Below are 113,420 nucleotides of genomic sequence, written 5' to 3' on the forward strand. Positions count from 1 at the left end.
TGCCGCGCCTGTTGCCCGAACCGCTGGGGCGCGCGCTGGGGGAAGCCTTCGCCGAGGCCGGCATGCGCTTAGCGCTGGGGCGCGGCCTTGAACGCATCGCCCTTGGCACCGGCGAGCGCGTGGCGCTAACGCTGGACGACCATGACGTCATCGAAGCCGATCTGGTGCTGCTGGCCACCGGCCTTACCCCCCGCACCGCGCTTGCCGCCTCCGCCGGGCTTGAGGTCACGGCCAGCGGCATCGCCGTTGACCGCACCCTGCAAACCTCGCACCCGGCGATTTTTGCGCTGGGCGACGCGGCTTGCGTCGACGGGGTGAACGCCATGTACGTGCAGCCGCTGCAAGCCAGCGCCAAAGCCCTGGCCAAAACGCTGACCGGTAACCCCATGCCGGTACACTTTGGCGCCTGGCCGGTGATGGTCAAAACGCCCCTGCTGCCGGTGGTGGCCTATCCGCCACGGGTGACGCCCGCGCGCTGGCGCATTGAGTCAGACGGTGCGGATATGAGCGCGCTGGCCGAAGATAAAGACGGACGTTTGATCGGTTTTGCGTTGACAGGCGGCTGCGTGAGACGGAAAGTGGAGCTTTCCAGGGCCGCCCCTGCGCTGCTAGGCTGATTTTCGCCGCACCACGCGCTACGCTTGTGGCGCACGACGCACCCGACTCTTGAACATTGCTGCCTCAAGCAGTGTAAAAAAATAGCGTTTGATAACGCCTTAACACTCAAGCTAATAAAACCGGAGATACCCAATGCGCAAACCCGAACTCGCCGCCGCCATTGCTGAAAGCGCCGACCTGTCCAAAGATAAAGCCAGCCAAGTGTTGAACGTGATCCTCGATGAGATCACCAACAGCGTCGCCAAGGGTGACGACGTCTCGCTGATCGGCTTTGGCACCTTCACCGTGCGCGAACGCGCCGCCCGTACCGGAAAAAACCCGCAAACGGGCGAGCCGCTGCAAATTCCGGCGAGCAAAAACGTGGCGTTCAAGCCCGGTAAAGCGCTCAAGGACGCAGTTTCCTAATGAAGCTGGCGCTAACGCTGTGGCTACTGGGCTTTCTGCTTAAGCGCTCGCTGCGGCGCAAGCCGCGCTTTCGTGAGCAGCTTGAGCGCATGGGCGGTTTGGATTGGGGGATCGCCACCGAAGACCTGAAAATCGCCCGCTACTACCGGATGTCACCGAAAGGCATCACCACGGGTAAGGGCTTGCCGGTGGATCTCGATTTGGAGCTGCGCTTTCACGATGCCGATACGGCGCTTGCGGTGCTTAAAAAGCCCACTCAGAAGGCGTTTCTCGACGGCATGATGAATGATCAGGTTCGCGTGGTGGGCGACTCCGCCGATATGAACCAACTGCAAAAACTGCTCAAGCACCTCTAGCTTGCCCCGGCCTTGGCCACCGATCGCCACGCCGCACAGCCGTTTTGCGGCGTGGCGATCAACGCCCAAGCCTCGTATACTGAGCTCTCCGACTTAGGTCTAATGCCTTTATTCCCGTTCGAGACTCAGGAGACCGACCCGCCTGCCCATGCTGCTCGCTCACTCCCTTCGCCGCCTCTGGACGCTGGATAAATTCGCCTACAGCCTGCGGGTGTTTCTCGCCTTTAGCGGCGCGCTGACCTTCGCCACGCTGTGGGGCGAGATCGGCTTTGTTATCCCGCTTTTTCTCGGCATTATCGCCAGCGCCCTCTCCGAAACCGACGATAGCTGGCAGGGGCGGCTGCAGGCGCTCGCCGTCACGCTTACTTGCTTTGCGCTAGTCTCGCTGATCGTGCAGCAACTTTTCCCCTGGCCGTGGCTTTTGGCCCTTTGGCTTGCCGGCGCCACCTTTGGCCTGATCATGCTCGGCGCCATTGGCCAGCGCTACGCCACCATCGCCTCGGGCACGCTGATTCTCTCCATCTACGCCATGATCAATATTGAGCAGCACGGCGGCGTCGACGACGATGCGGCCTTTCGCCAGCTATTGCTGCTGATCGGCGCCGCCTGGTACGGGCTAATCTCGGTGGCGTGGTGCGCGCTATTCTCGCGCCAGCCGGTCAAGCAGAGCATGGCGAGGCTATACAAGGCGCTCGGCCAGTACCTGGTGCTAAAATCGGCGCTATTTGAACCGGTGCGCGGGGTGGATATTCAGGCCCGGCGCGTGGCGCTGGCGCGCCAAAACGGTCAGGTGGTGGAGGCGCTCAATCACGCCAAGGAGATACTGCTGCGCCGCATGGAGGGGCAGCGCGGCAACCGCAAGCTCAACCGCTATTTGCAGATCTACTTTATCGCCCAGGATATTCACGAACGCGCCAGCTCCACTCACTACCCGTACAGCGCGCTGACCGAGGCGTTTTTTCATCACGACGTGCTGTTTCGCTGCCAGCGGCTACTGGATCAACAGGGGCTGGCCTGCCGCCGATTGGCGAAATCGCTGCTGCTCGACCGCGCCTTCGACCACCGCCAAAGCGAAGAAGCGCTGGCGGATTTGCGCGCCTCTATCGCCAATTTGCGCGATCGCGACAAGCCCGAATGGCGCGGGCTGATGCAGCCGCTTGAGGCGCTGGCCGACAACCTCACGACCCTGGAAGCACAGATCGCCAGCGCCCATAACCCCGACGCCAGCGAGCCGCGTAACGACACCGCGCTGCTCGACCGCTCGCCGGGGAGTCTCATTGAGGCGTGGCGGCGCGTGCGGCTGAACCTGACGCTGGGCTCGCCCACCTTTCGCCACGCGGTGCGCCTGTCGCTGGCGCTGCTCGCGGGGTACTTGCTGCTGCAGTGGCTCGACCCGGAGCAGGGCTTTTGGATTTTGCTCACCACGCTGTTTGTTTGTCGCCCCAACTTCGCTACCACGCGCCGCTTTCTGGTCAAGCGCATCCTGGGCACGGTGCTGGGGCTTTTCGTGGGCTGGGCGTCGATCAGCCTTTTCCCGCAGGCCCAGGTGCAGAGTCTGATCGCGGTGGCCGCCGGGGTGGGCTTTTTTGCCACCCGCGAGAAGCACTACCTAATCGCCACCGCCTCGATCACGCTGCTGGTGCTGTGCAGCTTCAACCAGGTGGGGGATGGCTTTGATCTGATCTGGCCGCGGCTTTTCGATACCTTGATCGGCGCGCTGATTGCCGGGCTGGCGGTGTTTTTTATCCTTCCCGACTGGCAGGGGCGCAAGCTCTACCGCGAGGCGGCCAAGGTGCTCGATAGCCAGCGGCGCTACCTCGACGAGGTAATTCACCAGTACGAAACCGGCAAGCAGGATGATCTCGCCTATCGGCTGGCGCGGCGCAACGCCCACAACAGCGACGCCGCCTTCTCGACCCAAATGAACAATATTCTCCACGAGCCGGCGCACTACCGCCAACAGGATACCGAGCACGGCCTGCGCTTTCTGGTGCTTTCAAACACCCTGCTTAGCCACCTCTCCGCGCTGGGCGCCCACCGCCACCGGCTTGCCGAGGACGAGGACGACGCCGCCCTGGTGCCGGTGGCCAAGCACGTCAGCGCGCTGCTCGGGGAGCTTGCCGAGCGGCTACGCCAACGCCAGCCCACCGACGACCTTACCCAGCAAGTGGAGAGCGTGCTGCATAAGCTCGATACGCCCGCCGCGCATGAGACACAAGCGCTGACGCTCTATCGCCCGATTCAGAGCCAGCTACGCCTGATCGCGGGGCAGCTTGCGCCCCTGGCCGACGCCGCCAACCGGCTGATCGCCATCGAGCCCCCTTCGCGGTGACGGCCTACACCTGGCCGTAACGCCCGGCGGCGTCGCCAAGCCAGCGGCGCACCAGCACGGCGGTGGCGTGGCGATCGCCCTGTAGCGGTGGCGTGGCGATCGCCCTGTAGCGCTTGCGCCAGCGCCGTGACGCGCTCTAATAGGTCGGCGTCGCGTTCGAGATCGGCGATTTTCATCTGCGCCAGCCCCGTCTGGCGGGTACCCAGCACCTCGCCGGGGCCACGCAGCTCCAGGTCTTTTTCGGCGATGCGAAAGCCGTCGGTGGTTTCGCGCATCACGCCCAGGCGCTCGCGGGAGCTTTTGGAGAGCGGCGGGTGGTAGAGCAGCACGCAGAAACTCTCGGTGCTGCCGCGCCCCACCCGGCCGCGTAGCTGATGAAGCTGGGAAAGCCCCAAGCGCTCGGGGTTTTCGATGATCATCAAGCTGGCATTGGGCACGTCCACGCCGACCTCGATGACCGTGGTGGCAACGAGCAGATCCAGCTCGCCGCTCTTGAAGGCGTCCATCACCTCGGCTTTCTCGCCGGCCTTCATACGCCCGTGGACAAGGCCAATGGCGAGCTCGGGCAGCGCCTCGGTCAGCTCATCGCGGGTCACTTCCGCCGCCTGGCACTGCAGCGCCTCGGACTCCTCGATCAGCGTGCAGACCCAGTAGGCTTGACGGCCCTCCCCGCAGGCGCGGCGAATGCGCTCGACCACTTCCGGGCGGCGCTCATCGGAGACCACCACGGTTTTGACCGGGGTGCGCCCCGGCGGTAGCTCGTCGATCACCGAAACATCTAGGTCGGCGTAGGCGCTCATCGCCAGGGTGCGCGGGATGGGGGTCGCAGTCATGATCAGCTGGTGCGGCGTCAGCCCGCCAGCTTCGCCTTTTTCGCGCAGCGCCAGGCGCTGATGCACGCCAAAGCGGTGCTGCTCGTCGATAATCGCCAGCCCCAGGCACTGAAAGCGCACGTCCTCTTGAAACAGCGCGTGGGTGCCCACCACCATGCGCGCGCGGCCATCGGCAATCGCCGCTTTGGCGTCGAGCCGCGCCTTGCCCTTGAGCTTGCCCGACAGCCACGCCACCTCGACCCCCAGCGGCGCAAACCACGCCTTAAAGGCGCGGTAGTGCTGCTCGGCGAGGATTTCGGTGGGCGCCATGATCGCCGCCTGGCAGTGACCCGAAAGCGCCGAGAGCGCCGCCATCGCCGCGACCACGGTTTTGCCCGAGCCCACATCGCCCTGTACCAGCCGCAGCATGGGTGCGGCGCGGGCCAAATCGAGGCCGATCTCCTCCAGCACGCGGCGCTGGGCGCCGGTCAGCGCAAACGGCAGCTGGGCGAGAAAGCGCGCCTGCAGGCTACGCCCAGAGGGCAGCGCGGGGGCGCCGTCGGATTGGATGCGCAGGCGCACTTCGCGCAGGCTGAGCTGATGCGCCAGCAGCTCCTCAAGCGCGAGCCGGCGTGTGGCCGGGTGCTGCCCGGCGCTTAGCTGGGCGATATCCACCTCGGGAGGCGGCTGATGCAACAAATGCAGGCTGGCGTGCAGCCCGGGCAGGCGAAAACGCGCCAAGAGCGCCTCGGGGATCACATCCGGCAGCGCCTGGGGGTCGCTATCGAGCAGGCTGAGCGCCTGCTCGGCGAGCGCGCGCAGGCGGGTTTGATTCAAGCCCTCGGTAGTGGGGTAAACCGGGGTAAAGTACTCCGCTACCGGCGCGGCCCCCGGGGTGGTCAAGCGGTACTCGGGGTGATAAAGCTCCAGGCCGGTCGCGCCGGCCCGGGCCTCGCCAAAGGCGCGCACGGTGACGCCCGGGCGTAGCTGTTGCTGCTGCGCGGGCGAGAAGTGAAAAAAGCGCAGGCTGATAATGCCGCTGGCGTCGCGCAGGCGCACCAACAAACTGCGCCGGCGCCCTTTGACCACATCGGCGGCGGTGACCTCGCCCTCCACCACCGCCTCTTGGCCGGCGCGCAGCGTGCCTATCGGCGTGAGATGGGTGCGGTCCTGGTAGCGCAGCGGCAGGTGAAAGAGAATGTCGCTGACCCGCTCGATCCCCAGGCGCGAAAGCTTTAACGCCAGCGCTTCACCCACGCCTTTCAGCGCCGTGATCGGGGCGTTAAGCGTGCTCATGAGACGGCGTTTTGCTCTTCGGGGGGCTGGCCATGCACCGGCTGGCGGCACTGGGAGATGGCCCGAATCAACGCGTCGATGGCTTTGGGGCGCGGAAAGCTCGCCCGCCAGGCGATCGCCACGGTGCGCGACGGCGCCGGTGGCACAAAGGGGCGGCTAACCAGCATGGCATTTTCGTAGGCATCGGTGCCCAGCGCCGATTGCGGTAGCACGGTAATCCCCAGCTTGGAGGCCACCATGTGGCGAATGGTTTCGAGCGAGCCACCTTCGGCAATCAGCGTGTTGTGCGGGCTATTGAGCTTCTGGGTGATCGCCGGGCAGGCCTCCAAAATCTGATCGCGGAAGCAGTGCCCCTCTCCCAGCAGCAGCAAGCGCTCCTTGAGCAAATCCTCTTTATGGATCGCGTCGCGTTCGACCCAGGCGTGGTTGGCGGGCATCAGCACTTCAAAGTGCTCTGCGTAGATCGGCTTGGTCACCACGTCGGTCTCGGTGAACGGCAGCGCCACGATGATCACGTCCAGCTCGCCGCTGCGCAGCTTGGTGCGCAGGGTGCCGGTCATGCTCTCTTCGATATATAGCGGCATCTGCGGCGCCGCCTCGGCCAGCGCCGGGATCAAGTGCGGAAACAGGTACGGCCCGATGGTGTAGATCGCGCCGATACGCAGCGGATTCGCGAGCTGGTCCTTGCCTTCGCTCGCCATGGCGTAGATCTGGCTGCTCTGCTCAAGCACGCGCTGCGCCTGGGCGACGATCTTCTCCCCCAGCGGCGTCACCTGAACCGTGGACTTCGAGCGCTCGAACAGCGCGGCTTCCAGCTCCTCTTCGAGCTTTTTGACCGCCACCGAGAGCGTCGGTTGCGAGACATGGCAGCGCTCCGCCGCGCGACCAAAGTGACGTTCTTGGGCAAGGGTTACGATATAGCGCAGTTCTGTTAAAGTCATAGCGGCGCCGTGGCATCCTCTGTTGGTCACCGGTGTGTCGTTATCACCCGTGCGAGTGGGTCCGTCTTCGACGGGATTTGATTGCGACTGGCTGGCCCAACGCCCGCCGACGCCCCAGCCCTTTTATGCATTTTAAAGGAGGGAAGCGGCCGCTAATAGGGATTATTTATCGCGAGGAGAGCAACATGGCATTAACCGTACTGATTATTGGCTGTGGCGATATCGGCATTACCTTAGGTCGCAAGCTGTTAGCCCAAGGCCACCGCGTGATTGGCGTTCGCCGCCAGGCCGAGGCGCTTGAAGGCACCGGTATCGAACCGCTAGCGCTAGATCTCGACGCCCTGGATGACGCCGACGCCAGCGCCCTACCGCACGCGGACTACGTGATTTACACCGTGAGCGCCGACCACTTCGAAGAGAGCGCTTACCGCCGCGCCTACCCGGAGGGGCTGAAAAACGTGCTCAAGGTGTTAGAGCAGCACGACGCCCCGCCCCAACGCGTGCTATTTGTCTCATCGACCAGCGTTTACGGCCAGCAAGAGGGGGAGTTGGTCAACGAAGAGAGCCCCACGGAGTCCACCAGCTTCTCCGGGCGCTTGATGCGCGACGCCGAACAGGCGCTGATCGACCACGCGATCCCCGGCACGGTGGTGCGTTTTTCCGGCATTTACGGCCCCGGGCGCGACCGCTTGATCCACCAAGTCGCGGAGGGTCGCGTGGCCGCCATTACGCCGGTGGTCTACTCCAACCGCATTCATCGCGACGACTGCGTGGGGCTTTTGATGCACTTTATTCAGTGCCAAGAGCAAGGCCAGCCGCTCGAAAACCTCTACCTAGCCAGCGACTGCGAACCGGCCACTCTGCACAACGTCATGATGTGGCTCGCCTCCCAGCTCAAGGTCGACGCCACGGAGACCATGCAGTCGCCTCTGCGTCGCCGCACCAGCAAACGCTGCGACAATAGCCGCGTGCTCCAAAGCGGCTACCAGTTTCTCTACCCCACCTATCGCGAAGGGTATCAGCAGGTACTCAAAGCGGGCGGTTTTCTGGATGCGCAGAAGGCGTAAATGCCGGACGGCCTTACGCTTGGCCTGACAACGCCAAGGGGTAATAGCGCGGGCCTTCATCCGTGAGCACGGAGAGAATCAGGGTGACCTGGTGGTAGTGCCAGTGCAGCTCGAAGTCGGGCAGCGCCGAGGTATCCAGGGAGTCGGCCCGGCGCACCAGCGTGACATGCGGCGTGTAAGCCTTGGCGGGCGGCGCAAAACCCTGCAGCGCCAGCTCATCCCAAAGCCTGTGGTGAAGGCCGCCGAGCAGCGGGTCGGGATGCGACCCGCCGGCCCAGACGATGCCGGGCCCGCGAAAGCTGCCGAAAGTATCCAGCGTCCAGCTTCCCGGGCTTGGGCGCAGGCGACTCACCCAGCGGCTAAGGCGCTCCGCCCTTGCCTCGTCCACCTCGCCGAGAAAGGCCAGCGTTAGGTGCAGATTTTCATCGGGAACGCGCCGCCCCCCGCAGTGCCGGCGGGCCTGGGGGGCCAGCCGGCCGAGGGCGTCACGAAGTTCCGCTGCGGGCTCAAGGGCCCGAAAGAGGCGCACGCTCGTCGCTTTTTACCGTTAGTCGCCTAGAACCATCACGGCTTCGGCCTCTACCTGGGCGCCCTTGGGCAGCGCTTTGACCCCCACGGCGGCGCGGGCCGGGTAAGGCGAGGCGAAAAACTCCTCCATCACGCGGTTAACGATGGCGAAGTTCTCCAAGTCCACCAGGTAGAGGTTGAGCTTGACGATATCGCCAAGCGAACCGGCGGCCTCTTCGCACACGGCTTGCAGGTTGGTGAAGACCTGACGCGCTTGCGCTTCGAAGTCGTCCGAGACCAGCTCCATGGTGGTGGGGTCAAGGGGAATCTGACCCGACATATACACGGTGTTACCCGCTTTGATCGCCTGCGAATAAGGGCCGATCGCGGCCGGGGCTTTCTCGGTATTGATGACTGCCTTGTTACTCATTATGAGCACTCCTGAATAAAAGAAACGAGAGAGGTGTAGGGACTACTACTGGCCCAAGCGGGTGATTCTACCTACGTTGGGGAGGTTACGAAGTCGCTTGATGATGCGCGCGAGGTGGACGCGGCCTTTCACCGCTAGGGTCAAATTGACCGTCGCGAGGCGGGCATCGCGCTCCTCGATACCGATACGTTCGATGTTGGCATCGGCATCGGTGACAAGGCCCGCAAGCTCGGCGACCAGGCCGCGACGGCTTTCGATTTCGATCCGGAGCGCGACGGGAAAGTCGATGTCGATATCCTCCGCCCACTTCAGAGCGAAAAACTTCTCCGAGTCGGTTTTATCCGCGACGTTGTTACACTCGGCGCGGTGCACCACCAGCCCTTTGCCGGCCGAGAGGTGGCCGACCACGGCATCGCCCGGCAGCGGATGGCAGCAGCGGGCGAAGCTTGTCACCATGCTTTCGCTGCCGCTGATCACCACCGGCTGGCGGGTATCGCTTGGCGTCGGCGTGGTCGCGCCATCGGCCAGGTCCACCATGCGCCGCGCCACCGCGTGCGCGACCCGCGTCCCGAGGCCAATCGATTCGAGCAGCGCGTCTTGGCCGCTCACGTCGAGCTCTTTCACCGCACGCTTGACCACCGAGGCGTCCAACTCCTCCAGGCTGGTGTCAAACACCGCCAGCGCCTTGTTCAGCAACCGCCGGCCCAGTTGAATCGCTTCGGCCTGCTGCTGATGCTTGAGCGCGTGGCGGATCGCCGAGCGCGCCTTCGCCGTGGTGACAAAATTTAGCCACGCCACGTTGGGCCGCGCGGCGGGAGCGGTGATGATCTCCAGCGTCTGGCCGCTCTCGAGCCGCGTCGAGAGCGGCGCTAGCTGGCGGTCAATCCGACAGGCTATGCAGTTGTTGCCGATATCGGTGTGTACGCTGTAGGCAAAATCGATCACGGTCGCGCCCTGAGGCAGCTCCATGATGTCGCCCTTGGGGGTAAACACGTAGATATCGTCGGGGAACAGGTCGTTTTTGACGTGCTCGATAAATTCCAGCGAATCGCCCGCGTGGCGCTGCATCTCCAATAGCCCTTTGACCCAGGCGCGGGCGCGGGCGCGGCTACCTTCGGCGATGGGGTGCGCGGTTTGGCCGGCCTTGTAGAGCCAGTGGGCGGCGATGCCGTTATTGGCCATGGCCTCCATCTCGCGGGTGCGAATCTGCACTTCGATGGGCATCCCACGGGGGCCAAAGAGGGTGGTGTGCAGGCTTTGATAGCCGTTGGCCTTGGGGATCGCGATGTAGTCCTTAAAGCGCCCCGGCACGGGTTTATACAAGTTATGCACGACGCCCAAAATACGGTAACAACTGGCCACGTCTTCGGTGACGATGCGAAAGCCGAAAACGTCCATGATCTCCGCGAAGGGTTTGCGCTGGTCGCGCATTTTGCGGTAGATCGACAGCAGATGCTTTTGGCGCCCCATCACCGTGCCATTGAGCGCTTCATCGTCGAGACTCTGCTGCAGTGTCGATTGAATCTCACGCATGGCGCTGCGGCGGTTGCCCCGGGCGCTGGCCACGGCGCGTTTGATGCGCTCGGCGCGCATGGGGTAAATGGCCTGGAACGAGAGGTCCTCCAGCTCCACGCGAATAGTATTAATCCCCAAACGGCCGGCGATACGGGCGTAAATTTCCAAGGTTTCCCGGGCAATACGGCGCTTTTTATCCGGCCGCAATGCGCCCAGGGTGCGCATGTTATGCAGGCGGTCGGCGAGTTTGACGATAATCACGCGGATATCCCGCGACATCGCCAGCACCATTTTCTGGAAGTTTTCCGCCTGAGCGACGGCTTTGTCTTCGAAGGTGATCTGGGTGAGCTTAGAGACGCCATCGACCAGCTCGGCCACCGGCTTACCGAACTGCGTCTCGAGGGCGGGCTTGTCCACGCCAGTATCTTCGATGACGTCGTGCAGCATGGCGGCCATCAGGCTCTGATGGTCCATGTGCATGTTGGCCAAAATATTGGCCACGGCCAGCGGGTGGGTCACATAGGGCTCGCCGGAGCGGCGGCGCTGGCCATCGTGGGCCTGTTCGGCGTAGTAGAAGGCGCGTTTAACCTGCTGAATCTCATCCGGAGGAAGATAGCCGCCAAGTCGATCCGCTAGGTCATCAATGGTGAACATTACCGCGCCTCTATCGCTTAAGGTCCGCTTATCAGTCGTCTACCGGTAAGCTCGCGGCTGCCGGGCGTGCGCGTACCGGCGCTTCCACCGGCTCATCGAGTACGCTGTGATCGACCAGACCCGCGGCGATTTCGCGCAGGGCCATCACGGTGGGTTTGTCGTTTTCCCACGCGAGCTGTGCATCACGCGTGCCGCGCGCGAGCTGGCGCGCACGCTGGGTGGAAATCATCACGAGCTTAAAGCGGTTTTCAACGTGATCGAGGCAATCTTCGACGGTAACGCGAGCCATGGGGGTCTTCCTGTAGCGACGACGCCAAGCCGACGCCGTTAGATACGGTGTCGACCTAGCGAATAAGAGGATATCCAGAACCTGATAGATTACTCGACGCCAGGCGCCTGTGACAAGAGCGCATCCAGCAGGGGCGCGTGGTGCTCACGCATGGAGGCGAGCGTAATCCGGCGACTGATCACCAGCGATTTAAGCTCTTCCAGAGCGGTGGTGAAGTCGTCGTTAATCACCAGGTAGTCGTACTCATCGTAATGCGACATTTCGCTGATCGCATCGCGCATCCGCCGGGCGATCACCGCGTGCTCGTCGGTGCCACGGCTTGCCAGACGGCGCTCAAGTTCGCTACGCGATGGCGGTAGGATAAAAATCGAGACCGCCTCGGGCATCTGCTCGCGCACCTGGCGGGCGCCCTGCCAATCGATTTCAAGAATCACATCCTGCCCGGCGTTGAGACGTGCCTGCACGGCCTGGCGCGACGTGCCGTAGTAATTATCGAACACTTGCGCGTACTCAAAAAACTCACTCCGCGCGATGCGTGCCTCAAAGTCAGCCACGTCGGTAAAGTGATAATTGACGCCATCGACTTCCCCGTCGCGCTTAGCACGGGTAGTGTGCGATACCGATACCTGAATGCCATCCAAACTCTCGATCAGCTCGCGAACCAAGCTGGTTTTACCGGCACCCGATGGGGCAGACACAATAAAAAGCGTACCTTGGGACATGAAGCGCTTCCCTGTTGGCGAAGGAACATAGTGAACAAACGCCCTTATTTAGCAAAAAAAGCGTTAGCAAAAACAGCGGCGACGTGCAGTAGCGGCAGTATCGCACACCCGCCGGCGCGACTGTAGAGCGCACGCTTGGAGAACCCGGAGATTGACATCCCCCCCTTCCTCAGCTTGCGCTGCCGTCTGACGACGGAAAGGAAGGAGATTCCCAGGTTGTCACCTTCCTGGTTCCTGCTTCGTTGTCCGTTGCCTCAATGCCTTGGCATTGCCGGTCTTATACAAACTCCACAGGCGTTGATTCCCGAGTGCCCCTCGGTATTACCTCAACTTTCAGCCGCTGCTAACAGCGCAGTCCCGGCTTGCAGGATGTTACGCGCAGCGTTCACATCGCGGTCGATGCCTTGGGTGCCGCAGTCAGGGCAATCCCAGGTGCGCACATGGAGCGGCAGTGATTCCAGCACAAACCCACAGCCATGACAGCGTTTTGAGCTGGGATACCAGCGGTCGATTTGGACGCACTGACGCCCCGCCCATTCGGCCTTGTAGTTGAGCTGACGCGCCAGTTCACCCCAACCCGCATCACTGATGGCTTTGGCCAAACACCGATTCTTGACCATATTTTTCACCGAAAGGCTTTCAAGGCAGATCACTTGGTTCTCGTTGACGATCTGCCGGGTGAGTTTATGTAGGTGGTCAAGCCGTGTGTCGGCGATTTTGGCGTGGCACTTGGCCACTTTCTGCTTCGCTTTAGCGCGATTGTTCGAGCCTTTTTGCTTGCGGCTCAAGCGCCGTTGCGCCCGCGCCAGCTTGAGCTCGTAGCGTGCCGTGTGGCGTGGGTTATTGACGCGCGTGCCGTCACTGGTCACGAACAGGTCTTTCAGCCCGAGATCAATACCCACCATCTTAGGCGTGATCGGCAACGCCTCGGTGTTCACTTTGCACAGACAGCTGATGAAGTAGCGTCCGGCGCGGTCTTTGGAAACGGTCACGGTGCTGGGCGCCGATGGCAATTCACGGCTCCAACGAATGTTAAGGGGCTCGCTGCACTTGGCCAGTGTGATCGCGCCGTTGCGGTACAAAAACGCCGAACTGGCAAAGGTGGCGGATTGCCGATGCTTTTTGGACTTGAAGCGCGGGTATCGAGCGCGCTTGGCGAAGAAGTGTTTGAAGGCGCTTTGCTGATGACGAAGACATTGCTGCAACGCCACCGAACTGACGTCGGCCAGAAACGCCGTTTCCGGCTGCTTTTTGATCTGCGTTAAATATGCACTGGCGTCGGTATAGCCAATTTTCTCTTGGCGCCCATAGAACGCATCGGTGCGATAGCGCAACACGGCGTTCCAGACAAACCGCACGCACCCAAACGTCCGCGCCAGCAGGACTTCCTGCTCGGGCGTCGGATAGAAACGGTACTTGTAGGCGCGTTCAGCTTTCATGCATTACAATTTAGTTCTGTTTATGTAATAACGCAAGTGCAAGGTAGCCAAGGCGCCCTACCGGGCGCCGCGCTATCCATCGCTCACTAAAAGTAAGCGGTTTTCCGCGCTGATTGATAAGAGACGTGATGACCCCTGAAACGATCGAGCACGCCATGCAAGCCCTGTCCGAGGTCGACCCCGATATCGCACGCGCCTACCCGCGAATAGGCGCGCCCACGCCGCGCGAGCGCGATAAAGGTTTCGCCACCTTTTTTGCCACCATCGTCAGCCAGCAGATCTCCACCGACGCCGCCCGTGCGATTATGGCCCGCGTGAATACGCTACTCCCCGAGCTGCATGCTAACGCCGTCATGGAGGTGGAAGGCCAGGCGCTGCGCGACGCAGGGCTCTCCTGGCGCAAGGTCGAATACGCCAAGGGGCTCGCGGAGGCGGAACTCGCCGGCACGTTCAGCGCCGTGGCGCTCGAACAGTTAAGCGACGAAGAGGCCATCAACGCCATTACCCAGCTACGCGGTTTCGGCCGCTGGAGCGCGGAAATTTACCTGATGTTTTCGCTCAAACGCGCCGATATCTTCCCCGCCGACGACCTTGCCCTGCGCGTCGCGCTCGGGCGCTTAAAAGGCCTGGAAGACAAACCTACGCCCAAAAAAGCGCGCCAAATGGTGGAGCACTGGGCCCCCTGGCGCAGCGTGGGTTCGCTCTTTTTGTGGCACTACTATCGCGGCGAGCCGGCCTGAAGCCGCCCAATGACGTTGATGCCATCTTCTTCAGGGCGCACCACGATCATCTCGCCCGAGCCCACGCCGCTACCGGTCAGCGCGGTGATATTGACCTGATGCGTCACCATGAGCAGATTGCCCGGCCCCTGCCACGCGAGTATACGTTCGCGAGCGGCTTGGGTACGCGCCCTTTGCTCGCTACGCTCACGAAAGAACGAATCCAGCCACGGCGCGGGCGTTACGCTTCCTAGCGCCAACAGGTTCGCGGTATCCCGCGCTCGGCACCAGCGGGAGGTGTACACCGCCTCGATAGGCACCTCCCGCTCGCGCAGCGCACGACCAATGGCTTCTGCCTGAGCGCGGCCCTCGGCCGACAGATTACGCTGGGTATCGCACTCAGAAAGCTCAAAACCCGGAGGATCTCCAATACCGGGGGCCAGCGCATGGCGCATCAGTATCACCAGCCCACCCGCTTGCAGAGCCTGCCAGGTGGCCTCGCTCGCCTGAGCGCTCGCGGGTAAAACACCCCAAACACCCAGCAATAGCGTTAACGTGATGGTGCGCAAGGTTTGCATAAATCGATCACCATGGAAATCACTCAATATTTTGAATCTGCTCGCGCATCTGCTCGATCAACACCTTGAGTTCCACCGCGCAGCGGGTGGTGTCGGCGACAACCGATTTGGATGACAGCGTGTTGGCTTCGCGGTTGAGTTCCTGCATCAGAAAATCCAGACGGCGGCCTTTAGGGCCTTTTTGCGCCAGCTGGCGGCGCACTTCGTTGACATGCGCGGTGAGGCGGTCGAGCTCTTCATCGACATCGGCTTTTTGCGCCACCAACACCAGCTCAGCCTCTAAGCGCTGAGGTTCGAGTTCGGTTCTGGCCGCGTCCAGGCGCTCTAGCAGTTGGGTGCGCTGGCGCTGCAGAATTTGCGGCATTAACGCCCGCACGGTGGCGATCTGCTCGTCCACGGCGGCCAAACGCGCCGTGATCATCTCGGCGAGCTTATCCCCTTCCCTGGCGCGCGCATCGATCAGCTCATTCAGGGCCTGGTCAAACAGCGCTTTGGCCGCGCTTTTCACCGCCTCTTGATCCAGGTGCTGGGCTTGCAGCACGCCGGGCTGATTGAAAAGTTCAAGCGTGGTGGGGGCGACGGCCTGGGGAACTTGGTGGTGGACCACGCTAAGGGCTTCGGCGATTTCCGCGAGCCGCTGAGTGTTGACGGCGGGTGCTTGGCTCATTTCTGCGGCCTCAAAGCGCACGCTGCACTCCACTTTCCCCCGCGCCAAACGCTGGCGCAGCGCTTCCCGCAGGTAGGGCTCTAGATCCCGCAGGGTATCGGGCAGGCGAAAGTGGGGTTCAAGATAGCGCTGATTCACCGAGCGGATCTCCACCTGCAGGGTGCCGAAGGGATAAGCGTGCTCGGTGCGGGCGAAAGCGGTCATGCTATGTACGCCAAAAGCGTTGGCCATAAAGGCTCCTTAATGGATGGCTTTACGCCAGTTTACCCGATATGGCAAGGCATAGCGGCGTGCGAAAGAGAGCGATTTGGCTCCCAAACTTGCACTCCCGCCGGAATGGCTACTACGTTTTAAACACAGGCTTTCAATAGCCCTATTTCAACAGAAAATAAACGAAGCCGACAGAAGGTCGTCTTCTTGTATTTGCCAACATCAACCGATCGATAAGGAGAACGATATGATGGAAGTAAGAGAAGTCATGACCACTCGTCCTCAGTACCTTTCCGATGACGTGACCATTCGCGAAGTTGCTCAGGCGATGCAACGTCATCAAACCGGCTTTGAGCCGCTCGTGAAAGGCAATACGGTTGTCGGCACGCTTACTGACCGGGACATCACGGTTCGCGCCGTTGCCGAAGGTAAAGGGCCTGACGACAAAGCAAGCTCGATTGCCACCGAAAACGTCCTCTATACCTTCCAAGACACCGACGTGAAGGACGCCCTGCAGAACATGCAGGAACAAAACGTCCAACGCCTGATTGTGCTCAACAATCCAGAGGATAAGGATCTCGTCGGCGTTGTAACGGTGGGTGATGTGGCCGATAAGTACCATGGTGAGAAAGAGATCGCCGACATGCTAGTGACAGCCAGCCGTCACTACCACTAACGCAACCACTAACGCATCCGTTGAAGAGTTAGAGCGCTTTAACAGGGAGCGTTAAAAAGGCGCATAAAACGAAAAGCCCACGATACCCTTCGTGGGCTTTTTTGTTGTTCATTTGCACGTATCTCGCCACTATCGCCAAAGCCGACGGCGCAGACGTGTACAATACGCCATTGCCCTATGTAGCGATCAACACGTATCCATGATGAAGAGAGGTGCTATGCGTCCTGAGGTGATCCCCCCCGGTGGCCGTGCGGCCGCCGCGCCGCGCGAGGTGCGTTTACCCCGTGGCTATCCCCGCCATGCCGAGGGTTCGGTGCTGGTGGAATTTGGCGATACAAAGGTGCTGTGCAACGCCAGCGTGGAAGCCGGGGTACCGCGCTGGCTGCGGGGGAAGAATCAAGGCTGGGTCACCGCCGAGTACGGCATGCTGCCGCGGGCGACGCACACCCGCGGCGGGCGAGGCCACGCGCGGCAAGCAGGGCGGGCGCACGCTGGAAATCCAGCGCTTGATCGGCCGCAGCCTGCGCGCCGCGGTGAACCTGAAAAAGCTTGGCGAATTCACCATTACCGTGGATTGCGATGTGATTCAGGCCGATGGCGGTACGCGCACGGCTGCGATTACCGGCGGCTGCGTGGCCCTGGTTGATGCGATTCGCTATCTGCAGCGGCAGAAGAAAATCAAAGGCGACCCGCTAAAACAGCTGGTGAACTCGATCTCGGTGGGAATCTACAAAGGCGTACCGGTCGTCGATCTCGACTACCCGGAAGACAGCCAGGCCGATACCGATATGAACGTGGTGATGACCGAAAGCGGCGAGCTGATCGAAGTGCAAGGCACCGCCGAAGCGGGTACCTTCAACCGCGCCGAGCTTAATGCCATGCTGGATCTCGCCGAGCAGACGGGCAGAACGTTGACCGAGCATCAGCGCGAGGCGCTAGAAGTTCGCCGCTAAATCGTTAACGTCTTGCGGTAAGTTAAAACGCCGAAGGCCAGCTTAAAAGCTGGCCTTCGGTGGTGAGCGACGCGGAAAAATTGCGCAAAAACGGGGGCTATAGGTCGAGATCGTACTCGACGATTAGCGGCGCGTACTCGGAGAAGGTCGCGTCGTAATCGATCCAGGCATCCACCACGTGACGGCGGAAGTTGGGGCCCACGAGCTGGTAATCAATCCGCCAGCCCTCTTGGCGCTCGCGGGGCACGTCCTGATCCAGTTTTGGCCACCAGGTGTACTCGCCGGCATCGCGATTGATCTCGCGGAAGGTATCGATAAAGCCCGTCGGGCCGAGCACCTGATCCATCCAGGCGCGCTCTTCCGGGCGGAACCCGGAGGTGAGCTGATTATCGGACCAGTTGGCCAAGTCAATGGTCTTATGGGCAACGTGCCAGGTGCCGCAAATAATGTACTCGCGGCGCTTGCGCGCCATCTTGCTTAAATACTCCTGATACTGATCCATAAAGGCCTGCTTGGCCTTTTGGTCGCTGCCATCGGGCATCAGAAACGAGGCGATGCTGAAGCGGTCGTAATCGGCCTGCAGAAAGCGCCCTTCGTGGTCGCACTGCGGGAAACCCAGGCCGTACATGATCGCCTTGGGAATCTTGCGGCAATAGAGCGCCACGCCGGAAAACCCATCCTCTTCGGCATCCAGAAAGTAGCCTTCGTAGCCTTCCGGATAGAGAACATGGTCGTCCAGTTCAAAACTTTTTGCCTTGATGTTCTGCACGCAGACCACGTCGGCATCCTGCTGAGCCAGCCAGTCCAGGAAGCCACGATCGACGGCGTCACGAATACCATTGACATTGATGCTGGCAATTTTCATAGATCGTCCCTTTTGCGTCGCTGCTGTATGATACCCGACGTTTAGACGTTTGGGTAAATCCCCCACGAAAAATCGCGAGGATCACTGTGACAGCCCCTTTACAACCGTATCAACGCGAGTTTATCGCCTTCGCTATCGAGCAAGGTGTGCTCAAGTTCGGCGAATTCACCCTCAAATCCGGCCGCGTGAGCCCGTATTTTTTCAATGCCGGCTTGTTTCAAACCGGCCGCGCCCTGGCCAAACTCGGCCGCTTCTACGCCCAGGCGATCGTCGATAGCGGCATGCACGCCGATGTGCTGTTTGGCCCAGCGTACAAAGGCATTCCGCTGGCCGCGGTCACGGCGGCGGCGCTTTCGGATCACCACGACCGCGATATGCCGTATGCGTTTAATCGCAAGGAGGCTAAAACCCACGGCGAGGGCGGCAACATCGTTGGGGCGCCGCTTGCCGGTGATATCCTGATCATCGACGATGTGATCACCGCCGGCACCGCGATCCGTGAGGTGATGGCGCTGATCGAGCAAAGCGGCGCCCGCGCCGGCGGGGTGATCATCGCCCTCGACCGCCAAGAGCGCGGCCAGGGCGAGCAGAGCGCGATCCAAGAAGTGGAGGCCCGCTACGGCATTCCCGTGGTCAGCATCGTGACGTTGTCACAGGTACTCGCTTATTTGGAAGAGCATGCCGGGCCCGATATGCAGCCACACGCCGAGGCCATTCGCGCCTATCGCGCGCGTTACGGCGTCAAATAGCGCGCTTATACGCCCGTGGCGCCAGCAAAACCCTGCTGGCGCCAGGCTTCATAGCTCACCAATGCCACCGCGTTGGAGAGGTTGAGGCTACGGTTGTTGGGTTGCATGGGAATTAACAGCTTCTGCTCGGGCGCGATACGGTCATGCACGGTGGGCGAAAGCCCGCCGGTTTCCGAGCCGAACAGCAGCACATCACCCGGCGCGAAGGGCGCCTCGCTGTAAGGGCGCGTTCCACGGGTGGTCAGCGCCCAGATCGTGCGGTCCTGCATCGCCGTGCAAAACGCCGTAAAATTGGCGTGGCGGGTGACGTTAGCCAGATCGCGGTAATCCAGCCCCGCCCGGCGCAATTTTTTCTCTTCCAGGTCAAAACCCAGCGGTTCAATCAAATGCAGCCGACAGCCGTTATTGGCCACCAAACGCATGATGTTGCCGGTATTGGGCGCCATTTTGGGCTCGAACAGCGCTATTTCAAACATCGGCCTGCCTTCTACACGTAAAGGACGCATTCTGCCATGAACCCGAGCATCGCCCAACGCCTGAGAGGCTTGAATCCGCGCCAGCAGCAAGCGGTGCGCTACATCGACGGCCCCTGCTTGGTGCTCGCCGGCGCGGGGTCGGGGAAAACCAGCGTGATCACGACCAAAATCGCCTACCTGGTCAAAGAGTGCGGCATGAGCGCGCGCAAAATCGCCGCGGTGACCTTCACCAACAAGGCCGCTCGCGAAATGAAAGAGCGCGTCGGGCAAATGCTCACAGGCAAGGAGGGGCATGGGCTCACGGTCTCGACGTTTCACACCCTGGGGCTCAATATCATCCGCGGCGAGCTGAAAGCGTTAGGCTACAAACCGGGGTTTTCGCTCTTTGACCCCGAAGACGCCAAGGCGCTGCTGCGCGATTTGATGAACAAGGACGCCCAAGTCGACGCCGAGCAGATCAACGCCGTGCAGAGCCAAATCTCTCAGTGGAAGAACGACCTGGTGCTGCCGGGGGATGCACTCTCGTTTGCCGCCGATAACGACGAGCACTTCGCCGCACGGGTGTACGAAGCCTACGTGCGCCACTTGAAAGCCTACAACGCGGTGGATTTCGACGACCTGATTCTGCTGCCGGTGGTACTGCTGCAGCGCGACCCCGAGGCGCTCTCTCGGTGGCGCAAGCGTATCCACTACATGCTGGTGGATGAGTACCAGGACACCAACGTTTCCCAGTACCTGCTGGTCAAGCTGTTGATGGCCGAGCGGGCGACCTTTACCGTGGTCGGCGACGATGATCAGTCGATCTACGCCTGGCGCGGCGCGCGGCCGGAAAACCTGATCACGCTCGGCGATGACTTCCCACGCCTAGAGGTGATCAAGCTGGAGCAGAACTACCGCTCCACCGGAGTGATCCTGCGCGCCGCCAACACGCTGATCGCCCACAACCCTCACGTCTATGAAAAAACCTTGTGGTCGGAAATGGGCGACGGCGCGCCGATCCGCGTGATCGTCAATCGCCACGAAGAGGCCGAAGCCGAGCGCGTCGCCAGCGAAATCCTCACCCGGCGGATCAAAGAGTCCGCCTCCTGGCGCGATTTTGCCGTGCTCTATCGCGGCAACTTCCAGGCGCGGCTTTTGGAACTCAAGCTGCAGCACTACCAGATTCCCTACAAGCTCTCGGGCGGCACCTCGTTCTTCTCCCGCAACGAGATCAAAGACGCCATGGCGTACCTGCGCCTGTTGATCAACCCCGCCGACGACAACGCCTTCTTGCGCATCGTCAATGTGCCGCGCCGAGAGATCGGCCCCGGCACGCTGGAAAAGCTCGCCAACTACGCCAACGAGCGCTCCATTTCGCTATTTGCCGCCTGTCATGAACTGGGCCTGGAGCAGCAGCTCCCCACCCGCGCGGTCGAGCGTCTAGGGCGTTTTACCCACTTTATCGACGGCGTTCGCAAGCGGATGGACCAGGGCGATGCCATTGCCGCGATTCGCGACATGCTGCGGGATATGGATTACGAAGCCTGGCTGTACCAAAACGCCAGCGCCCCCACCGTCGCCGAACGTCGCATGGCCAACGTCTGGACGCTGATCGATCAGCTGGAGAAGTCGCTTAACCGCGACCCAGAGGATGATACCGCCTCCACTGAGACCGAAACTGACAGCGTCGAAGCGGCGATATCGCGCCTGGTGCTGCGCGATATTCTCGAACAGCAGGCCGAGGAGGACGACTCCGACCGCGTGCAGCTTCTCACCATGCACGCCTCCAAGGGGTTGGAGTTTCCCCACGTCTATCTAATGGGCTTGGAAGAGGACCTGCTGCCCCACCGCAACGCCATCGAAGTGGGCACGGTCGAGGAGGAGCGGCGCCTGGCCTACGTAGGCATTACCCGCGCGCGGCGCACGCTGACGCTGACGCTTGCCCGCCAGCGCAAGGCGTACGGCGAGCTAATGGACTGCACGCCCAGCCGCTTTCTCGACGAGCTGCCCGCCGACGATTTGGCGTGGGAAGGCCGCGCCGATAAAGAAGACCCTGAGAAAAAACAGGCCCGCGGCCAAGACGCCATCGCCGGGCTGCGCTCGCTTCTGGGGTGAAGGCAAAAAAATATCCACAGGGGGTTTAAAAACCCGCCTGTGGATAGCGTAATACCTATTACGGCTTTACTGATTTGCTCTGTGTCGAGCTTACTGCGCTTCGGCCACCATGTGATCCACCGCGGCCATAATCTCTTCATCGGAGCCGCCGCTACCGCCGCGCGGTGGCATCGCCCCTTTACCGTTGAAGACACTTTCATACAGCGCTTCGTTGCCCTGCTCAATACGCGGTGCCCACGCTTCGGCATCGCCATACACCGGGGCGCCGGCAACGCCGCTAGCGTGGCACGCCGCACAGCCTAGGCTGTTATAGAGCGACTCGCCGTCTAAGCTGCCGTCGCTGCTCGCAGTGTCGCTACTTTCTGCCGGCGCGGCCGACGCCGTGCCGCAATCCTGGCCTTCTAAGCACAACTGCCCGACAGGCGCCAAACGTTCGGCCATGGCATTACGCTCTGCATCATCCTGGGCGAAAGCACCGGATGTGCCTGCCATGACGCCAAGGGCCGCCAGCCCGCTCATGATCAGCTTAAATTTCACTCTCACCACCTCTTGAGTTTTTCATCGACGTTATCGTCACTTTCGCGGGCGGCGGCGCCAAATCGGCTATGCGCTACCGGGCCGCAAGACGTACTTATTACGGATGAAACTAGTATACCGGCATCCCCAAGCGCTGGAAAATGCCACGAATGGCTCTTACCCCTATTTTCCCTGCTACTCAACCGTCACGCTCTTGGCGAGGTTCCTCGGTTGGTCCACATCGGTACCCTTGAGCACCGCCACGTGGTAGCTCAAAAGCTGCAGCGGCAGGGTGTATAGTAGCGGCGCGAGCGCTTCGTGAATGTGCGGAAGGTGTAGCACCTGAATGCCGTCTTGCGCGTGGAGTCCGACGTTGTTATCGGCAAAGACGAAAAGCTTTCCGCCGCGGGCGCGCACTTCCTGCAGGTTGGATTTCAGCTTCTCAAGCAGGTCGTCGTTGGGCGCGACGGCAATCACCGGCATTTCGCTATCCACCAGCGCCAGCGGGCCGTGCTTGAGCTCGCCCGCCGGATAGGCTTCGGCGTGAATATAGGAGATCTCTTTGAGTTTGAGCGCGCCTTCCAGCGCGATGGGGTAGTGCGTGCCGCGCCCCAGAAAGAGCGCGTGGTACTTTTCGGCAAAGGCCTGCGAGAGCGTTTCGATCTCGCTATCCAGCGTCAGCACTTGCTGGCAAATCGGCGTCAACGCCTTAAGCGCCTGAACGATCTCCGCCTGCCCGTTGGCACTCAGCGGCGCGCTATCGCGGCTTTTGGCCAGCGCCAGGGTAAAGAGCATCAGAGCGATCAGCTGGGTGGTGAAGGCCTTGGTGGAGGCGACGCCGATCTCGGGGCCGGCGCGGGTCATCAGCGTCAGGTCCGACTCGCGCACCAGCGAGCTGCCCGGCACGTTGCAGATCCCTAGCGCCCCGATATAGCCCAGCGTTTTGGCGAAGCGCAGCGCGGCCAGGGTATCGGCGGTCTCCCCCGACTGCGAAAGGGTGACAAACAGGGTCCCGTCCGGTACCACGGGGTGGCGATAACGGTATTCGGAGGCGACTTCCACCTGCACCGGCACGCCGGCGTAGCGCTCCAGCCAGTAGCGCGCCACCAGCCCCGCGTGGTAGCTGGTACCGCAGGCGATGATATGAATTTGCCGAGTGCGGGCAAACAGGTCGGCGGCTTGGGGGCCGAAGCTCTCGACCAGCACGCCGGTTTCGCCAAGTCGCCCCTCTAGCACGGCGCTGATCACTTCTGGCTGCTCAAAGATCTCCTTGAGCATAAAGTGGCGGTATTCGCCTTTGCTCGCCGCGCCGTCGCCGTGCTCGAACTGATGGACCTCACGCTCGACCGATTGGCCATCGCGGTCAACGATGCGTATCTGGCCGCCGTCACTCAGCTCGACCACATCGCCCTCTTCCAGGTAGATAAAGCGGTCGGTGACGGGTAAAAGCGCTAGCGGGTCGGAAGCGAGAAAGGCTTCCCCGATGCCCACGCCCACCACCAAGGGGCTACCTTGTCGCGCGCCGATGACCACGCCGGGTTCGGTGGTGCTCATCACGCCCAGCGCATAGGCGCCGCCCAACTCATGCACCATGCGCTGCACCGCGGCGAACAGCGCACCGCGCGCTTGGGGTACCTCATCCAGCGCATCGTTAAGCAAGTGAGCGATCACTTCGGTATCGGTTTCCGACGTAAAAACGTGTCCGGCGGCTTGCAGGCGCTCGCGTGTGCGCTCGTAGTTCTCGATGATGCCGTTATGCACCACGGCCACCCGCTCACCGCTATGGTGGGGGTGGGCGTTGGCTTCTGAAGGCTTGCCGTGGGTGGCCCAGCGAGTGTGCGCGATACCGGTCGTGCCAGGTAGCGGCCGCTCAGCGAGGCAAGCATCAAGGGCGGCCACTTTGCCCACCGCGCGGTGACGGGTCAGGGCACCGTCGAGCATCACGCTCATACCCGCCGAATCGTAGCCGCGATACTCCAGGCGCTTTAAGCCTTCGAGTAGAATTCCCTGCACATTGCGCTGGGCAACAGCGCCGACAATGCCACACATAGCCTTTTCTCTCCTGTCTTCACCCTGGTGCGGGTCGTCTGATGCCGCTTTCGCTTACGGTGTCTGCTTCTTCGGCCGCGGCCAGTCGGCTTTTTCGATCTGCCGGCCCCGGGTCACGGAGAGGGCATGGTCGGCCACGTCCTTGGCAATCGTGGAGCCTGCCCCCACGGTGGCGCCACGGCCCACCGAGACCGGCGCGACGAGCGCCGTGTTGGAGCCAATAAAGGCGCTATCGCCGATCTCGGTGCGGTGTTTATTGGCGCCATCGTAGTTGCAGGTGATCGTGCCCGCTCCTATATTGACTTCGCGGCCCAAGCGGGCGTCGCCGACATAGCTTAAGTGGTTAATCTTACTGCCCTCGCCCACGTCGGCGTTTTTGGTCTCGACGAAATTGCCCACCTTGGCTTTGACCGCCAGACGCGTGCCGGGGCGCAGCCGGGCGAAGGGGCCGATTTGATTGCGCCCCGCCGCCACGCACTGCTCCAGCACGCTGTGGGCGTCGATCACGCTCTCGGCGCCAATGGTACTCTCCTTGATCACGCAGTAGGGGCCAATCCGCACGCCCTCGCCGAGTTCGACATCGCCCTCGAACACGCAGCCCACGTCGATAAAGACGTCGTGCCCGCAGGTGAGCGTGCCGCGCACATCCAGCCGTGACGGGTCGGCCAATGCCACCCCCTGCGCCATGAGCCGTTCGGCGAGCTGCGTTTGATAGGCGCGCTCCAAGCGTGCCATCTGCGCGCGGTTATTAACCCCTTCCACTTCCACGGCGGTGGCGGGTTGCGCTGTCGCCACGCGAACGCCCTCATCGGCGGCCATGGCGATCACGTCGGTTAAGTAGTACTCGCCCTGGGCATTGTCGGCGGATAATTGGGGCAGCCAGCGTTTTAGCTGCGCACCGGTCATCGCCATGATGCCGGTGTTGCACTCGCGAATGGCAAGCTCGGCGTCGCTGGCGTCTTTCTGCTCGACAATGGCCACTGCCTCGCCGTCCGCATCGCGCACGATACGTCCGTAACCGCTCGGGTCATCCAGGGTGACGGTTAAAAGCCCGAGATGCGTTTCATCGACGTTTTCCAGCAGTTTGACCAGCGTTTCGCGCTGGATCAGCGGCACATCGCCGTAAAGAATCAACACCTTGCCGCTGCCAAGCTGATCCAGCGTCTGCGCCACGGCGTGGCCGGTGCCCTTCTGCTCGGCCTGCAAGGCAAAGCGTAACGGCATCTCAAGGCGATGATCGCTCAAGGCGTCGCGCAGCTTGTCGGCGCCGTGGCCGATGACCACGTGCGTGCGCGCCGGGTCGAGTTGCGCGGCGGTATCCAGGACATGCCGTACCATCGGTTTGCCCGCCAGGGTATGCAGCACTTTGGGCAGCTGCGAGCGCATGCGGGTGCCTTTACCGGCGGCCAGAATGACAATATCGAGTTCGGCGTGCATCGCGTTATCCTCTTTCCTTGCTGACATTTTCATCGATCCCAGTTGCGTTGATCGTCGCTTCCTTGGCGGTGGCGACCTCTATCCCCAGCTCTTCCAGCAGCGCTTGGCCAAAGAACTGGGCAAAGGCGGGGCTCGCGAGGCTGCGCCACGTATCTCCCTCGCGAACCAGCATCAACACGTTAAGATCTTGCTCATGCGCCAGTGTCATGCCCTCGGCCTCGCCCAACACAAGCAAGGCCGTGGCCCACGCATCCGCCCAGGCGTTGGAGGGGTGAAAGACCGACACCGAGGCGAGCCCGTGGGTAATCGGGGTGCCGCTGCGCGGGTCGAGGGTATGCGAGTAGCGCTGACCCTCGGCCTCGAAGTAGTTGCGGTAATCGCCCGAGGTCGCCACGGAAATATCCGCCAGCGGCAGGACGTGCTGCGCGGTTTGCGGGCCATCTTCGGGCACTTCAATGCCCACCCGCCACAGCGTTTCCTCCTCCGGGTCGCGATAGCCATGCGCCACGAGATCGCCGCCCAAATTGACCAGGTAGTGCTCGACACCCTGCTGCTCAAGGTAGGCGGCCACCTGATCGGTGGCGTGGCCTTTGGCCACCGCGGAAAGATCGACGAACACATCCCGAAGCCGTCGCGCCTGCATTGCTTGGATGTCCACCTCCAGCGCGTCGATGCCAATTTGCGCCAAGCGTGCGGTTAACACCGCATCCGAGGGAACCTCTTCAGGACGGGCTTCAGGGCCAAAGCTCCAAAGATTGACCAGCCCGCCAATGGTGACATCGAAGGCGCCACCGCTGGCTTCGGCCACCGACTGGCTAATCGCCATGACCTCAATCAGCGCGTTGGAGAGCGGTTGCCACTCCCCCAGCGGCGCTTGGTTAAACGCCGTAAGCTCCGAGTCGTCGCGGTAGGTCGACATGGCCTGATCCACTCTGTCGAGCTGCGCCTCGATGCCGGCTTCCAGGGTTTGCGCCTCGCCCTGGGTCAAGGGGTCGGCGATGCTCACTTGGTAAAAACTGCCAAAAGCGCCGCCGTCTAAGCGCACGGGTGATTCTAGCGGGCGCTCGCTCTCGGAGGAGCAGCCGGCCAGGGCAAGCAGCAGGACCAGCGCGCCGATTAAGGTGTGGGAAAGACGTTTTTGCACGTGATAGTTCTCGTCAAATCGATTTAGGCGTGAAAAAACCATAGCAGCCAGACGCCGAAAATCACGCGATAGAGGACAAAAGGCTGCATCCCTAAGCGTTTTATCAAGCGTAAAAAGAAGTGGATACATAAATAGGCGCTTACCCCGGAGAGCAGCGCGCCAAAAATTAACACGGACCAATCAATCCCTTGTGGTTGCTGGATGAGCCCGAGGGTTTCCAGCCCACCCGCCAGCACAATGACCGGGATCGAGAGCAGAAACGAAAACCGCGCCGCCCCTTCGCGGCTCATGCCCACCATCAAGGCCGCGGTGATGGTAATCCCCGAGCGCGAGGTGCCGGGTATCAGCGCCAGCGCCTGGGCGAGGCCAATCACAACGACATCGCGCAGGCGCAAGTGATATTCGCTGCGCGTGCCACGCTGCTTCCAGTCCGCGTAGCCAAGAAGCACGCCAAAGCCAATCAAGCTTAGCGCAATAATCAGCGTCGAGCGCATATAGCCTTCGATGACATCATGAAGGACAAAGCCAACGGCACACACCGGCAGCGTGGCCAGCACCACCCACAGCGCCAGCATGGCTTCGCGGTCGACGCCGCGCCCGCGCAGCGCCGACAAGCTGCTGGTCAGCATGCCCCATAGCTCATGGCGGAAGTAGACCACGACCGCGGTCAAGCTACCAATATGCAGGGCAACATCAAAGGCGAGTCCCTGATCCTGCCACTCGGTGAGCACCGGCACCAGAATCAAATGCGCGGAGCTTGAGATCGGTAAAAACTCGGTAAGCCCCTGGACGACCGCTAATACCACCACCTGAAGCCAATCCATGTAAAAATCCGTGTTGTGAAGACGTCTCGTGAATAAATCGCCGCCATGCCATGCAGCCTGTCAGTGGCGCTCAAGGATACACGTCGCTTTCTCGCTTGTCCGCTGCCTAAAGCCCTGGCCTATGGGCAACTTGCTGCAATGCGCTACAATGGCGTCTCAACGCAAGCGTGCCTTTCAGGTTGCCCATGACACTGCATGTCCCAACACCTTTAGAGCCGTCTCAAGAGCCACCCCAAGAGCCGTCTCACGCCGAGTACAGTCGGGATGCCAAGCGCGTCACCGCCATTGGCGCCTGGCTAGACGGCATCTTGAGCGCGGTCAAGATGGTCGTGGGATTGCTGGTCGGCTCGGCGGCGTTGATTGCCGATGGTATTCACTCGCTCTCCGACTTGGCTACCGATGGCTTTGTGTTTGCCGCCATTCACTACGGCCGGCAAGGCCCTGACGACGACCATCACTACGGCCATGGCCGCATCGAAACGCTGACCACGCTGCTATTGGGCAGCGTGCTGATCTTCGTCGCCGGGGGCATCGCCTGGTCAAGTTTGGACCGGCTGTTTAGCGGCACCGAGATCAACGCACCGGGGTTGGTCGCGATCGGGATCACCCTGCTCGCCCTGCTGAGTAAAGAGTGGATTTTCCGCTACACCATGCGTGTCGCCAAACGGGTACAGTCCAAACTGCTCGAAGCCAATGCCTGGCACTCGCGCAGCGATGCGCTCTCAACCGCGGTGGTCGTGGTAGCGCTGATCGGCGCGCAGTTTGGTCTAGGCTGGCTCGATGCGGTCGCGGCGGTGATTGTCGGCTTGCTCGTGGGTAAGGTCGGCTGGGATCTTTTATGGGACTCCGCCCGCGAACTCGTGGATACCGCCCTTCCCGAGGACGCACAGCAGCAGATGCACGCGGTGGCCGAAAGCGTGCCCGGCGTGGATAGCGTTCACGATTTGCGCACCCGCCAATCCGCGGGCTGGGTGATGGTCGATTTACACGTGGTGGTGGGGCCGAAAGTCAGCGTTTCTGAGGCGCACGAAATCGGCAACGAAGTGAGCCGCCGTCTGCGTCGCGCCTTCCCGGCGCTGACCGATGTGATTTTCCATATCGACCCGGAAGATGACGCCGGCGAAGGCGACCCCAGCCGCCTGCCCGGCTTGCCGCTACGGCCCGAAGTGGAAGCGACGCTAGACGCCCGCTGGTACAAACATCCGGTATGGCGCACCCTCTCCGAGCTGCAGCTGCATTACCTCAACGGCAAAATCTCCGTCTCGCTGATTGTCGGCGATGCCATTCATCAGCCTCCTCAGTGTCTCGCCAGCCAGCTAAAAGCGCTGGCAAGCGACGTCGAGTGGCTGGGGAACGTCGAAGTGCTGTTTATTACCCGTGCCACCAGCAATATGTCATGGCGCTAGCGGGCTAGATGCTGGCCAAAATCGCCGAAGCGATGCTGAAATAAATCACCACCCCCGAGGCATCGATCAGCGTGGTCACCAGCGGCGCCGAGGCGGTTGCCGGGTCGACCTTGAAGCGCTCCAGCACGAACGGCAGGCACATGCCGATCAGGCTGCCAAATAGCACGATGGTCACCATGCTCAGCGCCACGATCACCGCCACCGCCTCGCCACCGCGCATAATGCCGATCGGCGCCACGGCAATCGCCATGGTGATACCCAGCGAGCCGGCGACTAACAGTTCACGCCCCAACATTTTGCCCCAGTCTTTGACGCCTACGTCGCCGGTCGCCATCCCGCGCACCATCAGCGTGGCCGCCTGGGCGCCGGCGTTACCCCCCGAACCAATCAAAAGGGGTAGGAAAAACACCAGCGCGACTTCCAAGGCGATGGTGTCTTCAAAATAGGCGATACCCGCCCCCGAGAAGAGGTTGGCAAAGACCAGCAGCACCAGCCATAGCACCCGCTTACGGTAGAGGCTCCACAGCGGCACGCGGCTGACGCCATCTTCCAGGGCACCAATCGACATCCCTTTATGAATATCCTCGGTGGCTTCCGATTCGGCTACGTCCATGGCGTCATCGTGGGTGACGATCCCCACCATGCGGTCATCGCTATCGATTACCGGAAGAGCGATCAAATCGTAGCGCGCCACGATACGGGCCACCTCTTCCTGCGCCTCGTCCACGGCGGTACTGATGACATCCTTGATCATGATGTCATCCACCAGTGCGCCGGGGCGCGCCACCATTAGCTGGCGCAGCGACATGGTGCCAATTAGCTGCCCATCGCTTGCGAGGATATAGAGCTGGTAGACCGTTTCGGCGTCGGGGGCGGTTTGGCGCACGCGCATGAGCGCCTGGGACACCGTCATGCCACTGGCTATGGCCACATAGTCAGAGGTCATGATGGCGCCGGCGGTGCCCTCTTCATAACTGGCAAGGCGCTTTAAGTCTTCGCGCTCCTGGTGGGCCATGCGGCGCAGGAGCGCTTCACGGCGATCCTCCCCCAGAAGATTAAACAGGTCAGCGCGCTCGTCCGAGCCCATCTCTTCGAGCAGCTTGAGCAGCTGGCCATCGGATAACTCGCCCACCACTTCAAGCTGGTTGTCGCCGGGTATATACCCCAGGACGTTGGCGGCGCGCTCGGTCGAAAGTAGATCCAAAACACCCAGTGCAGTGCTGAGCGCATCATCCTCTTCGATCAGCTCTTCGAGGATTTCACCGATATCCGCCGAGCGGATTTCGCTCAAACGCTCGGTAAGCGCCTCTTTATTGGGCTCCTCAGCGGCAAACGCCTCGAGCAGCTCGTCTTTTAATTCCTGTAGGGTTTCATCATTTAGCGACATGGTGGTTCCCCCTTTTTGTCGCTGTGCCTCGGTATCGCCAGGGCATCTGTCTGGAATGTGGCGCGAGGTTAATAGTAACAGACAAAAAAAACGCCCCTTAAACCCAGCGCGGGGTTTAAGGGGCGCGGGTTACGCCAAGTGCGTGGATTTAGCCTTTACCTGCCTTTTTACGCAGTTGCTGAATCGTACGCAGTTGGGCAACCGCCTCGGCCAGCTCAGCGGCGGCACGGGTGTAATCCAATTCGGACGTTTTGTCGTTGAAGGCACGTAGTGCCTGCTCGCGCGCTTCCTGCGCCGCTGCCTCGTTGAGGTCAGCCGCACGAGAAGCCGAATCGGCCAAAATGGTCACGACATCCGGCTGCACTTCCATGAAGCCGCCGGAGACAAAGAAGTTATCCTCTTTGCCGCCGTCGTAGATTACACGGATCGGGCCCGGCTGAAGCTCAGTCAGCAGCGGAGCGTGCCCCGGCAGTACGCCGAGGTCGCCCATCAAGCCAGAAGCAATCACCTGCTCTACTGAGCCTGAGAAGATCGATGCTTCTGCGCTGACGATATTGCAAGTGAAGCTATTCGCCATAGCGAATCCCCCTGGTAGACGGGATTACTTCTTCATCTGGTTGGCTTTCTCGACGGCTTCGTCGATGGTGCCGACCATATAGAAGGCCTGCTCCGGCATCTCGTCGTAATCACCGTTCAGAATGCCCTGGAAGCCGCGAATCGTGTCTTTCAACGACACGTACTTACCCGGCGCGCCGGTGAAGACTTCGGCCACGAAGAACGGCTGCGACAAGAAGCGCTGGATTTTACGCGCGCGGGACACGGCTAGCTTGTCTTCGTCAGACAGCTCGTCCATACCCAAAATCGCGATGATATCCTTGAGCTCTTTGTAGCGCTGCAGGACGTTCTGCACGCCGCGCGCCACGTCGTAGTGCTCGTCACCCACCACCAGCGGGTCAAGCTGACGCGAGGTGGAGTCCAGCGGATCGATCGCCGGGTAAATACCCAGTTCGGCGATGGAGCGCGCCAGTACCACGGTCGCATCCAGGTGCGAGAAGGTGGTCGCCGGAGACGGGTCGGTCAAGTCATCCGCCGGGACGTAAACGGCCTGTACGGAGGTGATCGAGCCGGTCTTGGTCGAGGTGATACGCTCCTGCAGAACGCCCATCTCTTCAGCGAGTGTCGGCTGATAACCTACCGCCGACGGCATACGGCCGAGCAGTGCAGATACTTCGGTACCGGCCAGGGTGTAACGGTAGATGTTGTCGACGAACAGCAGAACGTCGCGGCCTTCGTCACGGAACTTCTCCGCGATGGTCAGACCGGTCAGCGCCACGCGCAGACGGTTGCCGGGCGGCTCGTTCATCTGACCGTAAACCAGCGATACCTTATCGATAACGTTGGACTCGGTCATTTCATGATAGAAGTCGTTACCCTCACGGGTACGCTCACCGACACCGGCAAACACGGAGTAACCGCTGTGCTCGGTGGCGATGTTGCGGATAAGCTCCATCATGTTAACGGTTTTACCCACACCGGCGCCGCCAAACAGGCCGACTTTACCGCCTTTCGCGAAGGGGCAAACCAGGTCGATAACCTTGATGCCGGTTTCCAGCAGCTCGTTAGAGGCTGACTGTTCGGCATAGCTCGGCGCTTTACGGTGAATCGGCATGCGCTCTTCTTCACCGATGTCACCGGCTTCGTCGATCGGCTCGCCGAGTACGTTCATAATACGTCCGAGCGTGGCTTTACCTACCGGGACGGAAATCGCTGCCCCTGTATTGGTAACATCCATGCCCCGCTTAAGCCCCTCGGTGGAGCCCATCGCGATAGCACGCACTACGCCATCGCCCAGCTGTTGCTGGACTTCCAGAACCGTCTCGGCTCCCGAAATGTTCAGCGCGTCGTAGACCTTGGGCACTGAGTCCCGCGGAAACTCTACGTCAATCACCGCGCCGATGATTTGTACGATACGTCCGCTCATCTTGGTTCCTCTCAAAAACCTGCAAATGAAACCTGTCTGCCGGGAGCGCGCTAGGCGCATGCTCCCAAGGCGTTATACGGCAGCGGCACCGCCGACGATTTCAGAAATTTCCTGGGTAATGGCGGCCTGACGGGCCTTGTTGTACACCATCTCCAGGTCGTCAATCAGCGTGCCAGCGTTGTCGGTGGCGCTCTTCATCGCAATCATGCGGGCTGCCTGCTCGCAGGCGCCGTTCTCCACGACTGCCTGATAGACCTGCGATTCAATAAAGCGAACCAACAGACTATCGAGTAACGCCTTTGCATCCGGTTCATACAGGTAGTCCCAGCTTCCGGGACGGGCGTTTTCATCGTCTTGCTCGTCGGCGCCCATATCGGGCGACAGCGGGAGAAGCTGACGCAGCACCGGCTGTTGGGTCATGGTGTTAACGAACTCGTTGTACACCACAAACAGACGGTCCAGGTGTCCTTCGTCATACGCTTCGAGCATGACCTTGACGCTACCAATCAGATCTTCGACCGTGGGCGACTCGCCCAGGCCACTTTTTGCCGCCACCAGCTTACCGCCATACTTATTGAAGAAGCTGCTCGCTTTGCTGCCCAGCGCGCAGAACTCAAGCTCCGCGCCCTGTTCACGCCATGCGACGGCGTCCTTCAATACGGTCTTGAACAGGTTATGGTTCAAGCCGCCGCAGAGCCCGCGATCGGTGGAGACCACAATGTAACCAACGCGTTTCACCTCGGCACGCTCGACCATGTAGTCGTGCTTGTACTCGGGGTTGGCATCGGCAATGTGGGCGACCACGTTGCGGATCTGCTTGGCGTAAGGCTGACTGGCCTTCATCAGATCTTGCGCTTTACGCATTTTCGATGCAGCCACCATTTCCATGGCGCTGGTAATCTTCTGCGTATTTTTAATGCTCCCGATCTGGGTGCGTATCTCTTTTGCAGCTGCCATAGCGATCTACCTTTCGTTCGTGGCTCTCAGAAAAGCATCCAGGCCTGCCCGAGAGCAGGCCATAGGCATTACCAAGTCTGAGTCGCCTTGAACTGTTCGAGACCCGACTGCAAGCCGTTTTTGATCTCGTCGTTGTAGTCGCCGGTCTGGTTGATCTTGTCGAGCAGTTCGCTGTGCTCGGACTTCATGTAGTCGTGCAGGGCACGCTCAAAGTCCAGCACCTTGCTGACGTCCACATCATCCAGGTGTCCTTCGTTAGCGGCGTACAGCGTCAAGGCCATTTCCGCTACCGACATCGGCGAGTACTGCTTCTGCTTCATCAGCTCGGTCACACGCTGACCGTGCTCCAGCTGCTTACGCGTCGCTTCGTCAAGATCCGAGGCGAACTGCGAGAACGCCGCCAGTTCACGGTACTGAGCCAGTGCCAGACGCACACCGCCACCCAGCTTCTTGATGATTTTGGTCTGCGCCGAACCGCCCACGCGCGATACCGAGAGACCCGCGTTGATCGCCGGACGAATACCCGAGTTAAACAGGTTCGTCTCAAGGAAGATCTGACCGTCGGTGATCGAGATCACGTTGGTCGGAACGAACGCGGAAACGTCGCCGCCCTGGGTTTCGATGATCGGCAGCGCGGTCAGAGAACCGGTTTTGCCTTTGACTTCGCCATCGGTGAACTTCTCGACGTAGTCGGCGTTGACGCGCGCGGCGCGCTCAAGTAGACGCGAGTGGAGATAGAACACATCACCCGGATAGGCTTCACGGCCCGGCGGACGACGCAGCAGCAGCGATACCTGACGATAAGCGACCGCCTGCTTGGAGAGGTCGTCATACACGATCAAGGCGTCTTCGCCGCGGTCGCGGAAGTACTCGCCCATGGTGCAGCCGGAGTAGGCCGCGAGGAACTGCATCGGGGCCGGGTCAGCGGCGCCCGCTGCGACCACGATGGTGTGCTCCATCGCGCCGTGCTCTTCGAGCTTGCGCACCACGTTGGCAATGGTCGACTGCTTCTGACCAATGGCGACGTAAACACAGGTTACACCCTTGCCTTTCTGGTTGATGATGGCATCAATGGCAATGGCGGATTTACCGATTTGGCGGTCACCGATGATCAGCTCACGCTGGCCACGGCCGATCGGCACCATGGCGTCGATCGATTTGAGACCGGTTTGGATCGGCTCATCAACGGATTGACGGGTGATAACACCGGGCGCCACTTTTTCGACGGCGTCGGTCATCTTGGCGTTGATATCGCCTTTGGCGTCAATCGGGTTACCCAGCGCGTCGACCACACGGCCGATCAGCTCAGGGCCTACCGGCACTTCGAGGATGCGACCGGTACACTTGGCGGTCATGCCCTCTTCAAGTTGCAGGTAGTCGCCCAGCACCACGGCACCCACGGAGTCGCGCTCCAGGTTAAGTACCATGCCAAAAATGCTGCCGGGGAATTCAATCATTTCACCGAACATCGCGTCTTCGAGGCCGTGAACTTTCACGATACCGTCGGAAACGCTGACGATGGTGCCCTGATTACGGGCTTCAGATGCGACGTCAAGCTTTTCGATCCGCTGCTTGATGATGTCGCTGATCTCGGAAGGATTCAGTTGCTGCATGCCATGTCCCTCAGACTCAAGTGGTCAGCGCTTCAGAAAGGCGATTCAATCGACCGCGTACCGACCCGTCAATAACGGTATCGCCGGCACGCAGGATGACGCCGCCAATCAGCGCCTTGTCCACCTGAGTGGTAATGGAGATTTCGCGATTCAGACGTTTTTTAAGCGCGTTTGCCAGCTTAGTCTTCTGCTTGCTGTCGAGCTTAAAGGCTGACGTCACGGTTACGTCGATACGCTGTTCGTGCTCCGCGCGAAGGTGCTCAAACTGCTCAGCAATGGCCTTCAGCGCGACGAGACGACCTTGATTCGCTAGATTTTGGAGAAAACGCTCGAACGTCTCGTCCTGCTTTTCAGGCAACATGCCTGCTAGGAGCGACACTTTCTTCTCGTTTTCGATCTTTGGGCTACCCAGCAAATAACGTACTTTGTCATCTGCTACCGCGTAGCCTAAAAAGCCAAGGGCATAAGACCAGGCATCTAGCGCATCGTGATCGCGCGCATATTCGAACGCCGCCTTAGCGTAAGGACGAGCGACGGTGAGTAGTTCCGCCATAATTCACCTCCTTACAGTTCAGCAGCAAGCTCATCAAGCAACTTGCGATGCGTTTTTTCATCGACAGAAGATTCGAGCACGCGCTCGGCGCCGACAATCGCAAGATGCGACACTTGCGCTCGTAGCTCATCTTTGGCGCGCTGGACTTCCTGGTCGATCTCAGAACGGGCGCCCGCCATAATGCGCTCGCCTTCAGCACGCGCTTGTTCGCGCGCTTCTTCGATCATCTGGTTAGCGCGCTTGTTCGCTTGATCCAGAATTTCAGAAGCCTGCTCTTTGCTCTCACGCAGCGTCTGTGTCGCCTGCTCTTGAGCGAGCTCAAGGTCACGCGAGGCACGGCTTGCCGCGTCCAAGCCGTCAGCAATTTTCTTCTGACGCTCATGGAGCGCAATGCTGATGGGCGGCCACACGTACTTTATGCAAAACCAGACAAAGATCGCGAAGGCGATCGTCTGCCCGATAAGCGTCATGTTGATATTCACAGGGATGTACCTCTGACAGGTTCGTGGCGACCGGAGTGAAACAAAACCGAGCGGGCTAACCGCTCGGCAGTGCTGTCATTAACCGGCAACAACGAAGATCAGGTACATCGCGATACCAACACCGATCATCGGAACGGCGTCGAGCAGACCGGCCATGATGAAGGTTTTGGTTTGCAGCTGGTCGCCTAGCTCCGGCTGACGCGCGGTTGATTCGAGTAGCTTGCCACCGAGCAGCGCGAAGCCGATACCGGTAGCCAGTGCGCCCAGGCCGATGATGATGGCAGCAGAGAGGTAAACCATTTCCATGATAATGCTCCAGATTTTAAGGGTTGGTTAAGGTTGAGGGTTAATGAAAGCGTTTGCGTTGCTCGGTTTAGTGGTGCTCGTGCGCGGCGCTCAAGTACACAACGGCGAGCGTTGTGAAGATGAAGGCCTGCAGGGTAACCACCAAAATGTGGAAGATGGCCCACGGCACATCCAACAGCCAGATGGCCCAGAACGGCAGGAGGGCAATCAGGATGAAGATAACTTCCCCGGCAAACATGTTACCGAAGAGACGAAGACCGAGGCCTAAGGGTTTGACCAGCAGGCCGATAATTTCGAGTATCAAATTGAAAGGGATCAGCGCCCAGTGGTTAAACGGGGTGAGCGAGAGCTCTTTGGCGAAGCCGCCGGCACCTTTCACCTTGATGCTGTAGTAAATGATCAGACAGAAAACACCCAGCGCCATGCCCAGCGTCGCGTTCGGGTCGGTGGTGGGTACGATCTTCATGTAATCCACGCCCAGACGCTTGAACAGTTCCGGGAAGTAGTCGACCGGAATGATCTTGAGCGTGTTCATCAACAAGATCCACACGAACAGCGTCAGCGCCAGCGGGGCAATCTTGGCGTTTTTGCCGTGGAAGGTAGCGCGGGTCAGGTTTTCGATGAACTCGACGACCATCTCGACCGCGTTTTGTAGCCCGCCGGGAACGCCGGTAGTGGCTACTTTGCCCGCTTTACGGAAGACCCAAATAAACAAAAGGCCCATGGCGATCGACCAGCCCATGGTATCGAGGTGAATGGCCCAGAAGCCCATTTCACGCGCTTCTTCGGCGGAGTGCGCCAGCGACCAGCCGTTTTCCGGGTGCTTGCCAAACGTCAAGTTCTGCAAGTGGTGCTGGATATAGTAAGTCGGCGAGACTTCGTTTCCTGCTGCCATGGAACTATTACCTCAATCAGTTGAGCGGCGCTTGGGCATCAGCCAAGGGGTTAGCCAATGCGTCAGGACAACCGCTACATAAGCACTAAAAAAGAAAGCGGGGTTTGAGGGGGGCACTACCACAAACACTGCGATAAACAGCACCACCGTCAAACCAAACTTACCCATCTCAGCACGAAACAGACGCGCCGCGCTCTGCGAAGGTCGCATTCGCGCCGTTAATGCCCCTGAACGCTGGACAAAAAACGCATGCGGCAACAGCGCAACCGCGACACCCAAAAGGGCTGAAACCGCGCCTTCACGCTGTGACACGCCCAGTGCCAGCACCACAATGGCGATAGCGATGCAGGCCTGTACCACACTTAGCCTGCGCACATACGCCTGGCGCCGTGTGACTTCTCGTCGTTGCCGTTTTTGTTTCATAACCGCTGTACAGAGACCGTGATCCGTTGAGAAGCGCGAATTGATTACCCTAAGCGTACGTTCACAGCCTGCACAAATCTTGCGCGATTATAGGGAAGCGCTATCGCCCCTTCAACCAAAGTAACGCGCTTTTTGGCCGCGAGACTCGCGACTTGCGACCAAAGGGGGAAAGATTGTCAACATTCTACCCGCCGTCATCGCCTATCCCGGCTATTGAATATGCGCGAGTATGCCATCCAATTCTTCAAGGCTTGTGTAGCGAATGGTGAGCTTACCCTTGCCTTTTTGGCCGTGCTGAATCGATACCGGCGCGCCCAACCGCTCGCTTAAGCGGGTTTCTAGCCGCGCAACATCCGGGGAAGTCGCCTGGCGGCTTTTGGCCCGAGCGGGCTCGCCTTGGGTTTGGCGCTTTTTTACCAGGGCTTCCGTCGCGCGCACGGTCAGGTCGTTATTCACCACCTCGTGAGCGACTTGGCGCTGTTCGACGCTGGTAAGCGAGAGTAAGGCGCGAGCGTGCCCCATATCCAGGTCGCCGCGTTCGAGCAGGGTTTGCACTTCCGGGTCGAGCGAGAGCAAGCGGAGCAGATTGGTGACTTGCGCGCGCGACTTACCCACCGCGTCGGCGATCTGCTGCTGCGTCAGCTCGAACTCATCGCCCAGGCGCTTCAGCGCGAAGGCCTCTTCCACCGCATTCAGGTTTTCGCGCTGAATGTTTTCGATCAGCGCCAGCGCCAGCGCGACGTCGTCGCTGACCTCACGGATGATCGCGGGTATGACGTCGAGTTCGGCGAGCTGCGCGGCGCGCCAACGCCGCTCCCCGGCGATAATCTCAAAGCGCTTCTCCCCCACCGGGCGCACCACAATGGGCTGCATGACGCCCTGGGCGCGGATGGAGTCAGCGAGCTCTTCCAGCGCCTCGGGTTGAATATCGCGCCGTGGTTGGTACTTACCGCGAACCAGTTGACCCAGGGGGAGTCGTTCAAGGCGCTCCGGTGCGTTTATATCCGCTTCGGTGCTCGGGTCTTGCGTTCGCTCATGGCTTCCCGGCGCGGTTGCCGACGATTCGGGCAACGACGACTCAGGCTCGACCGGCACGGCGTCGCCACCGGTGATATCTAAACTGTCTCGGCGGCGGGCGCCCGCGCCGATTAGGGCGTCCAGACCGCGTCCTAGCGCACGTTTACGCGTCATTGTTTTCCCTCGTGAAACGACGTCTGCCTGAAGTTTACCTGATTAAAGCGTCAACCGACGCATCAACTCTTTGGCCAGCACGCGGTAGGCCTGACTGCCCCGCGAAAAGCGCGCGTAGTGGGTCACCGGTACGCCGTGGCTGGGCGCTTCCGCGACCTTGATGTTGCGGGGGATGGTAGTTTTGAGGAGCGCGTCGCCAAAAAAGTCGCGCAGCTGCTTATCGACTTCGCGGGTTAGGCTGGTGCGCTTGTCGTACATGGTGCGCAGAATCCCCGATACGGTCAGGCTCGGGTTAATGCTCTCTTTGATCTGGTCTACCGTGTCCAACAGCGCCGATAACCCTTCGAGGGCATAAAACTCGCACTGCAGGGGGATCAGCACCCCGTCGGCGGCGGTCAGCGCATTCACTGTCAGCATATTAAGCGACGGGGGGCAGTCGATCAGCACCACGTCATAATCGTCCGCCACGGTGTTAAGCGCTGTCGACAACCGGCTTTGGCGCTCCTGGCTATCGAGCAGTTCGACTTCGGCAGCGGTTAAATCGCCGTTGCCGGGCAGCACATCAAACCCTACCGGAAGGTCGCGGGCAATCACATTACGCGCTTCGGCCTCGCCCAAGAGGACATCGAGAACGCTGACATCCAAAGCGTGCTTGTCGATGCCGCTGCCCATGCTCGCGTGGCCCTGCGGGTCAAGATCCACCAGCAGCACGCGGCGGCCAAGCTGAGCGAGACTCGCCGCCAGGTTGACGGCAGAGGTGGTTTTACCCACCCCGCCTTTTTGGTTGGTCAGGGCGATGATCTGGCTCACTTACGCAACTCCTTGTGGGGTTTAACCGGGTGGTCGTAACACCGTCGTTACCGTTACGGGGTCAGGATCAGTAACTGCCGCGTGGCGGCTTCAAAGGGCACCTTAAGCGAGTGCTGCGCTTTAAGCGTGATACCCGCAGGCAGCTCGCGAAGCTCATCGTCGGCGCCGGGGCCTTTCATCGCCAGCCACTCGCCATCAGCGGTGGGAAGCGTTCGCGTCAGGGCGATAAAATCTTTGATACTGGCAAAAGCGCGCGAGATCACCTGATCAAAGCCATCGGCGTCAAACTGTTCAACGCGAGACTGCACCGGGGTGACGTTTTCAAGCCCTAGCTCCATCACGGCTTGGCGCTGGAAACGCACTTTTTTGCCGTTGCTATCCAGTAGCGTGACCTCAAGCCCCGGGTTGAGAATCGCCAGCACCAAGCCGGGGAGCCCAGGACCCGCGCCCACGTCCAGTACACGCGGCCCATGAACAAACGGCGCCACCGCGGCGCTATCGAGAATATGGCGCGTGACCATATCGCCCACGTCCCGCACTGCGGTGAGGTTATAAGCCCGGTTCCACTTGTGCAATAGGGCCAGAAGCCCCAGTAGCCGCTCGCGCTGTTCGTCGTTGATGGGTTGCCCCAGCTCAAAGAAGCCCCGCTCCAGGCGGGCGGCGATGTCCCGTGGTAGCGATGATGCCAGGGTGGAAAGCGGTGTCATCCGTTAATGACCTCGCTGTTTTCGATCAGGCGGCGCTTTTTCAAGTGAATCAATAAAATCGAGACCGCCGCCGGGGTCACACCGGAAATCCGCGCCGCGTGGGCGAGCGTTGCCGGCCGTGCCTCGCTGAGTTTCTGGCGGATTTCATTGGAGAGCCCCTCGACGCGCTGATAATCCAGCGACGCCGGTAGCGGTGTGGCTTCGTGGCGCTTGAGCTTATCGATTTCATCCTGCTGACGGTCGATATACCCCTGATATTTCGCCTGAATTTGCACCTGCTCGGCCACGGCATCGCTGTCGATCACCCCGCTTTCGATGCCCGGCAGCGCTTTTATATCGGCGTAGTTGAGCTCGGGGCGTTTGAGCAGATCGCTCAAGCGGTATTCACGCGTCAGAGGCTTGCCGAGCTTCTCGGCGATGCATTCGGCGGCCGCGCTCTGTGGCTGGACCCAGGTGCTCGCCAGGCGCTGATTCTCCACCGCGATGGCGTCGCGTTTCTCGCAGAAAGCCGCCCAGCGCGCCTCGTCCACCAACCCTAACTCGCGGCCGGTTTCGGTCAGGCGTAGGTCGGCGTTGTCCTCGCGTAGGAGCAAACGGTACTCGGCGCGCGAGGTGAACATGCGGTAGGGCTCTTTGGTGCCCATGGTGATCAGGTCATCGACCAGCACGCCCAAATAGGCTTCATCGCGCCGCGGGGACCAGGCTTCCAGCGCCTTGGCTCGGCGAGCGGCGTTGAGGCCAGCAAGCAAGCCCTGGGCACCGGCCTCTTCGTAGCCGGTGGTGCCGTTGATCTGTCCGGCAAAAAACAGGTTGTGGATAAATTTAGTTTCCAGCGAGTGTTTCAAGTCGCGCGGATCGAAGAAGTCGTACTCGATGGCATAGCCTGGCCGGGTGATATGCGCGTTTTCAAGCCCCTTGATTGAGCGGACGACCTGCAGCTGAACGTCAAACGGTAGCGAAGTGGAGATACCGTTGGGGTACAGCTCGTGGGTATCCAAGCCTTCGGGTTCGATGAAAATCTGATGGCTCGATTTATCCGCGAAGCGATGCACCTTGTCCTCGATCGACGGGCAGTAGCGCGGGCCAATGCCTTCAATCACGCCGGAATACATGGGCGATCGATCGAGGTTTTCCATGATGATCTCATGGGTTTGCGCGTTGGTATGGGCAATATGGCAGCTTACCTGGTGCGGATGCATATCGCGGTTACCCATGTACGACATCACCGGGGTCGGCGTATCCCCCGGCTGCTCTTCGAGCTGGGTGAAATCCAGCGTTTTGGCATCCAGACGTGGCGGCGTGCCGGTTTTGAGCCGGTCAACGCGAAACGGCAGCGCGCGCAGGCGTTCGGCCAAGGCGTTGGAGGGGGGATCCCCCGCGCGGCCACCCCGGCTCTGATCGAGGCCGATATGAATCACGCCGCCGAGAAAGGTGCCCGTGCAGAGCACGACGGATTCGGCGAAAAAGCGAATCCCGGTCTCGGTCACCGCACCGCGAACGGTGTCGTTATCCACCACCAGATCCCCCACCGCTTGCTGGAAGATCGTCAGGTTGGGTTGGTTTTCCAGCATGCCGCGAATGGCCGCTTTGTACCGCACTCGGTCCGCTTGAGCGCGGGTGGCGCGTACCGCCGGCCCTTTGCGCGCATTGAGGACACGAAACTGAATGCCCCCCAGGTCCGTGGCTAGCCCCATCGCCCCGCCGAGCGCATCAATCTCTTTGACCAAGTGGCTTTTGCCGATCCCCCCAATCGCGGGATTACACGACATTTGGCCAAGCGTCTCGATGTTGTGGGTGAGCAGCAGGGTTTGACAGCCCATACGGGCGGAGGCCAGCGCGGCTTCGGTCCCCGCATGGCCACCGCCGATGACAATCACGTCAAAGCGGTCGGGATAGTTCATGACACCTCGTCTTGCGCGTTATCAACGCGACTTTGTTCAGCATGCAGCGTTAAGCCCGGCAGTATAAACCTCCTGTGGGTAACCGTCAGGTTTTTCCACACGCGAATCGCACCACTTCACCGACTATTAATAACAACATAAATATAAATAAAGGAAGTTCTGTTGTTGTTGTTACTACTAGTGTGGATAAAATCTGTGGAAAAGCATCTTTAGTTTTTAAAAATCATGCATTTGCTATGTGGGCGGCTATGTTGAGAAAGCGCGGATGAGGCGCGGACAAGCGGTGTTGGGCCTGTGGATGGAAAAGCGAGTTACCCACAGCGTGAAATAGCGACGGCTTTTCCACCGCTGAGTACCCGACTTGTTACCGCAGCTGTGAACAACCCGGCGTTTTCTCCACATAGGGTCTTGAACGCGGGCATGACAGCGTTTAAGGCGACTCATCAAGGGCGTAAAAAAATAGTATCCACAGGCAAAAAAAAGCCTGTCACGAGGACAGGCTGTGAAATAGCGGGGTTTTTGGCGCTTATCTTAGCGCTAACATTGCCAAGCTAGTGCTTTAGAACACGCGCGAGGAAAGACTGTGTGCGTTCGTGTTGGGGTTGATCGAACAGCTGCTCGGGCGGGCCTTCTTCGGTGATTTCCCCCTGGTGGATATAGATCACCCGGTCGGCGACTTCGCGGGCAAAGCCCATTTCGTGGGTGACAATCACCATGGTCATGCCCTCTTTGGCTAGCTCGCGCATGGCATCGAGCACTTCGCCGATCATCTCCGGGTCGAGCGCCGAGGTGGGCTCGTCAAAGAGCATCAACCGCGGCTCCATGGCCAACGCGCGGGCGAGCGCCACACGCTGCTGCTGGCCGCCGGAGAGCTGCGAGGGGTACTTATCCGCCTGGTCGGCAATGCCGACGCGCTCAAGCAGGCGTTTGGCGGTTTCCACCGCATCCTCACGGCTCCAGCCACGCACTTTCATCGGCGCCAGCGTGATATTGTCGATCACGCTGAGGTGGGGAAAGAGATTGAACTGCTGAAATACCATACCCACTTCGGTGCGGATTTTTTGCAGCGCTTTGCTGCTTTTACCGTGGGGCTGAAGGGGGTTGCCATCGACCATCAGGCTGCCCTGCTGAAACTCTTCTAGCCCGTTGATACAGCGAATCAGCGTGGATTTGCCCGAACCGCTGGCACCAATCACCACCACCACTTCGCCGGGTACGATTTCAAGGTCGATATTTTTGAGAACATGCAGGCTGCCAAAGTGTTTATTCAGCGCCTGCATGGCCACGATAGGCTGTGTCGTCTCGTTCATGTCCGCGTCCTTTATTGTCCGACCAGGCCTCTACGCTCTAACTGGCGTAGGAGAATGGAGAGGGTCCAGGTGATCGCCAAATAAAGCAGGGCCACCATCAAATAGACCTCCATCGCGGTAAACGTCGTGGCGATATAAATCTGCCCTTGGCGGACCAGCTCGCCTACCCCGATCACCGAAAACAGCGAGGTATCCTTGATACTGATAATGCCCTGGTTGCCTAGCGGCGGGATCATGCGGCGAAAGGCCTGCGGCCAGATAATGTAGCGGAAGGCCTGGGTGCGCGAGAGCCCCAGTGACAGCGATGCTTCGCGCTGGCCGCGCTCGATGGACTGCACACCGCCGCGGACAATTTCGGAGATATAGGCACCGGAGTTGATCGCAATGGCGGCGATACCGGCGGTTAGCGCGTTAATCGGGCTGCCAATAATCTGCGGCAAGCCGTAGAAGATAAACAGTACTTGCACCAGGATAGGCGTGCCGCGGAAGACTTCGATATACACTATCGCGGGCCAGCGAAGCCAGCGCACTGGGCTAATCCGTAGTAGGCCAAAAAAGATGCCGATAAAAAACCCGAAGGCGAGGCCGCCAAACGAGATCAATAGGGTCCAGGGTATCCCCGGCAATAGATGAGGAATCGAGCCAAAAGCAGCGGCCCAATCAAATTCAAACGTAACGTCCACGTGTACGCTCCTAAGAAATTCGCCAAGCAACGACACAGGGCCGGGGGCGAGACCCCCCGGCCCTGATACGCATTAAGATGATGTGCTAGTCGTTAGCGGTTAAGCGATGGACGGGATCATTCATCGCTTGGCGTTTCGCCAAACCACTTGGTGTAGATCTCGTCGTAGGTGCCGTCTTCGCGCATGGCCGCCAAGGCTTCATTGGTTGGCTCGACCCATTCGCTGCCTTTATGGAAGACGATGCCGTACTGCTGGCCTTCATACAGCGGGCCGACGACCTTGGTACGGCCTTCGCCGCGGGTTTGCGAGAAGTAGCCGACGTTGGGGGCATCGTAGAAGGCGGCGTCGACGTTGCGGCCAAGTAGGGCCATGTACATATCGGAGGTGCCGGGGTAGGGCGTGATATCGGCGTCGTCACCGAACTTTTCGGTCAAGAAGTCATAGCTGGTGGAGCCAATTTTGGTCCCGATGGACATCCCTTCCAGGTCGTCGATGGTAGAGACTTCATCGTTGTCGTCACGGACGATAATGCGCAGACCCGAGTCGTAGTAGGGGTCGGAAAAATCGACGATTTCAGCGCGCTCATCGGTAATGGTGATACCGGCGATGGCGATTTCCTGGCTACCCGTTTGCACGGCGGGAATGATGCCGGCGAACTCCATGGTGGTGAGGTTGACCTCAAAACCGGCGCGGTCGGCGATTTCATTGATCATGTCCATGTCAAAGCCGACCATTTCGCCGGTCTCTTGGTCCATCATCTCAAACGGGACGAAGCTTGGATCGGTGGCCACGTTAACGCTGGGCTTATCCTGAGCAATGGCTAGGCTTGCGGTGCCTAAACCGAGCGCTACCGCCGTGGCGAGAGCAGTTTTAGGCAGAAGAGTGAAGAGTGCGGTTTTTTTCATGGGGGTCCCCGTGTTTTTGGCCTAAATGGCGCGTTGTTAGCGCGAAACGCTAAAACGGCCGTGGCTGTTATTGACCTTTTTAACCTTGGCGAGAAACCGCCATGGCGTCAAGTCACGGGGAGAGGCGATGGCAAACGCTGCATGAACGCAAAGCGCTTTTGCGCGCTGACACCCGCGCCTCGCGCGGGGTATCAGACCATAAAAGAGGCGCCGCAGCCGCAGGTGGTGGTGGCGTTGGGGTTTTGTACGCGGAAGCGGGCGCCGGCAAGGCCCTCTTCGTAATCGACCGTGGAGCCGACCAGGTACTGATAAGAGAGCGGGTCGACCACGAGCGACGCCTCGCCAAACTCGATCACGGTATCGTCCTCGGCGATATTATCGGCAAAATCGAAACCGTACTGAAAGCCCGAGCAGCCGCCGCCCGTCACGTAGACACGTAGCTTCAGCGTGGGGTTGTTCTCTTCGGCGATAAGCGCCTTAATGCGTGTGCGTGCGCTGTCAGACAGCATCAACGGTGTGGGAACAAAGGATTCGGCACTGCTCATGGAACCTCCCGCGAGCGTGAGGGGATATTGCACGTTAATGCGCCATTATGGGTAATTCCCAGTAAATCAGTCAACTTTATGGCGATGTTCGCGCCTCGTCTTTTACGGCATCAGCGCCGGGGCCTCAAGGCCCAGGGTCTCGTTGAACCCGAACATCAGGTTAAGGTTTTGAATCGCTTGGCCGGAGGCGCCTTTTATCAGGTTATCGATCACCGCGAGGACGACAACGGTATCGCCGTTACCGGGGCGGTGAACCGCCAAGCGGCAGGTGTTGATCCCCTTAACGCTGCGGGTTTCCGGGTGGCTGCCGGCGGGCATTACGTCGACAAACGGCTCGTCGGCGTAGCGCGCTTCAAAGAGCCGCTGAAGTTCTTGCGGCTCGGCTTGAAGCTTGCCGTAGAGCGTGGCGTGAATGCCGCGAATCATCGGCGTGAGATGCGGAACAAACGTCAACCCCACGGCGCTATCTTGCATGTCGTTTAGCCCCTGGCGGATTTCGGGCAGGTGGCGATGCCCCGAGGCGCCGTAGGCTTTCATGGACTCACTCGCTTCGGCGAGCAGTGACGGCACCTTAGCCCCGCGCCCGGCACCGGTGACGCCCGATTTGCAGTCGGCAATGAGCTGCGTGGGGTCGATAAGCCCGGCTTCCAAAAGCGGCAGGTAACCCAGTTGCACGGCGGTAGGATAACAGCCGGGCACGGCGATCAAGCGCGCGCTTTTGATCGCCTCGCGGTGCATCTCGGGCAGGCCGTAAACCGCCTCATTCAGAAGATGGGGCGCGCCGTGAGGTTGGTCGTACCAGCGGCTCCACTCATCGGCATCGCGCAGGCGAAAATCCGCGGAGAGGTCGATGACACGGGTGCCGTTATCCAGCAGCTCGCCGGCGAGGGCATGGGCCACGCCGTGGGGGGTGGCAAAAAATACCGCGTCCATCGCGCCGAGGGTTTTGGCATCGGGCTCGCTGAAGGCAAGCGTGTCGTAGTGGCCGCGTAAGTTGGGGTACATATCGCACACCTTAACGCCAGCTTCCGAGCGCGAGGTGATCGCTTCGATGCTGACCTCGGGGTGCTGGGAAAGCAGCCGTAAAAGCTCGACGCCGGTATAACCGGTACCGCCTACAATACCTACTTTAATCACGTTTAACTCCTTGCGGTTTGCGCTATTCGTGCCTTATTGATAACAGTCTGAGCTTGAAAACAAGCTGTTGCCCTCTCTTTACCTATGATACACAAGAGGAGAGTAACAAAGAGAGTCGTAAGCAAAGAGCGGTCAGCAAAGCGACAAGATAAAGAACAAGGATGGTGGCGTGGCACGTTTTTCGCGGTCAGATTTTACCTTGGAGAGTTTTCGCCGCCAGCTCGCCAATGTGGATGCGCTTCCACAGTTGTGCGTGTTGGGGCTCGTCTCCGGGGTGATAACCGGGGCGTTGATGGTGGGTTTTCGGCTACTGCTGGAAGCCGGTGCTCTGCTGTACATGCCTGCGGGAGACCCCGAGGCATTTGAAGGGCTTTCGCCCTGGCTGCGCGCGCTGTTGCCCCTTATCGCCGTCACGCTGGTGGGTGTGCTGCTTTACCGCCAGAAAAGTAGCGCGCGCAAGCTGGGTGTTAGCCATGTCATCGAGCGCTTGACCTATCACCAGGGGCGCTTTCCGCTGCGTAACTGGCTAAACCAGTGGTGGGTGGGCGTCGTATCGGTACTCGGGGGCCTCTCGGCGGGCCGCGAAGGGCCCGCCATTCACCTCGGCGCGGCGGCAGCGAGCGGGCTAGGGCAGCAGCTACGCCTGCCCAACAACAGCTTGCGGGTACTGGTGGCGTGCGGCACGGCGGCGGGGATTGCCGCCTCTTTCAACACGCCGATTGCCGGGGTTATTTTCGCCATGGAGGTGGTGATGATGGAGTACACCCTGATGAGCTTTATGCCGGTGATCCTCGCCTCTACCATGGGCGCGCTGGTGGCGCAGCTGATGTATGGCAACGCCCCGGCGTTTAGCATTCCCGACGTGGCCCTGGGCTCGTTTCTCAATCTACCCTGGATTGTGGTCATGGGGCTTGCCATCGGGCTTTTGTCCGGGCTTTTTATTCATACCGCGCGCAGCCGCTGGGTAAAGCAGCAGCCGCTGTGGCTGCGTTTGGGCGCGATCGGCGTTCTGACCGGCGCGGTTGCTTGGTTTTTCCCCCAGGTGCAGGGCATCGGCTACGATAGCGTGGCGGCCACGCTGGATAATCAACTGGCGATCTCGGTGCTGTTGGCGCTGGTGGTGTTTAAGCTGCTCCTCACCGCGCTCACCGTGGCTTGCGGCGTGCCGATTGGCATTATTGGCCCGATTTTGGTGGTGGGTGCCGCCGCCGGGGCGCTTTGCGGGCTGCTCGGCGACGCCATTTGGCCCGGGAAATCGGCGGATCCAGCGGTATTCGCCATGCTGGGCATGGCAGCAATGATGGGAGCTGTGTTGCAGGCACCGCTCGCGGCGCTGATGGCGCTTTTAGAACTCACTCATTTACCCAATATCATGCTGCCGGGGATGCTGGCGGTGGTGGTGGCATGTCTGACCTCGCGGCAGCTAACCGGCTGTGAAGGCTTTTTTATTAGCTCGGTGCGCTATGGCTTGCATCCGCTTCAGCAACCGCTGATGCAAGCGCTCTCACGGGTATCGGTGCCGGCGGTGATGGAGCGTAACGTCGTTCGCACCGAGCGGATGGTCTCCCACGCGCAGATGCGCAAGCTTCTGGAACCCAACCCCGTTTGGATCGTGATTGAGCGCTCGACGCGCGAGAAGCCGGTGCTGGCGCTTAAGGCCGCGCAGCTCGCCCGCTGGCTGATCGAGCACGAAGCCTCGCAAACGCCGGAAGAGATCGCCGAGGAGAAGATTGATCTGCTAGAGATTCCCGGCAAGCGCATCGAAATGGCACCGATCAGTCTGCAAGCGACGCTATCCGAAGCGTTTATAACCCTGCAAAATGATGCCCTTGGCGCTCTCTATGTGGTGCACGGTTACCGCCCAAAGCAGCGGCGGATTTCCGGTATCATCACCCGGGGCGCCATCGAGCGTTACTATCAGTACTCTGATTCCCAACAAGCATCGGAAACGCCTCGGGATACACCGAACGACACTTCAGATAGCCAGCGATAAAGGGAGCGCTACGCTTCCACCGCGTAAGGAGCCACAATGTATTTATGGGTAAAAGCGATCCATTTGATCGCCATGGTCACTTGGTTTGCCGCGCTGTTTTACCTGCCGCGCTTGTACGTTTATCACGCCATGGCGCGGGATGAAAACGAGACCGCGACCATGGAGAGATTCAAGGTCATGGAGCGTAAGCTCTACCGCGGCATCATGACGCCCTCGATGATCGTGGTGCTGATCTTCGGCGGCGCCTTGCTGTTTCTCAACCCGGCCTGGCTCAGCCAGGGGTGGATACACACCAAGCTCCTACTGGTCGCGCTACTGGTGGCGTATCACCATGTGTGTTTGATCTATTTAAAGCAGTTCGCGCAGGATCGCTGCACGAAGGGCCACGTCTTTTTCCGCTGGTTTAACGAGCTGCCGGTGATCGCGCTGATCATCATCGTCATTCTGGCCGTGCTTAAGCCGTACTGATGCCACAGCCGCTACCCCCTCTTGTCTTGGTATTGGCCGGGCACGACCCGACCGGCGGCGCCGGCATCATCGCCGATAGCGAAGCGATTGCCGCCAGCGGCGGTTGGGCACTCACGGTGCCCACCGCGCTCACCGTGCAGAACCTGCATGACGTGCATCGCGTTATTCCCACCGCGCCGGATGCGATACTCGCGATGGTGGAGGCCCTCAATGATATGCCAGTGGCGGCGATAAAAATCGGGCTGATCGCCGATGAAGCGACCCTCTTGGCGGTGGAAAACGTCTTGCGGCGCTTTCCCGGCGTGCCGGTCGTCGCGGACCCGGTGATTAAAGCCGGCGGCGGTGCTGAGTTATCCACACCCGCTCTCTGCCAAGCTTACGCGCGCCGCCTGCTACCCCTTGTGGATATCTTAACCCCCAATCGCTTTGAACTGGCGCAGTTGACGCCGGAGATCGAGGCGGTGGATGACGACACCGCCCGCGCGGTGGCGCTGATGTCGCAAGGCTGCCAAGCGATTCTGGTGACCGCTACCGACGACCCGCGCCCAAGCAGCGATCAGCAGCAAATAACCCACACCCTGCATACGCCCGATACCACGCGCCAATGGCAGTGGCCGCGCCTGCCTGGGGTATTTCACGGCTCGGGCTGCACGCTCGCGGCATCGCTTGCTGCGCGTTTGGCAGTGGGTGAGCGCTTACTACCTGCCTGCGAGCAGGCGCAGCACTTTACCTGGCAAAGCCTGTCCCATGGCTATCACCCCGGCCGTGGCCAAGCGCTGCCCAAGCGCTTTTTTGACGCCCATTTCTTTACTCGATAACGTTTCGCCATTATTTCGTTTATTAGTTATCACCAAAAACTATCGTCAAGAACTATCACCAAGAGCTATCACCGAGAGGATGCCATGACCACATCAGCCGAACTGTTCGACCGCGCCAGTCGCCATATCCCCGGCGGCGTTAACTCCCCCGTGCGCGCCTTTAAAGGGCTGCATCGCCCGCCGGTCTTTATGGAGCGCGCCCAGGGGGCTTATCTGTTTGACGTGGAAGGCAAACGCTATGTCGATTATGTCGGCTCCTGGGGGCCGATGATCACCGGCCACGCCGACCAGGACGTGCTCGCGGCGGTACGCGCGCGGCTGGATAACGGCCTCTCTTTCGGTACGCCAACCGAAATCGAAACCACCATGGCGGATCTGATCTGTGAGATGATCCCGAGCATGGAAATGGTGCGCATGACAAGCTCGGGCACCGAAGCCACCATGTCGGCGATCCGCTTGGCACGCGGTTACACCGGCCGCGACAAAGTCGTCAAGTTTGAAGGTAACTACCACGGTCACTCTGATTCGCTACTGGTCAAAGCCGGTTCCGGCGCGCTGACCCACGGCGAGCCAAGTTCCCCCGGCGTGCCGGCATCGCTTGCCGAGCACACGGTCACGCTGTCGTTTAATGACAGTGAGGGCGTGGAGGCCTGCTTCGACGAGATCGGCGATCAAATCGCCTGCATTATCGTGGAGCCGGTGGCGGGCAATATGAACTGCATTCCGCCGCAGCCGGAATTTCTCGAAACCCTGCGCCGGGTGTGCAACGAGCACGGCAGCGTGCTGATTTTCGACGAAGTGATGACCGGCTTTCGCGTCGCGCTCGGCGGCGCGCAGGCGCACTACGACGTCACGCCGGATCTGACCTGTTTGGGCAAAATCGTCGGTGGCGGTATGCCCGTTGGAGCCTTTGGCGGCAAGCGCGAGATCATGGAGCAGATCTCTCCGCTTGGGCCGATTTACCACGCGGGCACGCTTTCGGGTAACCCGTTGGCGATGGCCGCGGGGGTGACGCTGCTTAATAAGCTTCAAGTGCCGGGCTTTCACGATGCGCTCGCTCAGCGCGTGGATACCCTCTGCCACGGTCTGCAAGAGCGCGCCGATGCCGCCGGTATCCCCATGATCACTCAATCCGCTGGCGGCATGTTCGGGGTGTTTTTTACCGCGCAATCGCGGGTGGATAACTTCGCCCAAGCCACCGCGTGTGACCCGGAAATGTTCCGCCGCTTCTTTAGCGCCATGCTTGATCAAGGCGTGTACTTGGCGCCCTCCGCGTTTGAGGCCGGCTTCATGTCCAGCGCCCACACCGCCGAGGATATCCAGCTCACCCTGGATGCGGCAGAAAAAGCCTTTGCCCTGATGGCGCCGTAAAATTCTCATGTGAACGTATGTAACGTAGCGTTTCAGATAGCCGCTATACTCAAAGAGCCGCCCACACCGGGCGGCTCTTTGACGTGGGGAGTTCACATGCGGCACACAAAGGCTTGGCTAGGCGCACTTTTTGGCGCGAGCGTATTGGCAGCGCTACCGCTTAGCGCAGACGCAACGAAGGAGAACGCCATGGGGCAGATTCAGATCGAGGTAAGCGGTACATCAGGCGTGGCGTTTAGCGCCGAGTGGAAGGTTACGCACAACGGCGAGACGCAGATTTATCAAGAAGAGGGGCAAGTGCCCGCTACCTACCATTTTGAAGGCGACGGCATTCAAGCAAGCATCAAGGTGCTAAGCGAAGGGCAGCTGGACGTGACCGTCCAAAAAGGTGGCAATCGCTCGCGCTCCTCCACCCAGGGCAAAGGCAGCACGGTTAATATAGCCGTGAGATAATATCGAAATGCAGAAACAAAAACCGCCCCCGAGGGGGCGGTAATTAGCAGGGCCTATCGAGCGAATTAATGGCCTTGGCTAACAGAGTTGTAGTTATTGTTACCCACCGTTTTGATTTGCGAGAAGTGCTGGCCTGCTGCGCCAAAATCACCACTCTGGCTTACATGGTAGTCGTTACCCGAGCCATCGGTACGAACAAAGGAGTCGTGACCGTAACCGCTTTGGTTGATAATGTAGTTGTTATTGTCACCGTAAGTGATGATATCGCTGTCCAGCTCATCACCCATTTGATCGGTGTATGAGTAGTTGTTATTACCATCAAAGAGTACATAGCTGTCGTTCAAGTCACCGTTTTGCATGACATCAGAACTGTTGCCATTACCCTTTTGCTTTATCCATGAGTCATTGAGTTCGCCATCTTGATCCACATTGGCATAGTTGCGGTTGCCTTCTTGATAGATTTTAGAGTCATTATACTTATCAAGTTGTACAACTGTTGCGTGGTTACGGTTTCCGTCTTGATCAACTAAAGAGTAGTGTTGGCCTGGAACGGTTAAAGCCACCCCTTCAATTTCATCTTGATCAATATTTGTACTGTTGTTATCGCCATTCTGCTTGATACGCGAGATCTGTGTACCCCACTGAACCACGGTGTTGTTGTTGTTGTTACCGGTTTGGTTGATGTAGGAATCGCTACCTACAGGGTTGCCGTCATAGCTTGAGCCGGCCATACCGTTAATGGTACTCCTGGAGCCATTGAAGCTTGCATCCGGTGATGTTGTTTGAGCAACAGCAGCAGCACTCATGGTGAAAGCAACAGCAGCGGCGATAGTGGTTAATTGAGTTTTCATGGTCGTTCCCCTTGGTTTTGATCGTATTGCTTTAGTGTTTTACTGAGAAGCGAGATGCGACTCAGTTGGTATCGATAGTGACTGCCTGCGCATTACCCGAATAGGACTGCTGTTCGACGCTAATGCTTCGATAGTCACTCCCCGATTGTGAAATATTGACTTCTCCCTCAAGCCCATACTGAGTGACTTGAGACTCGAACTGGTTACCCGTTTGGGTAATATTGGCCTCGTGACGATTACCTTCTTGGTAGATAAGGCCGATATTCTGTGAGCCTTCCTGATTAATCGTAGCCTCATTAAAGTTGCCATATTGATCAATGGAGGCGTAATTAGCGCTACCTTGACTGATACGGTTCTGATTAATGGTGTTACGATTTCCATCACCGATCTGGCTGATTAGTGCAATGTTGCCGCTGTTGTCCTTAATATTTATTTCATTACTTAACAGCGACTCTTCGCTTTTATTGATATAGGAGTAGGCTGTTTGGTCATTCACACCAGGCGCACTCTCTAAGTTTTCCTGTGCTGCAACCGAAAGAGAAAAGACTGTGGCCGCACACCCTAGGGTAAAAGCTGAAACCGCTTGGGAAAGCTTTGATGTGTTAACGCTGTGCAAAGTGTTAGGATCGTGCTGTTGAATGCTCATGTTACACACCTGCTTGTTTTGTATTTTCATGTAACCTTTTGTTGAGTTCAGTATGGAAGGAATCAGAAGCGTTGCCATGATGCTTTAAACTGAATCTCAGGGTTAAAAATTTCATGGCCCAAAAAAAGCCAAGAAATGAGATTTATAATGCTGGCTATGTAGTTTTTTAATTAGCCAGAACGCTCATGTTGCTGGATCTCGATTTCAAAATAGTGGCAATAAAAAACCGCCCCGTAGGGCGGTTTAATATGTATCGAGTAGGTAGTACACTTTTACCACTGATAGGTACTTGCAGTGTTACCAGAACCATTAGTTTGAGTGTGACTTGCACTAGCTGCCGATCCGTTCTGACGAATCATTGAAAGACTTCCCATTTCGGTAGTCTGAATTACTGTGGCCTTATGACCATCATAGCCACTCTGGAAGATGTAGGAAGCACTTTCATCAGCGTCTCTTTGAGTAACGTTAGCAATGTTATCTTCACCACGCTGCTCAATAAAGCTCCAAGTTTCTAGACTATTGAGTTGCTGATCAACGTAGGCCTTATTATAACTTCCTGTTTGGCGAATTATTGAATCACTAAAGGAGGAGTTATTGAGCTGAGTTACCTCTGACTTATTGTTATAACCATCTTGCCAAATATAGGAATCACTACGGTCGGTGTTGTTCTTTTGCTCAACCTTCGCGTAGTTTTCATTACCATTACGCTGGTAAATTTCTGATTCGTTATTAGTCCCACCACGTTGTTCTACGATGGCATTATTATGATTGCCGTTTCTTTGGTCAATAAAGGATCGGTCTTGTTGACCGTATTGGTCTACGTCTGCGTCGTTATAATCACCATTTATTTGCTGAATTCGGGATTCATTCAGATTGCCACCTTGATTAACATAAGCTTCGTTTTCTGTACCTCCGGTTCCACCTCCTTGAATGATATCCGAATACTGCTCTGTTCCCCCTTGCAGCACGTTAGCAGTGCTGTTGGTCTGATTATTTTGATTGATGTCCGATTGGCGTACATTGGCTGTACCATCACCAAAGGAGGTAAATCCATCCATCCCTTGTCGAATAGTTCCTAAATTATCAAGAGCATTTTTTCCCCCGGTTTTTTCAACTCCTTCATGGTTATAGTCAGGCACTTGATTAGCCCACGAAGCGGCACTGACAGAGAGAGCGACGGCGGCAGCGAGTGCGGTGAGTTGCAGTTTCATGGTATTTCCCCTTGGTTTCGATCGTCTTGCTTGGTTAGTCACTAAGTCGGCGGAATGCCGCTCAGTGGGTCTCGACGGTGATCGGCTGCGCACTGCCCGAGTACGCGTGGTGCTCGATGCTGATGCTGCGCTGATCACTCCCCGATTGTGAAATATGGATGTCACTTGAGTTGCCGAACTGGCGAATATCGGCGTTAAAATCTAATGAAAAACTATCGTTTTGTTGGCTGATAGAGGCGTTATGCTGATTGCCGTCTTGCCAAATGGAGGCCTTGTTGTTACCGCCCCATTGGGAAATGGTGGCGGTATTCTGATTACCCTTTTGACGAATAAAGGCAAAATTTCCTGTTTGAAAGCTGGCGGAGTAAGACTGCATAACGTTGGCGTTATTATTATTTCCTATCTGCTCAATGATGCTGGCATTACTTCGGTCGTTATTGCCGTTAACCTGTTGTTGCTGCTCTTCGATATACTGCGTAATTCTTGCCCTTTCCAATAGGCGCTGTTCGTTTTCATTAGCGTAGGCCATGGTAGTCGCTAAAAAAAGAGCACCCAGTAAAATACGCCGATGAAATGTTATGCCTAGGTTATTGGAACAGTGATAACGAGGGTTAGCGTTCACGTGGAAGCTCCATGAAGAAATATTTCGTTTCTTTTCTTTACATGGGTAGATTTTGGCTTTTTGAGATTTTTTATCTATAAGAAATTTTGTTGCTTTTGATGTTTTAAAAAATAATGTTTTTATTTTTATTGAGATTTAAAAAATCTGGAGCCTTACTTTTAAAAAATTGATGCTCAGGCAGGGTGTAAAGAAAGTGAGAAAGTTGATTTATGGAAAAAATACATTGCAGCTTCAAATAATTAGCGGAAGCAGTCACTTTTCATCAATAAAAAAAGGTCATGCATAAGCATGACCTTGAAGGTTCCCTTGTTGTTTTGATGTTTTTATAATTGCGGTATCGGCGCGTTTAGATAATCCGCCAATATGGTCTGATTGAAGTCGATTTCGCTTGGCAGGTTCCACAGACGGTTTTCCACGCCTTGCGCGATCAAGTGGATGACCGATGACTCGATCGCGGCCATGACCGCCATTTGCACCGGCTCGTTGGTGGTAATACCGGCTTCCGCTTCAAGCAGCCGGCTGAAGTCGATAAAGCGGTAGACGCCGGCGCGCAGCTCCTTGGAGTAGATGGTCTTGGTGGTGGTGACGTTGGCCAGCACCTCGCCGGAGGAGATCTCCACCGCTCGGAGATTGACGGTCACCTGATCCACCTGGTACTCCCCCGAGGCGCCGATACCGAAATACTCAACCCCTGCACCGCCGGTGCGTATGTTGGACTCATAGGCGATAATCCCGCCTTCGAGCATGACCGAGGCGGCACGCAGCGAAGGAAGGGTATCGGGCTGGCCAAAGCGCTCAAACTCTGCGCGAATGATGCGCCGCTCGGTGAGCAGGTTCTGCAAGCCGACCCGCTCCAGCGGAATAAACCATCCGGAATCCGCGAGGGCCCCTGTCAGCATGGCGGCCGCCCCCTGCGTGACGGCGGTGGAGAACGTGCTGGCCGGCGCGGGGCGGTATTGTCCCGTCTGGTCGCGGAAATCATACACCGAGACAAAAATTCGCCCGGCAGGCGGTGGCAGAGAAATAAGGTCTTGGTAGGCCGCCCCTCTGGGCGTGAGGGTGGCGGGCGCCCCTTCCAGGTTTTCCGGAGTGGCGACGACCCCGGCACAGCCACTCAGCCACAGGGCTAATATTCCAACGGTAACGAGTCTCATGAGGATCCCCTTGTCTTACGTTTTGATTTTTTTGATTTGAGTTATTGAGATAAATCAAGGGTTGAACAAACCGCCGACATTGATGGTGGTGACATCGCCAGTCAGCTTGTCCACGACTTGCACGGTAAGCTGGCCCCCGTCGTCCCTGACCACGACGCCGAAGTCATCGCTATCGAAGCTGCCTTCGCCTATCTCGCCTCTTCCGACGTCACTGATCAGTTGAGAAATCAGTCGGCTTTCCAGGCTTTGTATCAAACGGGCGGTAGGAGAGAGGGGCTGCGATCGTCGGGCATCAGGGTCGGTATTGGTATCTTGAGACTGTGCCTTACCTAGCAAATAGCTGCCTACAAAGGGGTCACCGCCGAACGAAGGGTTGATAGGCTTGTAAATAAGCTCGCCGGCGGTGGCAAGCGCCGGGGCTGCGATTAAAAGCGCGATAGCAGCGTAGCGTTTGTGATTTAGGGGGGCAAACGGTTTCATTAGAAAAGCTCCTCACTTCCCAAGTCTTTATCGGGGGACATTGCGGATGTCAGCTGATGACGCAGCAGCGCCTCTTCGACGATTTGCACGGCTTCCCCGGCGGCGCGGTCGGCTTCACTGATCTTGGGGGAGAGCTGTGTACGGAAATACATACGGTTGCCTTCCATGATCCACACCTGGCTGCCCCAGCGGGCATCGGGGCGTTCGTTGATGATGATGGTGGCGTTACCGATAACGCGGTTATCCATGGCCCGCTGGCTGAAAGCGCGGTAGAAGGTTTTCCCCGCCATGGTGATGGTGCGATCGACCATGACGCCGGTGAGTTCGCTGCTGCCGTTGGGCCGTTGTTGTATGGCCGGGCCATCGGGGCTATCTAATTGGTTAATGGCATCCACTTCGGCCTGCTCTTGTGCATTGGCGCCAGCGTCATCCGGTAGTGTCTCGGCCCCGGCGGTGGACACGCTGAGGAAGGCTGTGGTGAGTGCCCATAAGGCGGTAGTGCGTAATGTGTTCATAACCGCTCCCTCTCTTGAAAGAAGAGGTTCTCGTTAAGGATTATGCTGACGCTGCAAGCTGCGAGCGGCTTCGATATTGGGCAAAATGGGGCCCAGGTTCTGGTGAATCCAGTTCAGCGCTTGAATACGGTTGTGGACGTTTATCTTGCGAAAAATGTTGTAGAGGTGAGATTTCACCGTGTGCTCGCTGACAAACAGCTTCTCGGCGATTTGTTGATTTGAAGAGCCGGAGCTGAGTAGCGTAATAATCTCCATTTCGCGATTGGTCAGCCCGCACGCAGGACGAAACGCGTTGCTTTGGTATTTGCGGTAAAACAGAATGAGACGTGCCATCAGGTCCCGCGACATCCATAAATCCCCGTCTAACAGGGCGTGAATCCCTTTACAGATGACATCCAAGCTTTCATTGCGGTAGAACACGCCTTTCAGCTGAGCGCAGGAGAGCGCTTCCAGTGCGTGGTCAAGGTTTCGAATGTTCAGGGCCGCGATGGGGGTTTTGGCCATTTCGGATGGCAGCCTTTCTTGCCACTCGGGTAGGGCGTCGATGCCAATATGATCACTATCAATCAGTAACAATAGATTACCTGATGGTAGAGACGTAAACGTGGCAGAAGGCGACTGCGTACGTATGCAACAACCTGTTTTTTCACTGATATAATCTGCAAATAGTTGAGTTTGCTGGCTTTTTTCAGTGATAAAGTAGACGGTATCAGTGGGCGTTGTAGATGACATGGGTAGCTCCTGGCTCCAGAAATAGTGGGTTAGCAACGATTTTAGTGTTATCGATAAGCTCACAAATGTAAATAAACGTTACTAATTTTTTTAGTGAAATTGACTACCCTATTCAGTTCCCCTTTTTAACTCATTGATAAGGGTGAATTTTATTTAGTCATTCAGCTTTTATGAATGTAATCGGATGGCAGGGAGACAGAGATGACAGTCAATAACGTGCTGGTGCTGGCCAGCGGTAACGCGGGAAAGCTACGCGAGTTCAACCAGCTGTTGGCGCCACTGGGAATGGATGTGCGCCCGCAAGCGGATTTTGGCGTTCATGATGTGGCCGAAACCGGGCTTACATTCGTGGAGAACGCTTTGATCAAAGCGCGCGCGGCGAGCCAGGCGAGCGGCTTGCCGGCGCTGGCAGATGACTCAGGGCTAGAAGTGGATGCGTTAAACGGCGCACCAGGGATTTATTCGGCGCGCTTTGCGGGTGAGCCCAAAAGCGATGCGCGCAATAACGCTAAATTGATAGAGGCGCTTCACGACTGCGCGGAAGGGCAGCGAGGCGGGCGTTATTGGTGTGTGTTGGTGTATCTGCGCCATCCCGAAGACCCGGTGCCGATCATCGTCCAGCGCAGCTGGGAAGGTGAAATTCTGCCCCATCCTCGGGGGGAAGGCGGCTTCGGCTATGATCCGCTTTTTTGGCTGCCGGATCTCGGCATGAGCGCCGCTGAATTACCCGCCGACAGCAAAAACCGCGTCAGTCACCGTGGCCGCGCGCTGCAGGCCTTGTTGGAATCTCTCCAAGAGGAGAAGCGGCAGGTGTCGCATGGCTGAACTGCCACCGCTATCCCTTTATATCCACACGCCGTGGTGCGTGCGCAAATGCCCGTACTGCGACTTCAACTCCCACGAGCCTCAAAACCGCGAGCTGCCCGAAAAGGCGTATTTGCGCGCGCTGCTTGCCGATCTTGATGCGGACCTTGCGTTTGCCGCTAAGCGCCCGTTGGTGTCGATCTTTATCGGCGGCGGCACGCCGAGCCTGCTCTCGCCGCGCTTTTATCGCGCCCTGCTTGAGGCGATACAAACGCGGCTCAACTTTGCCCCCGACATCGAAATCACCCTGGAAGCCAACCCCGGCACCACCGAGCAGCACCGTTTCAGCGGTTATCGCAAGGCGGGTATTAACCGGCTTTCGCTGGGGGTGCAGAGCTTTCACCCCGAGCAATTAGAGGCGCTGGGGCGTATTCACAGCGGTGAAGAGGCCGTGGCCGCGGTCAGCCAGGCGAGGGCGGCGGGCTTTACGAATATCAATATCGATTTGATGCACGGCCTACCGGGCCAAACCCCCGAGCGCGCCCTTGCCGATATCGACCAAGCGCTCGCCCTTGCGCCTGAGCACCTCTCTTGGTATCAGCTCACCCTTGAGCCCAATACCGCTTTTCACTCCCACCCGCCCGTGCTTCCCGAAGAGGAGTCGCTTTGGGAGATTCAGGATCAGGGGCACGAGCGGTTGGAAGCCGCGGGTTTCTCGCGTTACGAAATTTCCGCCTATGCCAAGCCGGGCCACGCCAGCCGGCATAACATGAACTACTGGCAGTTTGGTGATTATCTCGGCATTGGGGCCGGCGCGCACAGCAAGGTTAGCCATATCAATGGCAGCGCCGAATGGGTAATTGAACGGCGCTGGAAAACCCGCCAGCCCGAGGCTTACCTGCAGCGTTTTGGCGATCTTCGCGGGTTTGTCGCGGGAAAGCGTGAGGTAAGCGCAGCGGAGCTGCCACTTGAGTTTGCCATGAATGCGCTACGCTTGACCGAGGGCGTACCTATGGCGTTATGGTCGGCGCATACGGGGCAGCCAGAAAGGGTGCTGAATAAACGCTTACAAAGTGCCGTTAAAAAAGGACTTTTAGAGGAAACGGCGAAAAGTCTTAGGGCATCGCCTCAAGGGCTACTATTCTTAAACGGGTTGCTGACCGAGATCAGCGATGAAGAATGAATTTTCGTAACACGTGAAGGAGTGAGTGATGCGTTTTTATCGACTCTTAACGCCGATTGCGGCCGCGCTATTGGTCGCGGGCTGTGCCACCAATGACCCCTACGGTGGGCAAACGCAGCGCTCTAACACTACTGCCACGGGTGCCGGTATCGGTGCTGCCGTGGGGGCGGTGGCCGGCGCGCTGTCGGGTGATGGTAGTACCAGCCGCCGCGACCGCGCGCTGATTGGTGCCGCCGTGGGTGCCGCCGCCGGTGCGGGTGTGGGTGCGTATATGGATCGTCAGGAGCGCCAACTGCGCGATAGCTTGCAAGGCTCGCGTATCGAGATCGACCGCCGTGGCGACGAGATTCTGCTCAACATGCCCAGCAGCGTGACGTTTGGCTTCGACTCCAGCGAGCTCACTGCGCAAGCGCGTGATTCGCTCAACGAGGTCGCCAACGTGCTTCGCGAGTACACCGATACCCGCGTCAACATCGCCGGCCATACCGACAGCATCGGCGATGCCAACTATAACCAGCGGCTATCCGAGCGCCGCGCGCAGGCGGTGGGGAGCTACCTAAGCCAAAACGGTGTGTCGCCTGTACGCTTAAACACCGTGGGTTACGGCGAGGCGCAACCCATCGCCAGCAATGAAACGGAGCAAGGGCGTGCCCAAAACCGCCGCGTTGAGATTACCCTCACGCCGACCGAAGGCGCGCAGAACTACCAGGCGCAGTAACGACTGGAAAACGCCATAAACTGGCCGCAGCAAGCAATGATAACGTGACTGCTCGCATGCATTTCGCTCAGCCCGCTAAATTTTTTGGCGGGCTTTTCTTCGCTTTTTATGGGGTGTTTTAGGTTCTCATGCTCTCGTATCAGCACGCCTACCATGCCGGTAATTTTGCCGACGTACATAAGCATTTGACGCTATTTGCCGTCGTTGATTACTTATTACGTAAAAAATCACCTGTTACATATATCGACACCCACGCTGGCCGTGGGGTGTATCCGTTGGCGGCAAAAGAGAGCCAGCGTTTGCAGGAGCATCGCGAAGGCGTCGAACCGCTCTGGCACGCCAAGCGCACGCTTAACACCCCCCTTTTGCGACAGTGGTGCGATGCGCTGGCTTCCCTGCAGCCGTCACCCGCGTTACTTACCCACTACCCGGGCTCGCCGTGGTGGCTACATCAGCGCTTGCGCGAACAAGATGCCTTGCAGCTGTTTGAGCTCCACCCGGGCGAGCATCGCTACCTTGAGGATCAAGTGCTGAGCGCGAGTGCGACACGCACTTACGGCGATGGCCTTGCCGGTTTAACGCAGCGCTTACCCGTGGCGACGCCGCGCTTGTGCGTACTGATCGACCCGAGCTATGAACGCAAAGAGGAGTATCACGAAGTAAAGGATGCGGTGGCCCAGGCCATGAAAAAAGCGCGCCACGCCATCGTCATGATCTGGTACCCACTGCTACCCGCGGGGCACCACCACACGTTGATCGAAGGGCTTGCCGCCAGCGGTATCCGTAATATCTGGCGTAGCGAGCTCTGCCTGCGCTCACCCGGCGATCAACGCCACGGCATGTACGGCAGCGGGATGCTGGTCATCAACCCACCCTGGGGGCTGGATGAGCGCCTTGCGGCTGCCATGCGCGAGGTGGTGCCGCTTCTCGGAGCGGCCACCCATTACCACGGCGAATGGCTGGTGGGGGAGTAGTCGCGCGGCCCCGCAGGTTTACTGTTATTGCGGTTATTTCAGTAATTAGCGCTATTTTAGAGTTTGATCTGCCCTGTAACGGGACATGATGGCCAGGCTAGATTCCTCAGATTACACTACTTCTCAAGCCTCTTTTTACGAGCGAGACCATGGCAACCGCATACGCCAGAGTAAATCCAAACATCTTGAGCTGGGCCCGTGAGCGGGCCCAGCTCAGCGTGCCTGCGCTGGCGTCCAAGCTCAAAGTGCCCGAAGAAAAGATTGACGCTTGGGAACGTGGCGAGAAGCAACCCACTTTCAAACAAGCGCAAATTTTCGCGGCTCGAACTCATATTCCGTTCGGATACCTTTATTTACGGCAGCCCCCAGAAGAAAAAATGCCGCTGCCCGATCTCCGAACTGTTGATGGCAATGCACCACGTCGGGTATCTCCAGAGTTGATCGAAATGACTCAGATTGTCCTTAGGCGGCAAGAGTGGTTTTCTGAGTATTTACGCGATCAAAGCGTCGAAGCCAACCCTCATGTAGGTAGGTTCACTGCTGACGATAATATTCTCGATGTCGTAAACGATATGCGCCAGGTACTTGAGGTTCCTACTCATCCCGATAGGGGGGACTGGGAAAGCTATTATCGTCGCTTGATCCGTAAAATCGAGGATGCCGGAATACTGGTCATGCGACAGAGCTTCATTCGGCACCACAGCCGTCCTTTGTCTGTTCAAGAGTTCCGAGGCTTCGCGATTTTTGACTCTCTTGCTCCTGTCATCTTCATCAACCAGGCGGATGCACCGGCTGCACGGCTTTTCACACTAATTCATGAGCTGGCCCATATCTGGATTGGCAAAAGCGGCGTATCCGATGCCAGCCCTGATACCCACAGAAAGGAAGAAGTCTTTTGTAATGCCGTTGCGGCTGAGTTCTTGGTCCCGGAGAAAGAGTTTCTGTCTCTCTGGCAGCACGCTGATAATTGGAGGGACAACTTACCAGTACTGGAAGCCCACTTCTGCGTCAGCACCTGGGTAGTCGCAAGACGAGCGCTTAGTCTCGGAAAGATCAGCCGTGAAGACTATCGTGACTACGTCGAGACGCTTCAGCGTCAGTACCGAAACCGTGAAAAAAGTGCGGGCGGACCGACTTACTACCGAACACGAAAGGGTCAGATCAGTGAAACGTTGAGTTATGGTCAAGTCTGGTGTACAGCGGTCAAGCGGCGTTGCTGTCTGATTGATCGGTTAAAGGCTCACCATCCTGGAACTTCACGTTATTCACGACGAGTTCCAGTTTGTTGAACCCGGCTATCCGCTTCCAGCGCTTCTGAGCGCTCTGAAGCAGCTTAAACACCATCGCCAAGGTCGTTGCCCTAGAACCGCAATTCCGGCTGCGTTTGCTCCGCAGGCGAACCGTAGCGAAGGTCGATTCGATCGGATTGGTTGTACGAATATGCAACCAGTGCTCTGCCGGATAGTCGTAGAACGCCAGCAGCGCCTCCCGATCCTTCACCAAGCACGCCATGGCGTTGGGGTACTTGGTGTCAAAGCGTTTCACGGTGCGATCAAACGCCTTGTGTGCTTTGTCGCGTGTCTCGGCCATCCATATCTCGTGCAGGTCAGCCTTGACCTTGCGCTGCACGGATTTCGGCAGTTTGTTCAGTACGTTAGCCGTCTTAGGTACCCAGCAACGCTGGTGATCCGTTTCCGGGTAGAGCTTGCTCAACGCCGCCCAGAACCCCATGGCACCGTCGCCGATCGCAAGCTTGGGGGCATGGGTGAGTCCGCGTTCCCGTAGTCCCGTGAGCAGCTCTACCCAGCTGGCTTCCGACTCCCGTCGTCCATCTTCGACGGCAACCAGCTCTTTACGGCCATGCTCGGTCACACCGATGATCACCAGCAGGCACAGGCTGTCATCCATGCGCACCTTGCTGTAGATACCGTCGACCCACCAATAGACATAGCGCTGCTCTGATAGGTCGCGTTTCTGCCAGTCAGCATGCTCGTCCTCCCACTGCTTCTTAAGCCGGGACACGGTGTTCGCCGAAAGGCCTTTGGCCTGATCACCCAGCAGCGCGGCCAGTGCCTCTTGGTAGTCGCCGGTGGAGATTCCCTTCAGGTAGAGCCAGGGGATCAACTCCTCGATACTGCGGGTTCGCTTCAAATAGGGCGGTAGCAGGCTGCTGTTAAAGCAAGCGCCATGGCCGCTGCGGTCCCGTACCTTGGGTACTTGCACGCTAACATCACCGATGCCTGTCTGGATCGTGCGCTCGGGCAAGTGGCCGTTGCGGACCACGGCACGACGCCCATCCTCCAGCGTCTTGTCGGCGTATTGCTCCAGAAACGTCGTTAGCTCCGCCTCCACGGCCTTGGCGATTAAGTCTCGGGCTCCCTGGCGTAGCAGCTCATGCAGCGGGTCCGTGATGTCGTTGTCTGGCTGTGTCACGGCTTGGAGGGTAGAATCAGTCATGGCGTATCCACTTTTGTTGGTTGAGATCTTGGTCGTGATCAATCAACAGGATACGCCACCCTTCCTACTTCCTCCCATACACCAGAATCGAGCTTAACTCTGAAACGTTCTCTCGGGCCTTGGTTAGTGAAGCACTGAGTGGCCGTGTTCTACTTCGCGATGCAGGTAACTTGTTAAGCATGAAACCCAATCGCATACCGGAGTACGCCAAGGAACTGGGGGTATGATGTATTTGCTGGATGCAAACACCTACATTCAAGCCAAAAAACTGCATTATCAGATGGGCTTCTGCCCAGCGTATTGGTCATGGCTAGACCTGCAGTACAAAAATTCCTTGCTTGCGAGTATCCAAACTGTTCACGAAGAACTCGCTGATGGTGACGATGAGCTTTCAGAGTGGGTTAAAGACCGAAAAGAGCACTTTCTACCTGTATCCCGGGATGAGATTCAGGATCAATTTTCCCACGTTGCTCAATATGTGGCAGAGCTTAAAGGCAAAAAGCCGGAGTTCGTTGCCGAGTTTCTAGCCAAGGCAGACCCGTGGCTGGTGGCAACAGCGGCCGTTATCGGCGGAACCGTCGTGACACACGAAGTACCGGTGCCAGAGAACAGCGCCAAAGTTAAGATCCCCAATATTTGTGGCGCATTTGGTGTGCCCTACATCATCACATTCCAGCTTTTGAACCGCCTCGACGCCAAATTTGTTCTTGGCCAATAAGCCTACCAGTAGCAATAACCCGGTGGCCGAGACCCAGGGCCGCTTTCCAATCACTGCCTGGCTCTCGATCTCGATGCTGATTTTTATTGGTTGCCGTGGATAACCTTTTTTATCACTTCCCGATACAGAAGCTGCCAAAAATCTCGCCGAGCAGGTCGTCGGCGCTGAATTCGCCGGTAATCTCGCCGAGGGCTTGTTGGGCGTCGCGCAGGTCTTCGGCGAGGAGTTCACCGGCGCCGAAGCCGTCTAACTGCGTGCGGCCGGCTTCGAGTGCGGCGTGTGCTCGGTCGAGCGCATCCAAGTGCCGGCGGCGGGCGGAAAAGCGCCCCTCGGTGGTCGCGGAGAAGCCCATGATCTCTTTGAGGTGCGCTTTTAGCTTATCCACACCCTCTCCGGTTTTGGCCGAGAGGCGCAGCGTCGGATGGGTTGTGGATAAGTCAATCCCCGCGCTTTCCTGGCTGGTATCGATCTTATTGCGCACCAGCGTTAGCCGCGCGCGGTCGGGTAGGCGCTCGACAAACTCGGGCCAGATTGCCATCGGGTCGGTGGCTTCCGTCGTCGACGCATCGACCAGCAGCAGCACACGGTCGGCCTTTTCGATTTCCGCCCAGGCCCGGGCCACGCCGATTTTCTCTACCGCGTCCGGCGTATCGCGAAGCCCGGCGGTATCAATGATGTGCAGCGGCATCCCATCGATATGAATATGCTCGCGGAGTACGTCGCGGGTGGTGCCGGCAATGTCGGTCACAATGGCGGTTTCCTGCTCGGTGAGCGCGTTTAACAGGCTTGATTTACCCGCGTTGGGGCGCCCGGCGATCACCACGTTCATGCCCTCACGCATGAGCGCCCCCTGACCGGCGGCGGCGCGCACTTGGGCAAGATCCTGCTCCACACCGTTGAGCATTTCAGCAACCCGGCCATCGGCAAGAAAATCGATCTCTTCTTCGGGGAAGTCGATCGCCGCTTCCACGTAGATGCGTAGCTCAATCAGCCGTTGCACCAGCGCATGAACCCGCTGGGAGAACTCCCCCTGCAGCGAGCGCACGGCGTTCTCCGCGGCGGCGCGCGAGGTGGCATCAATCAGGTCCGCGATCGCCTCGGCTTGCGCCAGGTCGAGCTTGTCGTTCAGGAAGGCGCGTTCGGAGAACTCACCAGGCCGTGCCAGGCGTGCGCCGAGCTGCACGCAGCGCTCAAGCAGCAGGTCCATGATCACCGGGCCGCCGTGTCCATGGAGCTCAAGCACGTCCTCGCCGGTGAACGAATTCGGCCCGGCAAAGAAGAGCGCGATACCTTCGTCGATAATCTCGCTCTGCCCGTTAAACGGGCCGTAATGGGCATATCGCGGCCGCGGGCAGTGGCCGATGATCGCCTCGGCAAACCGGCGGCTATCGGGGCCTGAGAGGCGAATAATCCCCACGCCGCCGCGCCCCGGGGGCGTGGCAAGCGCGGCGATGGTGTCAGGGGTGTAAAGAGGGGGAGTATAGAGTGGTTCTGCCATGGTGCTTCCCGTGTTTTTCACTGCATTGTGATTTCCCATGCGTTAAAACGCCAGACCCCCGCGCAAGGCGGGGGTCTGAAACGGCGATTGCCATTAGCGTAAGCGAGGTGCATGGCTACTTGGTTCGCTTGCCTTTCCCTACGCTGGGGTCATTCTCAATCTGGCGGGTAATAAAGTACTGCTGCGCCACCGAGATAATGTTGTTGACCACCCAGTAGATCACCAGACCCGCCGGGAACCACAGGAAGAAGAAGGTGAAGATAATGGGCAGCATCTTCATGATCTTCGCCTGCATCGGGTCGGGCGGTGTCGGGTTGAGCAACTGCTGCACGAACATCGACGCGCCCATTAGGATCGGCAAAATGAAGTACGGATCCTTCACTGACAGATCCTGAATCCAGAACATGAACGGCGCATGGCGCAATTCCACGGACTCCAGCAGCATCCAGTAGAGGGCGATGAAGACCGGCATCTGAACCAGAATGGGGAGACAGCCGCCTAGCGGGTTGATCTTCTCCTTCTGGTAGAACTTCATCATCTCTTGCGACATCTTCTGGCGGTCGTCGCCGTACTGCTCTTTGAGGCGCTGCATCTCGGGGCCGAGTTTGCGCATCCGTGCCATCGACTTATAGGCCTTGGCCGAGAGCGGGAAGAGCGCCAGTTTGACCAGCACGGTCAGCAGCACGATCGACCAGCCCCAGTTACCCACCACGTCGTGGATCTTATCCAGCAACCAGAACAGCGGGTTGGCAATGAACCACAGCCAGCCGTAATCCACGGTGAGCTTGAGGTTGGGGGCCACTTGCTCGAGGTGATCCTGTACCTTGGGCCCCATGTAGAGCGTCGCGCCCAGGGTGGTTTCACCTTCGGGGGAGACCTGCTGAATCGGGCCGGCAAAGGCCGCTACGTTGCGATTGCGTGAATCCGTGGTCGCATAGTAGAGGTTCTGCTGATTTTGCGGGGGTGCCCAGGCTGAGACGAAGTAGTGCTGAATGATCGCTACCCAGCCGCCTTGTGCTTCGCGGTTGGAGAAGTTGCCGTTTTGAATGGTTTCAAAATCGACCTTTTGGTAGCGCTCCTCTGGCGTTGAATACGCCGCGCCCAGATAGGAGTTCATGCCCAGCGCCACGCCGCTTGAGGGGTCAGCGCTATTATCGCGTGCCAACTGACCAATAAAGCGGGCGCTGACCGGCTCTTCGGTGTTGTTGGCGAGATAGTAGCTGACATCAACCGCGTAGCTGCCGCGCTCGAACGTCAGGCGCTTGGTCACGTCAACGCCGTTCACACTGGCGCTGAGATCAACGGTTAGCTGCTCTTCATCGTCGCCTAGAACGTACGCGGTGCTCTCGGGTGAGAATGCGATACGGCTGGCCTGGTCATTTAGCTGCAGGCCTGAGCGGGCGACATAGCTGCGTGTGTCGTTATCGGAGAGCAGCACGTAGTTGCGCTCTGAGTTGAGGCGCAATTTATGCTGCGGCAAGGCGGCATAAAGAATATCGCCACCGAAAGGATCGATACGCACGTCAAGCACGTCAGTGGTGACGGCGATAAAGTCGCGGCTGTCGGTCTCGCTTTCGCCAGCCGCCATGCCGTCGTCGATATTGCCTTGCGAAGAGGCGCTCGAAGGCACGCTAAGCCCGCCGTTATCTTGCGTCTCGTCAGGGGTCGAGCCGTTTTGCTGAGATACCTCCGCGGAGGAGGGCATATCAACCGGTTGACCGTAGTCCTGATTCCATTGAACAACCAGGAGATAGGCCAAAACGGCCAATGGAATCAGTAGAATAAGTCGTTTTACGTCCATGAGGGTTCTGCCCGCTGGGTGGTGAACATGCTGATGGCGCAGGGTGATTTTACTCGACCTATGACACACAAAAGCCTGCCAAGCGGCAGGCCGAGGTCGAGCGGTAAGGCGTGTGCGTCAAGCGTCACGTTGCGCTTCGCGCTGCAGTCGTTTCCACATGCCGTGTAGCTGGCGATGTAACGTCTCGTTGTCGAGTTCATGCACGCCCCGCCGTGCCAATACCACGATATCAACCGCGGGTAACTGGTGCTGGCGTAAGCGAATCGATTCTCGTACAAGCCGTTTGAAACGGTTGCGTTGCACGGCAAGCTTCACATTTTTTTTGCTAACGACAAGTCCAAGGCGGGGATGCCCGTGAGTATTCCAGCGCGCTAGCGCCATCATACCTTTGCCATGAACTTTAAGATCAGCGTGTTCGAAAACATGACGGAAATCCCCGGCGCTAAGCAGACGCAGGCACCGAGGATAGCCTTGACGGAGCACACGCAATCCGAAATCAGGCGCTCAGACGCTTGCGGCCTTTGGCACGGCGGCGTGAGATCACGGCACGGCCGTTTTTGGTCGCCATACGAGCACGGAAGCCATGCGCGCGCTTGCGCTTTAGAACGCTGGGTTGAAAAGTGCGTTTCATAACTCGTTATTCCCACGTGGTTTTTGGACGGAATGTCGATTTAAAAGACCTAAACCAGCAAGGCACTGGCCTAGGGGGATCCAATTCAAGACCGGAAATTGTAGAGCCTTACTAGGTTAGGTGCAATTTTTTTGTGGCGTGACCGCGTGGGTATCGACCGTTATCAGCGCCACGCTACGCGACAAGACTCTTTAATAACAATAATAGTATTACTTAAATGATGTTGTTATTAATAGTGGGGATAAAAATTGTGGATAAGTGATTTAAGTATTTTATTAACAACACCCTATGCGTTTAAAAAAGGTGGGGATAAGCGGTGGTTTAGACGGGGTATAGCTGTGAGTAAACGGTGCAGTCGCGTGGATAAATAGGCGGTGGTAAGAGTTGTACCCCGTTTATCCGCCGCGCGTTGAGCATTCGATAAGAGGGTTATCCACAGCTGATATTTAGCCGCGCCCTGTGTGGATAACTGGCTTTTGGGGCGCTACAATACCCGGCCGTTTTCAACCGAAGGTGAGTTGAGTGTCTCTCGCGCTATGGCAACAGTGTCTGGACTATCTACAGGACGAGCTGAATTCACAGCAGTTCAATACCTGGATACGTCCCCTCCAAGCAGAGGAGGGGGAGTCCAACGAGCTGCGCTTGTTGGCGCCCAATCGCTTTGTACGCGACTGGGTGAGCGATAAGTACGCCAAGCGTATTAGCGAACTGATGCGCGAGCTTGCACCGACCAAACCCCCTAAAGTGAGCTTGACGGTGGGGAGTCGCCGCGCGGCCGCGCCGTCTCCCCAGCCAAGGGAGTTGGGCAACCCAGTGTCGGCATCGCCCGCCAAACCTTCGGCCCCGGCCGTTAGCACGCCGCCACGCGGCGACATTGCCGATGAGCGTGAGATCGATCAGCTGCGCGAGGAGACGCCAGCAAAACGCCCCAATGAGCGTCAGGTTCAGGTCGAAGGCAGCCTTAAGCACAACAGCGGCTTGAACCCCAATTTCACCTTCGAAACCTTCGTGGAGGGTAAATCAAACCAGCTGGCCAGGGCCGCCTCACGCCAGGTATCGGAGAACCCCGGCGGGGCCTATAATCCGCTTTTCCTATACGGCGGCGTGGGGCTGGGTAAAACCCACCTGATGCACGCGGTGGGTAATGCGCTGGCGACCCGGCGGGAGAACGCGCGCGTGGTGTATCTGCACTCTGAGCGCTTTGTCGCGGATATGGTGAAAGCCCTTCAGCTCAATGCGATTAACGATTTTAAGCGCTTTTACCGCAGTGTTGATGCGCTACTGATTGATGACATTCAGTTTTTCGCCGGCAAGGAGCGCTCTCAGGAAGAGTTTTTCCATACTTTCAACGCGCTGCTTGAGGGTGGTCAGCAGATGATACTGACCTCGGACCGCTACCCAAAAGAGATTAGCGGCGTTGAGGAGCGGTTAAAGTCTCGCTTCGGGTGGGGGCTCACTGTCGCCATTGAGCCGCCCGAGCTTGAGACCCGCGTGGCCATTTTGATGAAAAAGGCCGATCAGTCCAAAGTCGACCTGCCCCACGATGCGGCCTTTTTTATCGCCCAAAAGATCCGCTCCAACGTGCGCGAACTGGAGGGGGCTTTAAAGAAAGTGATCGCCGACTCTCACTTTATGGGCAAGCCGATCACCCAGGATTTTATCCGTGAATCGTTAAAAGATTTGCTCGCGCTACAGGATAAGCAGGTCGGCGTGGATAATATTCAGCGCACCGTGGCGGAGTATTACAAAATTAAAGTGGCGGATTTGCTCTCCAAACGGCGTTCGCGCTCGGTCGCCCGCCCTCGGCAAGTGGCGATGGCGTTAGCCAAGGAGCTTACCAACCACAGCCTGCCGGAAATTGGCGACGCCTTTGGCGGGCGCGATCACACGACGGTATTGCACGCTTGTCGTAAGGTAAAAGCCTTACAAGAAGAGAGCGCGGATATTCGTGAGGATTACAAGAATTTGCTGCGCTTATTGACCAGCTAGCGTATTGACTCGCTAACGACCGACTAATTTTTTTGGAGCGTTGATGAAATTTTCCATTTCCCGAGAGGCACTGCTGCGTCCGTTAACGCTGGTGGCCGGCGTGGTCGAGCGCCGTCAAACGCTTCCCGTGCTCTCTAACGTCTTGATCGAAATCGAAGGCGATCAGGTGGCGCTCACCGGCACCGATTTGGAAGTAGAGCTGGTGGGGCGCACCGTGGCGAGCCACGTCGAACAGGAGGGTTCCGCCACGTTGCCGGCACGTAAGTTGATGGACATCTGTAAATCGCTGCCGGAACAGGCCGAAATCCAGCTCGGGGTGGAAGAGGGGCGGGCGGTACTGCGCAGTGGCCGATCTCGCTTTACGCTTTCGACGCTGCCGGTGGCTGAATTCCCCAGCATCGAAGATGGCGAAGGAAGCCAAGAATTGAGCGTACCGCGCGGTACATTGAAGCACCTGATCGAATCGACGTCTTTCGCCATGGCGCAGCAGGATGTGCGCTACTATCTCAACGGCCTGCTGCTGGAAATTCAGAGCAACCTGTTGCGTGCCGTGGCGACCGATGGGCACCGCTTGTCGATGTGTTCGCGCTCGGTCGAGGTGAGCGTAGAGCAGCCGCACAAGCTGATTGTGCCGCGCAAAGGGATTCTGGAACTTGCGCGCCTGTTAGACGATAGCGACGAGCCTGTGAGCTTGACGCTAGGCTCTACCCATATTCGCGCGCATACCGGTGATTTCACCTTCACGTCTAAGCTAATCGACGGCAAGTTCCCTGATTATGAGCGTGTTGTACCGCGTAATGGCGATAAAGTGCTATTGGCGGAGCGCGCCGAGTTGCGCCAAGTGCTGTCGCGGACGGCGATACTGTCCAACGAAAAATACCGCGGTGTGCGGCTCTACCTAGAGCCTGGTAATTTGAAAGTGATGGCCAACAATCCGGAGCAGGAAGAGGCCGAAGAGAATATCGCCGTCGAGTATAACGGCCCTGCCATGGAGATTGGCTTTAACGTCGGCTACCTCGTGGATGTGCTGACGGTGTTAAATGAAGACCGTATTCAGATGACATTGGCCGACCCCAACAGCAGCGCGTTAATGGAAGAGCCCGGTGGCGGGGATGCGTTGTACGTGGTCATGCCAATGCGTTTGTAGGCGCTTGATATCTTTAACGTGATGCGGCAATTGCAAGTTGTTCTGGCGGTGCCCCTTTTAGCGAAAGGGGCGCCGCCTTCGTTTGTTGATGGGCAACGGCAATGAGCATAGAACAGTTGAACCTTCAGGGCCTTAGGAACCTCGCACCTGTCGCGATGGTGCCAAGCCAACGGATTAACCTGATCAGCGGGGTTAACGGTAGCGGCAAGACGAGTCTTCTGGAAGGAATTCACATCCTGGGAATGGGGCGCTCGTTTCGGACTCGGCAGCTAAAGAATGCGATTCAGCGTGACGCATCGCAAATGACCCTCTTCGCCCGTTTAGCCGGCGAGCCCGAGACAACCGTCGGCGTGCGCCGTTTTCGCGATCAAAGTGAACTAGAGCTGCGGTTAAAAGGCAGCAAAAATGCGCGCCTGGCTGAACTTGCCGAAGCCCTACCGCTACAGTTGATTAACCCCGACGCGTTTCGTTTGCTGGAAGGCTCACCCGCTGGACGACGTGAATTCCTCGACTGGGGTGTGTTTCACGTGAAACATGATTTTTTGGCCTCTTGGCGGCGAGCGCGTCGGGCGCTGAAACATCGGAATGCCCTCCTTAGGCGTGGTAGAATAGCTCCCCAAGAATTAGACGTTTGGGAACATGAGCTGGCCGGTAGCGGCGAGCTCATTGATCAGCAGCGGCGTGAGTGGTTTACCGCCTTCTTGCCCGTCTTTGAAGAAACGCTTTCCGCGCTGCTGCCGATGGAAGGGTTAACCCTCCATTATGCACGGGGTTGGGATAAGACGCGCGAGTTAGCCGATGTGCTAGCGGCAAGCCGGCCAACGGATTTGCAAATGGGTTTTACTCAGCAAGGGCCGCAGCGCGCGGACCTACGTATCAAAATCCATAGGCAACCGGCGATTGAGGTGCTTTCCAGAGGCCAGCAGAAACTTGTTGTCAGCGCGTTGAAACTTGCGCAAGGCCGGCTTTTGGAAAGCAGCGTCAATCGGCACTGTGTGTACTTGATCGATGATTTGCCCGCTGAGCTCGATAAAAAACACCGCCAGCGGTTTTGCGAACTTCTTGAGTCCATGCAGTGCCAAGCATTTATTACCAGCGTCGAACCGGCCGCCTTAGAAAACCGATGGCTCTCGGGTACCGAGGTTCAAATGTTTCACGTGAAACATCTTGAGCAGACAGAAACGCCTTCCGGGGGAAGTTCTTCAGCGCTGAGTCAGCTGATGCACATCGGTAGCGACCATGATACGTCAGTGGTACGACGTTGAAAAAAGGTGTCGGTCAACCAGGCGATACGGACAAATAGACTTCACGATGGAGTGATTAGTCAATGAGCGAGCAAGCTTACGATTCATCAAGCATTAAGGTGCTCAAAGGGCTGGACGCAGTGCGCAAGCGTCCGGGCATGTACATCGGTGATACCGACGACGGCACCGGGCTGCACCACATGGTGTTTGAGCTGGTGGATAACTCCATCGATGAAGCGCTGGCAGGCTACTGCAGCGAAATCCGCGTGATTATTCACCCCGACGAAACCATCACCGTGAGCGATAACGGCCGCGGCGTCCCGACCGAGCTGCATGAGGAAGAGGGGGTTTCCGCGGCGGAGGTCATTATGACCGTACTACACGCAGGGGGTAAGTTCGACGATAACTCCTATAAGGTTTCGGGCGGTTTGCACGGCGTGGGGGTTTCCGTTGTGAACGCGCTATCGGAGGAGCTGCGTTTAACCATTTGGCGCCAAGGGGACGTGTTTGAACAGGTGTACCACCATGGCGTACCGCAAGCGCCGCTTACAGTGGTGGGAAAAACTGAACAAAGCGGCACCAAGGTCCACTTTCGCCCCTCAGCGGATACCTTTGCCAATATTGAGTTTCACTACGATATTCTGGCCAAGCGTTTGCGCGAGCTCTCCTTTTTGAACTCGGGTGTAGCAATCCGCTTGGTCGACGAACGCAGCGGCAAGGAAGAACTCTTCCACTACGAGGGCGGCCTCAAAGCCTTCGTCAATCACCTCAACCAGAACAAGACCGTATTGAACCCCGTATTTCACTTCAATGCCGTTCGTGAGGATGGGGTGGAGGTGGAAGTGGCGATGCAGTGGAGTGACTCCTTCACGGAAAACATTTTCTGTTATACCAACAATATTCCCCAGCGCGATGGCGGGACTCACTTGGCGGGCTTTCGTGCATCGTTGACTCGCACGCTTAACCACTATATCGAAGCGGAAGGGCTGCTAAAGAAAGCCAAGGTAAGCACGGCTGGCGACGACGCCCGCGAAGGCTTAACGGCGATTATTTCGGTCAAAGTGCCCGATCCCAAGTTTTCCTCGCAGACCAAGGATAAGCTGGTCTCAAGCGAGGTCAAAACCGCCGTTGAACAGGAGATGGGGCGGCTATTCTCTGATTACCTGATCGAGAAGCCCAACGAAGCCAAGGCGATTGTCAATAAAATGCTGGACGCGGCGCGCGCGCGCGAAGCGGCGCGTAAAGCGCGAGACATGACGCGACGCAAGGGCGCGCTGGACATCGCCGGGCTGCCGGGTAAGCTCGCCGACTGCCAAGAGAAGGACCCAAGCCTCTCCGAGCTCTACCTGGTGGAGGGTGACTCGGCCGGCGGAAGTGCAAAGCAGGGCCGCGACCGGCGCACTCAGGCGATACTGCCGCTTAAGGGTAAAATCTTAAACGTCGAAAAAGCGCGCTTCGATAAGATGCTCTCTTCGGCGGAGGTAGGCACGCTGATCACCGCATTAGGGTGTGGTATCGGCCGAGAAGAGTTTAATCCGGACAAGCTGCGTTATCACTCGATCATCATCATGACCGATGCCGATGTTGACGGTTCGCACATCCGCACGCTGCTGTTAACCTTCTTCTTTCGCCAGATGCCCGAGCTTATCGAGCGTGGTCATGTGTTTATTGCCCAGCCACCGCTGTATAAGATCAAGCGCGGCAAGCAGGAGCTCTATCTCAAAGACGAGCAGGCAATGGTGGATTATTTGACCACCACGGCACTCGACGGCGCGCGGCTCTACGTGAACGCGGATGCCCCGGGGATTTCCGGCTCGCCGCTTGAGGCATTGGTGAATCAGTATCGCAATGTCATGAAGCGCATCGACCGCTTATCACGGGTTTATCCCATCGAAGTGTTGAAGCAAGTGGTGCATGTGTCGCCGCTCGATGGTGAGGCTAGCCTGAAAGATCGCGTCACCATGCAGAACTGGATCGACGAACTGCAGAAGTCGATGGACGATCAGGTAGCCTATGAAGGCGGGCCGCGTTATCACTTCCATCTCAAAGAGGATCACGAGCGTGGCCTGTTGCTGCCCACCGTGTCACTCATCGCTCACGGGGTGACCACAGAGTATACCTGGGGCTTGGATTTCTTCGAGAGCGTGGATTATCGCGCCATGGTCGCGTTGGGCGAAACACTGAACGGTTTGCTGGAAGAGGGGGCGCATATTGCCCGTGGCGAACGTCAGAAGTCTGTCTCCACATTCGCTGATGTGCTCGAGTGGCTGATGCAGGAGGGGCAACGCGGCCTGTCAGTGCAGCGCTACAAAGGGCTGGGCGAGATGAATCCGGAGCAGCTTTGGGAAACTACCATGGACCCGGATACTCGTCGCATGTTGCGCGTCAACATCGAAGACGCCGTTGCCGCGGATATGATGTTCAACACCTTGATGGGCGATGAAGTTGAACCACGTCGGGACTTTATCGAGACCAATGCGCTGGTGGCGAATCTCGATATCTAACCCTATGCACCAATGTTTCACGTGAAACACGCATCACTCTTCCAACGGGTACAAGGCAATGTCTTGTACCCGTTTTTCTTAGCCAGCCGCGTGTGCATGAATCAACCAATCGGCAAAGGCGTTCAGGTCATCAAAGATTTGCGCTTTTTCCAGCCCTACCCCTTTCGTTTCGGTTTTTTCGCCTTTCCCCGTTCTGACCAGAGCAGAGCGGCAGCCCATGATCTCTCCCGCCTGCAGGTCGCGTAGGCTATCACCCACCATCCAGCTTCCTTCCAGTGTCGTTAAGCCAAGGTGTGCTTGAATTTGCTCAAGCAGGCCAGGTAATGGCTTGCGGCAGTGGCAGCTATCATTGGGGCCGTGAGGGCAGTAAGCGATATAGGCGATCTCGCCACCGGCGCTATGGACCAGCTCATGCAAGCGCGTATGCATCGCTTCCAGCGTTTCTTCATCGTAATAGCCGCGCGCGATGCCCGACTGATTGGTCGCAATGGCAAGGGTGTAGCCCGCTTGGGATAAGCGTGCAATGGCGGTAATCGCGCTAGGGTAGGGGGTCCACTCCGCTAGCGACTTAATGTAGGCATCCGAATCGTGGTTGATAACACCGTCACGGTCGAGAATGATCAGGCGCTCGGGGTGAAGAGACATAGCGGATCTCGGGCAGTCTAGTTGATCAGGAATAAGATGTTTCACGTGAAACATCCGCGGTAAGTTCAGGGTGATAGCAGTGTCCGTTCGTGCTGGATCCACCGCTCGGTCTGAGCTTGTCGAAGACCATCCTTCGACAGGCTCAGGGTGATCGCGGTGTCCGTTCGATCTGAATCCCCGTTCGGTCTGAGCTTGTCGAAGACCATCCTTCGACAGGCTCAGGATGATCGGCCTCGACAAATAAAAGCCCGGCTTTTTGCCGGGCTGAGGGTGAACCATTTTAAAGCGCGCTTACTGCGGAAGCTCGGAAATATCCGCGACTTCCAAGAAAAGCGCCTGAAGATTGGCCAATAGCGCGAGGCGATTACGGCGCACCGCGTCGTCGTCGGCCATCACCATCACCTGGTCGAAGAAGTTGTCTACCGGCTCGCGCAGGGTGGCTAAAGCGTCCAGCGCTTCCATATAGTGGCCTTCGGCGAACAGCGGGGCCACGCTATCGCGGCGGGTAGAGAGCGCGTGAAACAGCGCCTTTTCCGCTTCTTCGGTTAACAGGTCAGCGTTGACCTGGGTGCTGCCATCGTGCGCCTGTTTGGTAAGTATGTTGGAAACCCGCTTGTTGGCGGCGGCGAGCGCCGCGGCTTCGTCGCGCTGGGCAAACGCTTTAACCGCGCGCAGTCGGCGAGCAAAATCGAGCGGATTGGTGACTGGGCGCGCCCGCACGGCAAGGTACATTTCGGCGCTAATGCCCTCTTCCTGACCCCATGCCCGGAAGCGATCGAGCATATAGGCGAGCACCTCATCCACGAGCCCTTCTGCCTTGGGCAGGCCTTGGTGTTGATCGGCTGCGCGCGTGAGCAGCTCACGTAGGTCGAGGTCGAGTTCGCCTTTGATCAAGATGTTCAGCACGCCGATGGAGGCGCGGCGCAGGGCAAAGGGGTCTTTTGCCCCGGTCGGACGTTGGCCAATGCCAAAAATGCCCACCAGCGTATCCAGGCGATCCGCCAAGGCGAGGGCTTTCCCCGTTGCCGTATGGGGAATCTCATCGCTGGCGAAGCGGGGCAGGTACTGCTCCTCAATCGCGGTGGCGACCTCACTGGGCTCGCCATCCTGCTCGGCGTAGTAGCGGCCCATGATGCCTTGAAGCTCAGGGAATTCGAGCACCATCTCGGTGACCAGGTCGCACTTGGCCAGCTGGGTCGCGCGCTGGGCGTTCGCCACATCGCCACCTATCTGCTCGGCAATGTAGACGGCGACCGCTTCGCTGCGCTGCGCTTTATCCGCCAGGGTGCCCAGCTGCTGTTGAAAGACCACGCTCTCAAGCGAGGGCCGGCGGCTCGCCAGTGTCTGTTTACGGTCGGTGTCGTAGAAGAAGGCGGCGTCGGCCAAACGGGGGCGAATGACTTTCTCGTTGCCCTGGATGACCTGCTCCGGGTCGAGGCTCTCGATATTGGCGATGGTGATGAAAAGCGGCATGAGGTTGCCGTTTTCGTCCAGCAGGTGGAAGTACTTCTGGTTCGCCTTCATCGAGGAGATGAGACACTCTGCCGGCACTTCCAAAAAACGCTCATCGAAGCTGCCGGTAAGCGCTACGGGCCACTCCACCAGGCCGCTGACTTCGGCCAGCAGGTCCTCATCAATCACGGCGGTGGCATTTTGGACTTCCGCTTCGGCGAGGACCTGTTCGCGAATCCGTTCAAGGCGCTGAGCGCGCCCGGCGAGCACGTAGGCCTCTTCCAAAGCGCTTAGGTACTCATCGGCGTGGGTGAGCTGAATGGGGTCTGGGGCATGGAAACGGTGGCCGTAGGTGGTGCGGCTCGCTTCCAGGCCCAGGGCTTCCGCGGCGATAACATCGCTGCCATAAAGCGCGACAAGCCAGTGCACCGGGCGGGAAAACTCGACCCGAGAATCGCCCCAGCGCATATTTTTGGGCACCGGAAGTGCGGCGAGCGCTTTGCGCAGAATATCCGGCAGCAGCGCCTGAATGGTCTCGCCGGCTTGCTGTTCGCGATACCCAAGCCAGGTGCCTTTGTCGGTTTCCAGGTGAATAAGCGCATCGACGCTGACACCGCAGGAGCGCGCAAAACCTTCCGCCGCTTTGGTCGGCTGACCCTCCTTGAAAGCAGCCGCCAGGGCCGGGCCACGTTTTTCCACCTCGCGGTCGGGCTGCTTATCGGCTAGGTCGCTTACGCGCACGGCGAGGCGCCGTGGGGTGGCGAACGCTTCGACGCTTTCGAAAGGGATTTCTGCCTCTTGCAGGCCGCGTTGAATGCCAGCGGCAAAGGCATCCGAGAGCGCGTCCAGCGCGGTGGGCGGAAGCTCTTCGGCGCCGAGTTCGAGTAAGAGCGTATCAACAGCCATTATGCGTCTCCCTGAGCGTCGGAGGGTTCGTCGTCTAACAGTTCACGCCGCAGTGCGTCCGGCGCCATGGGGAAGCCTGCCGCTTTACGCGACGCTAAGTAGGCGTGAGCGACGTCGCGGGCCATGGTACGCACGCGCAGAATAAAGCGCTGCCGCTCGGTCACCGAGATCGCGTGGCGGGCATCGAGCAGGTTAAAGGTATGCGATGCTTTGAGTACCTGCTCGTAAGCGGGTAGCGGCAGGTTCACCGCCAGCAGCTTGCCGCACTCTTTTTCTTGATGATCGAAGGCGTTGAACAGCTGCTCGACATCCGCGTGTTCAAAGTTGTAGGCGGATTGCTCGCGCTCGTTTTGCAAATACACGTCACCGTAGGTGACTTTGCTGCCGTCCGGGGCGATGGCCCAGACCAGGTCGTAGACGCTGTCCACGTCCTGCAGGTACATCGCGATGCGCTCGATACCGTAGGTAAGCTCGCCGGTAACCGGGTAGCACTCGATGCCCCCAGCTTGCTGGAAGTAGGTGAACTGGGTGACTTCCATGCCGTTGAGCCACACTTCCCAGCCCAGCCCCCAGGCACCTAGGGTGGGCGATTCCCAGTTATCCTCGACAAACCGCACGTCGTGGGTCAGCGGGTCTAGGCCCAAGCGCTTGAGCGAGCCGAGGTAGAGCTCTTGCAGGTGGCTGGGCGAGGGCTTCATGACCACCTGAAACTGATAGTAGTGCTGCAGGCGGTTGGGGTTCTCGCCATAGCGGCCATCGGTGGGGCGGCGTGACGGTTGAACGTAAGCCGCGTTCCAGGTCTCCGGGCCAATGGCGCGCAGGAAGGTGGCAGGGTGAAAGGTCCCCGCCCCGACTTCCATATCCAGTGGCTGAAGCACCACACAGCCTTGCTCAGCCCAGTACTGCTGCAGAGCAAGGATTAATCCTTGAAAGGTCGACACGTCTGGCGTCGAGCCATGACTTGAAACGCTCCTGGATACACTCATCGGAAAAAGCACCATTGGCCATGAATTCAGAAAGCGTCAAGTATACAATCCCAAGCAGATAGGTTATAGGCACAGGCTCACATAGGCCGCAAGTCGGGCAGGCTATTTGGTTAAGGAGAGAGAGAGAGATGATCGTCGTGACAGGCGGTGCCGGTTTTATCGGTGCCAATATTGTAAAAGCGCTCAATGCGCGCGGGCGTACCGATGTCATGGTGGTGGATGACCTGCGCGACGGTACCAAATTCGTTAACTTAGCCGACTGCACCCTGGCCGATTACCTGGATAAAGAAGATTTCATCCAACGGGTTAAAGGTTTGATGCGGGGCGAGACGGTAGACCTTCCGCGCATTGAGGCGATTTTTCACGAGGGCGCCTGCTCGGATACCACCGAGTGGGATGGCCGCTTTATGCTCGAAAACAACTATGAGTACTCCAAGGTGCTGCTCAACTTCTGCGAGCAGCACGCTATTCCCTTTCTTTATGCCTCGTCAGCCGCGACCTACGGCGGCAGCAGCGTATTTAAAGAAGCGCCGGAGTTTGAAAAGCCGCTTAACGTGTACGGCTACTCGAAATTGCTGTTTGATCAGCACGTGCGCACGCGCTGGAATGAGCTCACCACCCAAGTCGTGGGCTTTCGCTACTTCAATGTTTACGGGCCGCGCGAACAGCATAAAGGCAAGATGGCCAGTGTCGCCTACCACAATCATCTGCAAGTGCGGAACGGCGAGACATTAAAGCTCTTTGGTGCCTACGACGGCTATGACGCCGGCATGCAGAGCCGCGATTTTGTTTACGTGGGCGATGTGGTGGATGTCAACCTGTGGTTTCTCGACCACCCCGAGCAGTCCGGTATTTTCAACTTAGGCACCGGGCGGGCGGAGCCCTTCAAAGCCATCGGCGAAGCGATGATCGACTACTACGGCCAAGGCAAGATTCACTACATCGACTTCCCCGAAGAGCTCAAAGGGCGCTACCAGAGCTACACGCGCGCGGATATTGCCAAGCTACGCGAGGCGGGATGCGATGTGGCGTTCAAGACCGTTGCCCAGGGGGTAAAGGCGTACTTGGAGTGGCTCAATGGGTGAGCCGGTCAAGCGCCTATTGGTGATAGGCCCCTCGTGGGTGGGCGATATGGTCATGGCCCAGAGCCTGTTTATCACCCTGAAGCAGCGCTACCCGGGCGCCACCCTAGGCGTGGTGGCGCCTGCCTGGTCGCAGCCCATTCTCGCGCGGATGCCCGAAGTGGATGAAGTGCTGCCGCTGTCGGTAAGCCATGGAGAGTTCGGCCTAGCCACCCGGCGTGAGCTCGCCGGGCGGCTTAAAGGCCGCTTTGACCGCGCGATCGTGCTGCCACGCTCGTGGAAAGCGGCATTGGTGCCGTTTCTCGCCCGCATCCCGGAGCGCGTTGGCTTTCTGGGCGAGCAGCGCTACGGCTTACTCAAAGAGCGGCGTAAGCTTGATAAGCGCGTATTGGATCAAACGGTGAAGCGTTTTGTCGCCCTCGGCCTACCCGAGGAAGAAGCCGCCGAGGGGGCGTTCGCCATTCCCTCGCCGCGCTTGGAGATTGACCGCGATAACCTGGTGAATTTGCGCATCCAACACGCCCTGTCATCGCGCCCCGCGATTGGCATGATGCCCGGTGCGGAGTATGGCCCGGCGAAACAGTGGCCGCTTGCGTATTTTCACGCGCTCGCCAAGCGGCTCGTGGACGATGGCTATGAAGTGCGCATTTTTGGCGGGCCCAAAGATCATGTGGCCGGCCAGGAAATCGTCCAGGGTTTGCCGCAAGCGCATAACTTATCCGGTAAAACGGCGCTTGCCGATGTGGTCGATCTGCTCGCCGATTGTGGCCAGGTGGTGACCAACGATTCCGGGTTGATGCACGTTGCGGCGGCGGTGGGCACCCGCGTTCAGGCGATTTATGGCTCTTCCACGCCGGATTACACGCCGCCGCTGACCACGAACGCCAGGATTCACTACCTGAACCTTATCTGCTCGCCCTGTTTTAAGCGCGAATGCCCGCTGGGGCACACCAACTGCCTCAAGCAAATACCCGCTGAAAGGCTCTACGACGCGGTGATCGCGGACGCTTAAAGCCCTAGCTCAATCTCGTCGGCGTCGTCGCCAGGGTTTTCCAGCACTTGCTGTGCCGGCGTTGGAGGGCTCGGCTTCTCGCGCCGTTGGGGGGAAAGCCCCTCCCATAGCCGCTCTTGAAGCGCTCTCTCTGCATGCAAACGGCGATTGATCTCCTCTTCGCCATAGCGCTCGAGTAGCGTCGTGGTGTCGGCTTCCAGTAGGGATACGCCGAGGCCCGCTTTATGCTCGTCTGCCGGATAGCCTAATGCATCTAACAGCGTGGGGAAGATATCCAGCGTTGAAGCGTCGCGGGTAATACGCCGCGGTTCAAGGCCGTTACCCAGCAAGATAAAGGTGTTCTCCCGCGGCAAGGTTTCCAGTGTATTCCATGCGGAAACGCGCATGGTCAAATGGTCGCTAACGATGGCGACCACGGTGTCATCCAGATGCCCTTGGGCTTCTAAGCGCTCGACCAGGTCACGTGCGAGCCAGGCGGAACACTTGGCCGAATAGAGGATATCTTCACCGTCCCACTCCCCTTGGCGTTCATGGCAGCGCTGCGCAGGGTAGCCGCTAGGGGCGTGACCGGTAATACTCAAGTTCACCACGCCCCACGGTGCGTCGCTTTCCGCCTCTAGGCGCTCAATCTCGTTGAGGGTGAAATCATAAAGCGTATCATCAAACAGCCCCCAATCGTTGACGTATGCTTCGTCATCGAGCCGGGGGAGCAGCTCGTTGAGGCCATACACATTCTGAAAGCCGTGATCTTTATAAAATAGCCCTTTACCCGCAAATTCGGTGCTAGCGCCACCCAAGTAACTTAGCCGGTAGCCCTGCTCTGAGAGCACATCGCCCAAACAGTTGACGCCGGGCACCACGGCGGAAAGCGGCTCGAATTGACGATCGTGCAGAAGGCCTGCTGGCATTAACGGCGTGCCGCACTGGCTGGCGATCATGCCGGCCATGGTCCAGCCGGTGTTATCGATCTGACGCACGCCTTCAAACACTATGCCGCGTTCACCCAGCGCTTCAAGATCAGCGTAAGTGTCGCCAAAAACAGGGGCCGCGTAGGTGCGCTCTATGCTCTCAAGGTAGAGCAGCAGCAAGCTGGGCGGGTCGTCTTGTGCCAGCATGCGGGGTTCGACGTAACGCCGCTCCAACCAGCTATCATCGTCGGCGACCACCACCGCGCTACGCTGGCCAAGGCCTAAAAGAAGGGGGTTGGAGACGAGCAGTAAAAGGGCCAGAAAGCGCTCGATTCGCCGCCAGCGCCAGTCATTGCGAGCCAACCAGGTAAACGCGATCAGCACGCCCAACATACAGAGCGTATACATGACCGCCGCGACCATGCGCCCGGTGCCACCGTGATCCGCCATGCCCGCTTGAAGGTGAAAAAACACCGCACCAAGATCGACCTTACCAAAGCTATCCAAGAGGTAAACGTAGAGCCCCCATAAGCACAGCGGCAGTAATGACCACGGCCAAACGTTGCGATAACGGTGAAAACGCGGATGCCCCAAGCCTAAACGTCTGCCCACCCAAACCCAAAGGGCCGTAAACAGAAACAGCGACCACCAGGGTAAAGACGTTAAGGTGGCGATGGTGTAGCCGAGGCTTAAGCCGAGCGCGGTGAGCGGCATCCAAGTAGCGGGTTTGGGGAGGGGGAAGCGGGGCATGGCTCTCCTGATATGGGCGACGGCGTTAAGCCGGGATGGCGAACCGTAAATTGTTACGCCCAACGCCTACGTAGCGCAAGCCCGCCGCGGTTATGCTCTCCATGTCATAGAGGTTACGGCCATCAATTACCAGCTTTTCACCCAGCTCATCGGCTAGCCAAGCAAAATCGACGCTACGAAATGCTTTCCACTCGGTGCAGATCACCAGCGCGTCGGCGCCTTTAACTGCCTGAATACGGTCAAAAGTGAGCACGAGATCGCTGCGATCGCCATAGAGGCGCCGGCACTCTGACATCGCTTCCGGGTCGAAGGCTTGCACCTTGGCGCCGGCGGCCCATAGAGCCTCCATCAGCTCGCGGCTCGGTGCCTCGCGCATATCGTCGGTGTTGGGCTTAAAGGCGAGGCCCCAAATGGCAATGGTTTTGCCGCTAACATCGCCCAGTGTGCTCTGCAGCTTGGTAAATAACGTCTGCTTTTGCTGATGGTTGACCTGCTCAACAGCGCTCAAAAGCGCGGGATGATAGCCATATTCCCGCGCGGTGCGCTCAAGCGCTTGCACGTCTTTGGGAAAACATGAGCCGCCGTAACCACAGCCGGGGTAAATAAAGTGGTAGCCAATGCGAGGGTCGCTGCCGATGCCACGGCGCACTTCTTCTACATCCACCTCTAAGCGCTCGGCTAGGTTGGCCATCTCGTTCATAAAGCTGATCTTGGTGGCGAGCATGGCGTTAGCGGCGTATTTGGTCAACTCAGCGGCGCGTACGCTCATGAACATCATCTTATCGTGATTGCGGTTATACGGGGCGTAACAGGCGCGCATACGCGCTTCAACGTGCTCGCTATCAGTACCCACGACAATCCGGGCACCCCGAGTAAAGTCCTCTATCGCCGCGCCCTCTTTCATGAATTCGGGATTGGAACAAACATCAACCTCAAGCGATACACCGCGCTCGCCAAGGGCTGCAAGAATCTCGGCGTTGACCTTTTCCGCTGTGCCCACCGGTACGGTGGATTTATCGATCACCAGTTTGTAATCCTCCATGTGCTCGCCGATGCTGCGTGCAACGGCGAGCACATGGCGCAGGTCCGCGCTGCCATCTTCATCCGGCGGCGTGCCCACGGCAATAAACAAGAGTTCGCTCTCTTTCACGGCTTTCGCGCTATCGGTGGTAAAGCGCAAGCGTCCCGACGCCACGTTTTGCGTGACAAGCTCCGTCAGACCCGGCTCATAAATGGGAATATCACCGGCTTCCAAACACGCGATACGCTCTGCGTCAATATCCATGCAGATGACTTGATGGCCCACATCCGCTAAGCAAGCCCCCGCGACCAACCCGACGTATCCCGTACCAAAAACGCTGATGTTCATAGTGACTCACTCTGCTGCGCTATCGTTGAATTGGAGGAGAGCTTATCATGAGACCTAAAGCGTAGACGATAAGACAGCTCATCGTTTGATTTACTTAGAATTGCGATTATGAAATTATAGTTGGTGCGCGAATTGCGCAGTTTCTCATTTAAATGGAAAGGGAGTATTTCCATGAAAAAAGTAATCCTCAGCTTATGTTCTGTATCTGCACTTACCTTTGCTGCTTCAATAAATGCTGCTGACGCAGGAGCTTATCTAGGCGGTTTTATAGGCGAATCAAAGGTAGATGAGTTAAGCGATTTTGGTGCTCCTGGTGTCGAAATTGATGACACTGATACTGCCTATAAATTCATCGCTGGTTACAGAGTAAATGATTATTTTGCCATTGAAGGTTTTTATATTGATAATGGCGAATATTCTGCACGCTCTTCCACTTTTTCAGAAAAAATAGATGCTTCAAGTGTTGGGATGGCAGCAGTAGCTATTGCACCAATCTCACCCTCTTTTGAACTTCATGGAAAACTTGGGGTACATGCTTGGGATGCAGATTGGGAAGGTTATGATATGAATTATGGCTATTATGGTGGAAGTGAAGATGGAACCGATTTTATGCTTGGCGTGGGCGTGAGCTATCGTGAAGGACCAGTATCTCTTCGTATCGATCTAGAGCGCTACGACTACGATACGGATGTTGATACGGCTAGTTTGGGCTTGATTTATCACTTCTAGATAAAAGTGCCAAGAGGGAAGGTTTTACTTTTCTCTTGGCAATTTTAATAAGTGATAAGTTGATAGCTACTACTGCGAGAACATGGCGCAGATCCGCACTGCCATCTTCATCCGGCGGCGTGCCCACGGCAATAAACAGGAGCTCACTCTCTTTCACGGCTTTCGCGCTATCGGTGGTAAAGCGCAAGCATCCCGACGCCACGTTTTGCGTGACAAGCTCCGTCAAACCCGGCTCATAAATAGGAATATCACCGGCTTTCAAACGCTCATAGTGGCTCACTCTGCTGCGCTGTTGTTTAGTTGAGGAGGATTTTACCATAAACTATTTATTTGTGACGATGAGTTAAGAGTGTAAAACTAATATAGCATTAAGTTTCTTGGTGACTTTATAAATTTATATTTTTAAGGTTTTTATCTAAATGAATCATGTTATCTTGCACAAAGATCTGTTGATAGGCGAAGGTAATAAAAGGTTTTGCTTTCAGCATCCGGACGATAAAGAGAAATGTATAAAAGTAAAAAAAACAAAACATGGATTACAAGAGAACTTTATAGACTGGTTTTATTATGGGTCATTGAATTTGAAGAAAAAAGAAGTGCCGTGCTTAGTAAGGTGTCATGGGTTAGTGTGCACCAATCTAGGGTATGGAGTCGTTTTTGATAGGGTTCTAGATGAAAATGGGGTTGCTTCATATGTTTTAAACGAATTTTTAACTCAAAAAAAAGAGGTTATAACTTATGAAGGTTTGTTAGCAATGGTAAAGGATTTGGAGATGATTTGTCTAGAAAAAAGTATTGCTGTAGTAGAGCCAAATGAAAAAAACATAATGGTTAAGAAGCAGTTTTCAGGGTTTAGTTTTGTTCTTGTTGATGGTGTTGGTGGAAGAGGAAAGTTGAGTTTAAAGGTCTTTATGTATGTTATTTTTCCGTGGTATGCGCGTAAAAAAACAAAAAAACAATTTGATATTTTTAAAGATAAAATAAAATATTTGAATAAAAAGATTTATTGATAATAAAGAAGATGTTGTTGAGTGTATTCAAAATATTTTTGCATAATCAAAAGACCAATCAAGCGCTCTCTTTCGGTATTCATAAATTGAGCGAAGTAGCGGTTAGCATTAGCTATAATTGTTTTGGCCGCAATAGGATTGTCCCTGTAATAAGCGACTTTTTCTTCAAGGTCAGAATAGTCGTCCTTGAGCTGGACATAGTGATAGCCAGGGAGCAGAGTACCTTCCATAAACCAGGTTTCAAAGCGTGGCTGTCTCATAAAACAGAGCGAATTAGAGGCCATTATCCATTTGAGGTTCGTGGCCACATCTTTGCCTTCGATACTGAGCACAAATTTGTACTTAAGCTGTTCTGATAACGACATAAAATGGCTATGCCAAGGTTGGCCATCCGCATTTTGATGAATATCGCCCACATTGCATAACGGATGGTCGTAAAAGTTGCGCACAAAATTCCGCCGATGCTCTTGGTGGCAAGCACCCCGCCATACCAAAAGGTCAAGCTTGTTATCATAGTGGTAAGGATCTTTTACCGTATAATAGTGACGAACACGGTTTAACTTAAGTAAAACTGAGTTTTGATTGTGATCATTAATGGGACGGCTTTTTACAAAGGTAGGCGCATCGGGCACGGTGGTTACATCGCCAAAGCGGTGGCAGAAACGTAATTCAGGTGGGAAGTAGCGTAACATGCTGATTAAATCCAAGTAATAAGTACCGCTTTTCTCGCGCTTGAAACTAGATAAGCTCTTTGCTTGATCAGGAAGTTCAATTTTTTCTTGCAGTTTATTGCAGTAATTAACTCGAAAAATTAGTTGCTGATTTTCCTCTTCTGACAGGCGCTTTAATGAGCGAAATAAGCTTGTTCTTTGCCGTTGCAAAATAATACTGGGAATAAGACGGTGGATAGTATGCTGCGTATAAAATCTTAGCTTGTGAAAGTTTTTATGCGCTTTTGCAGAAGCCGAAAACATGATGATTAACTCACTATTGTTTGATAAAGACGCCAGTACGATGCTGCCATTGACTGAGGGCTGTAATGTTCTAAACGCTCATGGGCGCCCTGGGCCAATCGCTGTCGCAGAGCGGCATTCTTCCTTAATCGCATAATGCTGTTAGCTAACGCATCAGCATCTTCAGACGGTATGAGTAACCCTGTCTGCTCATGTTTGACGATATCCGGTAGGCCGCCAACGTTGGTCGCAATTACAGGAACGCCTAACTGCATCACATCCAAGACAACGGAGCCCAAGCCTTCATTGCGTGAAGGAAAAGCAAATACATCCAGGCCAGCCAAATAGTCGGCAATGTTACTTTTAAACCCCAGCCAGGAGACATTGCTGAGCGAAGAGGACTCTTCTTTTAGCGTTTCCGCGTCTTCGCCATCGCCTAGAAATATAATCTGTGTATCGGGCGCTTGATGCTCAAGGGCTTGTGCGGCTTGCAGTAGAATCCGCTGACCTTTAATGCGATCCACCAGAGCGCCTGCATGGCCGACAAGAAATTTTTTGGCAAAATTTTCGCGAAAATTTTCAGTAGCTTTAGGTGAAGGCTTTAGGTGAGCATAAGCATCCGCTATTAAAGTAACGTCGCCCCACTGATTTTTTTGCAAAAGATGCTTTATGCATTGGGATATTGCTACCCTAGCAGAGGCATGCGAGTAACATTGTTGATTAAACCACTTACGTTTGACGGGCGAATCGATCCGGCGAGTAATTAAATAGGGCGTGCGTTTTAAACGATGGTGTAGGTAGGCCCAATGAACACCTTTTGCATCGTGAGCATGTACCAGTTGAGTCTTGCCGAGCTGAAAATGCCCTGCTAACTGATGGTTGGACGGCTGAAATTCAAGTCTCGCTACTCCCTGTAGGTGTTGGCGCATGGGGGAGTCGCTACGACAAACGAGCGTTTGTGAAACTTCGTTTGGTGACTTCTCTGCTAATGTCTTAATCAGTATCTCAGTTTGGCGCTCGCCACCGCGAAAGCCGCGCGCCAAATTGACATGCGTAATATGCATCAATCACCAAACCTTATTAAAGTCTTCTGCTTCAAGCACTTTGGGATCGCGCTGATATTCGAGTAGTTTGGCATACTTTAAATAGCTATTGAGTCCCGCGCTGATCGCCACAGTCATGCCGTCTACTCCACCCATGAAGCCTCGCTGAAATATATATTTGCGCAAAAAGGCATTTAAGCCATGTATAAAAGGTGAGAAAGCGTTGGCGCGCTTGCCTTTCTGAAACATAATCTTAGCCGCACGACCGCTGAAGTTGCGCCCTGGCTTGGCAAATAACTGCCCCAGATTAGCAAAGGAATAATGCACTATATCGGCATTTAGCCGCTTGGGGTTGGCTGCCTTTATGCTGGCGTGCTGTTTAACATCCGCAAAGCGAGTTTGGCGCTGGTTGTAAAGCCGAATACAGTAATCGGGATACCAGCCACAGACACGGATCCAGCGTGAGCCAATCATATTGCGCCGCCGAAAGGCGAAGGCATCATGTTCGGTTGTCGCTAGGTCAAGCTGTTGGATTACTTCGACCATCTGTGGCGTTAGGCGTTCATCGGCATCCAAGCTGAGAACCCAGTCATGCTTTACATGGGCGAGAGCAGTATTTTTTTGAATGCCGTCGCCCAGATAGGCTTGGTGAACAACCTTGGCGCCTAAAGCTTGGGCGATAGCCACAGTTTGATCCTGACTGCCTGAGTCCACCACGACGATGTCATCACAAACATGTCGAGCGGAAGCAATACAATCCACAATATTGGCTTCTTCATTAAAGGTAATAATATTGGCCGATATCATCAAACAGGCATCTCTTGCAGAAAGGCAGAAGTGATCTTTGCTGGAGAAAAGCGTTCCAGCCAACGTTCATCAATAGCATAGCCGTTAGTATCTAGAACGGCATCAACTCTGGTCGACAGGGCTTCTGGTGTCATTTCACAGAGGTATGCTGCTAACTCACCGGCCATAATATCACGCACTCCGCCAGGACAATCGACTGAGACAACGGGCGTCTGGCAGGCTAGCGCTTCGAACAGTACTATGCCTAGGCCTTCGTGAGCGGAGCTCAAAATGAACAGGCGAGCATGATGCATCCATGGGTAAGGATTTAATTGTCGACCCGCAAAAGTAACATTCCCAGCAATCCCGAGTTCAATGGCAAGCGCCTCAAGCTCATTGCGTAATGGCCCATCACCTACGATCACCAGTGGAAGCGTTGTCCGCATCTTGGCATACGCTCGCAGCAGTAGGTGATGATTCTTTTGTGGTACCAAGCGGGCTACATTGAGTAAATAAGGCGAAGAGGGCAGCTCTGGACAATCATCGACCATGGCTTTTCGGATGTCCTCTATGGGACATGGATTAGTGATGGTTCTCAATGATCGCGGCTGCACTTTTAGCGCTTGCATAGCAGTGGCGGCTTGCTTTTCGACCCCTTGGGATACTGTAACTAGATGCTTGTTATGAAACAAACAGCGTGCTTTTAATCGTTCCAACCAGACAGCGTGGCCGGGAGTAGGTTTGACGATATTTTCCAGCACATAGCAGGCGCGTGGATCCTGGAAGGACCATGCCGTTTCAAAAGTACCAATACCGCGGAAAATAATCCGGTCAAAAGCGCCATATCGGCGCTCCAAGCGACGTATCTCGCGGTGGAAGAGTTTTCCGCCCCACCAGCCTGACAATAAAAAATAGCTTTTCCGTAACACGCTATTCAGTAGCCGTGCTGCCACCTCAATGATGCCGCCTACACCTGAAGTCCTGATGGCGCGGGACATTGTGAAGTGGTGAACATTCACACGCTCATTGTTCGGCTCTAGCTGAGGGGGGCGTGGCTTAAAGTACATCAAATGACTTTCATGACCTTGCTCGGCGAAGGCGTCAGCAAGGTTCACCGCGACCCGCTCCATGCCACCAATCTTTAACGTACGCACAACAATTAATACCTTCATTAGGGCGAGTCCTTTTGGTGTAGAATAGGTTGCAACACAGGGTTTCAGCGAAATTGCATACGCCGCCATCGGTCCTTGAGTATCGAAAGCGTATGCTCTATGTATTTTGTTGAGATGGCGAGGAGTCAGTTAATAATTGATGCCGATACAGGTAAGCACGTGGGTGGCGACTGTCAGTAAGCTATGGTTTTCGTGCGCCGATGAGCCCGCTTTGTTTATTGAACATTTCTGAAAGCGAAAGTGTTGAATAGTATTATTTAGTTTAATCAATGTGTTATGGTGGTTTTTGGTTCAAAAAAGTCTACTTACCAACGATTGAATTTTATCCACCTGGGCACCTGCTTGCAACTGATCTGCTCATGTCCAATTGTGGGCGGTACCACCTTGCTTGGTGCCGTGCTAGGCTTTGTCTGAAAACCTGAATTTGCTAATGTTTTCTATGCAGCAGTTGCATAGGTGATGTATGGCAGGACGTTACGAAATCTCTGAACAGGGCTGAGAGCTCATCAAAGATCTTGTGGTATCGCCAGCAAAAATGACTGGCCGCCCCCGCCGTGATGATCGCCGAATGTTAAACGGCATTTTTTGGATCCTTTGTTCTGTGGCCAAATGGCAGGATTTACCCGACCGTTATGGCCCTTGGAAAACGGTTTATGACCGATTTCGGCAATGGCGCGATGATGGCACTTTTGAAGCGGTTTTAGCGCGTTTGCAGCTACGATTGCGTGAAGACGGTTTGATGGATCTCGATACATGGATGATCGATTCAACGTCAATTCGTGCCACACGTGCTGCCTCGGGAGGCGGCAAAAAGGGGTCAGCGAGAACCCATAGATCATGCGCTGGGACGTAGCCGAGGTGGCTTAACGACCAAAATTCATATGGTCTGTGATCGAAACGGCTGGCCTTTGGCATTTACGCTATCACCCGGACAGCATTCGGATACACAGCACTTCATTTCCACTCTGGAGTGTATACGTTTGTCCGGCTTCTCAGGGCGTACTCGAAAGCGCTGCCGGTTTATCGTGAGCGATAAGGGCTACAATAGTGATTTTCTTCGCCGTTACTGTGATAGACGCGGGATAAAGCCGATTATCGCGAGCCGAAACATGCAGCGTAAATCTCGTCCCGGACTGCCAAGAGGCTTTGATAAGCCCAAATACCGAGAAAGAAATATCATTGAGCGCTGCATTGGATGGGTGAAAGAACTACGCCATATTTGCACGCGCTACGATAAGCTCGAAAGCAGCTTCAAAGCGATGGTATGCCTAGGGTGTATAGATCGCTGCTTGCGAGCTAACTTTTCAGACAAAGCCTAGGGTTTCGTTAGCCGACGTCGACGGCGAATCTTAGGTTGCTTGAACACTATACGTAGGCGTTCAGACCAAGATAGTAACGATATCAATTCCCTTCTATCGATGGGCCATGGGGTCTGACGTGAATAAGCGATAAAGTCTTCTTGAAACGGATGAACGCATGTTGGATGCCAAGGCTTGACAGCACCTATAAAGTGTACAATACACGGATGGCGAACAGCCGTTTTAAGTGAGGTCATGTACTTAACTAGATGCGGATAGCGCTTTTTGACTGCTGCGTAGGTAGTTGGCTGAAAATTCCACGCCGGTGGCAACTTATAACAGTCTCCTTCCAACACGTAATTCAATGCATCCTGGTCCGGATACCGAGCGTTCTCCCCATTTTTCTCAAGGTATGCCAGTGCCCGTTCACCCACACGCCTATTGCGCCATGCTGTCAAGTCAATAAGCATAACCCCGGAGTTAAAGTAGTCGTCAGGATAAGTTCGAGTTGCACTGATGGAAGTATTGCATATGTCCATCGCAGCGGCAGCAGCATTACCACCAAGCGGCATAGCCCACAAGTCAGATAGGTTACAGCGAACCAGTACATCACAGTCGAGGTAGATGACGCGCTCACAGCCGACAGGAAGGTAACAATGCATTAGCAGCCGAAGCAATGCTGCGGTACCGAATCGGCCAACCTTGAGTCCCTGCAACTCCTGTGCATCGACGTCGATAATATCGATTCCAACACCGGCGTCTTCTACGAAAGCATGCAAGCTGTTTTTAGTTTTTTCGCACATGCCCGGCGTCAGCATAAAAAAGTGGATCTGGCCAGGGTCGTCTACGTTGGCGATAACAGAGGCCATCACCACGGCGCCATAACGCGCATAGGATTCATCTGCACCCAAGACAATATTCATTGTGACACTATCCCGGTCCGATGTTGCTTACCGAATAAGTAGGAAGACATTCCGACGCCGCCAACAATAATAAAGAAATACATACCAGAGTTAAAAACCAGGTAGGACTCAAACATGTTTATGATGAAGAAAAATGCCCACGATACTAATAAACCCATCCCCCAGTATCGGTGAGCACTACCAAGGAATATGATTGTCCCCCTAAGAATCATTATTGTCAGTATTGTTAGAGCTGTTAGCCCTAATACGCCATAGGCTAGCAGCGTTTCCAAATAAGCATTATGGAAATGCCCAAATATTTTTTTCAACCACTCAGGGAAAGGTCCTTCGTCGATAAGCGAGGAACGACTCCTAGCACCCCAACCCGTCAGTGGCCTTTCCTTAAATTTTTCCCACCCATACGCCCAAGTATGGATACGTATACCAATACTTGTCATAGGAATGCCATCAAGTCTGCCTTCCACAATAGCTGCGATCACCTCCTGCTCATCTGACAGTCGCTTCTCAATGACGGGCGCCACCGTGCTCACCGTAAACGCAAGAACACCGACCAGGGCAACAAGTGACAGCAGCATCTTTGGGCGCAACCAATCTCTTTGCACTTGCTTAAGTAACCGCAACAAGCTCATAGTCATCAGGGCTAGTAGTATCAGAACCAAGGCTAACCAGACCGCTCGAGTTTGAGTCACGACGACCCCGCAAAAGCCAATCATCGTCAATGCCAATGCCAATGCCCACTCGACTTTTATAGCGCTGGAGCGCAAACACCGGAAGAGCCAGCACACACCCATGATCAGCAGTAGACCGAAATAAAAAGCCGTATGCTGAGCATTGGTATAGCCGAAATCTACGCGCTTTCCGGATAGACCCATGAGCCACGTTTCATTGCTTGAGTTGATCACCAAAGAAACAAAAATGCCTGCTAAGAAGACCAACAACAAATACTTGGCTGCATTTATAGAGCCTCTCAGCCACCACGCTACCGCAATACAAAGGAAAAGCTTGGTCATATGTCGCGCAGCTTTGATCTGCCCATCGGCAATATCAGGAAAGCGTTCTACCGCAAAGAAATACACCCAGACTTGGAGTGTGACGAAAGCGAGGAGTAGGAGAAAAACCTTGTGCCATTTAACCTTAGGGTTTGGCTCTTTGCACCATGCAATGATGAAGCATAGAATAAATACGGTCTCTGCCGCACGAGAAACGTCAAAGTTGATAAGCCACGAAAACGCGTAGACAGATAATGCAGTCCAACCAACTACATGGTTTTTTGTAATCCAACCGCATCGCGATTCTTTCTTATCACATTCCATCTACTTAGCCACTCCTGATATGAGCTGTCCACCCGCCCAGATGTACCCGTCGGATTGTTCGAATATCACGAGGTGACATCTGATTATCTCAAAAGGTGTTAGGATATCAGAAATCATGCAGGAAACAGGCTAAGAGCCACACCGGCTTCATCAAGACAAGTGTTGATCTGTTCGGGAGAGTACCTCGGAGAGGCTGGAAAAATCGTTGGGTACTGCCTTGCGATAGCATCATTAGCGTCGCTGAAATGCATGAACCTTTCCGTATCAGTTGCCTAGGACGAAAAGCTCTCATGATCAGCTTGTTGAGAATAGGCTTAACTGTCTGGCATTAGGCAATATGCCACTCAAACTGATTGATTTACAGTCCGGCAGCTACCTCGGCGAAGGCGTTATTGCTCGCTTCGGGGATAGATATGCCGTGCTCGATCAGCTTGTTGTTCGATATCCTTGAAAAATAGGATAGATCGATATGGTTGAATCAAACTTGCGCATAGACCTCTCCAGCCTCTGCAAATTCGCCTCTCGCCACTTACCCGGGCGACGCAGACGGCAGCGGTCAAGGTCGATAAGCCACGGCGTGCCTGGGGTATCGATGAGAATATTGCGCGCGTTAAGGTCGACGTGATCCAGCCCGTGGTCGTGAAAGCGGCGAATCATGCGCCCAACGCTTGCCAGCACGTGGTTGAGCGTTTCATCTGGTAGCGACGCATCGTTTAACCAATCCGCCAGGGCGCGGGCGCCAGGGATGCGCTGCGTGATCAGCGCGGCCTCGTAGGTTAGCCCATGGCGGGTGACGCACGCGGCGATGGGGCGGGGCACGGGCAAGCCCTGTGAGAACAGGGAGGCGGTTAAGCGCATTTCGCGAAAGGCGCGGGTGCGTTCAAGCCCGGTCCAGAGGTAGCGGGAGTGGCTCAACGTGGCAATAAGGCCGCCACGGCGATAGGGGCGCAACACCCACTGCGTGCTCGCGCCAGGGGTGGGTTGCAGGAACAAGCTGCTACCTCGCCCCGGCGCTTCGCCAGTGATCAGCGCGCGCTCGCGCCAATAGTCGGGGGTGAAGTGAGCCGGCTGAATTTGGTGTGATCCCGGCGCGTCACATAAACTGTCTGCATCCTGTAATATCAGACTCTTTTTTTGCCGGAGTGTCGCTAAGCGCATGAAGCCCCCTCTGCCTGCTCAACCCAACCATATTGCCATTTTGCGTTTGTCGGCATTAGGCGACGTCTGCAACCTCGTCCCCACGGTACGCGCCCTTCAGCGGCAGTGGCCCCAAGCGCGGATCACCTGGATTATCGGCAAGGGGGAGCACAGTTTACTGACCGGGCTCTCTGGGGTCGAGTTTGTTGTCTACGACAAAGCCACCGGGATAAAAGGCATGCGCGCACTGTGGCGCGACCTCGCCGATACCCGCTTTGATGTGTTGTTGCACATGCAGCAGGCGATTCGCGCCAGCGTGCTATCGCTTGGGCTAAAGGCGGATGCTCGCATTGGCTTTGACAAGACGCGTGCCAAAGATAAACAGCACTGGTTCACGCAGCACCATATCGCGCCGCGCGCTCAGGGGCACGTGCTGGAGTCGTTTATGGACTTCGCGCGCCGGCTCGGCGTGGAGGATGACCGCCTTGCGTGGGAGCTGCCGGTGCCCGAAAGCGCTTACGGCGAGGCACGCCTGATCAGCGGTGAGGCGCCCTACATGGTGATTAACCCCTGCAGCAACCCGCGGCTGCGTAATTTTCGCAACTGGTCGGCCGAAGGGTACGCCAGCGTGATCGAGCACGCCCGGGTACAGCATGGCCTAAAAAGTGTGCTGACCGGCGGCGGAGCGACAGCGGAAAAAGAGATGGGCGAGCGTATCGAAGCGCTGTGCCAACCGGGCAGTGTGATCAATGCCATCGGCGGCACCTCGCTTAAAGGGTTGCTTGCGCTGATTGATCGCGCCCGCGTGGCGATTGCCCCCGATACCGGCCCGGCCCACATGGCCAATGCACTGGGCACTCCCACGCTGGGTCTTTACGCCACCACCAACCCGCAGCGGGCGGCGCCCTACCTGTGGCGCGATTTTGCCGTCAACGTCTACCCGGAAGCGGTGCGCACCTACCTGCACAAAAGCGTTGACGAGATCCCGTGGGGGCAACGCGTGCGCCACCCCGAGGCGATGAGCCTGATAAAAGCCGATGCGGTGATCGAAAAGCTTGACGCGCTGCTTGCCCACACCGACGAACCCCCGAATGCGGCACAAGGAACGCTGGATGAAAATTGATTTAACCGCTTTGGAGCATGCGCGCGTCCTGGTCGTGGGCGATGTCATGCTCGACCGTTATTGGCACGGCGGCACCTCACGCATCTCGCCGGAGGCACCGGTGCCGGTGGTGCGCGTGGAGGATGCCGACGACCGCCCCGGCGGTGCGGCCAACGTGGCGCTCAATATCGCCGCCCTGGGTGCTCGCGCCGCCCTGGCGGGCGTGGTCGGGCAGGACGAGAACGCAAGCTTACTGAACGATAGCTTGGTTACCTCGGGTGTGAGCACTTACTTTCAGCGTAGCGCTGATATACCCACGATCACCAAGCTGCGGGTGATGAGCCGCAACCAGCAGCTACTGCGGCTCGACTTTGAACAACGCCTGGATAACGTCGATACGCAGCCGCTGCTGGATAGCGTGGCAAACGCCCTGCCCGAGTGCGATGTCATGGTGCTCTCCGACTACGGTAAGGGCACCCTGAACCAAGTCGAAAAGCTGATTGAGCTGGCGAAGGCGGCGGGCAAACGCGTGCTGATCGACCCCAAAGGCCAAGACTTTCGCAAGTATCGCGGCGCCAGCCTGATCACCCCAAACCTGGGGGAATTCGAAGCGATTGTCGGCCACTGTGAAAGCGACGCGCAGCTCGCCGAGCGCGGCGAAGCGCTGCGCGCCGAGCTAGAGCTGGAAGCGCTCTTGATCACCCGCAGCGAAAAGGGCATGACGCTGATCCGTGAAGGCCACGCGCCGCTGCACCTGCCTACCCGCGCGCAGGAGGTGTTTGATGTCACCGGCGCGGGGGATACGGTCATTGGCTTGATGGGCTTGGCGCTGGCCGCGGGGCACTGGCTGCCCGAGGCGATGATGCTGGCGAACCTGGGCGCCGGGCTGGTGGTGGCCAAGCCGGGGACCGCGACGCTGTCGATTGCCGAGCTCTACACCGCGCTGCACGGCGATACGCTGGCTGAATTCGGCGTTATCGAGCAAAGCCCGCTGATAGAGGCGGTGCGCGCGGCGCAAGCCCGCGGCGAGCGCGTGGTGATGACCAACGGCTGCTTCGATATTCTCCACGCCGGCCACGTGGCCTATCTGGAACAGGCCAAACGGCTTGGCGATCGGCTGATTGTGGCGGTTAACGACGACGCCTCTATCGCGCGTTTGAAAGGCCCGCAACGGCCGATCAATCCGCTCAATCGGCGGATGCAGGTGCTGGCCGGGCTTGGCGCGGTGGATTGGGTGGTGCCCTTTAGCGACGACACGCCGCAGGCGCTGATTGAAGCGGTGCTGCCGGATGTGCTGGTCAAAGGCGGCGATTACCACCCCGACGATATCGCCGGTGGCGCGGCCGTGAAGGCTAATGGCGGTGAAGTGAGAGTGCTGGGTTTTGAGGATGGCGTCTCCACCACCGCGATGATCGACACCATTCTGGACCGCGAACGCTGATGGCTGTCTGGCCGCGATGGGGCTATTCGGCTGCGCTCTATGCGCTTTCACCGCTGATTGGCTGGCGCATTTGGCGAGAGCAAGTGCCCACTTACTCGCGTCTTCAGCGATTGGGAATTGAGCATGAGCCACGCCCTGAAGGGCCGTTGATCTGGCTGCACTGCGCTTCGGTGGGGGAAGTCCGCGCGGCCAGGCCGCTGATCGAAGCGCTTTTGGACACGTATCCTCGACACCTGTTGCTGGTTACCACCATGACCGCTACCGGCGCACAGCAGGTGCAAGCGCTTACTTACTTGTCGCCGAATTTACGTCACCGCTTCCTTCCGCTGGATTTTCCCGGCAGTGCCAAGCGCTTTGTGCGCCACTGGCAGCCCGGGCTTGCGATCATGTTTGAAACCGAGCTCTGGCCCAATGTGCTTCACGCTTGCACGGCTGAAGGCATCCCCGTGGCGGTGGTGAACGGGCGCCTGTCGGCGCGGGCCTTTGCGCGCTACCAGCGTTTTCCGCGTTTGATGGCCCAGACCCTGACGAACGTCACCTGGCTTGCCGCCAAGTCGGAGGTTGATGCCGCACGCTTTGAGATACTCGGCATGCCGGTCTCACGCACCCAGGTGGTAGGGTCGCTGAAATTTGAAGTGGCACCGCCCGATAAGGTGTGGGAGGAGAGTGAGCGCTTACGTCAGGCTATTTTTCAGCCGGCTGGCGAGCGCCCTATCTGGGTCGCGGGCTCGACACGCGACGGCGAAGAGTCCCATGTGCTCGCCGCCCATCGCGCCCTATGCAAGACGTTTCCCGAGGCGCTGTTGATACTCGTGCCGCGCCACCCGCAGCGCTTTGACGAGGTGGCGCGCGCCTGCGCGCAGGCGGGTTTTGCCGTGGCACGCCGAAGCGAGCAGCAGCCGGTGACCGCGGAAACGGCGATTTACCTGGGCGATACGCTGGGCGAACTCGGCACGCTCTACGCGGCGGGCGATGTGGCCTTTGTGGGCGGAAGCCTAGTGCCGCTCGGGGGACATAACGTGGTGGAGCCGGCAAGCCTTAGGCGCTTCACGCTCTGCGGGCCGTCGCTGGAAAACTTCGACGATGTCGCCGCCCCGCTTATCGAGGCGGGCTCGCTCAAGCCGGTCGCTAATGCCGAGGCGCTGGGAGAGGCGTTGATTCAGGCGTTTAGCGACCCCGCCGCCACCGCGCAGAAAGGGACGCAGGGGCAGCGGGGCGGCCCTTATACACAACTAGATGGGGATAAGAGAAAGCTGGACGATAGCCTGGGTAACCCGGGGGTGAGGACGTACTTTCAGCGGAGAGCTGATATACCCACGCTGGCGGGGCTGGCCGCTTTGCTACCTGCCAGGCTGTAGCATAAAGGTCTGGTAGGTCAGTTGCTCGAACTCATGGTCAAGTACCGCCAGCCCTGCCAGCGAGGCGATCAGCAGCGATAGCGCGTAGCCGTAGCCGTAGAACACCGGGCCTAGCAGTTGGCTCAGTAGCGTCAATACGATATTGCCCAGTAAAAACAGCAGGCAGAGCCAAAGCGCGGATTTCAGCCGATCAAGATAAAACAGCACGTTCAGGATCGCCATGAACAGCACCTGAATGCCCACGGCGACAATGTCGATATTGAACAGCGGCAAATACCAGTGGGAAAAGCCCAGCCAGGTAAACAGCGTCGGGCCGCCTAGCAGTAGCGCCACCACGGTGATCCCCTGCACCTTGAAGATGTCGTAGATCCCATGACGCACGCTTGCCACCATGTCGCCACGCACTGATTCGATATGCTGCAACGTATCCCCATTGCGTACCGCTTCATAATAGGCGTGGCAGTGCTCGGCGAAGTCGGTCTCCATGCGCATGATGAATACCGCCATGCCCGGCACGATCGAGAGGTAGGCGAGAAAGATCGGCAAGTCGTAAATCAGCGAGGCGCGCAGAGGGCCGATAATCGGCTCAGAGGTCGCGGGATTGAACCAGAAGATGAGTTTATCCGCCCAAATGCCGGCTTGGTAAAACAGGCCAATGGCAATCAACGTCCACTGGCACTGCCCTGCACGGTGCAGATCAAAGCTCCATAGCCGGTGACTGGGAAAGTGGTGGATCACCATCGCCAGCAGAGTGAACAGCAGTAGCCCTTGCCCGATCACAAAGCCACCCAGCAAGCCCTCTAGCCCATATCCGCTGAGCAGCATGCCGGCGGCAAAGGTGGCGCCGTAGCCAAGCGCGAATGCCAGTAGCACCTGGCGGTAGGCTTTTATCCCGGCGATGAACACGGTGACACACCAGATCATGCAGAGAATCACGAAAGCCATCAGCATCTCGAGCTGGTAGAGCCAAGGGGTCTGCTCAAAAGTGAGCAGCAGCAGCGTTGTTCCCGCGAGCGTCGCCACGCAGAGTACCAGCGTCAACACCCCGAATAGGTTGGGCAGCACGGCGTGTTCACGTTTTTCGAACAAGCGATCAGCGACAAAACGGGTAAACAGTAGCTGGACCAGGGAGGTCAACAGCAAGGAGCTGGCGACCAGCCACGTCACCGAGACCAGGAAAGCGGTAACGTGAGCCGTGCCGGTGGGGGACGCGGCGGCGGATAGCACCCCGAGTGCCATTACCGCCAAAATCGACAGCACCCACGGCCCCGAGCTGATCATCCCGGCGTAGCCATAGGCGCGCAACAAGCTAACGTAACTATCCTGGCGAAGTAGCCGCCGCAGTTCAAAACCAATGCCGGCCATGAGCGTTCTCCTTGACGAGTGGACTAGGGCGTGCCGAGTGCTGGAGCGGGTGATGGGGCCGTCATGCCCTGAGGGTGGCCGGTTGGGTGTATCACTTCATGGTAGAGCCGTTGATAGCGCGCCATCATCAGCGCTTCGGTGTATTCGGCCTCCACCCGGGCGATAGCCGTCGCGCGCGCTGCCTGCCACACGTCTTGCTGAGTCAGCAAGTCATACATGGCCTGCGCCGTTGCCAGAGGGCTGGCAATCGGCACGATGCTGCCCGCCGCCTGGGGATTTGCCGGGTCGCCGAGTATTAGCTCACGGCAAGCGCCGACATCGCTGCACACCAGCGGGATACCCGCTGCCATGGCTTCCAGTACCACCAGAGGCTGCGCTTCGCTGATCGAGGTCAGCACCACAAGGCGCACCTGAGCGAGGATCTCCTCGGTGCGCTGAAACCCTAGAAACCGTACCCGCTCTTCCAGCCCCAGTTGGACCACCAGATCGCGGCACTCCTGGGCATAGGCGGGGTCTTCGCGGGTGGGGCCGACGATCCAGCCCTGCGCCTCGGGCAGTTGGTCGCTCAACTGCCCCATCGCGCGGATAAACGTCTTGATGTCCTTGATCGGCGTCACGCGCCCCAGCAGTGCCACGATCGGCGCGCGGTTACCGGCGGTGGCATCGCGTAGCGGAGCGAAACGCTCGATATTAATGCCGTTGGGAATCAGGCGAGTACGCTCACTGGGGGCGCCATCTTCCAACTGACGTAAGCGATTACCTTCGTGTAGGGCGGTAATCTGCTTGGCGCTGCCATAAGCCATGCGGCCTAGCCCCTGGAAAAAACGAATCCACATCTGACGGATATAGCCGGTATCGATCTGAAAACCGTGGGAGAGCGCATCGGTGGAGGTTTTTATCCACTTGGCTTCCAACAGGTCGATCTGGCGCTCCTTGGTGTAGATGCCGTGTTCGGTCACCAACAGCGGGAGGTCGTGAATGTGATGGGCCAATGCCCCCAAAAAACCCGCATAGCCGGTGGAGATGGCGTGTAGGCAGCGCCCCCGAGGCAGAGCGTGGGCGATGCGCGCCAAAAGAAAGAGAGGGGCGTGAATATTGCGCACCGACCAGAAGTAGTCGATGAAGGAGGGCTCGGTGGCGCGCTCAAGATAGTGATCGACGATTTGTTGCCACGCGGCCTGGCTGTACAGGAAATCTTCCTGACTAAGGCCGCCACGACGACCCAGTAGCCGCGCCATGTCACACAGCGCTCGATCCTGTTCGCTTGGCTCGGCGTGGCGCAGCGTTTGGTGGAACTCGCGCACTTTGGCAAAGGTGCGTTTTTTACCCCGGCGTGCCTTGATGGCCTTGGCCGTGGGTAGGTCGTCCATCAAGTAGTGGCACTCCAGATGCACCACATTGGCGGGGCATTCGAAGAGAATTCCCTCGTAGTGTTCGCGGCATCCGCCTAGAAAGACCAGGGCGAAGCGCAGCTCGGGCAGGCCGCGAATCAGTTGATCGATCCAGGCGCTAACGCCGCCGCGTACCATGGGGTAGGTGCCTTCCAGCAGTAATACCACATCGGCAGGGGCGTCTCGCCGTTTTAGGGTGGGCCATGTCATCGCCAGTACTCCAGCAAAGGGTGCAGAATCGGTTGCGCGCGCGCAGCGGGACTAAGCCGCGCAAGATGCGCGTGTAGTGAGGTGTATTGCCGGGTTTGGAAGGCGAGCTCGGCGCGATAGGGGGCGAGATCGTCGTCGTGCATGCCCAAGCGCTGGCACTGAAGAAAGGCAGTTTCCGCGCCCTGGGCGTCATCGAGTGCCAGGCACAAACGCCCGCGCAATAGCCGGCGGTGGGCGCTATCGGCACAGTGAATCGCCTGGTCGAGATACCCCTGTGCCTGGTGTAACAAGAAACGCGCGGTACTGCCTTGGGCCAGTTTGAGGTAGTCGTACTCCCAGTGGAGCATGGCCAAGGCTTCCGCGTGGTGGCCAAAGGGGTCGCCCCTGTCTTGGCGGGCGGCGGAAAGGGACTGAATTTGCTCATCGAGGTCGCGCTCAATCCCACTGAGCATGGAGTACGCCAGCAAGCGCACATCGTCGGTGGGGTCGGACAAGCCCTGACGCAACAAGCTGACCGCCCGGCGACGTGGCAAATGGCGGCAAGCCAGGATCGCTTCTTGGCGCTGACGACTGCTGTCCGAGTAGCTCAGCACGCTGGTGAGCCCCTCGCGCATGGCCACCGAGTCCGCGCTGGGGGGCGTCAGGGGCTGGTAAGGCAAGGACGGGAATTCGAGCGCTTGCCAGCGTGACTCACCTCGAGGCACTGCAAGGTGCAGGATGGGGACAAGGCCGAATGCTAGGCCCAGAAAGCCCACCCCGGGCAAGACAAACAGCAACAGAGCAAAAAACAGCAGTACCCCCACGATGGGGCGCCGGTAAGCGGTGGGAAGCGCGCGGCGCAGTCCCTCGGCAAGCAACACCGAGGCCACGCCATGTAGCGCCACCATTTCCGCGCTCGGCGGTGTGATCGCCTCCTGCCAGGGGTAGGCCGCCCCCGCTTCAACTATCAACCCGGCGGTAAGCCAAGGCAGGCTACTAAGAGGCGAGAAGCGCTTCGCCGTGTCACGCGTGGACATGGGGCACCCCATGGTGAGTCGGGCGCGCCAGCAGTTTCTTGGCGGACAGACGACCATCGATGACTTGGTGGGTAATGCTGATTTGCCAGCAGTTTTTACCTATGCCGGGTTGTGAGGCGAAGATTTCCTGTAGCCGCTGCGCGTAGATATCGAAGGCCTGAGGCGGGGTGAGGGGAAGCAAAACGTAGAGCCGGTGGTGGAGGTCGTCATCAAAGGTGGCCCAGCCACGGTCAAGGCCGCGCTGTTGGTTCAAGATCTTGTCAATAGCGGGCTGTACCTGGGCAGGGCTCAGTTGCGCGGAAAAGTCGACCAACACCAGCAGCGAGGTTAACTGGTGATCGCGCGCGTGGCGCACCCATTTGGCGACGCACGCACGCTGGTCGGCGATGGCGCCGCGTAGGGGCCGCTGCCCTTGGTGCAGCATGTCGCCAAGCTGCGCCCCCAGCACCGCGAGGAGGTGCAGGTGACCCCGGTGAAAATCGATAAACGGCATGGCGGTTACGGCCACCACGGCATAAATGTGCGCTTCGACATCAATCAGCGGCACCACGGCGATGAGCGGTGCGTTATCCACGTTGATGCCCTGCTCCATGGCGCTTTTCAGGCAGATCATGCGGCGCTGTTCCAGGCATGCCAGCAGCATGGGGTCACGCGAGTCGATCGGGGCCTCACCGCCGAACCAAATCGCGTGTTCAAAATCGAGCTGTTGCTGACGGTCAAGCGGGATCAGGGCCCCTTGCTGCATGCGGCCATGCTGGGCCAGGAACGTCAGCAGTTCACTGCCGAAGTGGGTGAGGGAGTCTTGGCTGTGGGTAAGGTGCTGGAATTTCACTTCCAGCGCTTTCAGGGCGTCGCGTAGGGTAAATGGATTGGCCGCCAGGCGTTCCGCTAGCTGATCGTGGGAGACCCGCAGTAACTGATAGTGGCGCACAAACTCTTCCAGGCGCGTCGACTGCGCATGGTGGATGACGGCCATTTGTTGCAGGCGCCGGCGCCATACATCGGCCATCTCGCCTGCGACCATGCCCACCAATATCAAGGCAATCGCGATGGGAAGGCGCTGGGCGCGGTCGATCAGCACATCGCCGTGATACCACCACCCTTCGATGCCGATGAGCGTGACGCCGAGCAGCGCGCTACTAAAGCCCATGGCGAAGCCGTATCGCATGCCGACAAGCAGCGGGGCGATGGCCAGTAGCCAGGTCAAACCGCTGCCAAGCAGCAAGGGATCATCGGGGTTGATCAGCCATCCGAACCCCGGTAGCGCCAGGGTAATCACCAGGGCTTCCAGCAGGCGCAGCCAGCGGGGAGGCTCGGAGGGTTGCAGCTCAGCAATACGCGTGGCCATGGTGGGTGTCCTCATTGGCGCAGGGGAAGCGTCTCGATCAGATCCGCCATCAGTTTCTGCGCGACGCCGCTGGTGGTGCTGAACCCCCAGCCGGTGCGGGCGCCGCTGGCGCTCCACAGGATTTCGCCGCTATTGACATCCACCACCCGCAAACTGATGCCGATGGCGGGCTCCCCGTCCAGGCCGGCCTTGTACTGCCACTCATCCACTGAGCCTGTGATGCCGTAGCGAATCCCCTCCTGCTGCGCCCAGGTGAGGGCGGCGCGGTAGTCGCGGTCGCTGGGGAGATCAATTAGCCCCGCCTGTGCGGTCCGTGGCGCCTGGGCCAGCGACCTGACGCCATGCTGGTGCAGCAGCGTCATCAAACTGGCTTCGGCCTTCTGCCCAGCCAGCGGCGTTTCAGAGTGGTTGGCAAGGGGCAGAAGCGCCCAGCCGGCTTGGCTGGCGAGCGGTTCACCCCGGTGCACATCGGTCACGGCACAGCCGCTTAGCACGGCCAGAGCTATCAGCAGGGCAAAAAATACCGGGCGACGACATAGGTAAGTAGACATAGCGTTATCTCCGAGAGCGCCTAATAGGCGGCGCCAGCAGTGGGGGAAAGAGCGGTTGTTGTTGATGGTTTTGTGGCATGTCAATGGCCTAAAAAGTACTGATACGTCAGGGAAGCACCGAGGTTGGTGTTGCCGTTGTCACCGGCTCCCTGGTCGGCCTCTAGGCGCAGGCTTAGCGAGTCGTTGCCAAAAATGCGACTGCCTATCGCCAGGCGAGCATTGAGGCCGATCTGGTTATCCGGCATCAAGTAACCCGCCTCCAGCCCGAGTTCGATGCGCGGGGAGGCCACCGTGGGGTAGCTGCTTGAGGGCTCGCCTCGTCGCAGGGTGATGCCCACGCCGACAAAACCGGTCTGGTCGGTCAATAAATCATCCGGCTGGGTGCCCGCCGGTAGCCGGCGGGCGATATCGTCCGGCAGGCTGTCTTTCAAGCGGTAGTCGGCGTGATTGGCCAACAGGCTCACTTCCATCTGGCGGGTAGCACCTTGGATGAGGGCGTGGCGCAGGGCGGCATCGACGCGGTAGCCACTGCCCAAGGTGTCGCGAGTTTCGCGGCTTTGCAGGTCCACGTGGCTGACATCGAGCGTCAGGGTGTCGCGCGCCGTGGGCGTCCACTCAAGCTGCGCGCCGACCCGGTCTTCCACGCTTAATAAGCGCATCCGGTCGTTGATATCGGAGGCGTGACTGATCTCGCCGTAGAGCGTGCCGGCCAGGCGCGAGGTGGCTTGCCAGCGCTGCGAGATGCCCCCGTAAGGCCGGTCGACACGATCGGTCTGGTGGCTGCCGACCTTTAGCGTGGTATCGGCGCGCGGGCCGTTCCAACCCAGCTGCAGCTCGGCGCCTTGCTCATCGGTGACGCCCTCGCTATCGACATCCACCGTGGAAGCGTCCAGCTGGCGCTGAACCAGTAATAATTGGCCCCAGAAGCGCTCGCCGCTGGTCTCGTAGAGCGCCTGCTGGGAGCTAATATCCAGCTCGCCCAGGCGACGATATTCGGCGGTCGTCGCCAGGCGGTGGGGGAGTTGCGTGGCCAGCTCCAGCGCATCGCGGCGACGATCGACTCCGCCGTGGGTGAGCGTTTCGGCAAGCAACTGGGCCGGCTGGCGGCGGTCGAGTTGGCGCATGATGGCCAGCCGGTCGGTGGCTGGAAGGGTACGTCCCGCCTCGCTATCCAGTAGCTTTGCCAGCGTATCGCGGTCGTTTTTTTCCAGCGCGACGGCCAGGGTTTGCCAGGCAGGGCTGACGTGGCCTTGGGCCTGGGCGCGCAGCAGCAGATAACGTGCGTGGATGGGCTGGCGCATGGCGGTATGCGCTTCAAACAGCCACTCGCTATCGCTGGCCTGAGGAGTGGTTTCGATAAAGGCGTTTTTTACCAGCTGGCTGTACCAGTCGCGAACGCTTTCGGGGCCCTTTAGTTGCGCCTGCAGGGCCATTGCTTGGGTATGTTCACGGCGCTGCTCGACGGGGAGCGGCTTTGTGGGTGTCTCCTGTAGGCTTTGTGTGAGGCCTGGCGATAGCGAGTTGAGCGCTTTTAGGCGCATGTTGAAGGCGAGAGCCGCTTGACCGCTCTGGGCCAGTGCATCGGCGTGATACAGCTTTTGCCAGGCATCCATGACGTGCGCCTCTTGCGCCAAGGAATACCATCTAAGGGCTTGCTGCAAGTTGCCGAGATGGCGGTGCGACTCGGCCATCGCACTCATCATCACCGGGGTCTGGGCCGCCTGCTCCTGCCACGCTTTTAGCCGTTGACGCAGGGCGGCGTCTTCTCCGGCTGCGATCAGCGCATAGAGCATGCCGGCGCGCAAGCCGGGGTCATTGTCGGAGAGCGCCAGGGCGCGTTGGTAAGCCTCGATTGCCTCGTCGGGGGCCTGCCGCAGCAGCGCCTGTTGGCCCCGTGCCGCCCAGTAATCCGCCGATTGGGCAAACTGCGCCGGCGCTTGCTCTGCCATGGCCAGCAGTTCTCGGGTAAGTTCGCTCTGGCGCTCACGTTGGGCCACATAGAGCATCTGTATCAGCGCATCGCCATCCTGCGCCTGAGTCCAGCGCTGCTGTGAAACGCGCATGGCCAGATCGATATCGCCATGATCGGCCGCGGCTTGTATCAGCCGAGAGGCGCTCTCCCCATCCAATGCGTCCTGTTCGAACATAGCGCGATACGCGGTCAGGCTGGTTTCGCTATCGCCCAGTGTCCATGCCAATTCGGCGCTTTGATTTAAGGATGTTGGATCCAAGGGCGCTGCGCTGTCCCTCATTGAGGAAGGCGGTGCGTCGTTCAACACCTCCAAGGCACGCTCAAGCTGCCAGTTCTGCGCCAGGACCTGGCTGCGCGCTTGGGCGAATTCGGGGCGCGTGCCGTGCCGGGTGCTGAGCGCCGCCCAGGTGGCGGCGGCGTCTTCCAGGCGCCCGGTTTGCTCCTGCCAGGTCGCAAGCCGAATACCCAGCGCCTCATCGTGAAGACCACCAGCCTGCCAGGCTTGAATGCGTTGAATGGCCACATCGGGCTCCCCAAGCTCTTCCAGCAGGTCCACCCATAAACGGCGCTCTTCCAGGGTGATGGCGTCGTTACGCGCCAGTTGGCTCAGCGCTTTAATGGCGGTATGACGTTCCCGAACGCTGAGGGCTAAGGTAATGACCCAGCGGTAGTGGCGCGCTTCGCCGCTCTGTTGGGCCAACTGTTGGGCATTTTTCAGCGCGCCTTGGACATCGCCTGACCACTGCTGCGTCTGGGCAAACTGTTCCAGATAGCCGGTCTGCTCCGGGTGCAGTTGGCGCAATTGGTTCAGCGCGCTGAGGGCGCTTTCAAGCTTGGTGAGGCCAAGTGCGATACTCACGTGGCGCTCAAGGTTTGCCGTATTCGGCTGTAGTTCAATTAGCCGCTGGGACCAGGCGTGGGCCTGTTCAGGTTGGCCGTGGGATAACGCCAGGCGGATGCCCAGGTCTAGCAGTTCTGAGTCGCGTGGGTAGACCGTCAAGTACTCCCGAGCATAGCCCACACCGTCGCTTTCTTGGCTTTGCTGGGCCGAGCGCAGGGCCTCTAGGGCGGCCTCGCGGCGGGGAGAGGTTGCCGTGCTGTCACTCTCCTGGGCGAGTGCCGGCGCAATGAACCAGGAGAGCCATCCCAAGTTGACAACCTTGGTCTCGGCGACTTGATAGGCGCGGTGCCAGGCGGCCGCTGAACGCTCGGGGTAGCCGGCGCGCAGCCACCAATAACCGGCGCGCGCCAGCCATTGGTACTGGCGCTCAGGGTCCTGCTCGCTCAGCGTCTCGTAGAGCAGGGCGGCGTGCTGGGGCTGCTCAAGCGCTAGCCAGTACGAGGCCATGGTTTCCAAGTAGGCGTTGGGATGGACGGTATCGGTCTGAAAGGCCAGCAAATAGGCTTTAAAGCGCTGTATCGCCTCGGGGCGTGCCGGGTCGCCTTGCGGGATAGCAGCCAGCATTTGCCACTCAATGCTGAGCCGTAACCACTGAATGGCAGGGTCGGGGTGACCCTCAACCGGGGCAAGTGTGGCCTTGGCCATATCGAGTTCGCCGACCTGCAGCAACTTGGTTGCTAGGCTAACGCGCAGGGAGACGTTATCGGGATTGGCATTGAGTAGCGCCTGGGAGTAGAGAATCGAGATGCGACTGGGAAGGCTGTCGTTGCGCTCCAGGGTCAACAGGTGGTGGGCAGGAAACAGCATCACCAGCATTAACGCGATAACCAGCGCGATCAAACGCCGTGTCAGCGGGTTGAGTAAGCGCCGCGATGGCGCTGAGGAAGGCTTAGCGTGCGCCACAGGTCACCTCAATCCGCCCGGGACGAGGACGGGAGAAGCGAAGAAAGGTGCTGCCATCCCGCTGCTGAATTTGAGCGCCGGGGGCGGAAACCTCGCAGCCTTGGGTGGCGGCGAGCTCCACGGACAAGGGCACGTGTTCCGCCGCCAAGCGGATACTCAATTGGTCCGGCGAGGCGGCCCGCCACTCCTGAATGCGGCCGTTGGCATGGCGTAAATGCGGCAGCTGAGGTGCTTTGGGAGTGAAATACACCACCGCCTCGCCCTGGCCGGTGAGGGCGATATAGCGCCCCGACGCAATATCGCGCACTCCGGCGACACCCGTTGACCGGCGCAGATCGGGCCAGCCCATTGTTGAAGGTATGCGCAGCGTGCGCATGTGGTCGGCGCCGCGAATTTGCCAGCCGCCATCCAGGCGCCGGGCAATACCGGTGGAGTACCACTGGGTGGCCACATCGCTCCAGTCACTGGCGAAAAGCGGCAGGGTTTCTTGGGTTTCAACGTATTCGTACACCTGATGCAGCGCACGCAAGGCACCGGGGCTGGCTGCCGAATAGAAGTGGTAGTAGATATCGATGGGTTTCAAGCGCCGGGGGTGATCGGTGATCTGGTACGTTTCGATGGCGCGACGATAGCCCCATAGCGGACCCAGCATGTTGTTGGTGTAGACATTTTCATTGATCTGCGGGGCGTACACCTGCAAATAGCGACCTTGTGGACGCAGCATCGGCGATACCCGGGTCATGGTGGGGTTGCTGTGGGTCACGCTGGTATTGCCGCCGTTGATGTTGCGCAGCCCCAGCTTGTCGGCAATCGCCAGTGCTTTTTCCGGGGGGAGCGAGTTGCCGGTCCACAACACCACCTTCACCGGCTTGCCGGCCGGGGCCAGATGGCGATTGATATAGTCGGTGGAGCCGGCGATCTCGCGCTCCAGGGAGAAGCGGTAGCCGGGTATCGGCATGTTGTAGTTGAACCCCGCGGCAGTCTCTCCCTGCCCGGCCATTTCCCCTTCCACTAGGCTCTCCCATTCAAAGGGGTGGCTGAATGTATGGGTGGCGACTTCTACCCATGGTAAGGCGAAAATGCGGCGGGCAAGCGGCTCAAGGTTGGCTCGGTATTGGGGGTAGAGGCCTTCGGGACCCACTTCGCCTTCGATGATGGAGACGGTGGTGGGCACCTGATAGCGCATCAAAATATCCGACAGTATCTTTTCGCCGGTGAAGGGGGTACCGGGCAGGTCGGCACGGCTGACAAAGGCGTCACCGTCTATCTGGGTCATCCAGTAGCGAGCGCCGTTTTCCGTCGTGGCATCGGCCACTGGCATCTCCGGCAGGGCCAGGGCACGCTGGAGAAAGGCGAAGGGGTCGAGGTTCCAGCGATGCTGATATTCGCTCGCCGTCTGTAAGACCCAAGGATAGCTGGCTAAGCCGCCCCAGGCGCCCGTCACGATGGGTGACACGGTGTCACCGCTGGGGGTACGCAGTGTCAGGTGGGCGGTCAAGCCCTCTCCCACCAGCCGATAGCTGGTCTGCGGTAAAGGCGGCGGTTGGGAAAACCCTTCGAAGTCAACCAGTGAGTCATGCTCGACCAGCGTTAGGTCCTGCGCGGCCAGGCCATGAACCGCTTGAAGCCCCATCAGACTGCTCAGGCCGCCTGACAAAGGGATGCCCGGATCGCCGACAATGGCGGCGCGCAGCCCGTCCTCCATCTGTCGCTGCAACCACTCGCTATAGGCGGTGGTGCTGCTCACTGAGTCGTTAAACCAGGTGACCACGCCGGCATAGCGGCCGTGCAGCACGTCGCTGGGGAGAGGGCCGTTCACGTCCCGGTATTCAGCGCCATAGCCATGGTATTCAAGAGGCATGGCGAGGTATTGGTGTGCATTGGTGTAGGCCAATTCGCCGGCTTCCGTCTCCTCCTTGTCGAACAGAATAAGCACCCGCCGGGGGATGGTCTCGATCAGCCCGACGCCGACCTGGTTCAACTGGGGAACGCTCACCCAAGGGATAAAGCCTTCAGCATGAATGCGTTGGGCGGTTTCGCGTGCCAAGGCACGATCAGCGGCGGGTACATAGTCGATGGCGATGGCCGGCAGCCCATAGTGGTCGCGTACGCGTGCAAGTTGCTGGTAAAGCCAAGCCTGGTCGGCCTCGGGCACCGCGCCGAAGATGTCGGTTGAAGGGTTCCAGCCGCGGTAGAGGGATTCCGCCGCCACACCAATAATGTCCTCGTGCACCTTATCCAGGATCTCGAAGCCGCGATTGAGCAGTAACTGGATACCGGGAAACTCACGCCGTATCCGGGTGATGATCTCAACCAGGGCAGCCTGCTGGCGATCAGCGGCACTACCCTCGGGCGCAAAAAGGCGATAACTATCCAGGGTATCGAGAAAAAGCCCCCGGTAGCCCGCTTCCCAGAGCGGCCGTATATGCGTCTCAATCAGAAAATTCTGCCACTCGGGGTGAGTCAAATCGGCGACCCGGCTGTTCCAAGCCGCGTTGTGTGTCACCAGCGCATCGGTGGGCAAGTCGACGCCTGCACCCCGCCAGGCATCCAGCTCACCGATGCTCACATAGGCCAGCGGCTGGCCCCCGTGTTGCCCAAGCAAGCGCTGTTTGTGGCTATCCACGTTGGCGGCTTCCACCACGATCCAGTCAAACTGCGAAAGCAGCTCCACGGGCACGTCATTGCCGTAGTAGAAGGCAACGCTGGGAGCGCTCACCGGCTCAGCGGTTTGAGCATGAGCCGGAGCAAAGGGCTGGAGAAGCACCATCACCGCTCCCAGTAGCGCGCTACACAACGGTTTATTCATGACAGTCACCTTCGGGAGTCAGCCTGTGGTCAGGCGTTGGCAGATAGAGCGGTGGGGCGAGCCATCCGGACTTGACGTTGATAGTTGATCAGCTCGGCCAAGCCTTGCTGCAATGACCACTGCGGCTCAAGCGCCAACCACGCCAACAAGCGCTGCGTATCGCCGCAGGAGTGGCGGATATCCTCGGCTTTGGCGGGCATGTGTCGAGCAGGGAGGTGGCACTGGCTCAGGTGCCTAAGATGCCCAAGCAGGTTGAGAAGATCGATGCTCTTGCCGGTTGCCACGTTGCAGACGCCATCCTGCGGGCTTAGCAGGGCGGCAAGGTTGGCCCGGGCAATGTCGCCGACATAGATGAAATCCCGCGACTGATGCCCATCACCGAAGATAACAGGCGCCTGATGATCGAGTAGCCGGTCGAGAAACCGAGCGATGACACCGGCATAGGGGGAGTGAGGGTCTTGGCGCGGGCCGTAGACATTAAAATAGCGTAACCCCATGCTGGGTAAGCCATGCAGGCTATGCAGCAAAGCGGCATAGCGTTCATCGACCCATTTTTCCAGCCCATAGGGCGACAAGGGCTGAGTGGCGCACTCTTCTTGCAAAGGTAGCTGGCTAGGTGAGCCGTACACCGCTGCGGAGGAAGCGTAGACCAGCTTGGTTACCTTGGCCTGGGCAGCGGCGTGCATCACGTTGAGAGCCCCTAGGATATTGTGGGTGGCAGAGCCAACGGGATCTTCCACTGAACTGCTCACCGACACCTGGGCTGCGAGGTGCAAGCAGTGGGTAATACCGTGCATGGCGGTTTTTACATCATCGGCATGCCGGATATCGCCCCGCATGAACTCAAGTCGTGGGTGTATGGGGAGGTTACTTAGGTGGCCATTGGAGAGATTATCCAGAACCCGCACGTTAAAGCCGTGCTGGAGTAATAATTCGACGCTGTGCGAGCCGATAAACCCAGCGCCGCCGGTTACCAGCACCTGCTTTTTGAGTGTGGACATGAGTACTCTCCCTAGCCTTTTTAGACAATCGTAGTGCTCGCGCCAAGAAACGAGATGATACAAGCAAGGCGCTATGTATCGTTAAATCTAATTTTGTTTACATTTTGATACAAGTAGCGGAAGGATGATATTTCTCATCAAGATAGTATGATTTTTCTCATACCATGAGGGTTGGGGTTTTAGGTAAGCAGGGAAGGGATGCCATCAGAGGGGATGTGTTATCAAGGCCAGCCGCTTGTAGCTGGCCTTAAAAATCGGAAAGGTGATAACGGACCGGGTTATTTACCGCAGCGCGGTGCGCTCGACGCCATCCGCCGTGCCAAGTAGTAGTACATCGGCGCCGCGGGCAGCGAACAAGCCGTTGGTGACCACCCCGACAATATTATTAAGGGTCGCTTCCATCGCTTTGGGGTCGTCGATCATAAAGTCGTAGCAATCAATGATCTGGTTGCCGTTATCGGTCACCACACCCTCGCGGTAAACCGGCTCGGCGCCAAGTTTCACAAGCTCCCGGGCGACGTAAGAGCGCGCCATGGGAATGACTTCAATGGGTAAGGGAAATGCGCCTAGCTGGGCGACGTACTTGGAGCCATCGGCGATGCAGATAAAACGCTGTGAGCACGCCGCCACGATTTTCTCCCGGGTAAGCGCCGCACCGCCGCCTTTGATCATCTGTAGGTGAGCGTTTACTTCGTCGGCGCCATCGATATAAAAAGGCAGGGTGCCGCTACTGTTGAGTTCCAGCACATCGATACCCACGTCTTTTAAGCGTTTGGCGCTGGCATCCGAGCTTGCCACCGCGCCCTTGAAACGGTCGGCGAAGTTGCCCAGGCGGTCGATAAATAAGTTGGCCGTGGAGCCGGTGCCAATACCGAGCACGGTCTCTTTCTCCAGCCAGGGTTCGATCTCTTTTATCGCCGCATCAGCCACGGCGGCTTTCAGTTCGTCTTGAGTCATGGAGCGCCTTTCGTTGGGTCAAAGGGAAGCGTTGGTAAAACTATTCAATCAAAACAGTGCAGGCACAGTATAGCGGGGGAAAAGCGCGCTGCCGATGTTGCTAACGG

General features: G+C 58.0%; 103 protein-coding genes and 3 pseudogenes. 35 read left to right on the plus strand and 71 right to left on the minus strand.

Annotation, left to right across the window (positions count from 1 at the left end; translation table 11 throughout):
* From BQ9846_RS07620 to yccS, 4 genes are all read left to right on the plus strand, one after another.
* Positions 1-617 (plus strand): FAD-dependent oxidoreductase (locus tag BQ9846_RS07620; RefSeq protein ID WP_159437917.1); only part of this gene is annotated, 617 nt, incomplete at its 5' end.
* Positions 618-750: 133 nt separating this feature from the next.
* The gene (locus tag BQ9846_RS07625; protein ID WP_075880413.1) at positions 751-1,023 is read left to right on the plus strand and encodes an HU family DNA-binding protein; all 273 of its coding nucleotides are present in this window, start codon (positions 751-753) and stop codon (positions 1,021-1,023) included.
* Positions 1,023-1,379: a hypothetical protein gene (locus BQ9846_RS07630; RefSeq protein WP_075880415.1), complete on the plus strand. Its 357-nt coding sequence runs from the start codon at positions 1,023-1,025 to the stop codon at positions 1,377-1,379. The genes BQ9846_RS07625 and BQ9846_RS07630 overlap by 1 nt, the downstream gene beginning before the upstream one ends.
* Before the next feature lie 148 nt (positions 1,380-1,527).
* Positions 1,528-3,711 (plus strand): YccS family putative transporter, encoded by a 2,184-nt coding sequence (yccS, locus tag BQ9846_RS07635; protein WP_075880417.1) that lies wholly within the window; start codon positions 1,528-1,530, stop codon positions 3,709-3,711.
* 4 nt (positions 3,712-3,715) lie between these two features.
* On the opposite strand, the pseudogene recG reads toward yccS, so the two are convergent.
* Positions 3,716-5,819: pseudogene (recG, locus tag BQ9846_RS07640) on the minus strand (ATP-dependent DNA helicase RecG).
* Positions 5,816-6,760 carry a hydrogen peroxide-inducible genes activator gene (locus BQ9846_RS07645; RefSeq protein ID WP_075880419.1) on the minus strand — a complete coding sequence of 315 codons (945 nt, stop codon included), beginning with the start codon at positions 6,758-6,760 and terminating at the stop codon, positions 5,816-5,818. Before BQ9846_RS07645 ends, recG begins: the two are co-directional and overlap by 4 nt.
* A 185-nt stretch (positions 6,761-6,945) precedes the next feature.
* Between BQ9846_RS07645 and BQ9846_RS07650 the strand changes: the two genes are divergently transcribed.
* Positions 6,946-7,827, plus strand: coding sequence for an SDR family oxidoreductase (locus tag BQ9846_RS07650; protein WP_075880421.1), 882 nt, complete (start codon positions 6,946-6,948; stop codon positions 7,825-7,827).
* Between the two features lie 13 nt (positions 7,828-7,840).
* On the opposite strand, the gene thpR is transcribed toward BQ9846_RS07650, so the two are convergent.
* The 6 genes from thpR to BQ9846_RS07680 form a co-directional block, all read right to left on the minus strand.
* Positions 7,841-8,356, minus strand: a complete 516-nt coding sequence (thpR, locus tag BQ9846_RS07655; RefSeq protein WP_075880423.1) for an RNA 2',3'-cyclic phosphodiesterase — start codon at positions 8,354-8,356, stop codon at positions 7,841-7,843.
* An 18-nt stretch (positions 8,357-8,374) separates the two neighbouring features.
* Positions 8,375-8,764 (minus strand): RidA family protein, encoded by a 390-nt coding sequence (locus tag BQ9846_RS07660; protein WP_075880425.1) that lies wholly within the window; start codon positions 8,762-8,764, stop codon positions 8,375-8,377.
* 45 nt (positions 8,765-8,809) lie between these two features.
* The gene (locus BQ9846_RS07665) at positions 8,810-10,933 is read right to left on the minus strand and encodes a RelA/SpoT family protein (RefSeq protein ID WP_075880427.1); all 2,124 of its coding nucleotides are present in this window, start codon (positions 10,931-10,933) and stop codon (positions 8,810-8,812) included.
* A 31-nt stretch (positions 10,934-10,964) separates the two neighbouring features.
* Positions 10,965-11,222 carry a DNA-directed RNA polymerase subunit omega gene (rpoZ, locus tag BQ9846_RS07670; protein WP_075880429.1) on the minus strand — a complete coding sequence of 86 codons (258 nt, stop codon included), beginning with the start codon at positions 11,220-11,222 and terminating at the stop codon, positions 10,965-10,967.
* 89 nt (positions 11,223-11,311) lie between these two features.
* On the minus strand, positions 11,312-11,944 hold the full coding sequence (gene gmk, locus BQ9846_RS07675; protein ID WP_075880431.1) for a guanylate kinase: 633 nt from the start codon (positions 11,942-11,944) through the stop codon (positions 11,312-11,314).
* Positions 11,945-12,270: 326 nt separating this feature from the next.
* The gene (locus tag BQ9846_RS07680; protein WP_075880433.1) at positions 12,271-13,383 is read right to left on the minus strand and encodes an RNA-guided endonuclease InsQ/TnpB family protein; all 1,113 of its coding nucleotides are present in this window, start codon (positions 13,381-13,383) and stop codon (positions 12,271-12,273) included.
* 128 nt (positions 13,384-13,511) lie between these two features.
* On the opposite strand from BQ9846_RS07680, the gene BQ9846_RS07685 reads away from it, so the two are divergent.
* Positions 13,512-14,123, plus strand: coding sequence for a DNA-3-methyladenine glycosylase family protein (locus BQ9846_RS07685; RefSeq protein ID WP_075880435.1), 612 nt, complete (start codon positions 13,512-13,514; stop codon positions 14,121-14,123).
* Here BQ9846_RS07685 and BQ9846_RS07690 read toward each other — a convergent pair.
* Together BQ9846_RS07690 and BQ9846_RS07695 are read right to left on the minus strand one after the other, a co-directional pair.
* On the minus strand, positions 14,102-14,680 hold the full coding sequence (locus BQ9846_RS07690; RefSeq protein WP_083651517.1) for a histidine phosphatase family protein: 579 nt from the start codon (positions 14,678-14,680) through the stop codon (positions 14,102-14,104). The two genes, BQ9846_RS07685 and BQ9846_RS07690, sit on opposite strands and share 22 nt — an antisense overlap.
* A 19-nt stretch (positions 14,681-14,699) precedes the next feature.
* Positions 14,700-15,578: a YicC/YloC family endoribonuclease gene (locus BQ9846_RS07695; protein WP_075880437.1), complete on the minus strand. Its 879-nt coding sequence runs from the start codon at positions 15,576-15,578 to the stop codon at positions 14,700-14,702.
* Positions 15,579-15,804: 226 nt separating this feature from the next.
* On the opposite strand from BQ9846_RS07695, the gene BQ9846_RS07700 reads away from it, so the two are divergent.
* On the plus strand, positions 15,805-16,233 hold the full coding sequence (locus tag BQ9846_RS07700; protein ID WP_235818941.1) for a CBS domain-containing protein: 429 nt from the start codon (positions 15,805-15,807) through the stop codon (positions 16,231-16,233).
* A gap of 217 nt (positions 16,234-16,450) precedes the next feature.
* Positions 16,451-17,186: pseudogene (gene rph / locus BQ9846_RS07705) on the plus strand (ribonuclease PH).
* 97 nt (positions 17,187-17,283) lie between these two features.
* Here the strand turns inward: rph and BQ9846_RS07710 are convergent.
* Positions 17,284-18,051, minus strand: a complete 768-nt coding sequence (locus BQ9846_RS07710; RefSeq protein ID WP_075880439.1) for an exodeoxyribonuclease III — start codon at positions 18,049-18,051, stop codon at positions 17,284-17,286.
* Between the two features lie 86 nt (positions 18,052-18,137).
* Here BQ9846_RS07710 and pyrE point away from each other — a divergent pair, with 86 nt between their 5' ends.
* A complete protein-coding gene (gene pyrE, locus BQ9846_RS07715) occupies positions 18,138-18,800 on the plus strand; it encodes an orotate phosphoribosyltransferase (protein ID WP_075880441.1) in 663 nt (220 codons plus the stop codon).
* Between the two features lie 5 nt (positions 18,801-18,805).
* Here the strand turns inward: pyrE and BQ9846_RS07720 are convergent, their stop codons facing one another.
* Positions 18,806-19,276, minus strand: a complete 471-nt coding sequence (locus BQ9846_RS07720; protein WP_075880443.1) for a tRNA (cytidine(34)-2'-O)-methyltransferase — start codon at positions 19,274-19,276, stop codon at positions 18,806-18,808.
* A gap of 36 nt (positions 19,277-19,312) precedes the next feature.
* Here BQ9846_RS07720 and rep point away from each other — a divergent pair, with 36 nt between their 5' ends.
* Complete coding sequence (gene rep / locus BQ9846_RS07725; RefSeq protein ID WP_075880445.1) at positions 19,313-21,370, plus strand: DNA helicase Rep; 2,058 nt, start codon at positions 19,313-19,315, stop codon at positions 21,368-21,370.
* Positions 21,371-21,460: 90 nt separating this feature from the next.
* Here rep and BQ9846_RS07730 read toward each other — a convergent pair whose 3' ends face one another.
* From BQ9846_RS07730 to BQ9846_RS07750, 5 genes are all read right to left on the minus strand, one after another.
* Positions 21,461-21,907 (minus strand): c-type cytochrome, encoded by a 447-nt coding sequence (locus tag BQ9846_RS07730; RefSeq protein ID WP_165697905.1) that lies wholly within the window; start codon positions 21,905-21,907, stop codon positions 21,461-21,463.
* Positions 21,908-22,081: 174 nt separating this feature from the next.
* Entirely contained in the window at positions 22,082-23,935 is a 1,854-nt protein-coding gene (gene glmS, locus BQ9846_RS07735; protein ID WP_075880447.1) for a glutamine--fructose-6-phosphate transaminase (isomerizing), read from the minus strand.
* A gap of 54 nt (positions 23,936-23,989) precedes the next feature.
* Positions 23,990-25,372 carry a bifunctional UDP-N-acetylglucosamine diphosphorylase/glucosamine-1-phosphate N-acetyltransferase GlmU gene (gene glmU, locus BQ9846_RS07740; protein ID WP_075880449.1) on the minus strand — a complete coding sequence of 461 codons (1,383 nt, stop codon included), beginning with the start codon at positions 25,370-25,372 and terminating at the stop codon, positions 23,990-23,992.
* 4 nt (positions 25,373-25,376) lie between these two features.
* On the minus strand, positions 25,377-26,516 hold the full coding sequence (locus tag BQ9846_RS07745) for an FAD:protein FMN transferase (protein WP_075881693.1): 1,140 nt from the start codon (positions 26,514-26,516) through the stop codon (positions 25,377-25,379).
* Between the two features lie 23 nt (positions 26,517-26,539).
* Positions 26,540-27,340, minus strand: a complete 801-nt coding sequence (locus tag BQ9846_RS07750; RefSeq protein WP_075880451.1) for an undecaprenyl-diphosphate phosphatase — start codon at positions 27,338-27,340, stop codon at positions 26,540-26,542.
* Between the two features lie 185 nt (positions 27,341-27,525).
* On the opposite strand from BQ9846_RS07750, the gene BQ9846_RS07755 reads away from it, so the two are divergent.
* On the plus strand, positions 27,526-28,746 hold the full coding sequence (locus BQ9846_RS07755) for a cation diffusion facilitator family transporter (protein ID WP_075880453.1): 1,221 nt from the start codon (positions 27,526-27,528) through the stop codon (positions 28,744-28,746).
* Between the two features lie 4 nt (positions 28,747-28,750).
* Here the strand turns inward: BQ9846_RS07755 and mgtE are convergent, their stop codons facing one another.
* From mgtE to argC, 19 genes are all read right to left on the minus strand, one after another.
* Positions 28,751-30,133, minus strand: a complete 1,383-nt coding sequence (gene mgtE, locus BQ9846_RS07760; protein ID WP_075880454.1) for a magnesium transporter — start codon at positions 30,131-30,133, stop codon at positions 28,751-28,753.
* A gap of 148 nt (positions 30,134-30,281) precedes the next feature.
* Positions 30,282-30,710, minus strand: a complete 429-nt coding sequence (locus BQ9846_RS07765; protein ID WP_075880455.1) for a F0F1 ATP synthase subunit epsilon — start codon at positions 30,708-30,710, stop codon at positions 30,282-30,284.
* Between the two features lie 24 nt (positions 30,711-30,734).
* Positions 30,735-32,114: a F0F1 ATP synthase subunit beta gene (gene atpD, locus BQ9846_RS07770; RefSeq protein ID WP_075880456.1), complete on the minus strand. Its 1,380-nt coding sequence runs from the start codon at positions 32,112-32,114 to the stop codon at positions 30,735-30,737.
* Positions 32,115-32,186: 72 nt separating this feature from the next.
* Positions 32,187-33,071: a F0F1 ATP synthase subunit gamma gene (gene atpG / locus BQ9846_RS07775; RefSeq protein ID WP_075880457.1), complete on the minus strand. Its 885-nt coding sequence runs from the start codon at positions 33,069-33,071 to the stop codon at positions 32,187-32,189.
* Positions 33,072-33,139: 68 nt separating this feature from the next.
* Positions 33,140-34,684: a F0F1 ATP synthase subunit alpha gene (atpA, locus tag BQ9846_RS07780; protein ID WP_075880458.1), complete on the minus strand. Its 1,545-nt coding sequence runs from the start codon at positions 34,682-34,684 to the stop codon at positions 33,140-33,142.
* 16 nt (positions 34,685-34,700) lie between these two features.
* Positions 34,701-35,237: a F0F1 ATP synthase subunit delta gene (locus BQ9846_RS07785; protein ID WP_075880459.1), complete on the minus strand. Its 537-nt coding sequence runs from the start codon at positions 35,235-35,237 to the stop codon at positions 34,701-34,703.
* Positions 35,238-35,248: 11 nt separating this feature from the next.
* On the minus strand, positions 35,249-35,719 hold the full coding sequence (locus BQ9846_RS07790) for a F0F1 ATP synthase subunit B (protein ID WP_075880460.1): 471 nt from the start codon (positions 35,717-35,719) through the stop codon (positions 35,249-35,251).
* 78 nt (positions 35,720-35,797) lie between these two features.
* The gene (atpE, locus tag BQ9846_RS07795) at positions 35,798-36,025 is read right to left on the minus strand and encodes a F0F1 ATP synthase subunit C (RefSeq protein ID WP_007112217.1); all 228 of its coding nucleotides are present in this window, start codon (positions 36,023-36,025) and stop codon (positions 35,798-35,800) included.
* Between the two features lie 67 nt (positions 36,026-36,092).
* Complete coding sequence (gene atpB / locus BQ9846_RS07800) at positions 36,093-36,920, minus strand: F0F1 ATP synthase subunit A (RefSeq protein WP_075880461.1); 828 nt, start codon at positions 36,918-36,920, stop codon at positions 36,093-36,095.
* A 12-nt stretch (positions 36,921-36,932) separates the two neighbouring features.
* The gene (locus BQ9846_RS07805; RefSeq protein ID WP_075880462.1) at positions 36,933-37,343 is read right to left on the minus strand and encodes an ATP synthase subunit I; all 411 of its coding nucleotides are present in this window, start codon (positions 37,341-37,343) and stop codon (positions 36,933-36,935) included.
* 210 nt (positions 37,344-37,553) lie between these two features.
* Complete coding sequence (locus BQ9846_RS07810; RefSeq protein WP_075880463.1) at positions 37,554-38,534, minus strand: ParB/RepB/Spo0J family partition protein; 981 nt, start codon at positions 38,532-38,534, stop codon at positions 37,554-37,556.
* Between the two features lie 42 nt (positions 38,535-38,576).
* Complete coding sequence (locus BQ9846_RS07815; RefSeq protein WP_075880464.1) at positions 38,577-39,344, minus strand: ParA family protein; 768 nt, start codon at positions 39,342-39,344, stop codon at positions 38,577-38,579.
* Positions 39,345-39,397: 53 nt separating this feature from the next.
* Complete coding sequence (gene rsmG / locus BQ9846_RS07820; protein WP_075880465.1) at positions 39,398-40,051, minus strand: 16S rRNA (guanine(527)-N(7))-methyltransferase RsmG; 654 nt, start codon at positions 40,049-40,051, stop codon at positions 39,398-39,400.
* Positions 40,048-41,952: a tRNA uridine-5-carboxymethylaminomethyl(34) synthesis enzyme MnmG gene (gene mnmG, locus BQ9846_RS07825; RefSeq protein ID WP_075880466.1), complete on the minus strand. Its 1,905-nt coding sequence runs from the start codon at positions 41,950-41,952 to the stop codon at positions 40,048-40,050. Before mnmG ends, rsmG begins: the two co-directional genes overlap by 4 nt.
* Before the next feature lie 551 nt (positions 41,953-42,503).
* Positions 42,504-43,262, minus strand: coding sequence for an ATP-binding cassette domain-containing protein (locus tag BQ9846_RS07830; protein WP_075880467.1), 759 nt, complete (start codon positions 43,260-43,262; stop codon positions 42,504-42,506).
* An 11-nt stretch (positions 43,263-43,273) separates the two neighbouring features.
* Positions 43,274-43,945, minus strand: a complete 672-nt coding sequence (locus BQ9846_RS07835; protein WP_075880468.1) for an amino acid ABC transporter permease — start codon at positions 43,943-43,945, stop codon at positions 43,274-43,276.
* A 116-nt stretch (positions 43,946-44,061) separates the two neighbouring features.
* Positions 44,062-44,850 (minus strand): transporter substrate-binding domain-containing protein, encoded by a 789-nt coding sequence (locus tag BQ9846_RS07840; RefSeq protein WP_075880469.1) that lies wholly within the window; start codon positions 44,848-44,850, stop codon positions 44,062-44,064.
* A 191-nt stretch (positions 44,851-45,041) separates the two neighbouring features.
* Positions 45,042-45,395 (minus strand): iron-sulfur cluster insertion protein ErpA, encoded by a 354-nt coding sequence (erpA, locus tag BQ9846_RS07845; protein WP_075880470.1) that lies wholly within the window; start codon positions 45,393-45,395, stop codon positions 45,042-45,044.
* A gap of 102 nt (positions 45,396-45,497) precedes the next feature.
* Positions 45,498-46,532, minus strand: a complete 1,035-nt coding sequence (argC, locus tag BQ9846_RS07850) for an N-acetyl-gamma-glutamyl-phosphate reductase (protein ID WP_075880471.1) — start codon at positions 46,530-46,532, stop codon at positions 45,498-45,500.
* 169 nt (positions 46,533-46,701) lie between these two features.
* Between argC and BQ9846_RS07855 the strand changes: the two genes are divergently transcribed.
* The 5 genes from BQ9846_RS07855 (at position 46,702) to BQ9846_RS07875 (ending at position 51,635) form a co-directional block, all read left to right on the plus strand.
* Positions 46,702-48,525, plus strand: coding sequence for a chloride channel protein (locus tag BQ9846_RS07855; protein WP_075880472.1), 1,824 nt, complete (start codon positions 46,702-46,704; stop codon positions 48,523-48,525).
* A gap of 36 nt (positions 48,526-48,561) precedes the next feature.
* On the plus strand, positions 48,562-48,993 hold the full coding sequence (gene hemJ / locus BQ9846_RS07860; RefSeq protein WP_075880473.1) for a protoporphyrinogen oxidase HemJ: 432 nt from the start codon (positions 48,562-48,564) through the stop codon (positions 48,991-48,993).
* Entirely contained in the window at positions 48,993-49,811 is an 819-nt protein-coding gene (thiD, locus tag BQ9846_RS07865; RefSeq protein WP_075880474.1) for a bifunctional hydroxymethylpyrimidine kinase/phosphomethylpyrimidine kinase, read from the plus strand. Before hemJ ends, thiD begins: the two co-directional genes overlap by 1 nt.
* 84 nt (positions 49,812-49,895) lie before the next feature.
* Complete coding sequence (hemL, locus tag BQ9846_RS07870; protein WP_075880475.1) at positions 49,896-51,182, plus strand: glutamate-1-semialdehyde 2,1-aminomutase; 1,287 nt, start codon at positions 49,896-49,898, stop codon at positions 51,180-51,182.
* Positions 51,183-51,278: 96 nt separating this feature from the next.
* Positions 51,279-51,635, plus strand: a complete 357-nt coding sequence (locus BQ9846_RS07875; RefSeq protein WP_075880476.1) for a hypothetical protein — start codon at positions 51,279-51,281, stop codon at positions 51,633-51,635.
* Between the two features lie 65 nt (positions 51,636-51,700).
* On the opposite strand, the gene BQ9846_RS07880 is transcribed toward BQ9846_RS07875, so the two are convergent.
* From BQ9846_RS07880 to BQ9846_RS07915, 8 genes are all read right to left on the minus strand, one after another.
* Positions 51,701-52,486: a hypothetical protein gene (locus BQ9846_RS07880; RefSeq protein WP_083651520.1), complete on the minus strand. Its 786-nt coding sequence runs from the start codon at positions 52,484-52,486 to the stop codon at positions 51,701-51,703.
* 61 nt (positions 52,487-52,547) lie between these two features.
* Complete coding sequence (locus tag BQ9846_RS07885) at positions 52,548-53,132, minus strand: hypothetical protein (RefSeq protein ID WP_159437918.1); 585 nt, start codon at positions 53,130-53,132, stop codon at positions 52,548-52,550.
* Positions 53,133-53,404: 272 nt separating this feature from the next.
* A complete protein-coding gene (locus BQ9846_RS07890) occupies positions 53,405-54,343 on the minus strand; it encodes a hypothetical protein (protein ID WP_075880479.1) in 939 nt (312 codons plus the stop codon).
* 61 nt (positions 54,344-54,404) lie between these two features.
* Positions 54,405-54,965, minus strand: coding sequence for a hypothetical protein (locus tag BQ9846_RS07895; RefSeq protein WP_075880480.1), 561 nt, complete (start codon positions 54,963-54,965; stop codon positions 54,405-54,407).
* A gap of 323 nt (positions 54,966-55,288) precedes the next feature.
* The gene (locus BQ9846_RS07900; protein ID WP_075880481.1) at positions 55,289-56,119 is read right to left on the minus strand and encodes a CsgG/HfaB family protein; all 831 of its coding nucleotides are present in this window, start codon (positions 56,117-56,119) and stop codon (positions 55,289-55,291) included.
* A gap of 54 nt (positions 56,120-56,173) precedes the next feature.
* Positions 56,174-56,599, minus strand: a complete 426-nt coding sequence (locus BQ9846_RS07905; RefSeq protein WP_075880482.1) for a curli assembly protein CsgF — start codon at positions 56,597-56,599, stop codon at positions 56,174-56,176.
* Positions 56,599-57,114: a CsgE family curli-type amyloid fiber assembly protein gene (locus tag BQ9846_RS07910; RefSeq protein WP_083651522.1), complete on the minus strand. Its 516-nt coding sequence runs from the start codon at positions 57,112-57,114 to the stop codon at positions 56,599-56,601. The genes BQ9846_RS07905 and BQ9846_RS07910 overlap by 1 nt, the downstream gene beginning before the upstream one ends.
* Positions 57,115-57,147: 33 nt before the next feature.
* The gene (locus tag BQ9846_RS07915) at positions 57,148-57,846 is read right to left on the minus strand and encodes a response regulator transcription factor (RefSeq protein ID WP_075880483.1); all 699 of its coding nucleotides are present in this window, start codon (positions 57,844-57,846) and stop codon (positions 57,148-57,150) included.
* 201 nt (positions 57,847-58,047) lie between these two features.
* Here BQ9846_RS07915 and rdgB point away from each other — a divergent pair, with 201 nt between their 5' ends.
* From rdgB to BQ9846_RS07940, 5 genes are all read left to right on the plus strand, one after another.
* Positions 58,048-58,671, plus strand: a complete 624-nt coding sequence (gene rdgB / locus BQ9846_RS07920) for an RdgB/HAM1 family non-canonical purine NTP pyrophosphatase (protein ID WP_075880484.1) — start codon at positions 58,048-58,050, stop codon at positions 58,669-58,671.
* The gene (gene hemW / locus BQ9846_RS07925; protein ID WP_075880485.1) at positions 58,664-59,833 is read left to right on the plus strand and encodes a radical SAM family heme chaperone HemW; all 1,170 of its coding nucleotides are present in this window, start codon (positions 58,664-58,666) and stop codon (positions 59,831-59,833) included. Before rdgB ends, hemW begins: the two co-directional genes overlap by 8 nt.
* Positions 59,834-59,861: 28 nt before the next feature.
* Complete coding sequence (locus BQ9846_RS07930; protein ID WP_075880486.1) at positions 59,862-60,551, plus strand: YiaD family glycine zipper/OmpA-like lipoprotein; 690 nt, start codon at positions 59,862-59,864, stop codon at positions 60,549-60,551.
* 128 nt (positions 60,552-60,679) lie between these two features.
* Complete coding sequence (locus tag BQ9846_RS07935) at positions 60,680-61,525, plus strand: 23S rRNA (adenine(2030)-N(6))-methyltransferase RlmJ (protein WP_075880487.1); 846 nt, start codon at positions 60,680-60,682, stop codon at positions 61,523-61,525.
* 149 nt (positions 61,526-61,674) lie between these two features.
* Entirely contained in the window at positions 61,675-62,814 is a 1,140-nt protein-coding gene (locus tag BQ9846_RS07940; protein ID WP_083651523.1) for an ImmA/IrrE family metallo-endopeptidase, read from the plus strand.
* Here BQ9846_RS07940 and BQ9846_RS07945 read toward each other — a convergent pair.
* On the minus strand, positions 62,729-63,982 hold the full coding sequence (locus tag BQ9846_RS07945; protein WP_075880488.1) for an IS256 family transposase: 1,254 nt from the start codon (positions 63,980-63,982) through the stop codon (positions 62,729-62,731). The two genes, BQ9846_RS07940 and BQ9846_RS07945, sit on opposite strands and share 86 nt — an antisense overlap.
* A 223-nt stretch (positions 63,983-64,205) precedes the next feature.
* Between BQ9846_RS07945 and BQ9846_RS07950 the strand changes: the two genes are divergently transcribed.
* A complete protein-coding gene (locus tag BQ9846_RS07950; protein WP_075880489.1) occupies positions 64,206-64,700 on the plus strand; it encodes a DUF4411 family protein in 495 nt (164 codons plus the stop codon).
* Between the two features lie 112 nt (positions 64,701-64,812).
* Here the strand turns inward: BQ9846_RS07950 and mnmE are convergent, their stop codons facing one another.
* The 4 genes from mnmE to rpmH all read right to left on the minus strand — a co-directional run bounded on the left by mnmE (position 64,813) and on the right by rpmH (position 68,630).
* On the minus strand, positions 64,813-66,198 hold the full coding sequence (mnmE, locus tag BQ9846_RS07955) for a tRNA uridine-5-carboxymethylaminomethyl(34) synthesis GTPase MnmE (protein ID WP_075880490.1): 1,386 nt from the start codon (positions 66,196-66,198) through the stop codon (positions 64,813-64,815).
* Positions 66,199-66,313: 115 nt separating this feature from the next.
* Positions 66,314-67,999: a membrane protein insertase YidC gene (gene yidC / locus BQ9846_RS07960; RefSeq protein WP_075880491.1), complete on the minus strand. Its 1,686-nt coding sequence runs from the start codon at positions 67,997-67,999 to the stop codon at positions 66,314-66,316.
* A 117-nt stretch (positions 68,000-68,116) separates the two neighbouring features.
* A complete protein-coding gene (rnpA, locus tag BQ9846_RS07965) occupies positions 68,117-68,482 on the minus strand; it encodes a ribonuclease P protein component (protein ID WP_075880492.1) in 366 nt (121 codons plus the stop codon).
* 13 nt (positions 68,483-68,495) lie between these two features.
* Positions 68,496-68,630 carry a 50S ribosomal protein L34 gene (rpmH, locus tag BQ9846_RS07970; RefSeq protein WP_009101657.1) on the minus strand — a complete coding sequence of 45 codons (135 nt, stop codon included), beginning with the start codon at positions 68,628-68,630 and terminating at the stop codon, positions 68,496-68,498.
* 522 nt (positions 68,631-69,152) lie between these two features.
* On the opposite strand from rpmH, the gene dnaA reads away from it, so the two are divergent.
* From dnaA to gyrB, 4 genes are all read left to right on the plus strand, one after another.
* The gene (gene dnaA, locus BQ9846_RS07975) at positions 69,153-70,619 is read left to right on the plus strand and encodes a chromosomal replication initiator protein DnaA (RefSeq protein WP_075880493.1); all 1,467 of its coding nucleotides are present in this window, start codon (positions 69,153-69,155) and stop codon (positions 70,617-70,619) included.
* Positions 70,620-70,662: 43 nt separating this feature from the next.
* Complete coding sequence (dnaN, locus tag BQ9846_RS07980) at positions 70,663-71,766, plus strand: DNA polymerase III subunit beta (protein ID WP_075880494.1); 1,104 nt, start codon at positions 70,663-70,665, stop codon at positions 71,764-71,766.
* 101 nt (positions 71,767-71,867) lie between these two features.
* The gene (gene recF / locus BQ9846_RS07985; RefSeq protein ID WP_075880495.1) at positions 71,868-73,031 is read left to right on the plus strand and encodes a DNA replication/repair protein RecF; all 1,164 of its coding nucleotides are present in this window, start codon (positions 71,868-71,870) and stop codon (positions 73,029-73,031) included.
* A gap of 62 nt (positions 73,032-73,093) precedes the next feature.
* Positions 73,094-75,514: a DNA topoisomerase (ATP-hydrolyzing) subunit B gene (gyrB, locus tag BQ9846_RS07990; protein WP_075880496.1), complete on the plus strand. Its 2,421-nt coding sequence runs from the start codon at positions 73,094-73,096 to the stop codon at positions 75,512-75,514.
* Positions 75,515-75,592: 78 nt separating this feature from the next.
* Here the strand turns inward: gyrB and gmhB are convergent, their stop codons facing one another.
* The 3 genes from gmhB to glyQ form a co-directional block, all read right to left on the minus strand.
* Positions 75,593-76,159: a D-glycero-beta-D-manno-heptose 1,7-bisphosphate 7-phosphatase gene (gene gmhB, locus BQ9846_RS07995; RefSeq protein ID WP_075880497.1), complete on the minus strand. Its 567-nt coding sequence runs from the start codon at positions 76,157-76,159 to the stop codon at positions 75,593-75,595.
* Between the two features lie 291 nt (positions 76,160-76,450).
* Positions 76,451-78,517 carry a glycine--tRNA ligase subunit beta gene (gene glyS, locus BQ9846_RS08000; protein WP_075880498.1) on the minus strand — a complete coding sequence of 689 codons (2,067 nt, stop codon included), beginning with the start codon at positions 78,515-78,517 and terminating at the stop codon, positions 76,451-76,453.
* Positions 78,517-79,503 (minus strand): glycine--tRNA ligase subunit alpha, encoded by a 987-nt coding sequence (gene glyQ / locus BQ9846_RS08005; RefSeq protein ID WP_075880499.1) that lies wholly within the window; start codon positions 79,501-79,503, stop codon positions 78,517-78,519. The genes glyS and glyQ overlap by 1 nt, the downstream gene beginning before the upstream one ends.
* A gap of 128 nt (positions 79,504-79,631) precedes the next feature.
* Here glyQ and rfaD point away from each other — a divergent pair, with 128 nt between their 5' ends.
* Both rfaD and waaF read left to right on the plus strand, forming a co-directional pair.
* Complete coding sequence (gene rfaD, locus BQ9846_RS08010) at positions 79,632-80,588, plus strand: ADP-glyceromanno-heptose 6-epimerase (RefSeq protein WP_075880500.1); 957 nt, start codon at positions 79,632-79,634, stop codon at positions 80,586-80,588.
* Entirely contained in the window at positions 80,581-81,597 is a 1,017-nt protein-coding gene (gene waaF / locus BQ9846_RS08015) for a lipopolysaccharide heptosyltransferase II (protein ID WP_075880501.1), read from the plus strand. The genes rfaD and waaF overlap by 8 nt, the downstream gene beginning before the upstream one ends.
* Here waaF and BQ9846_RS08020 read toward each other — a convergent pair.
* The gene (locus BQ9846_RS08020) at positions 81,594-83,255 is read right to left on the minus strand and encodes a sulfatase-like hydrolase/transferase (protein ID WP_075880502.1); all 1,662 of its coding nucleotides are present in this window, start codon (positions 83,253-83,255) and stop codon (positions 81,594-81,596) included. The two genes, waaF and BQ9846_RS08020, sit on opposite strands and share 4 nt — an antisense overlap.
* A 25-nt stretch (positions 83,256-83,280) precedes the next feature.
* Positions 83,281-84,624, minus strand: coding sequence for a UDP-glucose dehydrogenase family protein (locus BQ9846_RS08025; protein WP_075880503.1), 1,344 nt, complete (start codon positions 84,622-84,624; stop codon positions 83,281-83,283).
* A gap of 171 nt (positions 84,625-84,795) precedes the next feature.
* Here BQ9846_RS08025 and BQ9846_RS08030 point away from each other — a divergent pair, with 171 nt between their 5' ends.
* Positions 84,796-85,353: an outer membrane beta-barrel protein gene (locus tag BQ9846_RS08030; protein WP_075880504.1), complete on the plus strand. Its 558-nt coding sequence runs from the start codon at positions 84,796-84,798 to the stop codon at positions 85,351-85,353.
* 70 nt (positions 85,354-85,423) lie between these two features.
* On the opposite strand, the pseudogene BQ9846_RS16990 reads toward BQ9846_RS08030, so the two are convergent.
* Positions 85,424-85,618 (minus strand): annotated as a pseudogene (locus BQ9846_RS16990) (UDP-glucose 6-dehydrogenase); the annotation flags it as partial.
* A gap of 154 nt (positions 85,619-85,772) precedes the next feature.
* Between BQ9846_RS16990 and BQ9846_RS08040 the strand changes: the two are divergent.
* On the plus strand, positions 85,773-86,363 hold the full coding sequence (locus tag BQ9846_RS08040) for a YrbL family protein (protein WP_075880505.1): 591 nt from the start codon (positions 85,773-85,775) through the stop codon (positions 86,361-86,363).
* On the opposite strand, the gene BQ9846_RS08045 is transcribed toward BQ9846_RS08040, so the two are convergent.
* From BQ9846_RS08045 to BQ9846_RS08060, 4 genes are read right to left on the minus strand one after another with little or no spacing between them, the layout of a single operon-like run.
* On the minus strand, positions 86,357-87,337 hold the full coding sequence (locus BQ9846_RS08045; RefSeq protein WP_075880506.1) for a glycosyl transferase family 90: 981 nt from the start codon (positions 87,335-87,337) through the stop codon (positions 86,357-86,359). The two genes, BQ9846_RS08040 and BQ9846_RS08045, sit on opposite strands and share 7 nt — an antisense overlap.
* 5 nt (positions 87,338-87,342) lie before the next feature.
* Positions 87,343-88,380, minus strand: coding sequence for a glycosyltransferase family 4 protein (locus BQ9846_RS08050; RefSeq protein ID WP_075880507.1), 1,038 nt, complete (start codon positions 88,378-88,380; stop codon positions 87,343-87,345).
* A 3-nt stretch (positions 88,381-88,383) separates the two neighbouring features.
* On the minus strand, positions 88,384-89,166 hold the full coding sequence (locus tag BQ9846_RS08055) for a glycosyltransferase family 2 protein (RefSeq protein WP_075880508.1): 783 nt from the start codon (positions 89,164-89,166) through the stop codon (positions 88,384-88,386).
* Entirely contained in the window at positions 89,166-90,317 is a 1,152-nt protein-coding gene (locus tag BQ9846_RS08060; RefSeq protein ID WP_075880509.1) for a glycosyltransferase, read from the minus strand. Before BQ9846_RS08060 ends, BQ9846_RS08055 begins: the two co-directional genes overlap by 1 nt.
* Before the next feature lie 505 nt (positions 90,318-90,822).
* Between BQ9846_RS08060 and BQ9846_RS16360 the strand changes: the two genes are divergently transcribed.
* Positions 90,823-91,636, plus strand: a protein-coding gene (locus BQ9846_RS16360) for an IS5 family transposase (protein ID WP_235818977.1) whose coding sequence is annotated in 2 segments (ribosomal slippage) — positions 90,823-91,125 and positions 91,127-91,636 — 813 coding nt in all. Because the reading frame shifts where the segments join, the coding sequence is not laid out codon by codon here.
* On the opposite strand, the gene BQ9846_RS08075 is transcribed toward BQ9846_RS16360, so the two are convergent.
* Both BQ9846_RS08075 and BQ9846_RS08080 read right to left on the minus strand, forming a co-directional pair.
* A complete protein-coding gene (locus tag BQ9846_RS08075; protein WP_075880511.1) occupies positions 91,633-92,538 on the minus strand; it encodes a glycosyltransferase family 8 protein in 906 nt (301 codons plus the stop codon). The genes BQ9846_RS16360 and BQ9846_RS08075 overlap by 4 nt on opposite strands.
* On the minus strand, positions 92,535-93,851 hold the full coding sequence (locus BQ9846_RS08080; RefSeq protein ID WP_075880512.1) for an O-antigen ligase family protein: 1,317 nt from the start codon (positions 93,849-93,851) through the stop codon (positions 92,535-92,537). The genes BQ9846_RS08075 and BQ9846_RS08080 overlap by 4 nt, the downstream gene beginning before the upstream one ends.
* Before the next feature lie 337 nt (positions 93,852-94,188).
* Here BQ9846_RS08080 and BQ9846_RS17255 point away from each other — a divergent pair, with 337 nt between their 5' ends.
* A complete protein-coding gene (locus BQ9846_RS17255) occupies positions 94,189-94,302 on the plus strand; it encodes a hypothetical protein (RefSeq protein WP_422821881.1) in 114 nt (37 codons plus the stop codon).
* Here BQ9846_RS17255 and BQ9846_RS08085 read toward each other — a convergent pair.
* Positions 94,278-95,009 (minus strand): 3-deoxy-D-manno-octulosonic acid kinase, encoded by a 732-nt coding sequence (locus BQ9846_RS08085; protein WP_075880513.1) that lies wholly within the window; start codon positions 95,007-95,009, stop codon positions 94,278-94,280. The two genes, BQ9846_RS17255 and BQ9846_RS08085, sit on opposite strands and share 25 nt — an antisense overlap.
* Here BQ9846_RS08085 and BQ9846_RS08090 point away from each other — a divergent pair.
* From BQ9846_RS08090 to BQ9846_RS08100, 3 genes are read left to right on the plus strand one after another with little or no spacing between them, the layout of a single operon-like run.
* On the plus strand, positions 95,008-96,111 hold the full coding sequence (locus BQ9846_RS08090; protein ID WP_075880514.1) for a glycosyltransferase family 9 protein: 1,104 nt from the start codon (positions 95,008-95,010) through the stop codon (positions 96,109-96,111). The two genes, BQ9846_RS08085 and BQ9846_RS08090, sit on opposite strands and share 2 nt — an antisense overlap.
* On the plus strand, positions 96,101-97,531 hold the full coding sequence (gene hldE / locus BQ9846_RS08095; protein WP_075880515.1) for a bifunctional D-glycero-beta-D-manno-heptose-7-phosphate kinase/D-glycero-beta-D-manno-heptose 1-phosphate adenylyltransferase HldE: 1,431 nt from the start codon (positions 96,101-96,103) through the stop codon (positions 97,529-97,531). Before BQ9846_RS08090 ends, hldE begins: the two co-directional genes overlap by 11 nt.
* Complete coding sequence (locus tag BQ9846_RS08100; protein WP_075880516.1) at positions 97,531-98,889, plus strand: 3-deoxy-D-manno-octulosonic acid transferase; 1,359 nt, start codon at positions 97,531-97,533, stop codon at positions 98,887-98,889. The genes hldE and BQ9846_RS08100 overlap by 1 nt, the downstream gene beginning before the upstream one ends.
* Here BQ9846_RS08100 and pelG read toward each other — a convergent pair.
* The 9 genes from pelG to rpiA all read right to left on the minus strand — a co-directional run bounded on the left by pelG (position 98,872) and on the right by rpiA (position 113,313).
* Entirely contained in the window at positions 98,872-100,254 is a 1,383-nt protein-coding gene (pelG, locus tag BQ9846_RS08105) for an exopolysaccharide Pel transporter PelG (protein ID WP_075880517.1), read from the minus strand. The two genes, BQ9846_RS08100 and pelG, sit on opposite strands and share 18 nt — an antisense overlap.
* Before the next feature lie 23 nt (positions 100,255-100,277).
* Positions 100,278-101,855, minus strand: a complete 1,578-nt coding sequence (gene pelF, locus BQ9846_RS08110) for a GT4 family glycosyltransferase PelF (RefSeq protein ID WP_075880518.1) — start codon at positions 101,853-101,855, stop codon at positions 100,278-100,280.
* Positions 101,852-102,871, minus strand: coding sequence for a HEAT repeat domain-containing protein (locus BQ9846_RS08115; RefSeq protein WP_075880519.1), 1,020 nt, complete (start codon positions 102,869-102,871; stop codon positions 101,852-101,854). Before BQ9846_RS08115 ends, pelF begins: the two co-directional genes overlap by 4 nt.
* Positions 102,858-104,219: a PelD GGDEF domain-containing protein gene (locus BQ9846_RS08120; RefSeq protein WP_075880520.1), complete on the minus strand. Its 1,362-nt coding sequence runs from the start codon at positions 104,217-104,219 to the stop codon at positions 102,858-102,860. Before BQ9846_RS08120 ends, BQ9846_RS08115 begins: the two co-directional genes overlap by 14 nt.
* An 11-nt stretch (positions 104,220-104,230) precedes the next feature.
* Entirely contained in the window at positions 104,231-104,770 is a 540-nt protein-coding gene (locus tag BQ9846_RS08125; protein WP_075880521.1) for a hypothetical protein, read from the minus strand.
* A gap of 80 nt (positions 104,771-104,850) precedes the next feature.
* Positions 104,851-108,546, minus strand: coding sequence for a tetratricopeptide repeat protein (locus BQ9846_RS08130; protein WP_075880522.1), 3,696 nt, complete (start codon positions 108,544-108,546; stop codon positions 104,851-104,853).
* Positions 108,533-111,355: a bifunctional glycoside hydrolase/polysaccharide deacetylase family protein gene (locus tag BQ9846_RS08135; RefSeq protein WP_235818942.1), complete on the minus strand. Its 2,823-nt coding sequence runs from the start codon at positions 111,353-111,355 to the stop codon at positions 108,533-108,535. Before BQ9846_RS08135 ends, BQ9846_RS08130 begins: the two co-directional genes overlap by 14 nt.
* A gap of 29 nt (positions 111,356-111,384) precedes the next feature.
* Positions 111,385-112,356: an NAD-dependent epimerase/dehydratase family protein gene (locus BQ9846_RS08140; protein ID WP_075880523.1), complete on the minus strand. Its 972-nt coding sequence runs from the start codon at positions 112,354-112,356 to the stop codon at positions 111,385-111,387.
* Between the two features lie 282 nt (positions 112,357-112,638).
* Positions 112,639-113,313, minus strand: a complete 675-nt coding sequence (gene rpiA, locus BQ9846_RS08145) for a ribose-5-phosphate isomerase RpiA (RefSeq protein ID WP_075880524.1) — start codon at positions 113,311-113,313, stop codon at positions 112,639-112,641.
* Positions 113,314-113,420 lie beyond the last annotated feature (107 nt).

The organism is Vreelandella massiliensis (genome assembly GCF_900155385.1).
In the GTDB taxonomy this organism is placed as follows: domain Bacteria; phylum Pseudomonadota; class Gammaproteobacteria; order Pseudomonadales; family Halomonadaceae; genus Vreelandella; species Vreelandella massiliensis.

Excerpts from the sequence above, each read along its gene's own strand:
- thiD (WP_075880474.1), top strand. The coding sequence starts at position 48,993 with ATGCCACAGCCGCTACCCCCTCTTGTCTTGGTATTGGCCGGGCACGAC.
- atpB (WP_075880461.1), bottom strand. The coding sequence starts at position 36,920 with ATGGCAGCAGGAAACGAAGTCTCGCCGACTTACTATATCCAGCACCAC.
- BQ9846_RS07665 (WP_075880427.1), bottom strand. The coding sequence starts at position 10,933 with ATGTTCACCATTGATGACCTAGCGGATCGACTTGGCGGCTATCTTCCT.
- mnmE (WP_075880490.1), bottom strand. The coding sequence starts at position 66,198 with ATGGCAGAACCACTCTATACTCCCCCTCTTTACACCCCTGACACCATC.
- BQ9846_RS07840 (WP_075880469.1), bottom strand. The coding sequence starts at position 44,850 with ATGAAAAAAACCGCACTCTTCACTCTTCTGCCTAAAACTGCTCTCGCC.
- rfaD (WP_075880500.1), top strand. The coding sequence starts at position 79,632 with ATGATCGTCGTGACAGGCGGTGCCGGTTTTATCGGTGCCAATATTGTA.
- BQ9846_RS08055 (WP_075880508.1), bottom strand. The coding sequence starts at position 89,166 with ATGATATCGGCCAATATTATTACCTTTAATGAAGAAGCCAATATTGTG.
- pelF (WP_075880518.1), bottom strand. The coding sequence starts at position 101,855 with ATGACATGGCCCACCCTAAAACGGCGAGACGCCCCTGCCGATGTGGTA.
- BQ9846_RS07660 (WP_075880425.1), bottom strand. The coding sequence starts at position 8,764 with ATGAGTAACAAGGCAGTCATCAATACCGAGAAAGCCCCGGCCGCGATC.
- BQ9846_RS07875 (WP_075880476.1), top strand. The coding sequence starts at position 51,279 with ATGCGGCACACAAAGGCTTGGCTAGGCGCACTTTTTGGCGCGAGCGTA.
- erpA (WP_075880470.1), bottom strand. The coding sequence starts at position 45,395 with ATGAGCAGTGCCGAATCCTTTGTTCCCACACCGTTGATGCTGTCTGAC.
- BQ9846_RS17255 (WP_422821881.1), top strand. The coding sequence starts at position 94,189 with ATGCCACTCAAACTGATTGATTTACAGTCCGGCAGCTACCTCGGCGAA.
- hemL (WP_075880475.1), top strand. The coding sequence starts at position 49,896 with ATGACCACATCAGCCGAACTGTTCGACCGCGCCAGTCGCCATATCCCC.
- atpA (WP_075880458.1), bottom strand. The coding sequence starts at position 34,684 with ATGCAGCAACTGAATCCTTCCGAGATCAGCGACATCATCAAGCAGCGG.
- recF (WP_075880495.1), top strand. The coding sequence starts at position 71,868 with ATGAGCATAGAACAGTTGAACCTTCAGGGCCTTAGGAACCTCGCACCT.
- BQ9846_RS07785 (WP_075880459.1), bottom strand. The coding sequence starts at position 35,237 with ATGGCGGAACTACTCACCGTCGCTCGTCCTTACGCTAAGGCGGCGTTC.
- BQ9846_RS07930 (WP_075880486.1), top strand. The coding sequence starts at position 59,862 with ATGCGTTTTTATCGACTCTTAACGCCGATTGCGGCCGCGCTATTGGTC.
- BQ9846_RS07685 (WP_075880435.1), top strand. The coding sequence starts at position 13,512 with ATGACCCCTGAAACGATCGAGCACGCCATGCAAGCCCTGTCCGAGGTC.
- BQ9846_RS08085 (WP_075880513.1), bottom strand. The coding sequence starts at position 95,009 with ATGCGCTTAGCGACACTCCGGCAAAAAAAGAGTCTGATATTACAGGAT.
- rsmG (WP_075880465.1), bottom strand. The coding sequence starts at position 40,051 with ATGACACCGCTTTCCACCCTGGCATCATCGCTACCACGGGACATCGCC.
- pelG (WP_075880517.1), bottom strand. The coding sequence starts at position 100,254 with ATGGCCGGCATTGGTTTTGAACTGCGGCGGCTACTTCGCCAGGATAGT.
- BQ9846_RS07630 (WP_075880415.1), top strand. The coding sequence starts at position 1,023 with ATGAAGCTGGCGCTAACGCTGTGGCTACTGGGCTTTCTGCTTAAGCGC.
- BQ9846_RS07950 (WP_075880489.1), top strand. The coding sequence starts at position 64,206 with ATGATGTATTTGCTGGATGCAAACACCTACATTCAAGCCAAAAAACTG.
- hemJ (WP_075880473.1), top strand. The coding sequence starts at position 48,562 with ATGTATTTATGGGTAAAAGCGATCCATTTGATCGCCATGGTCACTTGG.
- BQ9846_RS07910 (WP_083651522.1), bottom strand. The coding sequence starts at position 57,114 with ATGAACACATTACGCACTACCGCCTTATGGGCACTCACCACAGCCTTC.
- BQ9846_RS07755 (WP_075880453.1), top strand. The coding sequence starts at position 27,526 with ATGACACTGCATGTCCCAACACCTTTAGAGCCGTCTCAAGAGCCACCC.
- atpD (WP_075880456.1), bottom strand. The coding sequence starts at position 32,114 with ATGAGCGGACGTATCGTACAAATCATCGGCGCGGTGATTGACGTAGAG.
- BQ9846_RS07805 (WP_075880462.1), bottom strand. The coding sequence starts at position 37,343 with ATGAAACAAAAACGGCAACGACGAGAAGTCACACGGCGCCAGGCGTAT.
- BQ9846_RS08030 (WP_075880504.1), top strand. The coding sequence starts at position 84,796 with ATGAAAAAAGTAATCCTCAGCTTATGTTCTGTATCTGCACTTACCTTT.
- BQ9846_RS07765 (WP_075880455.1), bottom strand. The coding sequence starts at position 30,710 with ATGGCGAATAGCTTCACTTGCAATATCGTCAGCGCAGAAGCATCGATC.
- rep (WP_075880445.1), top strand. The coding sequence starts at position 19,313 with ATGAACCCGAGCATCGCCCAACGCCTGAGAGGCTTGAATCCGCGCCAG.
- BQ9846_RS07940 (WP_083651523.1), top strand. The coding sequence starts at position 61,675 with ATGGCAACCGCATACGCCAGAGTAAATCCAAACATCTTGAGCTGGGCC.
- BQ9846_RS08045 (WP_075880506.1), bottom strand. The coding sequence starts at position 87,337 with ATGTTTTCGGCTTCTGCAAAAGCGCATAAAAACTTTCACAAGCTAAGA.
- gyrB (WP_075880496.1), top strand. The coding sequence starts at position 73,094 with ATGAGCGAGCAAGCTTACGATTCATCAAGCATTAAGGTGCTCAAAGGG.
- BQ9846_RS08140 (WP_075880523.1), bottom strand. The coding sequence starts at position 112,356 with ATGTCCACACTCAAAAAGCAGGTGCTGGTAACCGGCGGCGCTGGGTTT.
- atpE (WP_007112217.1), bottom strand. The coding sequence starts at position 36,025 with ATGGAAATGGTTTACCTCTCTGCTGCCATCATCATCGGCCTGGGCGCA.
- BQ9846_RS07710 (WP_075880439.1), bottom strand. The coding sequence starts at position 18,051 with ATGAAAATTGCCAGCATCAATGTCAATGGTATTCGTGACGCCGTCGAT.
- yccS (WP_075880417.1), top strand. The coding sequence starts at position 1,528 with ATGCTGCTCGCTCACTCCCTTCGCCGCCTCTGGACGCTGGATAAATTC.
- BQ9846_RS07645 (WP_075880419.1), bottom strand. The coding sequence starts at position 6,760 with ATGACTTTAACAGAACTGCGCTATATCGTAACCCTTGCCCAAGAACGT.
- BQ9846_RS08125 (WP_075880521.1), bottom strand. The coding sequence starts at position 104,770 with ATGTCTACTTACCTATGTCGTCGCCCGGTATTTTTTGCCCTGCTGATA.
- gmk (WP_075880431.1), bottom strand. The coding sequence starts at position 11,944 with ATGTCCCAAGGTACGCTTTTTATTGTGTCTGCCCCATCGGGTGCCGGT.
- glyS (WP_075880498.1), bottom strand. The coding sequence starts at position 78,517 with ATGGCTGTTGATACGCTCTTACTCGAACTCGGCGCCGAAGAGCTTCCG.
- BQ9846_RS08115 (WP_075880519.1), bottom strand. The coding sequence starts at position 102,871 with ATGTCCACGCGTGACACGGCGAAGCGCTTCTCGCCTCTTAGTAGCCTG.
- BQ9846_RS07900 (WP_075880481.1), bottom strand. The coding sequence starts at position 56,119 with ATGAGACTCGTTACCGTTGGAATATTAGCCCTGTGGCTGAGTGGCTGT.
- dnaN (WP_075880494.1), top strand. The coding sequence starts at position 70,663 with ATGAAATTTTCCATTTCCCGAGAGGCACTGCTGCGTCCGTTAACGCTG.
- glyQ (WP_075880499.1), bottom strand. The coding sequence starts at position 79,503 with ATGAGTGTATCCAGGAGCGTTTCAAGTCATGGCTCGACGCCAGACGTG.
- hemW (WP_075880485.1), top strand. The coding sequence starts at position 58,664 with ATGGCTGAACTGCCACCGCTATCCCTTTATATCCACACGCCGTGGTGC.
- hldE (WP_075880515.1), top strand. The coding sequence starts at position 96,101 with ATGAAAATTGATTTAACCGCTTTGGAGCATGCGCGCGTCCTGGTCGTG.
- BQ9846_RS08025 (WP_075880503.1), bottom strand. The coding sequence starts at position 84,624 with ATGAACATCAGCGTTTTTGGTACGGGATACGTCGGGTTGGTCGCGGGG.
- BQ9846_RS08075 (WP_075880511.1), bottom strand. The coding sequence starts at position 92,538 with ATGAATATTGTCTTGGGTGCAGATGAATCCTATGCGCGTTATGGCGCC.
- BQ9846_RS07810 (WP_075880463.1), bottom strand. The coding sequence starts at position 38,534 with ATGACGCGTAAACGTGCGCTAGGACGCGGTCTGGACGCCCTAATCGGC.
- BQ9846_RS07690 (WP_083651517.1), bottom strand. The coding sequence starts at position 14,680 with ATGCAAACCTTGCGCACCATCACGTTAACGCTATTGCTGGGTGTTTGG.
- BQ9846_RS07750 (WP_075880451.1), bottom strand. The coding sequence starts at position 27,340 with ATGGATTGGCTTCAGGTGGTGGTATTAGCGGTCGTCCAGGGGCTTACC.
- BQ9846_RS08040 (WP_075880505.1), top strand. The coding sequence starts at position 85,773 with ATGAATCATGTTATCTTGCACAAAGATCTGTTGATAGGCGAAGGTAAT.
- BQ9846_RS07650 (WP_075880421.1), top strand. The coding sequence starts at position 6,946 with ATGGCATTAACCGTACTGATTATTGGCTGTGGCGATATCGGCATTACC.
- BQ9846_RS07885 (WP_159437918.1), bottom strand. The coding sequence starts at position 53,132 with ATGAGCATTCAACAGCACGATCCTAACACTTTGCACAGCGTTAACACA.
- yidC (WP_075880491.1), bottom strand. The coding sequence starts at position 67,999 with ATGGACGTAAAACGACTTATTCTACTGATTCCATTGGCCGTTTTGGCC.
- BQ9846_RS07830 (WP_075880467.1), bottom strand. The coding sequence starts at position 43,262 with ATGAACGAGACGACACAGCCTATCGTGGCCATGCAGGCGCTGAATAAA.
- BQ9846_RS08050 (WP_075880507.1), bottom strand. The coding sequence starts at position 88,380 with ATGCATATTACGCATGTCAATTTGGCGCGCGGCTTTCGCGGTGGCGAG.
- rdgB (WP_075880484.1), top strand. The coding sequence starts at position 58,048 with ATGACAGTCAATAACGTGCTGGTGCTGGCCAGCGGTAACGCGGGAAAG.
- glmU (WP_075880449.1), bottom strand. The coding sequence starts at position 25,372 with ATGCACGCCGAACTCGATATTGTCATTCTGGCCGCCGGTAAAGGCACC.
- gmhB (WP_075880497.1), bottom strand. The coding sequence starts at position 76,159 with ATGTCTCTTCACCCCGAGCGCCTGATCATTCTCGACCGTGACGGTGTT.
- BQ9846_RS07905 (WP_075880482.1), bottom strand. The coding sequence starts at position 56,599 with ATGAAACCGTTTGCCCCCCTAAATCACAAACGCTACGCTGCTATCGCG.
- BQ9846_RS07720 (WP_075880443.1), bottom strand. The coding sequence starts at position 19,276 with ATGTTTGAAATAGCGCTGTTCGAGCCCAAAATGGCGCCCAATACCGGC.
- BQ9846_RS07890 (WP_075880479.1), bottom strand. The coding sequence starts at position 54,343 with ATGAAACTGCAACTCACCGCACTCGCTGCCGCCGTCGCTCTCTCTGTC.
- glmS (WP_075880447.1), bottom strand. The coding sequence starts at position 23,935 with ATGTGTGGCATTGTCGGCGCTGTTGCCCAGCGCAATGTGCAGGGAATT.
- mgtE (WP_075880454.1), bottom strand. The coding sequence starts at position 30,133 with ATGTCGCTAAATGATGAAACCCTACAGGAATTAAAAGACGAGCTGCTC.
- rpiA (WP_075880524.1), bottom strand. The coding sequence starts at position 113,313 with ATGACTCAAGACGAACTGAAAGCCGCCGTGGCTGATGCGGCGATAAAA.
- BQ9846_RS08020 (WP_075880502.1), bottom strand. The coding sequence starts at position 83,255 with ATGCCCCGCTTCCCCCTCCCCAAACCCGCTACTTGGATGCCGCTCACC.
- mnmG (WP_075880466.1), bottom strand. The coding sequence starts at position 41,952 with ATGAACTATCCCGACCGCTTTGACGTGATTGTCATCGGCGGTGGCCAT.
- BQ9846_RS08090 (WP_075880514.1), top strand. The coding sequence starts at position 95,008 with ATGAAGCCCCCTCTGCCTGCTCAACCCAACCATATTGCCATTTTGCGT.
- rpoZ (WP_075880429.1), bottom strand. The coding sequence starts at position 11,222 with ATGGCTCGCGTTACCGTCGAAGATTGCCTCGATCACGTTGAAAACCGC.
- BQ9846_RS08135 (WP_235818942.1), bottom strand. The coding sequence starts at position 111,355 with ATGAATAAACCGTTGTGTAGCGCGCTACTGGGAGCGGTGATGGTGCTT.
- BQ9846_RS07880 (WP_083651520.1), bottom strand. The coding sequence starts at position 52,486 with ATGAAAACTCAATTAACCACTATCGCCGCTGCTGTTGCTTTCACCATG.
- BQ9846_RS08100 (WP_075880516.1), top strand. The coding sequence starts at position 97,531 with ATGGCTGTCTGGCCGCGATGGGGCTATTCGGCTGCGCTCTATGCGCTT.
- BQ9846_RS08080 (WP_075880512.1), bottom strand. The coding sequence starts at position 93,851 with ATGGAATGTGATAAGAAAGAATCGCGATGCGGTTGGATTACAAAAAAC.
- BQ9846_RS07680 (WP_075880433.1), bottom strand. The coding sequence starts at position 13,383 with ATGAAAGCTGAACGCGCCTACAAGTACCGTTTCTATCCGACGCCCGAG.
- BQ9846_RS08120 (WP_075880520.1), bottom strand. The coding sequence starts at position 104,219 with ATGGCCACGCGTATTGCTGAGCTGCAACCCTCCGAGCCTCCCCGCTGG.
- BQ9846_RS07625 (WP_075880413.1), top strand. The coding sequence starts at position 751 with ATGCGCAAACCCGAACTCGCCGCCGCCATTGCTGAAAGCGCCGACCTG.
- BQ9846_RS07695 (WP_075880437.1), bottom strand. The coding sequence starts at position 15,578 with ATGGCCAACGCTTTTGGCGTACATAGCATGACCGCTTTCGCCCGCACC.
- rpmH (WP_009101657.1), bottom strand. The coding sequence starts at position 68,630 with ATGAAACGCACTTTTCAACCCAGCGTTCTAAAGCGCAAGCGCGCGCAT.
- BQ9846_RS07700 (WP_235818941.1), top strand. The coding sequence starts at position 15,805 with ATGATGGAAGTAAGAGAAGTCATGACCACTCGTCCTCAGTACCTTTCC.
- BQ9846_RS08060 (WP_075880509.1), bottom strand. The coding sequence starts at position 90,317 with ATGAAGGTATTAATTGTTGTGCGTACGTTAAAGATTGGTGGCATGGAG.
- atpG (WP_075880457.1), bottom strand. The coding sequence starts at position 33,071 with ATGGCAGCTGCAAAAGAGATACGCACCCAGATCGGGAGCATTAAAAAT.
- waaF (WP_075880501.1), top strand. The coding sequence starts at position 80,581 with ATGGGTGAGCCGGTCAAGCGCCTATTGGTGATAGGCCCCTCGTGGGTG.
- BQ9846_RS07915 (WP_075880483.1), bottom strand. The coding sequence starts at position 57,846 with ATGTCATCTACAACGCCCACTGATACCGTCTACTTTATCACTGAAAAA.
- BQ9846_RS07935 (WP_075880487.1), top strand. The coding sequence starts at position 60,680 with ATGCTCTCGTATCAGCACGCCTACCATGCCGGTAATTTTGCCGACGTA.
- BQ9846_RS07945 (WP_075880488.1), bottom strand. The coding sequence starts at position 63,982 with ATGACTGATTCTACCCTCCAAGCCGTGACACAGCCAGACAACGACATC.